Raw genomic sequence first — 115,343 nt, forward strand, 5'->3', positions numbered from 1 at the left:
GTCGACGGCAAGCCGGGCGAGCGCCGCATGCTCAAGCTGGAGCTGAAGGTGCTGGCCGACGTGGGCCTGCTGGGCATGCCGAACGCCGGCAAGTCGACCTTCATCTCGCACGTCTCCAATGCGCGGCCGAAGGTGGCGGACTATCCGTTCACCACGCTGCATCCGAACCTGGGCGTGGTGCGCGTCGACCACGAGCAATCGTTCGTGATCGCCGATATCCCGGGGCTGATCGAGGGCGCCGCCGAGGGCGCGGGCCTGGGCCATCAGTTCCTGCGCCATCTGCAGCGCACCGGGCTGCTGCTGCATATCGTCGATCTGGCGCCGTTCGACGAGGCCGTCGATCCGGTAGCGGAGGCGCGCGCGATCGTCAACGAGCTGAAGAAGTACGACGCCGAGCTGTACGAGAAGCCGCGCTGGCTGGTGCTGAACAAGCTCGACATGGTTCCCGAGGACGAGCGCGAGGCGCGCGTCAAGGACTTCATCAAGCGCTACAAATGGAAGGGGCCGGTGTTCCGCATCTCGGCGCTGACCGGCGAGGGCTGCCGTGAACTGGTCTACGCGATCAAGGACCATCTGGCCGCGCTGAAGGCCGAGGAGGCCGCGGCGCTGGCCGAGCCGGACGTGCGTCTGGACGAGCGGCTGCACAACGTCGACCGCGACGGACAACAAGGCTGATTTCGCGCCGAGTATCCGACCCGAATATCCGCCTCGAACATCGGCCCCGATTCGCCGCGATCTGCCCGAACACCCGCGCCGAATTTCCGCGCCGGTTCATCGCCCGGCACGACCCCACTTCAGGAGACAGAGTTGCCCACCCAATCGGTCATCGCGCAGGCCCGGCGCATCGTCGTCAAGGTCGGATCGAGCCTCGTCACCAACGATGGCAAGGGGCTCGACCACGACGCTATCGCCCGCTGGGCGGCGCAGATCGCCAAGCTGCGCACCGCCGGCAAGGAAGTGGTGCTGGTCAGTTCGGGGGCGATCGCCGAGGGCATGCAGCGGCTGGGGTGGGCGCGCCGCCCGCGCGAAATCCATGAGCTGCAGGCGGCCGCCGCGGTCGGGCAGATGGGGCTCGCCCAGGTCTACGAAAGCCAGTTCGGCCGCTATGGCATCCGTACCGCGCAGGTGCTGCTGACCCATGCCGACCTGGCCGACCGCGAGCGCTATCTGAATGCACGGTCCACGCTGCTGACGCTGCTGGGCCTGGGTGTGGTGCCGATCATCAACGAGAACGACACGGTCGTCACCGACGAAATCAAGTTCGGCGACAACGATACGCTGGGCGCGCTGGTCACGAACCTGATCGAGGGCGACGCGCTGGTGATCCTGACCGACCAGCGCGGCCTCTACACCGCCGATCCGCGCAAGGACCCGGCCGCCGAGTTCGTGCACGAGGCGCTGGCCGGCACGCCGCAGCTCGAGGCGATGGCCGGCGGCGCCGGCACCGCGATCGGCCGCGGCGGCATGCTGACCAAGATCCTGGCCGCCAAGCGCGCGGCCAAGTCGGGCGCCCATACCGTGATCGCCTCCGGCCGCGAGGCCGATGTGCTGGCGCGGCTGGCCGGCGGCGAGTCGATCGGCACGCAGCTGCTCGCACCGACCGGGCGGTTGACCGCACGCAAGCAATGGATGGCCGACCACCTGCAGCTGCGCGGGCGCGTCGTCATCGATGCCGGCGCGGTCGACAAGCTGACCGCGGGCGGCAAGTCGCTGCTGCCGATCGGCGTGGTGGAGGTGCAGGGCGAGTTCGCCCGCGGCGAGGTCATCGCCTGCGTCGATGCGCAGGGCCGCGAGGTGGCACGCGGCCTGACCAACTATTCGAGCGCGGAGGCGCGGCTGATCGCCCGCAAGCCCTCGTCGGAAATCGAATCGGTGCTCGGCCATCTGAACGAGCCCGAGCTGATCCACCGGGACAATCTGGTGCTGGTCTGAGCGGAACGTGAAGCGCCCCCCGGCCTTCTGAGCGGACGGCGAATCGCCGCCCCCGGCCTTTCTGAACGGAGGGCGAATCGCCGCCCTCCGGTCTTCATTCCTGCCGACCGATACGCCTTACTGGTACGCGCCCTGCCGGGCGACGCCGTCGCGGATCGCGCGCACGATGTCCTCGGTCTTGCCGGCCACCGCGCGTCCGTCGCACAGGTATTCCGACGCCAGCGTCGCCGCATAGCTGTTGCGCACGCTGGTGCTCATCGTCCGCCATTGTTCGGCGCCCGCGCTCTGGTTCGGCACCCAGGTCTTGCTGCCCGGCGGCATGGTGGCGAACAGCTTGCGCTGGAACACGTCGCAGCGCACCCCTTCGTAGCTGATGTTGCGCACGCCGGTCGGGCTGGTGATCACCGCGGTGTAGCGCACCGCGCCGTCCTCGCCGATCATGATCGACTTGGCGTCCACGGCGAACGACAGCCGCCCGGTGGTGCTGACGTTGAAGGGCAGCAGATCGGCGTCCGCGGGCGGCGGCGGCAGCTTGGTCGCGGCCTCCTGGAAGCCCTTGGAGGCGAGCCGGTCGAGCAGGAAGACCGGTTCCTCGGCCTCCTCCGCTTCCAGCTGGGCGGCGCGCTTGGGCGTCTCGGTGCTGGTCGAACAGGCGCTCACCAGGGCGAGCGCGAACAGCGTGGCAAGCCCGGCAGCCAGACCCGTGGGGGTTGCGCTGCCGGCGCGGCGTCGGCCGAAGCCGGCGGGTTTATTCATCAGTGCTCCGCGTTTGCGCGCAGACCGGCGGTTCCGGCTGCGTCAGGGTAGGGGACGGCTGGCTGGCGGCCGGCGCATTGCCCGGGCCTTGCCGGCCCGCGCGTTGGCCGCCGGCGCGGCCGGGGTTGCCATGGGTCCCGGCGTGGTGGTTGCCGTAGGGACTGAGCGGCGCCCGCTGGCCGCGATGCAGAAAGCGCGACAGTTCCGTCAGCGCCATCTGGTAGACCTCGCGCTTGAATTCGATCACCGCGTCGAGCGGCACCCAGTACTGGCTCCAGCGCCAGGCATCGAATTCCGGGTGGTCGGTGGCGCGCAGGCAGATATCGCAATCGCGCGCCGCCATGCGCAGCAGGAACCAGATCTGTTTCTGCCCCTTGTAATGCCCGCGAATCTCGCGGCGTATGAACTTGTCCGGCACCTCGTAACGCAGCCAGTCGCGCGTGCGACCGACGATCCTGACGTGCTCGGGCAGCAGTCCGACCTCTTCATGCAGTTCGCGGTACATCGCCTGTTCCGGCGTCTCGCCGTATTTGATGCCGCCTTGGGGAAACTGCCAAGAATGTTCGCCGATTCGCTTGCCCCAGAACACCTCGTTCCGTGCGTTGATGAGGATGATGCCGACGTTCGGGCGAAAGCCTTCACGATCGAGCATGACTGCACCTCGAATCCTTTAGAATTACGTCGATTATAAAGGAAGCGCGGGGTCCGTCCGGGCCGCTCCCGGGTGGTGGTTTTCCCCGACGGAAAGCGCCGTTTCAGGCGCCTTTCGCCGATCCGCAAACCGTGCCACAACCGGGGTCCTCGCCGGCCTTTCCTGACCTGCTTTCTTGACCTGTCTTACCCCTTACGCCTTTTCCCATCGATCCGCGCCGCGCGCGCTGTCCCAACCGAAAGCCACGGATGAAAGCTTCGCAATTCTTCATTTCCACTCTCAAGGAAGCCCCCGCCGACGCGGAGATCGTCTCGCACAAGCTAATGATGCGCGCCGGCATGATCAAGAAGCTGGGTGCCGGCATCTATAGCTATATGCCAACCGGCCTGCGCGTGATCCGCAAGATCGAGCGGATCGTCCGTGAGGAGATGAACCGCGCCGGCGCCGTCGAACTGCTGATGCCGTTCGTGCAGCCGGCCGAGCTGTGGCAGGAGACCGGCCGCTGGGACAAGATGGGTGCGGAGCTGCTGCGCCTGAAGGACCGCCATGAGCGCGACTTCGTGCTGCAGCCGACCTCGGAGGAAGTCGTCACCGATATCGTCCGGACCGAGATCCGCAGCTACAAGCAGCTGCCGCTGAACCTGTACCAGATCCAGACCAAGTTCCGCGACGAGCGCCGGCCGCGCTTCGGCATCATGCGCGGGCGCGAGTTCACGATGAAGGACGCCTATTCCTTCGATCGCGACGAGGAAGGGATGAAGGTCTCGTACCGCCAGATGTACGACGCCTATATCCGCATCTTCCAGCGCTTTGGCCTCGAATTCCGCGCGGTGGCGGCCGACAACGGCGCGATCGGCGGTTCGGGCTCGCACGAGTTCCACGTGATCGCCGACACCGGCGAGGACGCCATCGTCTACTGCCCCGAGTCGGACTACGCGGCCAATATGGAGGCTGCCGAGGCGCTGCCGCTGATCGCCGAACGCGCGCCCGCGCGCGAGGCGCTGACGCGCACGCCCACGCCAGGCAAGGCCAAGTGCGAGGACGTCGCCGAGCTGCTGGGCATTCCGCTCGAGCGCACCGTCAAGTCGATCGTACTGGCGACCGAGGGCGCCGAGGGCGAGCCCGCGCAGATCTGGCTGCTGCTGCTGCGCGGCGACCACGACCTGAACGAGATCAAGGCGTCCAAGGTGCCGGGGCTGGCCGAGTTCCGCTTCGCCACCGAGGCGGAGATCGTCGCCACCTTCGGCACGCCGCCGGGCTATCTGGGCCCGATCGGTGCCAAGGCGCCGATCCGCGTGGTGGCCGACCGCACCGTCGCCAACATGAGCGACTTCGTCTGCGGCGCCAATGAGCGCGACTATCACCTGACCGGCGTCAACTGGGGCCGCGACCTGCCCGAGCCCGTCGTCGCGGACCTGCGCAACGTGGTCGAGGGCGATGCCTCGCCCGACGGCAAGGGTCGGCTGGCGATCTGCCGCGGCATCGAGGTCGGCCACGTGTTCATGCTGGGCACGCGCTATTCGGCGGCGATGAACGCGACCTTCCTCGACGAGAACGGCAAGACCCAGCCGATGCAGATGGGCTGCTACGGCATCGGCGTGACCCGCATCGTCGGCGCGGCAATCGAGCAGAACTACGACGAGCGCGGCATCATCTGGCCCGCCGCGATCGCGCCGTTCGAGGTGGTGGTGTGCCCGGTCGGCTACGACCGCTCGGAAGCGGTCAAGGCCGAGGCCGACCGCATCCATGCCGAGCTGCTGGCGGCCGGCGTCGACGCGATCCTGGACGACCGCGGCGAGCGCCCCGGCGTGATGTTCGCCGACTGGGAGCTGATCGGCGTGCCGCACCGCGTGGTGGTGGGCGACCGTGGCCTGAAGGAAGGCCAGGTCGAGTACCAGGGCCGGCGCGACGCCGAGGCGAGCCGCGTGGCGGTGGCCGACATCGTCGGGCATGTGCGCAAGCTGCTGGCCGACTGAGGCCATGCAACCGCCGCGATGCGCCGCCATCGCGGCGGCGCCGCTTCCCGGCAAGTCTCCGGTCATGCGTCCGGGCGAGTTTGCGGGCAGCGTTCCCGGCAGCGTCCGGGGCAGGTTTGCCGAACCCGCGTCGGGGCTCGCGATGCTGGCGGCGGCGCTGCTGTCCGCGCTGGCGTTGCTGCTGGCTTCGCCGCCGGCGCACGCCGGCGCCCAGCGCGAAGAGCAGCTGGCCGACGCCGTGCGCGGCGCGCTGGCCGCGGCGATCGCGGATGCGCGCCCGTCCCGGCCGGTGTTCGTCTCCGCCGGCGAGCGCGACGCCTATCTGCGCTGGGTGGCCGAGATGTCGCGCCGCCTCGAGCGGCGCATCCCCGAGCCGCTGATCCGCACCGAGCTGGTCGAGACCGTCTACTACGAGGCCAAGCGCGCCGGACTGGAGCCGGCGCTGGTGCTGGGACTCATTCAAGTCGAGAGCAACTTCCGCAAGTACGCGATCAGCACGGCGGGCGCGCGCGGGCTGATGCAGGTGATGCCGTTCTGGGCGCGCACCATCGGCGATGGCGACGCGCGCAAGCTGTTCCATCTGCAGAGCAATCTGCGCTACGGCTGCACCATCCTGCGCCACTACCTGGACCGCGAGTCCGGCGACCTGTTCCTGGCGCTGGGCCGCTACAACGGCAGCCGCGGCCGCGCCGAATACCCGAACGCGGTGCTGGCCGCGTGGAAGCGCTGGCAGGAGGCCGAGGTCGCGGTCACGGTGGCGAGTGCCGCCGAGCCCAATGGCGCGCTGGCTGCCATGAGCGGCCCAGGCCGTGCGGGCGATGCCGCCGCGCGCCTGCTGCCGGCACCGTCCCGACCCCTCGGCGGCCCCGCCGCGTTCCCGCCCACCCGCCTGTCCGATCCGTCATGACCTCCCGCTCGCATCCGGCGGCCGGCAAGACCGGCTACGCCACCTCGTCGCCCGAACTCGAACGCTGGCTGGCCCGGCATATCGCGCAGGGCTTCGGCGCCGATGCGCTGGTGCGGTCGATGTGCCAGTCCGGCTACGATGCGGCCTTCGCGCGGGCCACGGTGCATGCCGCGCTCGCCGGAGGCGGGGCGCGCGGCGCGCGGTCGGGTCCATCCCCGGCGGCAGCCGCATCGTCACTGACATCGCCATCGTCATCGTCGTCGTCGTCATCGCGGTCCGCGAAGGCCAGGGCCCCTGCGGACGTCACGACGCACACCGCGCAGGCCGCCGCCGACGCGACCCCCCGCCATCACCGCTCCCAATGCGCTGCCCGCCGGCGACGGCCGCGACGTGCCGGTGCTGTTCGCGATGGAATCGCCCCGCATCGCGCTGTTCCAGCGGCTGCTGATGCCGGACGAATGCGAGGCGCTGATCGCGCTGTCCCGCGGCCGGCTGGCGCGTTCGCCGGTGGTCAATCCCGATACCGGCGACGAGAACCTGATCGACGCGCGCACCAGCATGGGGGCGATGTTCCAGGTCGGCGAGCATCCGCTGATCGAGACGCTGGAGGCGCGCATCGCCGCGGTCACCGGCGTCCCGGTCGAGCAGGGCGAAGGGCTGCAGATCCTGAACTACAAGCCCGGCGCCGAGTACCAGCCGCACTACGACTTCTTCAATCCGCAGCGCCCCGGCGAGGCGCGCCAGCTGCGCGTCGGCGGGCAGCGCATGGCGACGCTGGTGATCTACCTGAACGACGTTCCCGCCGGTGGGGCGACCGCCTTCCCGAAGCTGGGTTTGCGCGTCAATCCGGTGCAGGGCAATGCGGTGTTCTTCGCCTATCTGGGCGAGGACGGCGCGCTCGACGAGCGCACGCTGCACGCCGGGCTGCCGGTCGAGCAGGGCGAGAAGTGGATCGCCACCAAGTGGCTGCGGGAAGCGCCATATCGGGGAGAAGGCTGAGCCAACGCCGGCCCGGGCCGTCTGGCCCTTGATCGCGATCCGCAGCCCTTAATCCGCGGCCACTAATCCGCAGCCCCCCAATCCGCAGCCCCTAATCCGCAGCCCCTAATCCGCAGCCGCTAATCCGCAGCCGCTATCTGTGCTGGAACCCCAGCAGCACTGTGCCGGTATTTGCCCGGCAATCTGTACCGGTACTGTATAGGGTCACCACGCTAGACTGCCGCTTCCCCTGCATTCCAAGGAGTTGCCATGGCACTGTCGGAACTGGCGGCAGGCTCTGCCGTGTTTGCCGCCTTCGGCGGCTTCGTGCTGGTGTCGTCGATCACCCCGGGACCGAACAACACGATGGTGCTGGCGTCCGGCGTCAATTTCGGTTTCGTCCGCACCATTCCCCATCTGCTGGGCATCAGCAGCGGCTTCGCGCTGATGATCGCGCTGATCGGCCTCGGGCTGGGCTCGCTGTTCACCGCGCTGCCGTGGACCTGGCCGCTGCTGCGCGTGGCGGCCACCGTGTACCTGGTCTACCTGGCGTACAAGCTGGCCACCGCCGGCGGCGTGCAGGACCGCCATGTCGGCAAGCCGATGGGCTTCCTGCAGGCGGCCGCATTCCAGTGGGTCAATCCGAAGGCGTGGGTGATGGCGGTGGGGGCGTGCAGCGCCTATGTGCTGCACCCCAATCTGTGGCTGAACGTGCTGCTGCTGGCCGGCCTGTCGGCGCTCATCAATCTGCCGAGCGTGGCGGTGTGGGCGGTGTTCGGCGCCTCGCTGCGCCGCTGGCTGGCGCGGCCGCGCGTGCTGCGCGTGTTCAACGTGACGATGGCGCTGCTGCTGCTCGGCTCGCTGTGGCCGATCCTGGCGGCCGGACACTGAGGCGCGTCCGGCAGGCTTCGGCTTCGGAGCCGAAGCTGTAGCTGTAGCTGTAGCTGTAGCTGTAGCAGGAGCAGGAGCAGGAGCAGGAGCAGGAGCAGGAGCAGGAGCAGGAGCAGGAGCAGGAGCAGGAGCAGGAGCCGGAGCCGGAGCCGGAGCTGGAGCTGGAGCTGGAGCTGGAGCTGGAGCTGGAGCTGGAGCCGCAGCCGGGCCCAAGGGCGGGCCCGGACCCGAGCCCCAACCGGCCGAGCCGGAGCCGGCTCAGTCCTTCAGCGCCCGGATGGTGCCGAGGTTGCGCCAGTAGCCCTTGGCGTCCATGCCGCAGCCGAACACATAGCGGTCGGGTACCGTGAAGCCGCAGAAATCCGGATGCATCGGCTTGGCCTTGGCCAGCGTCTTCTCGCACAGCACCGCGGCGTAGAACTCGCGCGCGCCCATGTCCATGATGCGCTGGCGGATGGCCGCCATGGTCTCGCCCTCGTCCAGGATGTCGTCGAGCACCAGCACGGTCCGGTCCTTGACCGACTCGCGCGGGGCCACGCGCCACTGCATCTCGCCGCCGACCGTCTTGTTGTTGTAGCGGGACAGGTGGATGTAGTCGAACTCCAGCGGGAATTCGAGCTTGGGCAGCAGCATGCCGGTGAAGACCACGGCGCCGCCCATCACCGACAGCACCAGCGGGAAGCGGTCGCCCATCTTGTCGGTGATCTCGCGCGCCATGCGGTCCAGCGATTGCTGCACGGCCTGGGCGCTGACGATTTCCTCGGAGTTGGCCCACAGTTCGCGGGCCTGTTCGGCAGTCATCATGATGTTCGGTCCTGATCTGGCGGTGTTCTTTGCGGCGGCAGCCGGCCAGGAAGCCAGGGTGCCGCGGTCGGTGGTGCGAATGTTGGTGCGAACGTTGGTCCGATTGTCGGTGCGATCGGAGGTGCGGTCAGTGGTGCGGTCGGTGGTGCGGTCGTGGCGCAGTCCGTGATGCGGCCGGGCTTCGCTCGGCGGCGGATCAGCGATTGAACAGGCCCTTCATGCCGCCCTTCATCCCGCCCATCGAGCGCATCATCTTGGCCATGCCGCCGCCCTTGAGCTTCTTCATCATGCTCTGCATCTGGTCGAACTGGTTCAGCAGCCGGTTGACTTCCTGCACCGGCACGCCGGCGCCCGCGGCGATGCGGCGCTTGCGGCTGGCCTTGATCAGTTCGGGCTTGGCGCGCTCGGCCGGCGTCATGCTGTTGATGATGCCTTCCATGCGGCGCACCTGCTTCTCCGCCTGGTCCATATTGGCGCCCTGGGCCTGCTGGGCGAATTGCGCCGGCAGCTTGTCGACCAGGCTGCCCAGTCCTCCCATCTTCTTCATCTGGCCGATCTGGGCCTTGAAGTCCTCGAGGTCGAAGCCGCCGGTCTTCTTGATCTTCTTGGCCAGCTTCTCGGCCGCTTCCATGTCGACGCCGCGCTGCGCCTCCTCGACCAGCGCGAGGATGTCGCCCATGCCCAGAATGCGCTGGGCCATGCGGTCGGGGTAGAAGGGCTCGAGGCCGTCGAGCTTCTCGCCGACGCCGACGAACTTGATCGGGCGGCCGGTCACGTGCCGCACCGACAGGGCCGCGCCGCCGCGCGCATCGCCGTCCAGCTTGGTCAGCACCACGCCGGTCAGCGGCAGCGTGTCGTTGAAGGCCTTGGCGGTGTTGACCGCGTCCTGGCCGAGCATCGCGTCGACCACGAACAGCGTTTCCGCCGGCTTGAGTGCGGCGTGCAGCGCGGCGATCTCCTGCATCATCGCCTCGTCGATGCCGAGCCGGCCCGCCGTGTCGACGATCAGCACATCGTGATAGTGCTTGCGGGCCCAGTCGACCGCCGCGCGCGCGATGTCGACCGGCTTCTGGTCCGGCTGCGAGGGGAAGAAGTCGGCGCCGACCTGTTCGGACACGGTCTTGAGCTGGGCGATCGCGGCGGGCCGGTAGACGTCGCACGAGACCGTCAGCACTTTCTTCTTCTTGTTTTCCTTGAGCCATTTGCCCAGCTTGCCGACCGTGGTGGTCTTGCCCGCGCCCTGCAGGCCGGCCATCAGGATGATCGCCGGCGGCTGCACCGCCAGGTTCAGCTCGGCGGCCTTGCCGGGCGCGCCGTCGGCCGAGACGGCTTCCTCGCCGCCGATCACCGCGGTCAGCTCGCGCTGCACCACGCCGACCAGGGCCTGGCCCGGCGTGAGGCTGCCGACGACTTCCTCGCCCAGCGCCTTTTCCTTGACGCGGGCGACGAACTCCCGCACCACCGGCAGCGCGACGTCGGCCTCCAGCATGGCCAGGCGAACCTCCCGCAACATCTCGGCGGTATTGGCTTCGGTCAGGCGTGCCTCGCCGCGCATGGTCTTGACGACCCGCGCCAGGCGTTGAGTGAGATTGTCCAGCATGGCAGAAATCCGGAGGTGGGCTTTGTAGGGTTGCGGCGCGCCGCCGCGCTTATCGGCCGGTCATCGATCGGTTGTTGGCCGACCATCGGCCGGCTGTCGACCGACTATCGGCCGACCGGTGACCGACTGGTGACCGGTCATCGGCCGCATCGTCGACCGCGGTCCGGACCGTGGCGTGGCACCGGCGCGGACGATGGCGCCGGGCGTCCATCGCGGCGTCGCCATCCGGCCTTGCCGCCGCGGGTCACTGCCGTCGGTCACCACGGCAGGCGCTAGGGTAAACTGCGCGAATGGCGATTGTACTGTATGCCCTGACGGCACTCCTCTATTGCGCGCTGGCCTATCACGGCTGGGCGACGCGCCACGCCGGGCTGGCCGCCAGCACGGCCGGCGGTCCGGCGGGCGGTCCCGGCATCGGGGGGCCAGCCGGGTTCGATGGTGCTGATGCCGGGTCCCGCGCCGGGCGGCAGTGCGGAGGGGCAGCCCGCCTGGTGGCACGTGCTGATGGTGGCGGTGCTCGCCAGCCACGGCATGCTGCTGCACGAGACCATCTTTCCGGCCGACCGCATGGTATTCGGCTTCGCCTTCGCGCTGTCGGCGATGCTGTGGCTGGGCGTCGGCATCTACTGGATCGAGAGCTTCTTCTTCTCGCTGGCGGGACTGGGGCTGGTCGTGATCCCGGTGGCGATGCTGGCCAGCCTGATGCCGCTCGCCTTCCCCGGCGCGCAGATCCTGGGCTATGCCGCGCGGCCGCTTTTCAAGCTGCATTTCATCATCGCCAACGTCGCCTACGGGCTGTTCACGCTGGCGGCCTTCCATGCCTTCCTGATGCTGCTGGTCGAGCGCCGGCTGCATGGCTTCAACCGCGGCCACGGCGTGCACGTGCCGGGCGGCGCGATGGCCGCCGGCGCGCCGCAGCAGGTCGGCTGGCTCGGCCGCTGGCTCGATCTGCTGCCGCCGCTGCTGACGCTGGAGAAGCTGCTGTTCCGCCTGATCGCGGCCGGCTTCGTGCTGCTGACGCTGACCATCGCGTCCGGGCTGCTGTTTTCCGAGGAGCTGTTCGGCCGGGTCTTCCGCTTCGACCACAAGACCGTGTTCGCGGTGGTCTCGTGGGTGATGTTCGCCGGCATCCTGGCAGGCCGGCGGTTCTACGGCTGGCGCGGCCGCGTGGCGCTGCGCTGGGTCATCGCCTCGTTCTGCATCCTGCTGCTGGCCTATGTCGGCAGCCGCTTCGTGATCGAAGTGATTCTGCATCGCCTCTGAAGCAAGGCATCGTCGATGGCACGTCTGTTCCTGTTGCTGGCGATCCTGCTGGCCATTTTCTGGTGGCTCGGCAGCCGCGTGCGCGCGCGCCGGGCCGAACCCCCGCCGGCCGATGCCGGCGTGCCGCGGCAGGGCGCCGACGGCCGCGCGCAGGAGGCGATGGTGCCGTGCGCCCACTGCGGCGTGCATCTGCCGCGCAGCGAGGCGATCGCCTACCAGGGCCTGCACTACTGCCGTGCTGCGCATCTGCCCGAATCCCAGGACCGTTTTGGCGACAGGGACGGCGATAACGGCGGCAATCGCGGCGGCAATCGCGGCAGCGACGGCGGCGACGACGGAGGCGGTCCCGCATGAAGGCGCCGCTTCCGTCCCGGCTGCGGCTCGACGGCGCGGGCTGGGTCGAGGGCGCGCGCCGGGTGCCGTCGCCCAACTTCGATCCGCGTCCCCCCGGCATGCCGGTCGATCTGCTGGTGGTGCACAACATCAGCCTGCCGCCCGGCGAGTTCGGCAGCGACGATATCGAGGCGCTGTTCCTGAACCGGCTCGACCCGGCTCGCCATCCGTTCTTCGCCACCATCCACGCGGTCCGTGTGTCGGCGCATTTCCTGGTGCGGCGCAGCGGCGAGCTCGTGCAGTTCGTCTCCTGCGAGGACCGCGCCTGGCATGCCGGGCAGTCGGCGTTCTTCGACCGCGAGCGCTGCAATGACTTCTCGATCGGCATCGAGCTCGAAGGCTGCGACACCTTGCCGTTCGAGCCGGCCCAGTACGACACCGCCGCCGCGCTGACCCGGCTGCTGCTGCGCGCCTATCCGATCGCGGCCGTGGCCGGCCACAGCGATATCGCCCCCGGCCGCAAGACCGACCCCGGCCCGTGCTTTGACTGGCCGCGCTTTGCGCAGGCGGCGGGGGCTCGCTCCGGCGATGCTGCCGTACCGCCCCGACGGGGCGGCTTCCCTAGCCGAAAACCCTTGCCGGTGCGGGGCTTTCGGGGGGGATATCGGCGGGACTATCGGAAGCGCGGCGCTCATCGAAAAAATTCTTTCGTCGGTGCGGCAACCGACAAAACGGTCGCAACCCTTGAGCCGCTTGGTCTGGCGGGGAGGTGGGCGGTTCGCGTGGCGCCGGACCGGCCTGCGGCAGCGCTTGTCAAGACTGGTCAACGCGATTCATTTCACTATACTTAGTCCAGCTTTTCGTTATGACCACTACATCTAGTGGTGCTTTCGGGGGAGCCGACCTAGGCGTGCAGCGTTCGCCACGGGCTCGGCAGGTTGCCTTCGCGCCACGCGCGACAAGCGTTTCCAGCCGGCCGGCAGCGCGTACAGCCGCGCGCCACAGGGTCGGCACGTCACAAGAGCCCTCCACGGGAATGCAGCAAGGCAGTAATCCGGCACGGCATCGCCGCGCCCGGGATGTCTCTTTTTGCGCATTTTCCAAGGGCTCTTTGTCGTTGATAACACTGGTCAAAAAAACAGGAGTGCTTCATGCAGACGGCCCAACAAGAATTCGCCGGCAAGGCCGGTTCCGCCGCCGTGGCGCAGCCGAGCCCCGCCGCTGAGAACGCCGCTGGCAACTACCAGGATTACAAGATCATCCGCCGCAACGGCGCGGTGGTCGCTTTCGAGCCGAGCAAGATCTCGGTGGCGATGACCAAGGCCTTCCTCGCCGTCAACGGCGGGCAGGGCGCCGCCTCGGCCCGCGTGCGCGAGCTGGTCGAGCAGCTGACCCAGAACGTGGTGCGCGCGCTGCTGCGCAGCCGTCCGAACGGTGGCACCTTCCACATCGAGGACGTGCAGGACCATGTCGAGCTGGCGCTGATGCGCTCGGGCGAGCATGAGGTCGCGCGCGCCTACGTGCTCTACCGCGAGAAGCGCAACCAGGAGCGCAGCCACGCCAACGCGCAGGCCGTCGCCCGCGTGCAGGGCGGCGTCAGCTTCAACGTGACCGATGGCGGCGTCACCCGACCGCTGGACCTGGTCGCGCTGCACGCGCTGATCGACACCGCCTGCGCCGGTCTGGGCGGTGGCGTCGAGGCCGAGCCGATCCTGAAGGAAACGGTCAAGAACCTGTACGACGGCGTGCCGATGAGCCAGGTCTACGACTCGGCCATCCTCGCCGCCCGCACGCTGATCGAGAAGGACCCGGCCTACAGCCAGGTCACCGCCCGCATCCTGCTGCACACCATCCGCAAGGAAATCCTCGGCGAGGAAGTGACCCAGGCCGAGATGGGCAGCCGCTACGCCGAGTACTTTCCGAAGTTCATCGCCCGCGGCATCGAGGCCGAGCTGCTCGACGAGAAGCTCGCGACCTTCGACCTGGCGCGCCTGGGCGCGGCGCTGGACGCCTCGCGCGACTTCCAGTTCAACTACCTGGGCCTGCAGACGCTGTACGACCGCTACTTCCTGCACATCGACGAGACCCGCATCGAGATGCCGCAGGCGTTCTTCATGCGCGTCGCGATGGGCCTGGCGCTGAACGAGAGCGACCGTGAAGGCCGCGCCATCGAGTTCTACAACCTGCTGTCGTCGTTCGACTTCATGTCGTCGACGCCGACGCTGTTCAACTCGGGCACGCGCCGCTCGCAGCTGTCCTCGTGCTACCTGACCACGATCTCCGACGACCTCGAAGGCATCTACGAGGGCCTGAAGGAGAACGCGCTGCTGTCGAAGTTCGCCGGCGGCCTGGGCAACGACTGGACCAATGTGCGCGCGCTGGGCTCGCACATCAAGGGCACCAACGGCAAGTCGCAGGGCGTGGTGCCGTTCCTGAAGGTGGTCAACGATACCGCCGTGGCGGTCAACCAGGGCGGCAAGCGCAAGGGCGCGGTCTGCGCCTACCTGGAGACCTGGCATCTGGACATCGAGGAATTCCTCGAGCTGCGCAAGAACACCGGCGACGACCGCCGCCGCACGCACGACATGAACACCGCGAACTGGATTCCGGACCTGTTCATGAAGCGCGTGATGGAGAACGGCGAATGGACGCTGTTCTCGCCGTCGACCTGCCCGGACCTGCACGACAAGGTCGGCAAGGAATTCGAGAAGGCCTACCTCGGCTACGAAGAGAAGGTCGCGCGCGGCGAGCTGAAGCTGTTCAAGAAGATCCCGGCGATGCAGCTGTGGCGCAAGATGCTGGGCATGCTGTTCGAGACCGGCCATCCGTGGATCACCTTCAAGGATCCTTGCAACATCCGCAGCCCGCAGCAGCACGTCGGCGTGGTGCACAGCTCGAACCTGTGCACCGAGATCACGCTGAACACCAACGACAGCGAAATCGCGGTCTGCAACCTGGGCTCGGTGAACCTGGTCGCCCACCTGAAGCAGCAGGCCGACGGCAGCCATGTGCTCGACCACGCCAAGCTCGAGAAGACCATCCGCACCGCGATGCGCATGCTCGACAACGTGATCGACATCAACTACTACGCGGTCGACAAGGCGCGCAATTCGAACCTGCGCCACCGTCCGGTCGGCATGGGCATCATGGGCTTCCAGGACTGCCTGCACGTGCTGCGCGTGCCGTACGCCAGCGACGCCGCAGTGCAGTTCGCCGACACCTCGATGGAGGCGGTCTGCTACTACGCCTACCAGGCCTCGACCGAGCTGGCCGAGGAGCGCGGCCGCTACAGCACCTACGAGGGCTCGCTGTGGGATCGCGGCATCCTGCCGCAGGACTCGCTGAAGCTGCTGGCCGAGGAACGCGGCGGCTACCTCGAGGTCGACCAGTCGTCGACGATGGATTGGGACAAGCTGCGCGCCCGCATCAAGCAGCACGGCATGCGCAACTCGAACTGCATCGCGATCGCGCCGACCGCGACGATCTCGAACATCATCGGCGTGTCGGCCTGCATCGAGCCGACCTTCCAGAACCTGTACGTCAAGTCGAACCTGTCGGGCGAGTTCACGGTGGTCAACGACTACCTGGTGCGCGACCTGAAGGCACGCGGCCTGTGGGACGAGGTGATGGTCGCCGACCTGAAGTACTTCGACGGCTCGCTGGCCCGCATCGACCGCATTCCGCAGGACCTGCGCGACCTGTACGCGACCGCGTTCGAGGTCGAACCGACCTGGCTGGTGGAGGCCGCCAGCCGCCGCCAGAAGTGGATCGACCAGGCCCAGTCGCTGAACATCTACATGGCCGGCGCCTCGGGCAAGAAGCTGGACGACACCTACAAGCTGGCGTGGATCCGCGGCCTGAAGACGACCTACTACCTGCGCACCATCGCCGCCACGCACGTCGAGAAGTCGACCGTGTCGCGCGGTTCGCTGAACGCGGTGTCGTCGGGCGCCGCCGCCGGCGGTGCCTCGGCCTCGGCGCTGGACCAGGCTGCCGCCTCGGCGCCGGCGATGCCCGAAGCCGAAGGCGCGGTCTGCACGATGCGCCCGGGCGATCCGGGGTTCGACGAGTGCGAAGCCTGCCAATAACGGTGGAAACGGAAGCCGGCTGACAGCGGGCTTCTAAAAAAGACCCGTAGGTCCCTGATCAGGGCCTGCGGGTTTTTTTGTTTTACGGAGCGACCTCACGAGGAGCATCGCAACCGAATCGGTATTCGACATCCTTGCCGACAAGCCCTATGTCCATGAGACTTTGGAGCCGTCGCGACATGACCTCCCAGTCTGCCTCTTGCGATGCCAGGTCGTATCCGCGCATCCCGCCGAAATGTGGCAGCCGGCACAGGACCGAATACTCTTCGTCCGTCAGCAGATGCGTTCGACCCAGCGCGTATATCTTCACACTGTCGGCATTTCGCTCGAGCGGTACCGCGTCGATCGGTATTCGCCGGAACATCGCCTCGCCCGTGGCTTGATTGAGAACGGGGAAGTCTGCCTTGATTCTCGCGTTGGCATGGCCCGAGCGATAGAACCGCAAGAATCTGTTCAGATTCTCGTCGCTGATCAGAGCGGTCATGAACTGCATGCTGTCGTCCACCAGCGTCTCGAATGACCCGTCTCCCGGTCGAATATCGGTAAAACGGGATACCAAAGCGATCCTGCTGCATGCCCCATGCGATGAAATCGGAGACCGTGGGGTAGACCACGCTGATGGTCAAATGCAGACTGGGCTCGCCGATCGAAATGACGTCATGCCAGGTGCCTTTCGGGATGAACATGATGTCGCCCCGCGAGACGGTCACGGCCGCGCCGGGTTTCAGCTTCTCGGGATCCGAAATTTCGGTGACGCTCGCGTGTTGGTGACCGCTTGGCGATTCAAAGAAGGTCCATTTTTTTCGCCCATCGATCTGTATGACGATGACGTCATGATCGTCATTGTGCCGCCCAAAACCCGATGTCTCGCCGAACGAAACGTAGGCATTCGCGGTCGATCTGGCCCCCCAGGGTGCCTCCCACCTGTTCCGTAAATGTCTCCACTCCCGAGGCGAGCTCATTGACTGCTTCCAATACGGCAGTCACGCCTTCCCGCATCAATCGGTGCAATTCGCTGATCACGAGCTGGTCCGTTCTTCTGCCGAATCGATCCTTGACCGGTCGGAATGCTCTCCTGTTGACAAGATCGTGGTCCCTCTCCGTCGACAAACGCAGCCGATCGTTGGTCAGCCGGTTACAGGACAAGCAGTAGTTGAGGGCGTCCCAGGAGAACAATTCTCGGAGCTCGCGCTCCGAGGCCCGCATGCGCAAGAACGTTCTGCGATGGCAGCTTGCCCTGAAGGTGTCGTCGTGGAGCAGGCGATGAGCCAGATCAGTGTGTTCCACATTCGTCTCCTAGTGCCTGACCTCGACGATGGTCCGGTCCATGCAGCACTGGTCCAGCAGTTCATCGAGCGCCTCGCGATTGGAGGCATCCAGGTTGGCGTCCCATTCATCCAGCAGGATCAGGTTGACGTCATCCAGCTGAAGCAGTTCCGCGATCGAGGCCCTCGTCCGCTCGCCGCTGGACATGGATGAAAGATCCGCTTTCCAGATCAGTTGGTGATGCTGAGTAGGAAGCAGAAAGCTGCGCTCCTTGAAACGGTCTTTCAACGCCAGCAGAACCGTGGACTTGCCGCTGCCGTTGGCGCCCGTAATGGTCAGGCGCCCGTTGTGCGCGGCGCCGATGATGCGGGTTGCCTCCTCGACGCCGGCTACCGGCTGACCGTTGATTCGAACCACGCCGCCGAGATTGAGGGAGGTTTCGCCTTCCGGCCGGATCGACCTTGCGGCATCGAGCAAGACGTGGAGCCGCGAGTGAACCGACGAAAAATCCAGCGCCTTGTAGACAAGGGCACTGAGCGAATTGAGTACCAGAAATACGCGGGTGAGGCTGACAATGATGGCCGCAACGATGCTTGCATCGGCATGCCCCCATTGCGTCACGGACAGGATCAGATAGACGGTCGGCAGTAACGAAGCGGCGGCGAGGACAATATTTCCGAGCTGCCTTGTGGCCTGCAGACGGTCGGCACACCCATAGAATTGCGCAGCCGATTCCCTGCGCTGCTGCTGCCACAGCAGTTCGTTGTGGCGATTGCCCAGCGTCACGTTTTCCCAGGCGCGAGCCAGCACGGATGCGTAGCGGATATAGTTCCCCCTCGTAACGGGCGGATGCACGGGAGACAAGGCCGCGGGTGGCGAGGACAATGGCCGTACACAGCATCAAGCTGACGAGATAGCCGAGCAGCAGCCTTGGGGGCAGCAGCAGCCCGATGACGATCATGCTCAAGACACTGTTGAGCGTGAAGCTGGTCAGATCGTGGATAAAGGTGATGTGATCCCGTAGTACCGGCAACGAATTACTGGCCAATGCGGCACCGATCCGTTCCTTGAGCGTGGTATTCCGAAATACTTCCGTCTTGTCGCGAAGACATTCGACAAAACATTGAACGACAGCCGCATGGGCTTCGTTGATCCACCGCTGCATCACATACAGTGACAGACAGCCCGGCAGATAAGGAATCGTCATGCTGGCGAGATAGAAATAGAGCCATTTTCCGTAATCGCCGCCTGCTTCGAATTGGGTGATAACCGCGGTCAGGAAATAAGTGGAACTGGCAATGATTGCCTGATGCAGGACAATCAGCCCAATTGCAAGCCAGGCACTTCGATGGAGCAGCAGAATGCGCCAAGTGTCACAGTCACAGCTTGCGGGAGTGGTTCGGTTCACGGTTCACCAGCATGGATTCATGATGTCGTCACGCAGCGGGCGGAAGGCGGCCGCGCGGAGGCTCACTGCGCGCACCCTTCGGTCGGCCTCACCTCGTCGAGCACGGATGCCGCATGCAGCAGCAGCTGGGTTGCGCGAGGCCGGAATGCTTGGGGATAGCGGGACAGGGTTCGCTTCGTCGACTGGATCGACTCGCGAAGCTGTTCCAGCATCAGATGGGTTGGCGGATGGACCCGCGGCGCGGAGAGATGTCCCGAGCACTGTTCCCGGAACAGGAGCACTTCCGCCGCAACGACAATGCTGTGGAGCACCTTGTCCAGCGGACGTGGGATGTTCAGGATGGCCGAGGTCGTCCAGGTGCTGGAGTCGAATAGAACGGAGTAGTTGTAGTGCGCGTAACGCAGCTCATCCAGAAACAACGCGTGATGGGTGAGTTCATGGACGAGGATTTCTACTACATCGCTCCGGTGATAATCCGGCCCGGGATTCATCCATATCAATCCGATGGCCTGTGACGTCGAGCCGCCCCTCGCCACCGACGAAGAACAAAGCAGGATGTCCGTGATGATGATGTCGAACAATGCCGCATGTTGTGGGGAATGCTGCGCGAGCTGATTGACAGCCCCGGTGACAAGGCGTCTTTTCCGTTCGTTGTCGGGGTCGTTGGCGCTGCTTATCACGCATGCTTGCGCCTTGTCATCCAGCAGCGAGTCGTTGCTGAACAGCCGCGACAGTCGAGCCTGTGCGTCGGCGTCCATCACGAACGTCGGTTTCAGCTCCACCTCGGAAATCGGCCGCTGTTTGAGGGTGGCCAGGAAGTTCCGATACCGAGCCGCCAAACCGCTGAGCGTAGCGCATTCGCTCGCGCCCTCAGGATGAGTCGTGGCAGTCAATGTCAGGATCGTCTGGATTTGCGCGTCGAAGCTTGTTTGAAAGATCAAGGCGGCCTCCTGCTCAACGAGAGAGTGCCCACCAGGGCGATGGGCACATTCCATGCACTTAGATCTGGTCTTCGTACGCGATCATGTTCAACGGCTGGTTCATATTCCAGGCGCGCCCTTCGATTTGTGCTTCGACTTCGATGGCGGCGAGCTCGACGTCCTGCTCATTGATGAGCGCAGCCGAGGCCTTTACGACTTGATCGAGTTCTGCTTTCGACATGATGGGCTCCAATGGTTGGGGGTTGCCCTCGAGGCGGGCGAATGGAATATGGCAGCGATTTCCTGGGATGAGCGCTAACACTCGCAGGAAAGGAAAAGGAGCGTTCGTTTTTTATACAAGCGCGCCGGAAAACGTCATGACACCCTCAATTCCCATAACTTCAGCCGGATCCGTGAGCCTGCCGGCGGGCTCCAGTGGCGACTGGCTCCGCCGCGTCCGTATGCGGCAGGAGCGCAGAGGCCGAGCCGGGAAAGATGGTGATATCGTCAGCATCCGGCCCGCCCGCCTCACTTGGGCGGAAGGAAGGCGCACCTACTACTGATAGTGTTTGAGGATGGTCCCGGCACGATCAGTAGTATTTCTTTGGCCCCGGCCTTCGACGCGAGTGCTACAATCGCATCCAGATCAACACAGTGATGGAGGGATGGCATATGAAGGCTTATTCGCGCCATCCCAGCCACACACGCAGTCCGGCACCTGGACGTTTATGGGGCACGTACGGCATCCCCGCGCAGCCTGAAGTCGCCCCCGGCCAGTAAGCCGCAAAACCCTTCCGGCGCGACGCCGATCCCGACAATGGAACGCCTGCGCGGGCGTCGTCGGAATTGGCGCACCAACGCTTTCCACGGAGAACAACACCATGCTCAGCTGGGACGACGACGTTCAAGCCAATTCGCAGGCTGCCCCGCAGCCCGCGCCTCAACCCGCCCTGCAACCTGCCGTCGCCGCCACCGCCGACCAGCAGGGCGTGCTGCCGCCCGCTGCGACGCAGCCGGGCGCCGGCATCCTCGGCAACAACCCGAACGCCGCGGCCGCGCAGAGCACGCGCCGCGTCAACGCCGCCGACAAGCGCGTGATCAACGGCGCCACCGACGTCAACCAGCTGGTGCCGTTCAAGTACAAGTGGGCCTGGGAAAAGTACCTGGCCGGCTGCGCCAACCACTGGATGCCGCAGGAAATCAACATGTCGCGCGACATCGCGCTGTGGAAGGACCCGAACGGCCTGACCGAAGACGAGCGCCGCATCATCAAGCGCAACCTGGGCTTCTTCGTCACCGCCGATTCGCTGGCCGCCAACAACATCGTGCTGGGCACCTACCGGCAGATCACCGCGCCCGAGTGCCGCCAGTACCTGCTGCGCCAGGCCTTCGAGGAGGCCATCCACACGCACGCCTACCAGTACATCGTCGAGTCGCTGGGGCTGAACGAGGCCGAGATCTTCAACGCCTATCACGAGGTGCCGTCGATCCGCGACAAGGACGAGTTCCTGATCCCGTTCATCGACACGCTGACCGATCCCTCGTTCAAGACCGGCACGCCGGAGAACGACCAGAAGCTGCTGAAGTCGCTGATCGTGTTCGCCTGCATCATGGAAGGCCTGTTCTTCTATGTCGGCTTCACGCAGATCCTGGCGATGGGCCGGCAGAACAAGATGACCGGCGCGGCCGAGCAGTACCAGTACATCCTGCGCGACGAGTCGCTGCACTGCAATTTCGGCATCGACCTGATCAACCAGATCAAGCTCGAGAACCCGCATCTGTGGACGGCGGAGTTCAAGGAAGAGATCGTCGGTCTGTTCAGGAAGGCGGTCGACCTCGAATACCGCTACGCCGAGGACACCATGCCGCGCGGCGTGCTGGGCCTGAACGCGCCGATGTTCAAGAGCTATCTGCGCTTCATCTGCAACCGCCGCTGCCAGCAGATCGGCCTCGATCCGCTGTTCCCGAACGAGGAAAACCCGTTCCCGTGGATGAGCGAGATGATCGACCTGAAGAAGGAGCGCAACTTCTTCGAGACGCGCGTGATCGAGTACCAGACGGGCGGTGCGCTGTCCTGGGATTGAGATTGCCAGCGTCGCGCCGGGGTGTCGGACGGTAGCGAAATCGGCGGTAAGGAAGGGGACGTTTCGGTCGAAACGTCCCTTTTTTCATCAAAGAGGATGCGGGTACGAGCGGAGCGGGGTGGGAACGCCATGCAGCAAGAGCGGATCGCGGGCAAGGAAGCCGAACTCCGGCGCATGCAGCGTGTGGCGCTGGCATGCGTCGGCGCGGCGGCGGCGGTGTTCGCCACGACGCTGTTCCTGCCCCCGACGTTCTGGATCCGGCTGGTCAGGGCGGGCGCCGAGGCGGCGATGGTCGGCGGTCTGGCGGACTGGTTCGCGGTCGTGGCGCTGTTCCGGCGCCCGCTTGGCCTGCCCATTCCGCATACGGCGATCATCCCGAAGAGCAAGAACCGCATCGCCGACAATCTCGCGGCATTCGTCCGTGACAAGTTCCTGAACCCCGAGGTCGTGACGGACCTGGTCCGGCGCAGCGATCCCGCCCAGTGGCTGGCCGCCTGGTTCAGCCAGCCGGCCAATGCGCGCCGCATCGGCCGGCATGCGGCCAATCTGATGAGCGTGCTGCTCGATCTGGTGGACGACCGGCGCATCCAGGCATTCCTCAACGATGCCGCGCGTACGGTCATCGGCCGCATCGATTTCTCGCAGGCGCTCGGATCCGTGCTGGAGATGCTGACCCGGGGCGGCAGCCATCAGCAGTTGCTCGATGCCGTGCTCAGACACGCAATCGCCCTGCTGAGAAGGCCCGAGACGCAGCAGCTGATCGCCCAGCGCGTGGTGAACTGGCTCAAGAGCGAGCACAAGTGGAAGCAGATCGTGCTGCCGACCGAGTGGCTGGGCGACAAGGCCGCCGAGGCGGCGCGCACCAACGTGATCGACTTTCTCGACGAGGTCGCCCGGATGCCGGCGCACGAGCTGCGGGCGGCCTTCGACAAGGCGCTCGAAGCGCTGATCGCGAGGCTCAAGACCGATGAAGCGTTCCTGCGCAGGGGGGAGGAGTTGAAGGACTTCGTGCTGCGCAATCCCGAGCTTGCCGACTATGCCGCCAGCGTGTGGGCCTCGCTCCGCGAATGGCTGTCCAACGACCTCCAGGCGAGCTCGCCACAGCTGCAGCAACAGGTCGAGCGCGTGGGCCTGTGGTTCGGCCGGAAGCTGTCCGGCGACGAGGAATTGCGCCGCTCCATCAATGACCACGCCGAGTCGTTCGCCGCGACGGCCGCACCGCGGTTCGCCGACTTCCTGACGTCGCATATCAGCGACACGGTGCGCAACTGGGACGCGACGGACATGTCCCGGCAGATCGAACTGAGCATCGGTCCCGACCTGCAGTACATCCGGATCAGCGGCACGGCGGTGGGCTGCTGCATCGGCATCCTGCTCTTCCTGGTATCGCACCTGGGCGAGATCTTCTGAGCGGCTGCCCGGCTTCCGCGGCGCGTTTCCGGGCTTCTTCCCCCGAGGCGCGTTTACCCTGAAGTCCGCGCCGAACTGCAAGGTTTTTTTGCCGGGGCGGTCCCTCGTCGTGAGGCCTGGGTCACCAACCCCGCAAGGAGCGGACCAAAATCGATAGTCTGCTGCCCTAACGGCATGGTCGGACGTCTCCGCCGCGGGAACAATGGCTGCCATTCGAATCGACGCTTTGATCCGACCCATCGATTCAACGCTTCGAGTCGACCCTTCGATTCAACGCTCCAATTCGATCCTTCCAGTCGAACGTCGAATCGAACAATCCACCGAGCAGCCTGATTCCACAGCGGGAGAGCCGACATGACCATTCCCAGTATCCACCGCGGCGTTGCCGTGCCTTCCGCGCCGGAGCAGTCTGGCGCCATCCCCACCGCGTCCACCAGGCCGGTGAATGCCGGTATCGAGCTCGCGGTGCATGACGCCAGCCAGGCCGAGCCACCGGGTCACGATGTCGTGCCCCGGCAGCGCGGCTGGCATGGCTTTCTGGAGCTGGCCCGGCGGCTGGTCGGGCTGGGCGCGAACGACGCCTCCCGCGCCCCGTCGACGACCGCCGCGCAGCGCAGCGCGCTGCTGCGCCGCGTCAGCCTGGACCCGCGCGACGAGGCGCCGCTGACGGCGCTGGCCTTCGATTTCAGCAATGCGGACCTGGCGGGTGCCGATCCACCGGTTGCCGGCGTATCGCATCTGCGTTTCAACGGCGCCAATCTGAAGCAGGCGACGCTGCGCGATATCAGCCTGGCGTGGACCGATTTCAGCGGCGCCGAGCTCGACGGGGCGCGCGTCACGATCGCCGCGGAGACGCTGGCGCGGGTCGCGCGGCCCAGCGTGCTGGCGCTGGCGTTGCAATCGATCGCGACCATCGACCCGCGCCATGCGGGGCTGCGGCGCGCGCTGACGGAGCAGGTGCTGGGCGCCCTGCAGCAGGCGGCGGCACTGGCGCGCAGGGACCGCGCCATGCTGCCCGCCGAGTTGCGCGCGCTGGTCTCGGTGCATCCGCTGTTTGCCGGCATGCCCGGCCGCGAGGCGGTGCTGGAGCGATGCGCACCGGCGGGTGCCGAGCGGCATCCGGCGCGCTGAGTCGCTGAGTCGCTGAGTCGCTGAGTCGCTGAGGCCGTAAGCCGTTGCGTCGCTGAGCCGGGGCCGGCATCGACGCCGGCCCCGTATCCAAAACCGCCGAGGCGGGCGACTACCGCCGCCGAAACCGGCCTCAGCCCTTCCGTTCGCCGCCCAGCGCCTCGGTCAGATCGCCCAGCATGGCCGACAGCTCGCCGGCCATCAGCGCGAAGTCCGCGTCGAAGCGCTCGTCCTCGTCGCTCATGGTGCCGTCGATCTGCTCCTTGACCACATCGAGCGGCGCCACGCGCTTGATCGCCAGCGCGTCGGTCAGTACGAAAGAAACGCGGTCGTTCCAGGTCATCGCCAGGCGCGTGCAGCGCTTGCCGGCGGCGATATGGCGGCGCAGTTCTTCGGCATCGAGCGGATGGCGGACATAGCGGACGGTGGCCTTGCTCTCGGCGCTGGCCTGCAGTTCGATCTCCTGATCGACGGTAAAGCCGGCCGGCGCCGCATCGTCGGCCAGCCAGCTGGTCATGGCCGCCACCGGCGACTGGTTGACCTGCAGCGAGGTCAGCGGCAGCGGGTCCAGCGCCTTGAACAGCAGCGTGCGCACCTCGTCGGCCTTGATCGCCGAGGCCGCGTCGATTGCCAGCCAGCCGCGCTCCGGGTCGATCCAGACGCGGGTATCGCGGCGGATGCTGAAGGCACGCGGCAGCAATTCCTCGGTGATCTGTTCCTTCAGCTCGCGCAGCTGCTTGCGGCCCGGCTTGTAGCCCTGCTGCTCCTCGAGTTCGGCGGCGCGCGCCTTGGTCACCTGATTGACCACGGTGGCCGGCAGCAGCTTCTTCTCGGCGCGCATGGTCAGCAGCATCTGCTTGCCCACGCGGTGCACCAGCGCGCCGTTATCGCGCGGCGAGGCCCATCCCTGGGTCTGCATTTCGAGGCTGGTACCCGGATAGAAGGCGTGCGAGGCGAGGCAGGCCTCGACCTCGTCGGCGTCCTTGTTCCAGGGTGCGGAGAAGCGGTGTAGCTGAAGATTCTTGAACCACATGAGAATTCGGTACCTCGGCCGGTTGGCGAAAGGGACGAATTCTAGCGGCTTGGCGTTGCCGGTGTCGCGGACGTTGGCGTGGCGGAGGAAACAAAGGCGGCAAGGAGGCCGGCAAGGACGGCGGCAAAACGGCTCGGCTTCCCAGCCACGGAATCGACAAGAAAAAGCGCCGCGGCCCCCTGCCAAGGGCCGCGGCGCGAGGTGCTGCAAGGCATCACCCGCGGAGGGCGCGCCTTACAGGTCCAGCTTGGTGATCTTGGTGCCTTCGAGGCTCAGGCCCGCCATCAGGCCCGCATTGGTCAGCGCGAACCCCACCACCGGCTGCTGCACCGTATTGGTATCGAGCGCGCCGTTGGCGCCCACCTTGGCGACCGCCACGGTGGCGTCGACACCCGCGGTCCAGCCCTCGCTCGCCAGGAATTTGTCGAGCGCCTGCTGGTTCATGAACATGAAGATCAGCGCCTTCGATTGCGCGCCGATCTGCCAGCCCAGCGAACCCGAGATGGTGCGGTAATAGCCGCGGGTCGTATTGCCCACGCGCAGCGCGCCATCGCCATATTCGCCGCCGACGAAGAAGCCGGCCGACAGCGTGCGCGGAAACACCAGGATGCCCCGGGCGCGCGAGGCGAGGTCGCGCGAGCCGTTGACCGAGCTGTACAGCCGGTCCAGCGTGTTTTGAACGCCGGAATCGATCTCGCGGCGGCGCGTCGTTTTCTCGGCCGGGGAAGTGGCCGAATCGCGCGTGGTCGTGCACGCGCCCAACAGCAGGCCGCTGCCGGCCACCGCCAAACCGAGACCCGCACTGGCGTTCAGGAATGCCCTACGTTCCATGTTGTTCTCCTTTGTTCCTGTCAAACACTGCGATGCCAACCAGGATGGCGCCACGCCGACGGTCGCTGGATCGTTGGACCGGGCAAATGGCTTCCATCACGCTGCCCTCCGTTTGTGCAATATACAAAGCGAGAAACGCGACCGCTGTAGGACTTCCCGCCCAGCCGGGGTGGTGTCTGTCCTACACGGCACTTTTTGCGGCGCCAATGCAACGCGATGTAACGAGGTGTTGCGATGTCCGACACGGGCGCTACCATGCGGCATGCCTAATGTTCTTGCCCTGATCCCCGCCATCCTGCTGGTCGGCGCGTGCGCCTCGCATGCGCCCGCGGACCAGCAGGCCGCCGCTGCCGCCACCGCCGCCGCCGCCGAGAGCCAGGTCGCCTCCGGGCCGCCGCCCGAGTGGCAGAAGAAGCGGCAGCAATACACAGACTGCGCGCGCGACAAGGCCGAAGCCCGCTCGGCCAAGCCCGGCACGACGCAGGCCGTGGTCAACGATGCGCTGCGCGACTGCCGCGGCGAACTCGATGCCGTGCGCACCTCGTTCCGCGAGTACCTGGATGGCCAGATGGTGTCGGCCCACGGCAAGCGCTCGGCGCGCCAGGCCGCCGACCGGCTGGGCCGCGATACCGAGGACAAGGTGCGCGCCTATCTGCTGCGCCACGTCGAGTACCACCGCGCCGTCGCCGCGCGCCAGTAAGCCGGCGTTCGCACCTGCGCGGCGGCCCGCCGAGGGCCGCCCGCCGACGGGCACCGCCTCGATGGCCGCCCGGCTTTATCTCGTTTCCTCCCGATATTCCCCTCAATGCGGCGCGCCACTGCGCGCCGTTCCTGCGTCCGCCTGCCGGATCGGAATTCCCCTGAGTTGACCCGCGCCATTGGCGCCATGCGCGCTGTCCGGACGCGGATAGCGCTGTGCGTCGAAGCGGTGCAGCAACTCGGCCGCACGCGCGGCGGCGACCGCGTGCGCGGCCAGCTTGATGTGGCCGAAGCCGCGTACCTTGGCGGGCAATTGCGCGATCTCGACGGCGATCGGCAGCCGCGCCTCCGTCAGCGCCGGCAGCAGGGCGCGGATGCGGGCCTCGTAGTCGGCGATGGACTGCCGCTCCAGCCTGCGTTCGGCGGTCCTGCCGAACGGATCGAAGCGCGTGCCGCGCAGCCGCTTGCCCCCTGGCGAGCCATCCCATCAACGGCCATAGCCAGGCGCCAAAGGCGATCTTGCGCGGCGGCTCGCCATGCTTGCCGGGCCGGGACAGCAGCGGCGGCGCCAGATGGAAGCGCAGCCGCAGCGGGCCGTCGAAGCGCTCGCGCAGCGCCTGCCGGAAGGCGGGATCGCTGTGCAGCCGCGCGACCTCGTATTCGTCCTTGTACGCCATCAGGCGCGCGAACTGCTCGGCCACCGCACGGGTCAGCCGGCGCTCGCGTCCGGCCTCGCCAAGGGCGTGCTCCGCGGCCTGCACGGCCTCGACGAGCGCGGTATAGCGCGCCGCGTAGGCGGCGTCCTGGTAGGCGGTCAGCAGCGCCACGCGCTCGGCGATCAGCTGCGGCAGCGGCGTGGCCGAGGTCGCCGCGGGCTCGGGCGCGACCAGGGCCAGGCCGGCGGGTTTGCCATCGCCCGCGCCCAGGCGCGTCAGCGCGAGAGGATCGCCGGCCGCCAGGCGTCCCAGCGCCAGCGCTTCCAGGTTGGCGTCGACCGCGACGCCGTTCAGCTCGATCGCCCGTGTCAGCGCCGCCAGCGAGACCGGCACCAGGCCCTTCTGCCAGGCAAAGCCGAGCACCGCGATGTTGGCCGCCACCGTATCGCCGAGGAAGGCCGTGGCGAGCGCCTGTGCGTCCAGCGTGTCGATGCCGCCCGAACCCGTGGCGTGGCGCAGCTTGGCGAGCAGCGCGTCGGCATGCAGGTCGGCATCCGGATTGCGCTGGAATTCGGCCACCGGCGTCGGATGGGTATTGGCGACGATCTGCGTGCGCCGCGGCGCGACCGTCTGCAGCACGTCGGGCGAGGCGCCCACCGCCAGGTCGCAGGCCAGCACCGCATCGGCCTGCTGCGCGTCGATGCGCGCCTGGTTCAGCCACTGCCGGCTCTGCGCCAGCCGCACGAAGGACAGCACGGCGCCGCCCTTCTGCGCGAAGCCCATGAAGTCGAGCACGCTGGCCACGCGCCGCTCCAGATGCGCGGCCATCGCGATCAGCGCGCCGACCGTCACCACGCCGGTGCCGCCGACGCCGACCACCAGAATGTCGAAGGGCCCGGGGCCGAGCCGGGGCGCCGGCTCGCGCAACGCCGCCGCGCGCTCGCGCAGCGCCGTCGCGCCGCGCTCGTGCCCCACCGGGTGGCGCAGCGTCGCGCCCTCGACGGTGACGAAGCTCGGGCAGAAGCCCTTGATGCACGACTCGTCGTGATTGCAGCCGGCCTGGTCGATCTGGCGCTTGCGACCCAGCGCGGTCTCGACCGGCTGCACCGCCAGGCAGTTGGACTGCACGCTGCAGTCGCCGCAGCCCTCGCATACCGCCTCGTTGATAAAGACCTGCCGCGCCGGCGTCGGCGCACGGCCGCTCTTGCGGCGGCGGCGCAGTTCCGCGGCGCAGGTCTGCTCGTACAGCAGCACGGTCACGCCCGGCACCTCGCGCAGTTCGCGCTGCACCGCATCGAGCGACTCGCGCGGATGGAAGGTGGTGCCCGCCGGAAAGCAGACGCGGCGGCCGCGATGCACGTCGATGCGATCGCTGACCACGGCGACGCGCGCGACCCCTTCGGCGCTGACCTGGCGCGCGATCGCCTCGACGTCGAGCGGGCCGTCGACCGGCTGCCCGCCGGTCATCGCCACCGCGTCGTTGCACAGGATCTTGTAGGTCACGTTGGTGCGCGCGGCCACCGCCTGCCGGATCGCCAGATAACCCGAGTGATAGTAGGTGCCGTCGCCCAGGTTCTGGAACACGTGCGGCGTCGCGGTGAAGCGGCTGTGCGCGACCCAGTCGACCCTTCGCCGCCCATCTGGATCAGCCCCGAGGTCTCGCGGTTCATCCAGCTGGCCATGAAGTGGCAGCCGATGCCGGCCTGCGCGCGCGAGCCTTCCGGTACGCGGGTCGAGGTGTTGTGCGGGCAGCCGGGGCAGAAGTAGGGCTGGCGGCGGATGCCGTCGGCCGCATTGGACAGCAGCGCGTGCTCGCTGAACTGCGGCACCAGTTCGCGCCGGTCCAGGCCGCGGCTCAGGCGGGCGAGCCAGTCGGCCACAGGCTGCATCAGCCGCGATGGCCGCATCTCCTCGCGCTCGGGCAACAGCGGCCGGCCATCGATGTCGAGCTTGCCGGCGATGGCCGGGCGCACGCCGTCGGGCGCGTTATAGAACAGCGCCTGCAGCTGCCGCTCCACCAGCGGGCCCTTTTCCTCGACCACCAGGATTTCTGCCAGGCCGCGCGCGAACGCCCGCAGCCGGGTCGGCTCGACCGGACAGGCGAGCCCGAGCTTGTAGACGCGGATGCCGGCGTCGGCCAGCGCCTGCGTCGAGATGCCCAGGCGCCGGAACACTTCCATCAGATCGTGATGTGCCTTGCCGCAGGTCACGATGCCGGCGCGGGCTTCGTCCGCCTCGACCACCATGCGGTCGATGCTGTTGACGCGGGCGAAGGCGCGCACCGCGTCGAGCTTGGCGCCGAGCCGCTGTTCGATGCGCGGCGACGGCAGGTCGGGCCAGCGGTAGTGCAGGCCGTCGGGCGGCGGCAGATGGCCGGTGGCCCGGTGTATCGCCTCCGCGTCCTGCCAGCAGGCGACGCGCGCATGGACCTGGTCGAGGTCGACCGTCATCGCGCTCTCGACGGTCTCCGACAGCGCGGTGAAGCCGACCCAGTTGCCCGAGTAGCGCGACAGCGCCCAGCCGTAGAGGCCGAACTCCAGGTACTCGGCGACATCGGCGGGGGCCAGCACCGGCATCGACCAGGCCTGCATCGCGAAATCGCTCTGGTGCGACATCGACGACGACACGCAGCCATGGTCGTCGCCGGCCACCACCAGCACGCCGCCGTGCGGCGAGCTGCCATAGGCGTTGCCATGCTTGAGCGCGTCGCCGGCGCGATCGACGCCGGGGCCCTTGCCGTACCAGAGGCTGAAGACGGCGTCGACGGTGCGTTGCGGATCGCCCTCGACCTGCTGGGTGCCGAGCACCGCGGTGGCGGCGAGCTCTTCGTTGATCGCGGGCAGGAAGCGCACGCCCGCGGCATCGAGCAGCGGCGCGGCCTTCCACATCGCCTGGTCGACCATGCCGAGCGGAGAGCCGCGATAGCCGCTGACGAAGCCGGCGGTACCCAGGCCGGCCGCATGGTCGCGCCGCGCCTGTTCGAGCACCAGGCGGACCAGCGCCTGCGTGCCGCTCAGAAAGACCTGGCCCGCGGGCGCGGTCAGGTTGTCCGACAGTCGATAGTCGGTGCGCAGCGTGCGTGTCTCCATCGCGGCCTCCTTCCGGCCTCCTTTCGGCCTGTTGACCAGCCTTCTTTTTGGCCTGCTGGCAGCGTCCTCTTTGGCCTGCGAGCAGCGTCCGGCCAGCGTCCCGGCGGCGCGCTGTCGTTGACGCACGGGCGCTGCGCGGGCGATGCGCGGCCGGTATTCCGGCCGTCTCCAGGCCCATCTCCTGAAGACCATGTTAGGCACGCGATCGGAGAAATGGATTTCTCAATTTTGCCGCCAGGGCCTAGATTGGAGAAAACCCATCTCGATAACGGGCGATATGAAGAACGAAGAGGTTCTGGACGAGTACTCGCGCCGCATCCTCGCCGAGCTGCAGCGCGACGCGCGCCAGTCGCTGCAGCAGCTGGCCGGCGCGGTGGGCCTGTCGGTCACGCCCTGCTGGAAGCGGCTCAAGGCGATGGAGGAGAGCGGGGTCATCCGCAACTACACGGTGTGGGTCGACCGCGAGCGGGTCGGGCTGTCGAACTGCGTGCTGGCCGAGATCAATCTGACCCGCCACAGCGAGACCGTGGTCGACGAATTCGAGGCCGCGGTGCGCCGCTGCCCGGCGATCGTCGAGTGCTATCGCACCACCGGCCAGGCCGACTATCTGCTGAAGGTGCTGACGCCGGATATCCGCGCCTACGACGCCTTCCTGCACGACGTGATATTCCGGCTGCCGGGCGTGACCGGCATCCGTTCCAGCATCGTGCTGTGCGAGGTCAAGAGCGGGGCGCCGCTGCCGATCGGCGCTTGAGTTGGAGCCTGAGTCGGGGCCTGAGTCGGGGCATGAGTCGGGGCATGAGTCGGGGCATGAGTCGGGGCCTGAGTCGGGGCCTGAGTCGCGCGCCTGGGTGGTGCTCCTGAGTGGTGCTCCTGAGTCGCGCGCCGGAGCTGCGCGCATGCCTCGGTGCCTTGGTCGCTCTTCCCGGTCAGCGCCGGCGGTGCTACAGCATCTCCAAGGGATGCGGCCCGCGCGGCGGCGGAAACAGGGCATCGAGCTCGGCCAGCTGCGCGGCGTCGAGCGCGATCGACAGCGCCGCGGCGTTCTCGCGCAGGGCGTCGCGCCGTCCCGTCTTCGGAATCGCGATGACGCCCTCGCGCGCCAGCAGCCAGGCCAGCGCGGCCTGCGCCGGGGCGATGCCATGGCGCGCGGCAAATTTCTTCAGGCCGGCATGGCGCAGCAACCGGGCCTGCTCGATCGGCGAATAGGCCATCACCGGCACGCCGCGCTCGCGCAGCCACGGCAGCAGATCCCATTCGATGCCGCGGCGGCCCAGGTTGTACAGCAGCTGGTTGGCCTGGACCCGGTCCCCGCCCGGCACCTTCCACAGTTCGCGCATATCGTCGAGGTCCAGATTGCTGACGCCGAAGTGGCGGATCTTGCCGGCCTGCTGCAGCGCGAGGAAGGCCTCCATGGTCTCGGCCAGCGGCACGCCGCCGCGCCAATGCAACAGGTACAGGTCGATGCGGTCGGTGCCGAGCCGGCGCAGGCTGCGTTCGCAGGCCGCCACCGCGTCGCGCCGTCCGGCGTTGTGCGGATAGACCTTGGTGACCAGGAACACCTCGTCGCGCCGGCCGGCGATCGCCTCGCCGACCAGTCCTTCCGACAGCCCCTCGCCATACATCTCGGCGGTATCGATCAGCCGCAGGCCGAGGTCCAGGCCGAGCCGCAGCGTGGCGATCTCCTCGGCGCGGCGCGCGGGATCGTCGCCGATATTCCAGGTTCCCATGCCGAGGGCCGGCACGCGTTCACCGCAGGGCAGCAGCACTTCCTTCATGGCGCATCGCTCCTATGTGTTCTGGGATTCGAGGTTCGAGGTTCGGGTTCGGGTTCGGGTTCGGGTTCGGGTTCGGGATTGGGATTGGGATTGGGTTCGGGATTGGGTTCGGGTCCGGGATTGGGGATTGGGTATCGGGGATCTGGAAGCCGATGGCGTGGGCGCATCCGTCGGCGCCGCATCCATCGGCGCTTCATCCGTCCACACTTTATCCCTCGGCGCTTCGTTCGCCGGCGCGGCCATCGATGCCGCTCTGCTGCACCAGCCATTGGCGGAACGCACGCGCCGCCGCCGGCTCGGCGCGCTCGCGCGGCCAGACCGCGTAGTAGCCGCCGCCCAGGGTCGCGCTCGCCTGGGTCGCACGCACCAGCAGGCCGTCGCGCAGGCAGGCATCGATCATATGCCGCCAGCCCAGCACGATGCCGTGGCCCTCGATGGCCAGCTGCAGCAGGATCGGATACTGGTTGGCCACCACGCGGCGGTTCGGGCGTGCATCGGGCAGGCCGTTCTGCGCGAGCCAGGTCTCCCATGACATCCATTGGCGCTGGGCGTCCTCGAGCACCAGCAGCGTCTCGTCGACCAGGTCGGCGGGTTCCAGATGCCGGCCGCGCAGGTAGCCGGGCGCGCAGACCGGGAACACTTCCTCGTCGTACAGGCGCCGCGCCGCGAAGCCCGGCGGCGGACCTTCACGCAGATAGTAGAAGCCGATATCGAACTCGGCGCCGGACATCGAGGCAAGGCTGTCGTTGACGACCAGGCGCAGGTGGAAGTCCGGATGCGCGGCGCGAAAGCGCGCCAGCCGCGGCGTCAGCCACAGCACCGCGACGCCGGAAGAGCAGGCCACCGACAGCTCGGTATGTCCCTTGCGCTTCATCACGTCCTCGGTCGCCTCGGCGCAGCCGACTCAGCAGCCGCTGCACCACCTCGGCATAGCGCTGGCCGCTGACGGTCAGCCGCAGCGCGCGCGGCTCGCGCACGAACAGTTTCTTGCCGAGGAATTGCTCGAGCTGGGCGACCTGCCGGCTGATCGCGCTCTGCGTCAGATGCAGCTCGGCGGCGGCGCGCGTGAAGCTGCCGTGCCGCATCGCCGCCTCGAAGGCGATCAGGCAGGGCAGCGGAGGAAGCGGGGAAATGCGCATGGCGGCGTCCGGTCGGTCAAGCCGCCATGATAGTGGAGCGTTTGAAGTCGCCGCCGAGCAGGGGCGCAGACCGGCTGCGCCCCCTCTCCGGCTGGCGGAAGAAGGGCAGGGAGAGGGCAAGCGCGCTCGCCATGCGATGGGGCGCTACACCATCGCCTCTCCCCGGCCCTCTCCGCCGGCGGGGGAGAGGAAGTACGAAGGGAACGGAAGGGCCGCAGCGTTACTGGGCCGCGCGCGTATGGATCCGCCCGCCCTGCATCACCAATGCCAGGTGCGCGCCCTGGCCCATCAGCAGGCCGATGTCCGCCAGCGGATCGCCGTCGACCACCAGCAGGTCGGCCAGCGCGCCGGCGCGCACCGTGCCGAGCTCGTCCTCGCGCTGCAGCAGCGCGGCGGCGATCGAGGTGGCCGAGCGGATCGCCTCCAGGTTGCCGAGCGCATCGGCGCGGATGCGGAATTCCTCGCTCTGGCACTGGTGCATCTCGCCGAGCAGGTCGGAGCCGAACGCCATCGGCACGCCGGCCTCGGCGTAGATGCGCAGCGAGTCGTGGCCGGCCTGGCGCACGGTCTCGATCTTGGCTACCGACTCGGCCGGCAGGCCCAGCCGCGCGCCGTCGCGCGCCAGCGCCTCGTAGGTGATCACGGTCGGCACCACGAAGGCGCCATGCTCACGCATCGCCTCGGCGGCGGCGCGGTCGACCAGGTTGCCGTGCTCGATCGACCGGACGCCGCAGCGCACCGCGCGGGCAATCGCGCGCGGCGTGTAGGCGTGCGCCGCGACATAGGTCTGCGCGGCCTCGGCCTCCTCGACGATCGCGCGGATCTCGGCCTCGCTGTACTGCGTGTTGGCGATCGGATCGGTCGGCGAGGCGACGCCGCCCGAGGCCATGATCTTGATCTGGGTGGCGCCCTTCTGGATCTCTTCGCGCACCGCGAGCCGCACCGCGTCGACGCCGTCGACCACGCGGGCAATCGCGCCGGCGCGGAACGCGCACGAGCAGGGCTCGAGCGAGTCGCCGCGCGGGCGGAAGTCGCCGTGGCCGCCGGTCTGCGACAGCGCCTTGCCCGACGGAAAGATGCGCGGACCCGGGATCAGGCCGCTGGCCACCGCCTGCGACAGGCCCCAGTCGGCGCCGCCGGCGTCGCGCACGGTGGTGAAGCCGCGCTCGAGCATCGCGCGCATGATCGGCAGCGCGCGGATCGCCACCAGCACGTTGGGCTGGGTCGCGTTCAGGCCGAGGTTGGCCAGCGAGGCCAGCACGTGCACGTGGCAGTCGATCAGCCCCGGCATCACGGTCTTGCCGGCGACGTCGATGCGCTGCAGGTCAGGGGCATCGGGCAGGTCGAGCGGCGTGGCCGATACCGCGGCGATGCGCTCGCCGTCGATCAGTACGTCGTGGCGGCGCAGCAGGCTGCCGTGCGCCGGGTCGAGGACGTTGCCGCCCTGAAGCAGGATTCTGGTCATGAGTCTCAGTGTCGTTGCAGATAGGCCGGCTCGCGGACGAAGCGCGTGCCGACGAAGCTGATCGCGGCGGCGATCATCACGTAGAAGGCGGGCGCCATGGTGCTGCCGGTGCTGGCGATCAGCCAGGTGATGATGAACGAGGCGAAGCCGCCGAAGATCGTCACCGCCAGGTTGTAGGCGACCGACAGGCCGGTCGACAGCACCTTGGCCGGGAACAGTTCGGAGAAGGCCGCCAGGATCGGGCCGGTGTACGCGGCGATCAGCACGCCGAACACCAGCTGGAACACCAGCAGCGACACGAGGCCCGGCACGTGGTTGATATAGAAGAACATCGGATAGGCCAGCAGCAGGATCAGCAGCGCCGAGCCCGACAGCAGCGCGCGCCGGCCGATGCGGTCGGCGAGCCAGCCGACGATGGGCGAGAACACCATGATCGCCAGGCCGCCGACCATGCCCGCGATGAAGCCGGTGGACTGCGGCACTTGGAGCACTTTGACCGAGTAGGTCGGCATATAGAACAGCAGCACGTAGGTGCAGACCGTCCACAGGATCACCATCGAGAAGCTCGCGGTGGTCTCGCGCGGGTAGGTCTGCACGATCTCCTTCAGCGGCGAGTCGGAGCGCTCGGCGTTGTCGCGGAAGGTCGGCGTCTCGTCCAGGTGATGGCGGATGTAGTAGCCGACCGGACCGATCACGATGCCAAGCAGGAAGGGCAGGCGCCAGCCCCAGCTGTTCAGTGCCTCGGGGCTCAGCGCGCTGGTGACGAAGGTACCGACCGCGGCGCCGAGCAGCACCGCGACGCCGATGCTGGCCTGGATCCAGCTCGAATAGAAGGCGCGCTGGCGGACCGGCGCGTACTCGGTCAGGAAGGCGGTGGCGCCGCCCATCTCGCCGCCGGCGGAGAAGCCCCTGCATCAGCCGCGCGACCACGATCAGCAGCGGCGCGAACACGCCGATCTGGTCGTAGGTCGGGGCGATGCCGATGATGGTGGTGCCCAGCGCCATCAGCAGGATGGTCAGCGACAGCGCCTGCTTGCGGCCGACGCGGTCGGCATAGACGCCGAGCACGATGCCGCCGACCGGGCGCATGAAGAAGCCGACGCCGAAGGTGGCGACCGCCAGCAACAGCGACGACAGGTCGTTGCCGGTCGGAAAGAACAGCCGGGCGATGATGACCGCGAAGAAGCTGTAGACCGTGAAGTCGAACCACTCGAGGCCGTTGCCGATCACCGTCGCGACGATGGCGCGGCGGCGTTCCCTGGCATGAGTGGCGGGCAGCGCGTCGGCGTGGGCTACGCTCGCTTGCATGTTGTTCTCCTGTGCATGGTTTCCTCCTCTGAGATGGACAGCGCCCGTCCGCGGCTGGCGCAGCGGGACCGACGGCCGATGTTAGAAGCTGGGCCCGCGCAGGCGGTAACGAAATCTGCGCATGTCCGTATGCCGTCGGCGCATGCGTGCAGGCATGCGCCGGTGTCCGCCATCGTCCGACAGCGAGTCGTCGGCGAGTCGTCGGCGAGCGATGGACAGCGATGGCGTCAGGGGACCATCGACGGCCGTCGAGGATCGTCGATGGCGGGGCGATCTCGCGGTCGATGGCGTGGTCGATGGCGAGGAATCGCGAAGCCGATAGCGGGGCCGATCGCGAGACCGATCGCCCCGTCCATTGCGTGGCCGATCGCCCTCGACGGTCATCATCGAGCGTCGATGGAGCGTCGATCGCGCGTCGACGAGGCATCGATATCGCGTTCGCGAAGGGCAAAGCGTTGCGTCGGCGCATCACTCGATCGACGTGCGCGCACGCTGCGCGACGACGCGCGAGGCGATGTCGATGCGCGATGCGTGCCGCCATGTCGCGACCTCTGTCGTCGCCGTCGATGCGCTCGTCGCTGGGCTCGCCGCGAGGGTGTCGAGCGGTGCCGCGATGCGCTGCGATGACGCCGCGTCGCGCGGTGACGAGCGAGCCCGCAACACGCGCGACCGATCTTCAGTGCATGCCGCAAAGCCTTGTCGCATGCGGCTTTGCGGCGAGCATGCGGGTTCTCCCTCGTGTCTTCGCCGCGGCCTCGCGAGGGCTGGCGATGGGGCGCTGCGAACGTCGTCGCGAGGTCCGCGCGCAGCGGTCGCGCACCGCATCGTCGGCATGTCGATGGGGCCGCGATGCGATCGAAGACGAGGGTCTCGCAGCGTGTCGTCGCGGCATGCGATGCGTGTCTCGACAGCGCGTCGCGCATGTCATCGCATCGATGTGTTCGTCATCGCAATGCGCGCGCATTCGATGGCGTGATTTTTTGGAACTTTTTTCTTAACATCACCGACCAAACGAATTATGATTCGCCTTGACAAGAGTCTCTCTTCATTGCATGAAGCAAGACATCGCGAAGCGAAGAACTCGAACAACAACCGCGGCGCGTTTCGATGCAGTGATGCAGGTAGCCGAGGAGCAACAGAACTTTGACGCAGACCAGACCGGGCTGGCTTCTTACAACGCGTACAGTCTCCTGTGGCCCATTGACGGGATGGGTTCGCTACCTCGAACAACACGGCGTCTGCCTGGCGCGGGCCATGACCGCGAATGCAGGTCTGCCGTCGGAATACTCCTACTTGGAAGCCGCGTGTCGTCGGGCAACGACGCGCGAGCGGATCGAATACTGCAGGACGCGGCGAGCGTTGCGCGCGGGTCATCGCGTTGCACGTCGCCACGGAAGCTTCGCGCTGCGCGAAGCGCCTGCCAAGGAATTCATTAGCGTGCGGCAGCCGTATTGCGGCACGCCGATGAATCGCTCGCTCGACTGGGGTTCGCAAGCATTAACGCCTCGGGTCGGTCGGGTCGCCAATTTTGGACATTCGATATTCACGCTCTAGTGAAGGAGTCATCCATGGCAACGACTGCGAAGAAGAAACCTGCGGCCAAGAAGGCCGCGCCCGCCAAGAAGGCAGCCGCCAAGAAGGCCGCACCGGCCAAGAAGACCGCGGTGAAGAAGGTCGCCGCGAAGAAGGCCGCGCCGGCCAAGAAGGCCGCGGCGAAGAAGGCCCCTGCCAAGAAGGTCGCAACCAAGAAGGTAGCGGCGAAGAAGGCGGCACCGGCCAAGAAGGCTGCAGCGAAGAAGGCCCCCGCCAAGAAGGTCGCGACCAAGAAGGTAGCGGCGAAGAAGGCGGCACCGGCCAAGAAGGCCGCAGCGAAGAAGGCCCCCGCCAAGAAGGCCGCGACCAAGAAGGTAGCGGCGAAGAAGGCGGCACCGGCCAAGAAGGCCGCGGCCAAGAAGACCACCGCGAAGAAGGCGACCGCCAAGAAGGCCGCGCCGGCCAAGAAGGCTGCCGCGAAGAAGGCGCCGGCGAAGAAGGCTGCCGGCAAGAAGGCCGCTGCCCAGCCTGCCTCGGCCCCTGCCTCCTCGCCTGCCTCGGCTCCCCCGCCGGCCGCCAAGACCGCGCTGAGCCCGGCCGCCGCCTGGCCGTTCCCGACCGGCAGCCGTCCGTAAGCGTTGACGCGCGACCTGTGCGCGCTCGATTCCTGCGGGAATCCTCGGGGCACCTTCGCGTGCCCGGATGACCGGATACCCCGTATCCGGTCGGCATGACTGCGGTCCTGCCAACCCGCCGCCGGCGACAGCCGCGGCGGGTTTTTTATTTGGGGCTTGTTCCAACGCACCCCGACGCACCTGACGCATCCAACGCACCCAGCGCACTCAGCGCACCCAGCGCGATATCGGCTCCCGGGGATTGCGCCACCCCCTGAACGCGCAAACAAAAACGCCGCCCCCCGAAGGAGGCGGCGTCGTGATCGACCGCCGCTGAAGCCCGCCTCAGTGCGCGCGGCTCAGTGCACGGCTCCGTGCGCGGCTCAGTGCGCGGCGCTCAGTGCGTGACCCGCGTGACCCCGCCCGAGGACAGCAGCCGCACGCGTTCGCCCGGACGGAAGATCTCGTCGGCGTCCTGTGTGATCGCGCGCATCTCGCCGTTGTCCAGGCGCACTGTGATCTCGAGCCCGCGCCGCTGGTCGACCCGGTTCTCGATCGCGCTGCCCGCCATGCCGCCGAGCACCGCGCCGAGGATGCCGGCCGCCACCGAGCCGCTGCCGCTGCCGATCGAGCTGCCCGCCGCGATGCCGCCGATGGCGCCGCCCGCCAGCGTGCCGACGCCCGATTGCTGACCCTGGATCATCACCTCGCGCACGCTCTCGACCACGCCGTAGCGCAGCGTCTGTTCACCGCTGCGCCTGCCCCGGCGTATAGATGCTGGCGGAGTTCGATTGCGTGGCGCAGCCGGCCACGAGGCTGGCGGCCGCCACGAGCGCGACGCCGCAGGTTCGGATAAGGGTTTGCATGGTGATTCCCCAGCAAGGGTTTACGCGTAACGGTAGCCGAAGGCCGACTCGAACATCTGGCCGATCTGCTCGCGCGAGACCTTGTAGTTCTGCGGCCCCTGGTGCGCGATCTTGATCGCGCCCATCAGACTCGCCAGCCGGCCGGTAGTTTCCCAGTCGAGGCCTTCCTCGATGCCGTATAGCAGGCCGCCGCGGAAGGCGTCGCCGCAGCCGGTCGGATCGACGACCCGTTCGGCCTTTACCGCGGGAATATTGTACTGCCGGCCATCGGCATGAATGGTGGCGCCGCGCTCGCCGTGCGTCACGATGAAGGCACGCACGCGCGCCGCCACCTCGGCGCTGCTCCAGCCGGTGCGCGACAGCAGCACCTGGCCCTCGTAATCGTTGACCGTCACGTAGCTGGCCAGCTCGACGAACTGGCGCAGGTCCTCGCCGTCGAACAGCGGCATCGCCTGGCCGAGGTCGAAGATGAACGGAATGCCGGCCTCGGCGAATTGCCGGGCGTGGTGCAGCATCCCCTCGCGGCTGTCCGGCGCGACGATGCCCAGCCGCGGTGCGCGTTCGCCCTTGAGCGCGTCCTGCACCTGCGACAGCTGCGACTGGCTCATCGCGCCCGGATGGAAGGCGGTGATCTGGTTGTTGTCCAGATCGGTGGTGATCATCGCCTGCGCGGTGAAGGTATCGGGCAGTGTGCGGATGTGCTCGGTGCCGATGCCGAGCGCGCGCAGGTAGTCCAGGTACGGGCCGGCATCCTCGCCGACCGTCGCCATCACCACCGGCTCGCCGCCGAGCAGCTTCAGGCTGTAGGCGATATTGCCCGCGCAGCCGCCGAACTCGCGGCGCATGCCGGGGACCAGGAAGGACACATTGAGCATGTGGATCTGGTCCGGCAGGATGTGTTCGCGGAACCTGCCTTCGAACGTCATGATGGTGTCGTAGGCGACGGAGCCGCAGATCAGGCTGGGCATGGATGCTCCAAGGTGTTTTGGTTCTGGTGGATCGCTGGTGGTAATGCAGTTTTTTCGCCCTCTCCGGCGTGCGGGAGAGGGGGCGGGGGGAGAGGGCAGGGTCGCTATGCCGTTGTGGTTGGGCACCACCCCTCACCCCGACTCTCTGCCCCTGAGGGGGAGAGGGAGAACACAGTCGGGTCGGCAGACGCATCCGCCAACCGCGGCCTGCTTCGATTACTTCAACGCCGCCAGCGCCGCGTCGTAGTCCGGCTCGTTCTTGATTTCCGGCACCAGCTGGCTGTAGGTCACCGTATCGTTCTGGTCCAGCACCACCACCGCGCGGGCCGTCACGCCGGCCAGCGGGCCGCTCTTGATGTCGACGCCGTAGTCGTTCTTGAACTGCGCGCCGCGCATCGTCGACAGCGGCACCACGTTGCTCAGGCCTTCCGCGGTGCAGAAGCGGCCCATCGCGAACGGCAGGTCCGCGGAGATCGTCAGCACCACGGTGTCGGCCAGCGCGCTGGCCTTCTCGTTGAACTTGCGGGCGGAGGCCTGGCACACCGGCGTGTCCAGGCTCGGCACGATATTGAGGACCTTGCGCTTGCCGGCGAAGTCGGCCAGCGTCACGTCCTTCAGGTCCTTGCCGACCAGCGAGAATGCGGGGGGCCTTGTCACCGGGTTGGGGAAATTTGCCGCCGACTTCGATCGGGTTGCCGCCGAGGGTCACAGTGCTCATGGTCGCTCCTGGTTGATGGGGACGCGGCGCGCGCGGCCGGATGCCGCGGCGGCGCATCCCGGGGAATTCGGGGGATGGTTCGGGTGTTCGGCGATGCATCAGCGATGCATTCGGGATGCTCAGGGATAAAACACCGACACGCGGTAGTTGTCCGCTGCCTGCCGAGTCCGGAATCGTACCTGAAGGGGCAGCTCGGCGCCCGCCTGCAGGCCCGCGGCACCATCTGGATCGCGCGCACGGTGGTCCGCCGGCAGGTAGTCGGCCGGCATCAGCACGCGCCGCTGCAGCGGGCGGTCCTGCGCGTCGGTCAGCACCAGCTCGATCGCCGGCAGCGCGACCACCGCGCGGCCCTCGTTGCGCAGCGTCATCGTCAGCAGATAGTCGTCGGTGCCGGCATCGGGCATCTGCAGCTGCGAGCCGTCGATGCGCAGCGCGGACAGCTGCTTCGCCGGCGGCACGCGGCAACCGAGCGGCGCGCAGGCGGCCTCGAGCCACGGCCGCAGCGCGGGCACGCGTCCGGCCAGTTCGGTGCGCCACAGCAGTGCCGCGGCGAGCAGCGCCAGCAGCGCGGCCAGCATCGCGGCGGCCGCGGCCCAGCGCAGGCGACGGCGGCGCGCGGCCGCCCGCCGCGCCGCCAGCGCGGCCTCTTCGGGCGTGCCGGACAGATCGGCGGAGAAGGGAACGGTGTCGGGGGGCGGCGCCGCCTTGCCAGCGTCGCATGGCCAGTTCGCGCGCGATCGCGCTCGGGGCGATCTCGTTGGATTCGGCGGCCCGTGCGCGCAGATAACCGCCGGCGCTCAGGCCGGCTTTGGTGCCGACGTTGGTGCCGACGTTGGTGCGGGCGTTTGCGTCGGCGTTTGCGTTGGTTTGGGCAGTGGTCCGGACGTTGGTGCCGGTGTTGGCGTCGGCGCTGGCGTCGGCATTGGTGCCAACGTCGCTGTCGGCATTGGTGCCCGCATTGGTGTCCGCAGCGCTGCCGGCGTTCGTGCCGGCGTTGGCACCGGAGCGGGTGCCAGGGTCCATGCCGCCATCGCGGCCGGCATGCCGCGGCCCGGCCTCGCGCCGGGCGTCTTCAGGGAGTTCGGAGTGATCGGCGTCAGGGGCGGGTGCCATGCAGACACACCCAGCCTTCGTCGCTGCGCCAGACGCTCAGCGGCAGCCACGGCGCATAGGCGGCGGCGACCTCGTCGGCCTGCCGTTCGAGCACGCCCGACAGCACCAGCCGGCCGCCCGGCCGTACCCGCGCGCTCAGCATCGCGGCCATCAGCTTCAGCGGGTTCGACAGGATATTGGCGACGACCAGGTCGTGGGTCGTGGCGCCGGTGGAGGCAGCCAATGCCGCGGCGTCGTCCGGCAGCGCGAAGGTCGCGCTGACGCGGTTGCGTTCGGCGTTGTAGCGCGAGGCCTCGACCGCGTTCGGATCGATATCGACGCCCAGCGTGTCGCCGGCGCCGAGCTTCTTGGCGACGATGGCCAGGATGCCGGAGCCGCAGCCGTAGTCCAGCACGGTCTCGCCCGGGATCAGGTTCTGCTCGAGCCACTGCATGCACAGCCGCGTGGTCGGATGGCTGCCGGTGCCGAAGGCCAGGCCCGGATCGAGTTCGAGCACGACGGCGTCGGGTTCGGGGGGCATCGTGCCAGGACGGCACCACCCAGATGCGCTCGCCGATGCGGATCGGCTCGAACTGCGACTGCGTCAGCCGCACCCAGTCCTGGTCGTCGACGCTGCGCACTTCGCTGGCCGGCACCGCGCAGCCGAGCGCGTTGGCCGCGGCGGCCAGCACCAGCGCCGGGTCGGTGTCCGCGTCGAACAGCGCGACGAGCCGCGAGTGCTGCCATGCCAGCCGGGTCGGTTCCATGCCCGGCTCGCCGAACAGCGGCTGCTCATCGGGCGTGTCGGCGTCGGCGTCCTCGACCGAGACCGACAGCGCTCCCAGCTCGAACAGCGCGTCGGACCAGGCCTCGGCCTGATCCTGGGCAATCTCGATTACACATTCCTGAAATGCCACGCGCTTTCCCCATGCTGGCCGCCTCCCGTGGTCGGCGGGGCGGCCGTCAAACTGCCTGCTGCAGCCAGCCCCGGCCGGGACTGGCTGGGGCCGGCTCAGACCTTCTCGCCCTTGGCCACGCTCTTCTGGGCCAGGCGGTGCTCCAGATAGTGGATGCTGGTGCCGCCTTCGACGAAGTTGGCGTCGAGCATCAGCTCGCGGTGCAGCGGCACATTGGTCAGGATGCCGTCGACCACCATCTCCGACAGCGCGATCCGCATGCGGGCGATGGCCTGCTCGCGGGTGGCGCCGTAGGTGATCAGCTTGCCAATCATCGAATCGTAGTGCGGCGGCACGAAATAACCATCATACGCGTGCGAATCGACCCGCACGCCGGGGCCGCCCGGCGCGTGCCAGGCGGTGATGCGGCCCGGCGACGGCGTGAACTTGAACGGATCTTCGGCGTTCACGCGGCATTCGATCGCGTGGCCGCGGAACTGCACGTCCTTCTGGCGATAGCGCAGCTTCTCGCCGAAGGCGATGCGGATCTGCTCCTGCACGATGTCGATGCCGGTGATCATCTCGGTCACCGGATGCTCGACCTGCACGCGCGTGTTCATCTCGATGAAGTAGAACTCGTTGTTCTCGTACAGGAACTCGAACGTGCCGGCGCCGCGATAGCCGATCTTCTTGCAGGCCTCGGCGCAGCGGTCGCCGATCCGCTCGATCAGGCGGCGCGGAATGTGCGGTGCCGGCGCTTCCTCGATGACCTTCTGGTGACGGCGCTGCATCGAGCAGTCGCGCTCGCCCAGCCAGATCGCCTGGCGATGCTGGTCGGCCAGCACCTGGATCTCGATATGCCGGGGGTTCTCCAGGAATTTCTCCATGTAGACCTCCGGATTGCCGAACGCGCGGCCTGCCTCCTCGCGCGTCATGTTGACGGCGTTCAGCAGCGCGGCCTCGGTGTGCACCACGCGCATGCCGCGCCCGCCACCGCCGCCGGCCGCCTTGATGATGACCGGATAGCCGACCCGGCGCGCGGTGGCCAGGATCTCCTTCGGATCCTCGGGCAGCGCACCCTCGGAGCCCGGCACGCAAGGCACGCCGGACTTGATCATGGCCTGCTTGGCCGACACCTTGTCGCCCATCAGCCGGATGCACTCCGGGGTCGGGCCGATGAAGACGAAGCCGGACTTTTCCACGCGCTCGGCGAAGTCGGCGTTCTCCGACAGGAAGCCGTAGCCCGGGTGGATCGCCTGTGCGTCGGTGACCTCGGCCGCCGAGATGATGGCGGGCATGTTGAGGTAGGACTGGGGGGGAGGGCGCTGGGCCGATGCAGACCGCTTCGTCGGCCAGCTTGACGTACTTGGCCTCCTTGTCGGCTTCGGAATAGACCACCACGGTCTTGATGCCGAGCTCGCGGCAGGCGCGCTGGATGCGAAGGGCGATTTCGCCGCGGTTCGCGATCAGTATTTTTTCGAACATAGTCTCTCTCTGCGCAGCAGAAGGGCGGTCACAGAAGGGCGGTAACGCCGGGGGGCGGGCAACGAACGCCGCGTTGCGACCGGCGGCCGGCACCGCACGCCGCCACGCGAAACGCCCGCATGGTGCGGGCGTGGGGCGCGGCGTGCCGTCCTCGGAATCAGCCGATGACGAACAGCGGCTGGCCGTATTCGACCGCCTGGCCGTTCTCGACCAGGATTTCCTTGATCACGCCGGCCTTGTCGGACTCGATCTCGTTGAGCAGCTTCATCGCCTCGATGATGCAGACGGTCTGGCCTTCCTTGACCGTGTCGCCGACGTTGACGAAGGGTGCCGCACCGGGCGACGGCGCGCGATAGAAGGTGCCGACCATCGGCGAGGTCACGACGTGGCCCGCGGGCAGCTGGGGCGCGGCCGGTTCGGCGGGGATCGCGGCGGGGGGCGGCGGCCGGAGCCGGCGCGGCGGCGATCGCCGGGGCGGCCTGCATCGGCATCGCCTGGGCGACCACCTGGGGCGGCGCCTTGACGATGCGCACCTTGCCTTCGCCCTCGGTGACCTCCAGCTCGGAGATGCCGGATTCGGCCACCAGGTCGATCAGCGTCTTCAGCTTGCGCAGGTCCATCTTCTATCCTCCTGAATCGGGTTGTCCGGCACCGCCCGCGATGGCGGCGGCCCGGAGAAAATCGTTGCGGCCGGCAATCGCGCCGCCGCGCCGGGCACGCGAGGTAGCCGGCGAGGGCGCGCACACCGGCGCGCGCCATGGGTACTGTGTCTGTTTCTATTCGACGCGGGGCTCAGGCCCCGGGTGGCGCCTGTTCCTGCCCGAGGGCGTAGTCCAGCGCCAGCAGGTAGCCCTGCCAACCGAGCCCGCAGATCACGCCGACCGCCAGATCGGAAAAATAGGACCGGTGGCGGAAGCTCTCGCGGCGATGCACGTTCGACAGATGGACTTCGACGAACGGTATCGACACGCCCGCCAGCGCGTCGCGCAACGCCACGCTGGTGTGCGTATAGGCGGCGGGATTGATGATGATGAAATCCACACCCTGCTCGCGCGCGGCGTGGATGCGGTCGATCAACGCACCTTCGTGGTTGGACTGGAACGTCGCCAGTCCGATGCCCGCTGCGGCCGCACGCTGCCCCAGAGCGGCATCGATGTCGGCCAGCGTGGTCGTGCCATACGTCTGCGGCTCCCGCGTGCCCAGCAAATTCAGGTTCGGTCCATGGAGGACCAGCACCTGACGGTAGCGGGCGGCGCTAGGGCTTGGACGGATATCGGTCACGGCAGCTCGACCAGTTCTACGAAATTGCGCGGAGATTACCGTAGCTTAGAGGGATTTGTCTAGCACACGGTACAAGGCGGATCCGCGAATTCCGCCTGCGAGGGGCACGATGCATCGCATTTGGTGGCGTTGGCCTCGCCATTGCACCGTGCTCAGACCATTTCGCCGCAATTGCGCCCGGGTTCGCCGCAGAAGGCGGCAAAACCTCGCTGGCAGCACCCCGGGACGAGCCGAGCCGTCATCCCTTGGGCAGCACGGCGCGCAATTCGTCGGGCATCACGCGCCCCATCTTGCGCATCCGCACAACCCCGTCCGGGTCGATGACCACCGTGTAGGGCAGCCCGCCCGCTGCATTGCCGAAGCTGCGCGTCAGTTCCGTGCCGGCGAAACCGGCCACCGCCAATGGGTAGGCGACCGGCACCTTCTGGACGAACTCCCGGATGTTGCTGGCTGAATCGATGCCGATGCCGACAAATTCGACGCCCCGCGACTGGTATTCCTTGTGCAGGGCGGTCAGGTCGGGCATCTCCTCGACGCAGGGCCCGCACCAGGGCGCCCAGAAGTTGATGACGACCGTCTTGCCGCGCAACGCCGCCATCCGGATCGGCTTGCCCTCCGCATCCGGCAGCTCGGTGCGGTACAGCGCTTCGACGGCCTGGTCGCTGGCCGGCTGCGGCGAGAAGACGCGGTGGCCGACCACCGCGCCGGCGATCGCGGCGGCGACGGCGATGGCCACCCAGAACAGCAGGCGGCCGCGGCGGACCGGCTGGGGCGCGTAAGGCGTGGCGGAGGACGTGGACGGATCGGCTTTCATGGTGGCCTCTAGCAAGAAGACGCAGAGATGGCGCCAGATCGGCGCCCGTTCTATTTATATGGAGTCGCCGTCGGCGGCCGGATTGCCGGCCGCGGCCTCGTCTTCGGCGATCAGCGCGCGCAGCGCGCCCTCGTCGATCCGCAGCGGCCGCCCGCCGGGCTCGCCGCGTGCGCCGCGTTCGTCGTTGGCGTCATACAGCGCGATATGGATGCCGACCGGGGCGCCCAGTTCGGCGCGCACCTCGCCGGCCAGCAACCGCGCCTCGCGCTGCGCCGGCCACTGGCCGCGCCACAGGAAGCTCAGCGTCTCGACCTCGCCGCGGTTGGCGAAGTGGCGCGTTTCGCTGGTCTCGAAGTCGACGCCGGCGTTCAGCAGATGCAGCGCGACATCTTTCGGGCTGTCGCAGAAGCACTGCAGATGGATGTCGGAATGCTCGGTCGCGGTGCCGTTGAGCACCGCGCCGGCCAGATAGGGGGCGGAAGCCGGCCAGATCCTGCATCGCCAGCAGGGCCACGCGGCGCAGCAACGCCAGGATGCGCGGCTGGCTGTCGGCATGGAACAGCGCCTGATAGGCGCGGACCTCGTCCTCGACCATCTCGTTGTCGGGCAGCCAGTCGCCGGCGACGCGCACATCGCCGAGCAGCTGGCGGGCGGCCTTGCGCTTGGCGGTGGCGTAGTCGGCGCCATCCTCGGCGATCATCCGGGCGGCGGCTTGGGCGATCTCGTTGCGCAGGCGCGCCGGATCGATGGGGGTACGTCGTGACATCCCACGATGATACCCGCTGCCGCCGAGGCCCGGCTCGCACGGTACAATGCGGCACTGCGGCACGGTGCGGTCGCGCCGATGCCCGCGTCCCGCGCATCGCCGGCGACGATTCCCGCGTGCCATCGATGCCCGCCCGATGCCTGGCCAATGCCTACCTCGGGCCGGCATCGGCCTTCGCCGCGGCTCGCGCCATCAACCCTCGCTTTCCATCCGGCTGTTCTCCGATCCCCATGCATATTCATATCCTCGGTATCTGCGGCACCTTCATGGGCGGCCTCGCCGTGCTGGCCAAGCAGGCCGGCCATCGCGTCACCGGTTGCGACGCCAATGTCTATCCGCCGATGAGCACGCAGCTCGAGGCCCAGGGGATCGAGCTGATCGAGGGCTTCGATCCCGCGCAGCTGTCGCTGGAACCGGACCTGTTCGTGATCGGCAACGTGGTCTCGCGCGGCAATCCGCTGATGGAAGCCATCCTGGACCGCAACCTGCCCTATGTGTCCGGCCCGCAATGGCTGGGCGAACATGTGCTGCGCGGCAAGTGGGTGCTGGCGGTGGCCGGCACGCACGGCAAGACCACCACTACGTCGATGCTCGCCTGGATCCTGCAGGACGCCGGCTACGAGCCGGGCTTCCTGGTCGGCGGGGTGCCGCAGAACTTCGGCGTGTCGGCGCGGGTCACGCCGTCGGACTTCTTCGTGATCGAGGCCGACGAGTACGACACCGCCTTCTTCGACAAGCGCAGCAAGTTCGTCCACTACCGGCCGCGCACCGCGATCCTGAACAATCTGGAGTTCGATCACGCCGACATCTTCCCGGATCTCGCCGCGATCGAGACGCAGTTCCATCATCTGGTGCGCACCGTGCCGCGCCAGGGCCGGCTGCTGGTCAACGGGATCGAGGAGAGCCTGGCGCGCGTGCTCGAGCGCGGCTGCTGGAGCGAGGTCGAGCAGTTCGGCACCGGCGACTGGCGCGCCAGCGATGCGGCGCAGGCCGCCGCGGCCAGCCCCGAGCTGGACGCCTTCGATGTCTGGCACGGCGAGACCGTGGTCGGCCGCGTGCAATGGACGCTGCAGGGCGTGCACAACCGCATGAACGCGCTGGCCGCGATCGCCGCCGCCCGCCATGTCGGCGTGCCGCCCGCCCAGGCCATCGATTCGCTGGGCCGCTTCGCCAACGTCAAGCGCCGCATGGAAGTGCGCGGCGTGGCCGGCGGCGTCACCGTCTACGACGACTTCGCCCACCATCCGACCGCGATCCAGACCACGCTGGACGGCCTGCGCCGGCGCGTCGGCGCGGCGCGCATCCTGGCGGTGCTGGAGCCGCGCTCCAATACGATGAAGCTCGGCGTGATGAAGGCGCAGCTGCCGGCCAGCCTCGAACTGGCCGATCTGGTGTTCGGCTATGGCGCTCCCAGCGGCAAGGACGCGCTGGGCTGGGACCTGACCGAGGCGCTGGCGCCGCTGGGCGAGCGCGCCGGCGCCTTCGACAATCTGGACGCGCTGGTCGCCGCGGTACGCGCCGCGGCGCGGCCGGGCGACCATGTGCTGGTGATGAGCAACGGTGGCTTCGGCGGCGTCCATCAGAAGCTGCTGGACGCGCTGGCGGCGCCCGCCAAGGGCTGAACGGAGCGGCGCCGATGCTGTTGTATCTGCACGGATTCCGTTCGTCGCCGCGCTCGTTCAAGGCGCAACTGGTGCAGCAGCGCCTGCGCGAGCGCGGGCTAGGCCGCTACTACGCCTGCCCGATGCTGGACGTGTCGCCGGCGCGCGCGATCGAACAGGCCGAGGCCGCGATCGCCGCGGCGCGCCTGTCGGCCCCGGGTGATCGGCCCCTGGCCATCGTCGGCTCCTCGCTAGGCGGCTACTACGCGCGCTGGCTGGGCGAGCGGCACGGCTGCCCGACGGTGCTGCTCAACCCGGCCGTGCATCCGTGGACCGATCTCGAGCGCCATCTCGGCGAGCAGCCGCTGTGGCATGGCGGCGGTTCGGTCAAGGTCGAACGCCGTCATCTGCAGGAACTGCTGGATCTGCGCGTCGACACGCTGCGCCACCCGGAGCGCTTCTATCTGTTGGCCGCGACCGGCGACGAGGTGCTGGATTACCGCGAGATGGTGGCGTCCTGCCCGGGCGCGCGCATCCGCGTGATCGAGGGCAGCGACCACGGCATCAGCGAGTTCGCCGACTATGTCGACGAGGTGCTGGACTTCTGCGGCTACGGCAACGCCGAGAACGCCAAGAACGCCAAGAACGCCGGGGAAACCCGCGAGACCGGGGAAGCCGGGACATCCGGCGAGGAGACGGACAACAAGGACGGTGGCAATGCCTGACGCCTGCGCGGCGCGCGTGCGCCGCTGTGCCTGGAGCGGGCATCTGCCGTTCGACGCGGCAATGGGCGCCAACCTGCGGCGCTGGATCACCGGCGAAGGCTCGCTGACCGCGCGGCTGATCACCGCCTCGTCGCGCTTTCGCGTCAGCAAGCTGTCGCAACGGATGGAGCGCCCGCTGGCCGACGAGTGGCACACGCTCGGGCTGGGCGCGCCGCTGCCCGTGATCGCGCGCGACGTGCTGCTGGTCTGCGACAACACCCCGGCCGTGTTCGGCCACACCATCGTCCATCCGCGCCATGCGCGCCGCGACTGGCCATTCCTCGGCGGACTCGGGGACCGGCCGCTGGGCGGCGCGCTGTTCGTCGATCCGCGCGTGCGCCGCGACCCGTTCGAATTCGCCCGCCTGCTGCCGCATCATCCGCTGGCGCAGCGGCTGCGCCGCGCGCTGCCCGCGTTCGGCGAAGAACTGGCGGCGATCATGCTGCCGGCGCGGCGTTCGGTGTTCCGGGCGCGGCGCCGGCGTGATGCTGGTGACCGAGGTGTTCCTGCCCGACCTCGCCACGCGTCCGGCGCCGCGCACCGCGACCGGCATGCCGGTACCGATGCGTCCGCCGCGATAGGGGAGAGCGACCCGACAGACGCGATGGATGCGATGGACGCGATGTATGCGTCGGAGGTGATGGACGCGACCGATGCGACCGATGCAATCGATGCCGACGGCGCCGCGGCCGACGACGCGCGGACCCGCCCCAACCCCAACAAAGAAACGATAACGACAGCCAACCCCACTACCACGAGAACTCAACGATGAAACTTCAGGGACGGATTGCCATCGTCACCGGCGCCGCCGCCGGTATCGGCTTTGCGACCGCGCGGCGCTTCGCCGCCGAGGGGGGCCATCGTGATCCTGTGCGACGTCAACGCCGAGCGCGTCCAGCAGGCCGCCTCGCAACTGGCCGCCGGCGGCGCCACCGTACGCGCGCACCGGGTCGACGTCACACAGCGCGAGCAGGTCGACGCGATGGTCGCGGCGACGCTGACCGAGTACGGCCAGATCGACATCCTGGTCAACAACGCCGGCATTACCAAGGACGCGCGCCTGATCAAGATGACCGAGGCCCAGTTCGACGCGGTGATCGACGTCAACCTGAAGGGCGTGTTCCATTGCGCGCAGGCCGTCGCCGGTCCGATGATCGAGCGCGGCCGCGGCGTGATCCTGAACGCCTCCAGCGTGGTCGGCCTGTACGGCAATTTCGGCCAGACCAACTACGCGGCGAGCAAGTTCGGCGTGGTCGGCTTCACCAAGACCTGGGCGCGCGAGCTCGGGCCCAAGGGCGTGCGCGTCAACGCGGTGTGCCCGGGCTTCGTCGCCACCGAGATCCTGCAGACGGTGCCCGACAAGGTGCTCGACGGCATGAAGCAGGCCTGCTGGCTGGGCCGGCTGGCCGAGCCGGAGGAAATTGCCAGCATCTACGCCTTCCTGGCCAGCGACGACGCCAGCTATATCAACGGCACCGCGATCGAGGCCAGCGGCGGCATGTCGATCTGAGGGCGCGCTTCCGGACACACTTCCGGACGCGCTTCCGCACGCGCCTCCGGACGCGTTTCCGGTCGCCCGTCCGGACGGCTCCCGGGCAGGGTTTCCGGGCGCGTTCGCGGGCACGTTTCCCGGCACGCCGCCGCGCCGCGCCGCGCACCGGCCGCCGCCGGACACGTTTTATTGCGTGGCCCGGCAGACGGCCGCGCCAGCCCGGTACGGTATCATTGACGACCGGCCGCGGCGCCCATGCGCGCGGCCCATGACCCCCGCCCGGCCCGTGCCGGGCGGTGACGCTTATCCATTTCCGAGGCGGGCGGCGCGCCTCGCCGACGCCCGGTTTCCGGCATATCTGAAAGACCCGATCCCATGCAGTTGTTGTTCGAGGAAGGCGGCGAGATCCGCGCCGGTACCGTGCTGAACCAGCAAGGCGAGGCCTATCAGGTCGAATTGCCCGCGGGCAAGCGCACCAAGGTCAAGTCGCGCGACGTGCTGCTGCAGTTCGCGCAGCCGAGCGCGGGCGAACTGCTGTCGCAGACCGCGGCGCTGACCGGCGAGATCGATCTCGATTTCCTGTGGGAATGCGCTCCCGAACAGGAGTTCGGCTTCACCGAGCTGGCCGCCGAGTACTACGGCGCAGCCGCCAGCCCCGCGCAACAGGCGGCGCTGGCGATGGCGCTGCACGGCAATCCGGTCTATTTCCGCCGCAAGGGCCGCGGCCGCTACCAGCGCGCGCCCGAGGATCAGCTGAAGGCGGCGCTGGCCGGGCTCGAGCGCAAGCGCCAGCAGGCGCTGGTGCAGGCCGAATACGAACAGCAGCTGAAGGCCGGCGTGCTGCCCGAGGCGTTCCGCGGCAAGGTGCTGACGCTGCTGTTCAAGCCGGACAAGAACAGCCTCGAATACAAGGCGCTCGATGCCGCCTGCACGGCGCTGGGCAAGTCGCCGATGCGGCTGATGATCGAGGTCGGTGGCGTGCCGAACGCGCGCGCGCTGCACGAGGCTCGTTTCCTGTCGGAATGCTTCCCCAAGGGCACCGGCTTCCCGGAGATCACGGTGCCGGAGCCGGGCGGCGACCTGCCGCTCGCGCCGGTCGAGGCGTTCTCGATCGACGACGTCACCACCACCGAGATCGACGACGCGCTGTCGGTGATGCCGCTGGACGAGGGGCGCCTGCGCATTGGCATCCATATCGCGGCCCCGGGCCTGGGCATCCGCCGTGGCGATCCGCTCGACGCGATCGCGCGGCAGCGGCTGTCGACGGTCTATTTCCCCGGCGACAAGATCACGATGCTGCCGGACGCGGTGGTCGAGCGCTACACGCTGCAGGAGGGCCGGCAGTGCCCGGCGTTGTCGCTGTACGTGGTCTACGATCCGGCCGCGCAGCAGATCCTCGCCAGCGAGACGCGCGCCGAGATGGTCAGCATTGCGGCCAATCTGCGCCACAACCTGCTCGACGAGGTGGTGACCGAGGCCGCGCTGACCGAAGGCAGCGGCGACTATCCGTTCCGCGAGGCGCTGACCGCGCTGTGGGGCTTCGCCAATTTCCTGTACGACGAGCGCCAGCGCGCGCGCATCGCCAGCGGCCTGCGGCCCGAGTCGCACAGCCGCGCCGACTACAGCTTCTATCTGGACGAGCAGCCCGACGGCAGCCAGCGCGTGCGCATCGAGCAGCGCAAGCGCGGATCGCCGCTGGACAAGATCGTCGCCGAGCTGATGATCCTGGCCAACAGCACCTGGGGCAAGCTGCTCGCCGACCACGGCGTGCCGGGCATCTACCGCACGCAGAAGGCCTGGGGCATGCATCGGACCCGCATGCAGACCTATCCGGCTCCGCACGAGGGGCTGGGCGTCGCGCAGTATGCGTGGAGCACCTCGCCGCTGCGCCGCTATGTCGATCTGGTCAACCAGTGGCAGATCATCGCGGCCGCGCAGCACGGCGTCACCGCCAAGCTGGTGGCGCCGTTCAAGCCCAAGGACGCCGACCTGCTGGCCGCGGTGGCGGACTTCGAGGGCACCTATGCCGCCTATGCCGAGCACCAGTCGACCATGGAGCGTTACTGGTGCCTGCGCTGGCTCGCGCAGGAGAACCGCGAACGCATGATGGCGACCGTGCTGAAGGACGGCGCGGTGCGCTTTGCCGAGATCCCGCTGGTCACGCGTGTGCCCGAACTCGCGCAGGCCGCGCGCGGCACGCAGGTGCTGCTCGAAATCGCCGGCACCGACGAGCTGACGCTGGAAGTCAGCTGCCGGGTGCTGGAGGTGTTTGCCGGCGAGGGTGAGCTGCCGGCCGAAGAACTCGAAGGGGACGAGGAGTCGGCCGAGGTCTCCGCCGAAGCCGCCGCCGAGGTCGCGGCCGAGCAGGCCGCGGAAGACGCTGCCGAGCAGGGCGCCGAGACGGTGCCGGAGACGTTGGACGGTACCGGTACCGAAGCGCAGGCCGAAGCCATCCGCGGCGAAAGGGCCAACGACAGCGCCAACGCCAACGACAGCGCCGGCGACGGCGCAGATGGTCGTGAAGGCGCTGCCAGGACCGCCGGCAACGGCGGCCCCGCTGCCTCCTGATCCAGGCCGGCCGTGAACCTCGCCCGCGCTTCCCGCCAGTGGTGGCAAGGCAGCAGCACGATGGCCAAGGCCATCGCGATCTCGCTGGCCGTGCATGCGCTGCTGCTGGCGGTGCGCTTCGGCGCGCCGGAGGCGTTCGACATCAAGCGCAGCGATACCGCGCTCGACGTGGTGCTGGTCAATGCGAAGTCGGGCCAGCAGCCGCTCAAGCCCGCCGCGCTGGCCCAGGCCGATCTCGATGGCGGCGGCGACCATGAACAGCAGCGCGCCAGCACCCCCTGCCGGCGCAGCCCATCCCGCGCGAGGGCGACCTGGTGCGCCAGGTGCAGCGCCGCGTCGATCTGCTCGAGGAGCGCCAGCAGCGCCTGATGACGCAGCTGCGCGAGAGCGCGCCGCCGGTCCACAGCCAGCCGCTGCGCCCGGGCGAACGCCGTCTCGATACCCCGGCGCGCGGCCAGGACGAGCACGATTCGCTCGACGAGATGGCGCGGCTGGAGGCCGAGATCGCCCGCAATCTGGAGCACTACGCGCGCCGGCCCAAGCGCCACCAGATCACCGCCACCAGTGCGCAGCAGGTCGTCTACGCCCGCTACTACGACCGCCTGCGCAAGACGATCGAGGCGCGCGGCACCGCCGACTTCCCGCGCCGCGCGGGCCAGCCCCTGTACGGCGAGTTGATCGTCGCGATCAACGTCGACCGGCATGGCCGGCTCGGCTACGAGCGTGGCGGCTATCGCGTCGACGGCGTCGAGCTGGTCAAGAGCTCGGGCAACGCGGCGCTGGACCGCCAGGCCATCGCGATCGTGCGCGCCGCGGCGCCGTTCGGCGAGTTTTCGCCGGAAATGCGGGCCCGCTACGATATTCTCGAAGTGATTTCGACGTTCAAGTTCTCGCGCAGCGGGCTGGAAACCCGGCTGCAATCCCGGCTGCCCTCCCAATAAATGCCCAACGCTACCGACATGCCCAACCCTGACCTCGCCGTGGACCGCTATGCCGTGGTCGGCAACCCGATCGCGCACAGCCGCTCGCCGCAGATCCATGCCGCCTTCGCGCGCCAGACCGCGCAGGCGCTCAGCTACGAGCGGCTGCTGGCGCCGCTGGACGGGTTTGCCGACACCGTGCGCCGGTTCTTCGCCGAGGGCGGCCAGGGCCTGAACGTGACGACGCCGTTCAAGGTGCAGGCCTTCGAGCTGGCCGACCGGCTGACGCCCGGCGCCGAGGCCGCCGGCGCGGTCAACACGCTGTGGATGGAGGACGGCCTGCTGCACGGGGACAACACCGACGGCGTCGGCCTGGTGCGCGATATCGTCGATCGTCTCGGCGTCGAGCTCGAAGGACGCCGCATCCTACTGCTGGGCGCCGGCGGCGCCGCGATGGGCGCGATGCTGCCGCTGATCGATTGCCGGCCCGACCGCATCGTGGTGGCCAACCGCACCGCCGACCGCGCCAGCGAGATGCTGGAGAACTTCGCCGAGGCTGCGGGCGAGGCGGGCGTCGAGTTGTGGGGCGGCGGCTTCGAGGCGCTAGCCGGGCTGTCCGAGGAGGACGGCTGCGAGGTGGTGATCAACGCGACCGCCGGCAGCCTGCAGGGCGAGGTGCCGCCGGTGCCCGAGGCGCTGCTCGGCGAGGGCGTGCTGGCCTACGACATGATGTACGGCGCCGAGCCGACCGTGTTCCTGCAGTACGCGGCGGCGCAGGGCGCGCGTACCGCCGATGGGCTGGGCATGCTGGTCGAGCAGGCGGCGCAGGCCTTCTATCTCTGGCGCGGCGTGCATCCCGATACCGCGCCGGTGCTCGAGGAACTGCGGGCCGCGCTGCGTGCCGAAGCGGGGGGCGAAGCGGCTGCCGAACCGGGCGCCAAAGCGGCGGCCGAACCCCAGGCCAAACCGCAGGGCAAACCGCGGGCCGGACGCTGACCTCGGGCGCATCCCGTTCTTCCGCTACGCCGATCGACCGACGCGAGTTCCGCCTTGGCCCAACGTAAACGCGCCGTCCGTTCCCGTGCCGCCGCCGCGTCCGCGCGCGCCGGCACTTCCGCGCCGCTGCGCTGGCTCGCATGGCTGCTGGGCAGCGTGCTGGCCGGCGTGGTCGCGATGCAGGTCTATTTCTTCCTGCAGATCGCGGCGTGGCAGGTGGTCGATCCCGGTCCGACCTCGTTCATGCGCGCCGAGCGCTGGCGCCTGTGCGGCTGGAATGTCTGGAGCTGCGGCATCGAACGGCAGTGGGTGCCGTATGGCGAGATCTCGCGCAATCTGAAGCGGGCCGTGATCGCCAGCGAGGACGCCGACTTCGTCAATCATCCGGGCTACGACTTCGACGCGATGCTGGAAGCCTGGGAGCGCAACAAGAAGCGCGGCCATATCGTGCGCGGCGGGTCCACCATCACGCAGCAACTGGCCAAGAACCTGTTCCTGTCGCCGGAGCAGCATTACCTGCGCAAGGGCCAGGAACTCTTGATCACCTGGATGCTGGAGTTCTGGCTCGACAAGCAGCGCATCTACGAGATCTACCTGAACTCGGTCGAGTGGGGCGAGGGCGTGTTCGGCGCCGAGGCCGCCGCGCGGCACTACTTCAAGACCAGCGCCGGCCGCCTCAGCGTGGGCCAGGCGGCGCGGCTGGCGGCGGCGCTGCCCGCGCCCAAATGCTTCGACAAGAAGCAGTACTGCGCGCATGTGCGCGTCAACTTCCGCGCCAAGGCCGGCATCATCGCGCGAAGGATGGGCTCGGCCACGCTGCCGGACTGAGGCCGTACGGCGGCGGGCCGCCCGTCGGGCCGCCCGGTCCTGGCGGCGCCGGGCCTTGCCGCTTCAGCTGAGCCAGCCCTTGCGGCGGAAATAGATCAGCGGAATCGCCGCCGACACCGCCATCAGCGCGATCGCCCACGGATAGCCGGCGGCCCAGTCGAGCTCGGGCATCACCTTGAAGTTCATGCCGTAGACGCTGGCGATCAGGGTCGGCGGCATCAGCGCCACCGACACCACCGAGAACAGCTTGATGATCTTGTTCTGGTTGATGTTGATGAAACCGACCGTGGCGTCCATCAGGAAGTTGATCTTGTCGAACAGGAACGCGGTGTGGTTCTCGATCGAATCGATATCGCGCAGGATCTGGCGCGCCTCGTCCTGTTGCTCGGCGGACAGCAGCTGGCTGCGCATCAGGAAGGACAGCGCCCGCCGGGTGTCCATCACGTTGCGGCGGATGCGGCCGTTGCGGTCTTCCTCGCGCGCGATGGTCTCGAGCACATCGGCCGCGGCGGCGTCGGTCACGTTCTCGGCCAGCACGCGCTTGCTGGCGTCCTCCAGCCGCTCGTAGATCTCCTCGATCGAGTCGGCCGAGTATTCGGCGTCGGTCGCGTACAGATCCATCAGCACGTCCTTGGCGTTGCGCACCGAGCCCGGGCGCATGCGCGCGCGCAGCCGCACCAGCCGGAACACCGGCAGGTCCTCGTCGTGGATGGAGAACAGCACGTCGCGCGTCAGCACGAAGGCCACGCGCACGTTGCGCGAAACCTCGTCCTCGTCGAGCAGGAAGTCGGTGCGAATATGGATGTTTTCATCCTCGCCCTCGAAATAACGCGCCGAGGCTTCGAGGTCGCCGAGGTCCTCGAGCTCGGGCAGGGCCACGCCGTAGGCTTCCTTGATCCAGTCCAGTTCCTCGTCGTCGGGGCTGACGACATCGATCCAGATGGGCTTGTGCTGCAGCAACTCGTTGCGGTCGTCGACCTGCTCCTGGGCGAGCCGGCCTTTCTGCAGGACGAACAGATTGATCATCCCCGGTATTCCTTATGCCGTGCGATGAAGAAAAGCGGCAGGCAGGCTTGCGGCACGGCCGGGCCGCGCCCTTCGCGACGGCGAATGGCGGGCTCGAAGGCAAGCGTGATCGCGCTGCGCGGGCGGGCCGTGCAAGGCGATGGCGTTTGCCGTTGATGGCTGGCAAGCCGGGTGAGGGAAGTCCGCAACAACGCGGCGGGCCGTTGCATCGATGGCCGCCGGTGGCAGTACGGAAAAAACACTCGCCCGCAGTGTGCTGCGGGCGGGTTCGGCGAGCGTCCGACCAGGATGGTCCGGACGGGTTCGTCGTTACGCAGCCCGCAGTGACATGGCATTCGTAGAGGTCGCGGCTTTGCCGCGGCAACTCGAACACCCGATGCTACTGCCCACGTAATTTCTCCGGGATTATGGATGGGCGCGAGTGTAGCCCAACGCGACCGCGTTTGTTAAGTGAAATCTGGATGAAGCGTCACCGCAGCCGGGGTGCGCGGGTCGGCCCGGCTGCAGCTCGGCTGGGGCCCGGCTCCGGCTCGGCGGTGCCCTACGCGCGACGGCGCAGCCGCGGCATCAGCAGCGGTACCAGCAGCACCGAGGCCAGCGCGGCAAACATCAGCACGATCGCGGCGTAGTCCTGCCAGTGGGGCTGCTCGCCCAGCATCCACATGCCGGAGAAGACCCCGACCACCGGGATGAACATGATCGACAGGCTCGATACCACCGGCGGCAGCGAACGGGCCAGCGCGAACCAGACCAGATGGCAGAAGGCGAACACGACCACCGCGTTGTACAGGATCGCCGCCCATTCGATCGCGTTGGGCATGCGCCAGCCGTCCTCGAACAGCAGCGTGCCGGCCAGCAGGAAGGGCAGCGCGACCGCCAGCATCCAGAAGGTCAGCGTCCCAAGCGGGATATCGACGGGGGTGCGCTTCATCAGCTGGGTGCCGTAGCCCCAGCCGGCCGCGGCGGCCAGCATCATGACTGTGCCGGTCGGGCTGCCGGTCAGCGCGCCGAACTCGCTCGACATCAGCAGCAGCGTGCCGGCCAGCGCGCAGCCGATGCCGACCCAGGCCCAGGCCGAGATGCGCTCGCGGAACAGCAGCAGACCCCAGACCACGGCCCAGATCGGCATCGTGTAGCCGAGGATCGCGGCGCGGCCCGAGGACAGCATCTTGACCGCGCCGATCGCCAGCAGGTGCCAGATCACCATATTGGGCAGCGCCAGCTTGAACACCGTGCCCCAGGTCTCGCGCGGCAGCGTCAGCGGGATGCCCTTGGCGCGCAGCGCCAGCCCCAGCGCGATCAGGCCGCCGGCCATGCACAGCAGGCGAAAGCCCAGCGGCGGGAAATGGGCCACGCCGATCTTCATCACGGGCCAGTTGACGCCCCAGGCGAGCGTCAGCGCGACGAGCAGGGCAAGGTTGCGGCGATCGAGAGTCATGGAGGGGGAGGCGGTTACCGGTCCGTTACCGCTCTTTCTATTGGTTTCGTCTGTCGGAAAAGCGCAAGGAAGATAGCATGCAACGGGTAAAATTGCCGGCAACGACCCGACCGTCGCCGGCCGCCGCGATTCTTCTCCGTGCCGACAGACGATAGCCAACGGTCCGCCGCGGCCCATCCCGGGCCCGGATGCCACGCATTCGAGCGATCCATGACCCGTCCTTCCGTTCCTCCCGTCCCGTTCACCGAGCAGTTGACCCAGGCCTGGCGGCGCAACGATTCGCTGCTGTGCGTCGGGCTCGATCCGGATCCGGGCAAGCTGCCGCTGTCGCTGACCGGCGCCGGCGGCGCGATCTTCTCGTTCTGCCGCGAGATCGTCGACGCCACCGCCGACCTGGTCTGCGCCTTCAAGCCGCAGATCGCCTACTTCGCCTCGCAGCGCGCCGAGGACCAGCTCGAGCAGCTGATCCACTATATCCACGACGCGCATCCCGGCATCCCGGTGATTCTCGACGCCAAGCGCGGCGACATCGGCTCGACCGCGCAGCACTACGCGATCGAGGCCTTCGACCGCTATCAGGCCGACGCGGTCACGGTCAGCCCCTATATGGGATTCGATTCGGTCGAGCCGTATCTCGCCTATCCGGAGCGCGGCGTCATCGTGCTGTGCCGGACCTCGAATCCGGGCGGCTCCGATGTGCAGTTCCTGCAGGTCGAGGGCAAGCCGATCTATCAGCTGGTGGCCGAGCAGGCCGCGGCGCGCTGGAACACCACCGGGCAGATGGGGCTGGTGGTCGGCGCGACCTTCCCGAACGAGATCGCCAAGGTGCGCGAGCTGGTCGGCGACATGCCGCTGCTGATTCCGGGCATCGGTGCCCAGGGCGGCGATATCGAGGCCACGGTCAAGGCGGGCCGCAGCGCCGAGGGTACCGGCATGATGATCAATTCGTCGCGGGCGATCCTGTACGCCAGCCGCGAGAAGGACTTCGCCGCGGCGGCGCGCCGCGCCGCGCTGCAGACGCGCGACACGATCAACCGCTTCCGCGAGGGCTGAACGGCGGGGCCGCTGCGCCTGGGTACTTGGGTACTGAGGTGCTCGGGTGCTCGGGTGTTCGGCGAACGGGCGAACGGGCGAACGGGCGAACGGGCGAACCGCGGCCCCGGCCCTCAGGCCTCGTTGCGTACCAGGTCGAGCAGGCCGCGCATCGCATGCTCGGCGGCCTGGCGGCGGATCTGCTGGCGGTCGCCCTTGAAGCGCTGGGTTTCGACCCGGGTCACGATGCGGTTGCTCCAGCCGAAGCAGACCATGCCGACCGGCTTCTCCGGCGTGCCGCCGGTCGGGCCCGCGACGCCGGTGATCGACAGCGCCACCTGGGCACGGCTGTTGAGCAGCGCCCCCTCGGCCATCGCGTGCGCGACTTCCTCGCTGACCGCGCCGAAATCGCGGATCAGCTTGGCCGGAACGCCGAGCATGGTGCTCTTGGCTTCATTCGAGTAGGTGACGAAGCCCCGTTCGAACCAGCCGGACGAACCCGCGACGTCGGTGATGGCGGCCGCCACCAGGCCGCCGGTACAGGACTCGGCGGTGGCCACCATCAGCGATTTTTCCTTGAGGGCGATGCCGGCCTGGACGGCAAGCTGGTCGAGCAAGCGGCTGATGGACATGATGACGGCTCTCGTGCTGGCGGTGAATCGGTACGGTTCGGATGCGGCGGTGTGAATGCGCTCAGAACGAGCGCCACAGCGCGAACACCAGCAGCGTGTAGAACGCCGCGACCAGATCGTCGAACATCACGCCGAAGCCGCCGCGCAGGCCCGGGCCCTTGAGCGTGCGGTCGTAATAGGCGATCGGCGCGGGTTTGGCCATGTCGAACAGCCGGAACCACAGGAAGGCGGCGAACTGGCCCCAGAAGCCGGTCGGCATCACGAAGGCCAGCACCAGCCAGAACGCCACGATCTCGTCCCACACCATGCTGCCGTGATCGTGCACGCCCATCGCGCGCGCGGTCCGTGCGCAGGCCCACAGGCCCAGCAGGAAGCCGCCGCCGATGATCCACAGCCAGGCGGACGGTTGCACCCACAGCGAGATCACGACGAAGGACAGCCAGCCGTACAGCGTGCCGACCGTGCCGGGCATCACCGGCGACAGGCCGGAACCGAAGCCCAGCGCGATGAAATGCGCGGGGTGGGACAGCATGAAGCGCGCCGTCGGGCGCAGGATCTTGGCGGTCTGACCGGCCTCCAGCGTCATCGCGGGATCCGTAGACGCCGAACCGGGAGGATAGGCGGACATCAAGGTATTTGGCTCGTTTGTTATCGCGGTCGGAGGCGGAACTCGCCGGCGCGGAAGGCGGCCGGCGGCGCGGCGCTCCGCCGCATGGCGGCATCATGACATGCCGCCGTCCGGCTGTCAGGGGTTGGCGAAATGATCGAAGCTCCGGGCCTGGAAGGAGACGGGCTCGCCATCGGCATCGACCAGGCGCAGCCCCGGCTCGGCGGTGATCGTGCCGACCCGGGTCAGCGGCAGCGCCAGCCGCTCGGCCAGCGCGTCCAGCGCTTCGCGCGTCCCGACCGGCGCGGTGAAGCACAGTTCGTAGTCGTCGCCGCCGGCCAGCACGCATTCGAGCTGGCAGTCGCGCGGCTGGCTCGATAAGACCTCCGAGCGCGGCAGCGCATCGACGTCGAGCAGCGCGCCGACCTGCGATCGCTCCAGGATATGGCCCAGATCGCCGACCAGCCCGTCCGAGATATCGAGCGCGGCATGGGCCAGCCCGCGCAGCGCCATGCCAAGCGCCACGCGCGGGGTCGGCGTGTCCATGCGCGGACGCACCAGCGTGAAGTCGGGCTCGGGCAGCAGCCATTCGCCGCGGCAATCGCCCAGCGCCAGGCGCGCATCGCCCAGCGTGCCGGAGATCCAGAGATCGTCGCCGGGGCGGGCGGCGTCGCGGCGCAGCGCGCTGCCGCGCGGCACGTCGCCGAACACCGTCAGCGACAGCGTCAGCGGGCCGCGCGTGGTGTCGCCGCCGACCAGCTCGCAGCCATGCGCGTCGGCCAGTTCCAGCATGCCGGCGGCCAGTTCGGCCAGCCAGGCGGGATCGGCCTCGGGCAGCGCCAGCGCCAGCGTGAAGGCGCGCGGTTCGGCGCCCATCGCCGCCAGATCGGACAGATTGACGGCCAGCGCCTTGTGGCCCAGCGCGCGCGGCGGCACGTCGGGGAAGAAGTGCCGGCCGCTGACCAGCATGTCGGTGCTGACCGCCAGCAGATGGCCCGGACGCGGGTCCAGCAACGCGCAGTCGTCGCCGACGCCGAGCACGGCCTTGCGGGCCGGACGGGTGAAATAGCGGCGGATCAGTTCGAACTCGGAAAGCGGCGCGGAAGGATCGGCGGAGGGATCGGCCGAAGGGTTCGCCAAAGGATCGGCGAAAGCGGGCGCAGCTGGGGCGGGGTCGGTCGAAGGCATGCTGGAGTCGGCTCGGAAACCCGCCCGGCGGGGCGCGGCAGGAAGGCGGGAGAGTCCTGGGAGTCTGGTGACGGCGCCGCCGGACCGAACCTCGGACGGCATGCGCGGCTGGTCAGTGCCGCCCGCATCCGGCATATTGTACCGAAACGCAAAGGTGCCTCTCGCAAAACGCTTATTGTGAAATAAAATTTCACAATATAAAATGCGGGGCTCGATCAGGAGACAGCGGGCAGGTGGAGCCGGCCCGCAAGGGTGTGTTCCCACCGTTTTCCGCTTCGTCAAACACGGCTCCACAGACCGGAAGATGCGCCGATGACCAGTCCTTCGCAGCCCGCTTCGCAGCCGAATTCGCAGGCACTCTCGCAAGACGAACTGAAACAGCAGCAGCGCGAGGCGCTGCGCAAAGCCGCCCTCGAGTATCACGAGTTTCCGACCCCGGGCAAGATTTCGGTCACGCCGACCAAGCCGCTGTCGAACCAGCGCGACCTGGCGCTGGCCTACTCCCCCGGGCGTGGCGGCCGCTTGCGAGGAGATCGTCGCCGATCCGGCCAATTCCTTCCGCTATACCGCGCGCGGCAATCTGGTCGGCGTGGTCACCAACGGCACCGCGGTGCTCGGCCTGGGCGACATCGGCCCGGCGGCATCGAAGCCGGTGATGGAAGGCAAGGCGGGCCTGTTCAAGAAATTCGCCGGCATCGACGTGTTCGATATCGAGATCGACGAGAAGGACCCGGAGAAGCTGGTCGACATCATCGCCTCGCTGGAGCCGACCTTCGGCGGTATCAACCTCGAGGACATCAAGGCGCCGGAATGCTTCTACGTCGAGCGCAAGCTGCGCGAGCGGATGAAGATTCCCGTCTTCCACGACGACCAGCACGGCACCGCGATCGTGGTCGGCGCGGCGGTCATCAACGGGCTGCGCGTGGTCGGCAAGGACATCAAGGACGTCAAGCTGGTGGCCTCCGGCGCGGGCGCCGCGGCGCTGGCGTGCCTGGATCTGCTGGTCGATCTCGGCCTGCCGCTGTCGAACATCTGGGTCACGGACCTGGCCGGCGTGGTCTACGAGGGCCGGACCGAGCTGATGGATCCGGAAAAGGCGCGCTTCTCGCAGAAGACCGACAAGCGCAAGCTGGCCGAGGTCATCGACGGCGCGGACATCTTCCTGGGCCTGTCGGCCGCCGGCGTGCTCAAGCAGGACATGGTGCAGCGCATGGCCGACCGTCCGCTGGTGCTGGCGCTGGCCAACCCGAATCCGGAAATCATGCCGGAGCAGGTCAAGGAAGTGCGGCCCGACGCGGTGATCGCCACCGGCCGCACCGACTATCCGAACCAGGTCAACAACGTGCTGTGCTTCCCGTTCATCTTCCGCGGGGCGCTTGACGTGGGTGCGACCACCATTACCAAGCAGATGGAAATCGCCGCCGCGCACGCCGTGGCGGAACTGGCGCGGCAGGAGCAGAGCGATATCGTGGCCACCGCCTACGGTATCCAGGACCTGTCGTTCGGCCCCGAATACCTGATTCCGAAGCCCTTCGATCCGCGCCTGATCGTCAAGGTCGCGCCCGCCGTGGCGCAGGCCGCGATGGACTCCGGCGTGGCGACCCGCCCGATCGAGGACATGGAGGCGTACAAGCTGCAACTGCAGCAGTTCGTCTACCACTCGGGAACGCTGATGAAGCCGATCTACGCCGCCGCCCGCAAGGTGGCGATGGAGAAGAAGCGCATCGTGTTCGCCGAGGGCGAGGAAGAGCGCGTGCTGCGCGCGGTGCAGGTGATCGTCGACGAGAAGCTGGCCAACCCGATCCTGATCGGCCGCCCGGCCGTGCTGACGCACCGCATCGAACGCTTCGGCCTGCGCCTGCGCATGGGCGTCGACTTCACCGTCGTCAACCCGGAGCACGACGACCGCTTCCGCGACTACTCCGACACCTACTACCGGATGATGGCGCGCCAGGGCGTGACGCCGCAGTACGCCAAGCTCGAAATGCGCCGCCGCACCACGCTGATCGGCGCGATGCTGGTGCACAAGGGCGAGGCCGACGGCATGATCTGCGGCACGGTCAGCAATACCGCCGCGCATCTGCGCTACATCGACCAGGTGCTGGGCGGCACCAACGAGGTCTATGCGGCGATGAACGGCCTGGTGCTGCCGGGCCGCCAGATCTTCCTGGTGGACACCCACGTCAACGTCGATCCGAGCGCCCCGCAACTGGCCGAGATCACCATCATGGCCGCCGAGGAGCTCAAGCGCTTCGGCATCGAGCCCAAGATCGCGCTGCTGTCGCATTCCAATTTCGGCTCGTCCGAGGCGCCGTCGGCGCAGAAGATGCGGGAGACGCTGGCCATCCTGCGCGAGCGCGCGCCGGAGCTGGAGGTCGACGGCGAGATGCACGGCGACTGCGCGCTGGACCAGAAGCTGCGCGACCAGCTGGTGCCGGACGGCACGCTGAAGGGCGAAGCCAACCTGCTGGTGTGCCCGAACATCGACGCGGCCAATATCGCCTACAACCTGCTGAAGACGGCCGCCGGCAACAACGTTGCGATCGGCCCGATCCTGCTGGGCGTCAACGCGCCGGTGCACATCCTGACGCCGTCGGCGACCGTCCGCCGCATCGTCAATATGACGTCGCTGGTGGTGGTCGACGCGGCGGCGAAGCGATAAGAACTTGCCAGTCGAGTGCTGAAGCCGGGGCATGCCCCGGCTTTTTTACCGCCCTCGAAACGCGGTTAGTGTGCGCATACATTCCATTAACGCCTTGAAACAATTCAGGTTTTCGGCGTCACCCGGGCGCGGGGATTGATTATTTAACAGCTTGCGCGTAACCTAGCGCCTTCGATGCAGGCGATCCGTCGACCGCGCTTGGCGTTGGATCGCTGCGCCACCAGACCAGACAACGTGGGTTCCCCGACTTCTTTGCCGCAACGCGCCTCGCGCTCCGACAAGATCCTGCAACGGGTCCAGCCTTCGCTCCAACGGGTTGCGCGCACAGCACTGCATACCCTCGCGGCGATGGCCATGGCGGCCACGCTGGCGCAGCCGGCTCAGGCGAAGCAGTCCTCGCAGGTGCTGTCGGATACGCTGGGAACCATTGCAGTGCAGCAACTGCCCAACGAGGCACAGCAGACGCTGCAGCGCATCGAGGCCGGGGGGCCGTATCCCTACGCAAAGGATGGCGCGCGGTTCGGCAACTATGAACGGATCCTGCCTCGGCGGCCGCGCGGCTATTACCGTGAATACACGGTTGCCCGTCCGGGCAGCCGGAATCGGGGTGCGAAGCGAATCGTCTGTGGCGGCGAACAACGGTCCGCCAACGACTGCTATTACACGGAAGACCACTACAACAGCTTCAAACGGATAATCAGATGATGACTGACATTTTCGGACTGGGCGACGCCCTTGCCGCCCGCGAAGAGCGCGGCGCCGGAGATGGCTGGCAGCGGGCTCAACAACATGCCCAGAACCTTTATGACAGTGTGCTGATGATGCCCCGCTACGAGGTCGCGCACAATAAACTGCCGCCGGCGTCGCCGCAGGACGGCAACGCCGAAGTGGCCTGCGGCAGGGAGGCCGCGTTGAACCTGTTCAAGACCGTGCGACCCAATATCGTTCAGTCGATCCGCGCCTTCCGCGTGCCCGAGCTGGCACAGGCTGCCGCCGACCTCGGCCAGCATTTCCTCTACGCCAATTGCGCCCATTGCACGACCAAGGGCGAGGTGCTGGAAACCATCGCCACCGCGTTCCTCTTTCCGAAGCACTTCGGCAAGAACTTCGATGCGCTGGCCGATTGCCTGACGGACATGATCCACAAGGCCGGCGTGCAACCCGGCTTCGTCATCGTGCTCGAAGGCCTGCCGTGCGCGCAGAAGTTCGACAAGGAAGCACGCGAGACGCTGCTCGACGTGTTCCGCGACGCCGCCGAATTCTGGGCCGAGCGCCGCGTGCAATTCCGCGTGTTCTACTCGTTCGCCTGAGCGCGTCGAGCTGGCGCGTTCGCCGGATTTCCCGCACGGCGCCGCGCACGAATCCCGGATAGAAAAAGAATAGGCCCGCCAAATGGCGGGCCTTTTTGCGTGGAGAGCGGCGCGCAGGCCGTCCCCATACGGGGCTGGAACGATCAGGCCGCCGGCGGCACCTGGCCCTGCGGCGTCAACTGGTCGATCAGTTCCGGCAGGCCGGCGCTGAGCTGCGCGGCGACGTCGTCGCGCGACATGCCGGTGCTCGACGACAGCGTGTCCAGCGCGCCCGTGCCCTGCAGCGCCTCGGCCAGCGAGGACGGCGACACCGGCTGATTCGGACCGGTGCCGATCCACGAGGACACCTGCTCGCCCAGTCCCGCCTGCGCCAGGATCTGCTGCAGCGCGCCGATGCCCCCGGCCGCGGCGCCGATCGACTGTGCCTCGCCGGCCGCGCCGCCCTGGCCGCCGAGCAGGCCGCCCAGCAGCGAACCGAGATCGAGTCCGCCACCGCCGCCGGCCAGTCCGCCGAGGACGCCGCCCAGTCCGCCCGCCATGCCGGCCGGGTCTTGCGTCGCATCGGCGCCACCCTGGCGGCCGCGCATGGCCAGCATCGCCAGCAGGCCGAGCGCCAGCATCATCTTCGGATTCATGCCGGGTTGGCCGGATTCGCCGGCCTGTGCCGGATTGGTTTGGCCGAGCACGCCGCCAAGCACACTATCGAGCAGTCCCATCTTCAGCTCCTTGTTGTTGATTCATTTATCGGACCGGCCGGTGCCATGCTGCGCGGACCGGCTCGGCTCGATAGCGGTCGACGGCGCGGTGCCGTCAGAATCCGCCCAGCAGCGCGTTCAGCGCGGCCAGGCAGGCCAGACCGGCGGTCTCGGTGCGCAGGATGCGCGGTCCGAGCGACACCGCCGTGAAACCTTGCGCCAGCGCGGCGCGTTCTTCCTCGGGCGACAGCCCGCCTTCGGGGCCGATCAGCAGCGTGACGCCGCTGGCGATCCAGTCGTCACGGTGCGCCTGCGCCAGCGCCACCAGCGTCGATTCGGCGCGCGGCGACACCAGCAGCCGCTGTCCGGCATCGGCCGGGATCGCCGCCAGCCACGCCTCCAAGTTAGCCACCGGCGACACCGCCGGCAAGCGATTGCGCCCGCATTGTTCGCAGGCCGCCGTGACCAGCGCCTGCCAGTGCGCGTGGCGCTTCTGCGCACGGTCGCCACTGAGTCTCACTACGGCGCGCGCGGTCTGCAGCGGCTGGATCGCCCCGACGCCAAGCTCCACGGCCTTCTCGATCAGCCAGTCCATCTTGTCGCCGCCGGCAATGCCCTGGGCGAGTGTCACGCGGAACGGCAGTTCGCATTCGGCCGTGTCGCGCGCGCCGATCTGCGCGGTCGCGCTGCGCTTGCCGATTTCGATCAGCGTCGCGGCATGGCTGCCGCCGCGTCCGTCGAACAGCGTGATGGGCTCGCCGGGATGCAGGCGCAGCACCTGGACATGGCGCACCACCGCCTCGGGCAGCGGCAGCAGGGTATCGGGGGGCGAGCGGTTGATCGACGTAGAAGCGAGGTGGCATCGAATCCAGGGGAAATCGGTCAGGCGGGGCGGGTCCGCAGGATGGGCGCGACAACCGCCATGGGCAACATGGGCAACATGGGCAACAGGGTCGATATGGGCAACCGGGCCGACATGGATCCCATCGCGGCATCGGGCCCCGGCATCCGGGCGGGTCAGGCTGTCAGTCGCTCAGGCAGCCTCAGAACCGGTGGCCGCGGCGACGGCCTGGTCCAGCGGCCGCGCGAAGCCCCAGCGGTAGCCGTCGAGGTCCTCGACCATGCAATAGCGGTCGCCCCAGAACTGGTCGCCGGGCGCCATCAGGCTGACCGCACCGGCCGCCACCGCGCGCGCATGCATCGTGTCGACGTCGTCGCAGTAAAGGTAGAAGGTCTGTGGGCATTCGAAGCCGGTCGAGCGCGGCGTGCGCGCGGTGCTGCCCCATGCGCCCTCGGGGGGCGAACATCACGACCAGCTCGCCGTGATAGTGCATCTCGGCATGGGTGGGCACGCCGTTCTCGTCGACCACATTGCCAGGCACGAAGCCGAAGGCGCGGCTGTAGAAGTCGAGCGCGCGGCGTGCATCGCTGACGGTCAGGTAGGGAATCAGCCAGGGCGTGTTGGCAGGTTTGGTCATGATGGTGTCCTCCCGGATTCCGTACGGCAGGGGCGCCGGGGTGGGCGCGCCTGCACGCAGGCTCCACGGTGGCAGGCATCGCGCGCGAAGCGAACGCCGGACGAGCGCTGCGCCTGGCTTGCCGCAAGTCCCCCCGGTGGAGCGGTCAGCCGAGCATATCATGCCGATGTGGCGCCGCCGTCGAACAGCGGCTGCAGGTGGCGCGGCAGCGCGAACAGCGCCGCATGCAGGCCGGCGTGATAGCAGCGCAGCGCGCCGTCGAGCTGCCAGTCGGCGAGCCGCGCGGCCAGCATGGCCGGATCGGCGGCGCGCACGTCCAGCGTGTCGCTGGCGACCGCGATCGCCCACAGCGCCCCATAGACCGGAATCGCCACCGTCATCGGCTGCACCACGCGGAAATGGTCGCGCAGCCGCCGCCACAGCAGCCGCGCCGTGTCCGGGCGATGGAAGGGCGGGCCCAGATGCAGCGACATCGCGCCGCCCGGCGCCAGGCAGTCGTGCGCGGCCTGCAGGCCGCGCGCGCCGAACAGCGCGGCCGCCGGACCGTCATCGTCGGCCTCGGTCAGATCGAACACCAGCAGGTCGAAGCGGCGGCCGGCATCGCGCAGCGCCTCCATCACGGCCAGGCCATCGCCGATTTCCAGCGTCACGCGCGGGTCGCCGAAGGCGCCGTGGTGGATACCCGGCAGCCAGCGCCGCGCCAGCCGCACCACCTCGGCATCGAGCTCGGCGACCACGACCTCGCGCATGCCCGGCAGCCGCAGCAGTTCGCGCGCCGAGCCGCCGTCGCCGCCGCCGATCACCAGCGCGCTGGCGGCATTGCCGTGGGCCACGGCCATCGGGTGGATCATCACCTCATGCTGGATGAACGCGTCGGCTTCCGCGCTCATGATGCGGCCATCGAGCCGGAAGACGCGGCCGAACAGCGGATGCTCGCCGATCTCGACGTGCTGGTGGGGCGAGTGCACCGAGGCCCGTAGGGTGATATCGCCCAGTGTGGAGCCGACGCCGCTCGTCAGCGCTTCGCGCCATTCGTGAGCCGCCTCCGAAGGCGCCGCGGGGGTCGCCGCCGTACCGGAAACGTCGCCTCCTTCTGGTAAAATCGCGCTTTTCCCGCCGCCAATTTCCCGCCGCATGTCTCACCTCGCACACCCAGCCACCAGCCCCTATGCCAGCCAGCCCGCGTCGCTGATGGCCAATGCGATCCGCGTCCTGGCGATGGACGCCGTCCAGCAGGCCAATTCGGGCCATCCGGGCATGCCGATGGGCATGGCCGATATCGCCGTCGCGTTGTGGAGCCGTCATCTGAAGCATAACCCGGTCAATCCGAAGTGGGCCGACCGCGACCGCTTCGTGCTGTCCAACGGCCATGGCTCGATGCTGCTGTACGCGCTGCTGCATCTGACCGGCTACGAGCTGCCGATCGAGGAACTGAAGAACTTCCGCCAGCTGCACAGCAAGACCGCGGGGCATCCGGAATACGGCATCACGCCGGGCGTCGAGACCACCACCGGCCCGCTGGGCCAGGGCATCACCAACGCGGTCGGCATGGCGCTGGCCGAGCGGCTGCTGGGCGAGGAATTCAACCGTCCCGGCTTCGACATCGTCAACCACTACACCTATGTCTTCCTCGGCGACGGTTGCCTGATGGAAGGCATCAGCCACGAGGCCTGCTCGCTGGCCGGCACGCTGCAGCTGAACAAGCTGATCGCGCTGTGGGACGACAACGGCATCTCGATCGACGGCGACGTCGAGCACTGGTTCTCCGACGACACCCCGAAGCGCTTCGAGGCCTACGGCTGGAACGTGATCCGCGCGGTCGACGGCCATGATGTCAACGCGATCGACGCCGCCATCGCGCAGGCCAAGGCGAGCGACAAGCCGACGCTGATCTGCTGCCGCACTGTGATCGGCAAGGGCTCGCCGAACAAGCAGGGCGGCCACGACGTGCACGGCGCCCCGCTGGGCGGCGCCGAGATCCTGGCGACGCGCGAGGCGCTGGGCTGGAGCCACGCCCCGTTCGAGCTGCCGGAAGAGGTCTACACGGCGTGGGACGCCAAGGCCAACGGCGCGGCGCTGGAGAAGGCCTGGGCCGCACTGTTCGAGGGCTATTCGGAGCGTTATCCGTACGAAGCCGGCGAGTTCGAGCGCCGCATGCGCGGCGAGCTGCCCGGCGCGTTCGACGCCGCGGTGGAAGCCTACCTGGCCAAGTGCGAGGAAAAGGCCGAGACCATCGCCACCCGCAAGGCCAGCCAGAACGCGATCGAGGCGCTGGCGCCGGTGCTGCCCGAACTGCTCGGCGGCTCGGCCGACCTGACCGGCTCGAACCTGACCAACTGGTCGGGCAGCAAGGCGGTGCGCGTCGATGCCTGGGGCAACCACATCAACTATGGTGTGCGTGAGTTCGGCATGAGCGCGATCATGAACGGCATCACGCTGCATGGCGGCTACATTCCCTACGGCGGCACCTTCCTGACCTTCTCGGACTACAGCCGCAATGCGCTGCGCATGGCGGCGCTGATGAAGATCCGCACGCTGTTCGTGTTCACCCACGATTCGATCGGCCTGGGCGAGGACGGTCCGACGCACCAGTCCATCGAGCACGTGGCCAGCCTGCGCCTGATCCCGAACATGGATGTCTGGCGCACCGCCGACACCACCGAGACCGCGGTGGCCTGGGCCGAGGCGATCCGCCGCGAGAACGGCCCGAGCTGCCTGATCTTCAGCCGCCAGAACCTGCCGTTCCAGAAGCGCGACGACGCCACTCGCGCCAATATCGCCCGCGGCGGCTATGTGCTGCGCGACAACGTCGACCCGCGCACCGGCCTGCCGCATGCGGTGATCGTCGCCACCGGCTCCGAAGTGGGCCTGGCGGTCGGCGCGGCCGAGCAGCTGGCCGCGGAAGGCATCCGCGTGCGCGTCGTGTCTGTGCCCTCGACGACTGTGTTCGACAAGCAGGATGCGGCATACAAGTCGGCAGTCCTGCCGGCGGGCGTGCCCCGCGTGGCGGTCGAGGCCGGCGTCACCGACTTCTGGTGGAAGTACCAGGTGCAGGCGGTGGTGGGCATCGACACCTTCGGCGAATCCGCGCCGGCTGGCGTATTGTTCAAGCACTTCGGTTTCACCGTCGAGAACGTGGCGAACACCGTCAAGAGCGTGATCTGACTTCGAGGGACGTGCGGGCGCGGCGGCGCTGCCGTCGCCGGCCCGGGCGCCCGCAGCTTTTTCTACTTCCCGTTCAGGAGACGTACCATGACTATCAAGGTTGCCATCAACGGCTATGGCCGTATCGGCCGCAACGTGCTGCGCGCCCACTACGAAGGCGGCAAGAAGCATGACATCGAGATCGTCGCGATCAACGACCTCGGCGATGCCAAGACCAACGCCCACCTGACGCAGTACGACACCGCCCACGGCAAGTTCCCGGGCACCGTGTCGGTCGAGGGCGACTACATGGTGGTCAATGGCGACAAGATCCGCGTGCTGGCCAACCGCAACCCGGCCGAGCTGCCGTGGGGCGAGCTGGGCGTCGACGTGGTGATGGAGTGCACCGGCTTCTTCACCTCGAAGGAAAAGGCCTCGGCCCACCTGGCCGGCGGCGCCAAGAAGGTCATCATCTCGGCGCCGGGCGGCAAGGATGTCGACGCGACCATCGTCTACGGCGTCAACCACAACGTGCTGAAGGCTTCGGACACCGTGATCTCGAACGCCTCGTGCACCACCAACTGCCTGGCCCCGCTGGTCAAGCCGCTGCACGAGAAGCTGGGCGTGGTGACCGGCCTGATGACCACGGTGCACGCCTACACCAACGACCAGGTGCTGACCGACGTCTACCACGAGGACCTGCGCCGCGCCCGTTCGGCGACCCAGTCGATGATCCCGACCAAGACCGGCGCCGCCGCCGCGGTTGGCCTGGTGATGCCGGAACTGAACGGCAAGCTGGACGGCTTCGCGATCCGAGTGCCGACCATCAACGTGTCGCTGGTCGACCTGTCGTTCGTCGCCGCGCGCGAAACCACCGTCGATGAAGTCAACGCGATCCTGAAGGCCGCCTCGGAAGGCGAGCTGAAGGGCATCCTCGACTACAACACCGCACCGCTGGTGTCGGTCGACTTCAACCACAACCCGGCTTCGTCGACCTTCGACGCGACGCTGACCAAGGTGTCCGGCAACCTGGTCAAGGTGTCGAGCTGGTACGACAACGAGTGGGGCTTCTCCAACCGGATGCTCGATACCACCGTGGCACTGATGAACGCCAAGTAATCGGCTCGCAGTGGATGGCCGATGTCGCCGCCCTGGCGGCGACTCGAAAGCGGCGCCCATGTGGCGCCGTTTTTTATGGTCGGTGTGCGCCAGCGCACGCTCGGACTGTAAAATATGGTAAATCCGACACACGGACCCTTCCACGGAGGGGTTCCCGGGCGAGTAAAAATGGCGTTTTCGCTTCCCCCGAAGTGGCGATTTGATCTTACACTAGCCTTAGTGTCCTCGCGTGCGCTCGCCTGGCCACGCGTATCAAACCTTGAACTGGGCGTGATCATGGTGAACGTTGACACCAAGCTGCTCGTGATCTTCACCGAGTTGCTCAGCAAGCGGAACGCGACCTATGTCGCGGAGAAGATGCATATGACGGCGCCGGCGGTGTCCCACTCGCTGGGCCGCCTGCGCGAGATCTTCGACGACCCGCTGTTCATCCGCGTCCCGCATGGCCTGACGCCGACGCCCCGTGCGCTCGAACTCGGTCCGAAGATTCGCGAGATGCTCGACCTGTGGTCCTCGATCAACGAGGGCGACGTCGACAATTTCGATCCGGCGGTCGCGTCCGGCACGCTGCATATCGGCTTCGCCGCCGAACTCGGCGATACGGTATTCAACCGCTTCGTGCTGCGCCTGGCGCAGCTGGCGCCCGAACTGCATATCCGGCTGGTCGAATCCCACTCGTGGGAGGCGGACGTGGCCTCGATGCGCGCCAACGAGCTGGACCTCGCGTTCTGCGCGCTGCCGACCGGCCACCCCGAGATCGTCGAGGAGACGGTCGCCTCGCTGAACCTGTGGGTCTGCGCGCGCAAGGGTCATCCGCTGCTGCAGACGGCCTGCACGCTCGACCACTATCTCGAATGCGGCCATATCTTCATGGCGTCCGCGGGCGGCACCGGGCGGCCGGCGCCTTCGCTGATTCCGCTGGACTATGCGCTGCAGCAGCGCGGCCTGAAGCGCAACGCGGCGCTGACCGTCCATTCGTGGCGGGCCCAGGCCGAACTGGCCGCGCAGACCGACATGATCTTCACCGTCAACGCGCTGACCAAGGACGTCGCCTGCGAAAGCTACGGCCTGAACGCGTTCCCGCTGCCGGCCGAGATCCAGACCACGCTGGGCCTGAACATGTTCTGGCACCGCAGCCGCAACACCCATCCGATGCTGGTATGGGCGCGCGGGCTGTTCCGCCAGGTCGTGGCCGAGTTCGTCGGCGTGCCGGCGCCCGGGCTGCCGCAGCGCATGGCGGAAATCGAGCGCGAGCAGGCCTAGGCCGCGGGGCGTCGCTGCACATCGCTGCACAATAAAAAAACCGGCGCCTGGCGCCGGTTTTTCCTGCTGCGGCGTGCCTTGTCGCACGCGGTCTTCGTATCAGCGCTTGGGCCGATGCGGGCAAGCGGTCTTGGTGCAATTGCCATACAGCGACAGCGCATGCTCCTGCAGCGCGAAGCCGCGCTCGCGCGCGATGCTTTGCTGGCGATGTTCGATTTCGGCGTCGAAGAACTCCTCGACGCGTCCGCAATCGAGGCAGACCAGGTGATCGTGGTGCTTGCCTTCGTTGAGCTCGAAGATCGCCTTGCCCGATTCGAAGTTGTTGCGCGACAGCAGGCCGGCTTGTTCGAACTGGGTCAGCACCCGATACACGGTGGCCAGGCCGATATCCATATGCTCGTTGAGCAGGATGCGATAGACGTCTTCCGCGCTCAGATGGCGCTGCTCGCTGGTCTGGAAGATTTCGAGGATCTTCAGCCGCGGCACGGTTGCCTTGAGGCCGATATTTTTGAGTTCCGCCGGACTCGGCATGGGCGTGACTCCCTAGAGTACAATGTCTGGATTGTTGAATCATAAGGGTTTTGCCGGCAAAAGTCGCCCGGCGTCGCCGGTGCCGGCAATGCGCTGAGCCCTTCACGCGGCGGCAAGCGCGTGTCCGCGCGGACAGGTCGTGCGGCATGTCGCGAGGGCACGTTCACCAAGCCCACCGACCGGCACTTTCCCTTCCTTCGGTAGCGAGAACTGCGAGTTACATGGATTCCATTCGAACATCCGCCCTGCGCCCGGCGCTGCTGACCCCGCTTCTGGCAGCCATCACGCTGGCCTCCGCCGCCTGCTCGACCTACGACAGCACTTCCCGCAAGATCGCCAGCGCGATCACGCCGTACCGCATCAATATCGTCCAGGGCAACTTCGTGTCGCGCGAAGCCGCCGCACAATTGCGCGAAGGCATGACGCGCGACCAGGTGCAGTTCCTGCTCGGCACGCCGCTGCTGACGGACGTGTTCCACGCCAATCGCTGGGACTATGTGTTCTCGTTCAAGCGCGGCAACACCCAGGTGGTGCAGCAGCGCCGCTTCACGGTGTTCTTCGACAATGATCGCCTGGTGCGCTTCAGCGGCGACGAATTGCCGTCGGAATACGAGCTGATCGCCGAAATCGACGGCATGAAGCGCACGCCGGAAGGCAGCAAGGGCGCCAAGTCGGCCCCGCAGCAGGCCGCCGCGCCCGCCGAGCCGCAGGCCCAGCCGCCGCAGGCGCCGGCCGATGCCGCGCGGCCGCAGGCCGAAGCCCAGCCGTCCGCCTCGGCGCCCGAGGCCAGCGCAGCGCCCGCCGGTGCGGCGCCGTCGCAGCCGGCGGCCGAGCCCGCCAGCGAGCGCGCCGCCGGCGCCAGCCCCGCCGACACCGTCAAGTAAATCGCAGGGCGCGGCCAGCGGGCCCGCCCATGCCGTTGCGCCGGCGCCATCGCGCGGCGGGGACCGTCAAGCCACGCTACGCTTCGCGTGGCCGTCCCACGCACCGCCCGGCGTCGTGCCTGTCTTCCTGTCCTGACTTCACTGTTATTCGCCTGATTTCTTTCCGGGGAACCGACTCGCCATGAAACTCGCTATCGCCGGCGCCTCCGGCCGCATGGGCCGCATGTTGATCGAATATGTGCTGAACGCGGAGGGCGTGACGCTGGCCGGCGCGCTGGACGTGCCCGGCGCAGCGGCGCTGGGGCAGGACGCGGCCCTGTTCCTCGGGCGCGAAACCGGTGTCAAGATCACTTCGGACATCGAGGCCGCGCTGTCCGGCGCCGATTGCCTGATCGACTTCACCCGACCCGAAGGCACGCTGGCCCACCTGCAGGTGGCGCGCCCGCTCGGCGTCAAGATGGTGATCGGCACCACCGGCTTCGACGACGCCGGCAAGGCCGCGCTGGCCGAGGCCGCGCAGTCGATCGGCGTGGTCTTCGCCGCCAATATGAGCGTCGGCGTCAACGCGACCTTCAAGCTGCTGGAGGTAGCGGCGAAGATGCTGTCCTCCGGCTACGACATCGAAATCATCGAGGCGCACCATCGCCACAAGGTGGACGCGCCCTCGGGCACCGCGCTGAAGATGGGCGAGATCATCGCCGAGGCGCTCGGCCGCGACCTGAAGACCTGCGGCGTGTTCGCCCGCGAGGGCCATACCGGCCCGCGTGATCCGAATTCGATTGGCTTTGCCACGGTGCGCGGCGGCGATATCGTCGGCGACCACACCGTGCTGTTCGCCGGCATCGGCGAGCGCATCGAGATCACGCACAAGTCCTCGAGCCGGCAGTCGTATGCCGATGGCGCGGTGCGCGCCGCCCGCTTCCTGGCAGACAAGCCGAACGGGTTGTTCGACATGCAGGACGTGCTGGGCCTGAAGTAAGCCTCGCTAGTCAGCCTCGCTGTTCCGCCGCGCCTGTCGTCCCCCGCGCAAGCGGGGACCCGGGTTGGTCTCCCCCGCGGGACGGCAAACGTCGCTGGGCCCCCTGCGCGAGGGCGACGAAGGGCGCCGTTTCCGCAGGCCACCGCCGGTTATAATCGGCTTTTCCCGCACGCCGCCAACGGCTGGCGTGCCCCCAACCGCTGCCAGATTCCACATCGCTGGTGCGCCGTGCGCGCGCCGCTGTCCCAACCATGCAAGACAAATACCTCCCCCGCCGAAGTCGAAGAATCCGCCCGCCAGCACTGGCAAGCCATCGACGCCTATCGCGTCGACGAGCACGCGGTGGGCCCCGACGGCAAGGAGAAGCCCAAGTTCTACGCCTGCTCGATGCTGCCGTATCCGTCGGGCAAGCTCCATATGGGGCACGTGCGCAACTACACCATCAACGACGTGATGGCGCGCTACCTGCGCATGAACGGGCATAACGTGCTGATGCCGATGGGCTGGGACGCCTTCGGCATGCCGGCGGAGAACGCCGCGATCAACAACCGCGTGGCGCCGGCCGCCTGGACCTACGACAACATCGCTTACATGAAGAAGCAGATGGCGTCGATGGGCCTGGCGATCGACTGGTCGCGCGAGGTGGCCACCTGCGATCCGAACTACTACCGCTGGAACCAGTGGCTGTTCCTGAAGATGCTGGAAAAGGGCATCGCCTATCGCAAGACCGGCACCGTCAACTGGGACCCGGTCGACCAGACTGTGCTGGCCAACGAGCAGGTGATCGACGGCCGCGGCTGGCGCTCCGGCGCGGTGGTCGAGAAGCGCGAGATCCCGATGTACTACCTCGGCATCACGCAGTACGCCGAGGAACTGCTGGGCGAGCTGGAGGGCCTGGGCTGGCCCGAGCGCGTCAAGGTGATGCAGCAGAACTGGATCGGCAAGAGCGAGGGCGTGCGCTTCGCCTTCCCGCACGCGATCGTCGGCGACGATGGCGAGCTGATCGGTGGCGGCAAGCTGTACGTGTTCACCACGCGCGCCGACACCATCATGGGCGTGACCTTCTGCGCGGTCGCGGCCGAGCACCCGCTGGCCACGCACGCCGCCTCGACCAATCCCGAGCTGGCCGCCTTCATCGACGAGTGCAAGCGCGGTTCGGTGATGGAAGCCGACATGGCGACCATGGAAAAGAAGGGCATGCCGACCGGCCTGAAGGTCGTGCACCCGCTGACCGGCGAGCCGGTCGACGTCTGGGTCGGCAACTATGTACTGATGACCTACGGCGACGGCGCCGTGATGGGCGTGCCGGCGCACGACGAGCGCGACTTCGCCTTCGCGCGCAAGTACGGCCTGCCGATCAAGCAGGTCATCGACGTCAAGGGCCAGCCGTTCTCGACCGAGGCCTGGCAGGAGTGGTACGCCGACAAGGAGCACGGCCGCTGCATCCATAGCGGCCACTACGACGGCCTGCACCACCGCGCCGCGGTGGACGCGATCGCGGCCGACCTGGCCGCCAAGGGCCTGGGCGAAAAGAAGGTGACCTGGCGCCTGCGCGACTGGGGCATTTCGCGCCAGCGCTACTGGGGCACGCCGATCCCGCTGATCCATTGCGACAGCTGCGGCGTGGTGCCGGTGCCCGAGAAGGACCTGCCGGTGGTGCTGCCCGAGGACCTGGTGCCGGACGGCAGCGGCAACCCGCTGGCCAAGGACCCGCGCTTCCTGGAGTGCACCTGCCCGTCCTGCGGCAAGCCGGCCCGGCGCGAGACCGACACGATGGATACGTTCATCGACTCGTGCTGGTACTACATGCGCTATACCTGCCCGGACGCGACCACCATGGTCGATGCGCGCAACGATTACTGGATGCCGATGGACCAGTACATCGGCGGCATCGAACACGCGATCCTGCACCTGCTGTACGCGCGCTTCTGGACCAAGGTGATGCGCGATCTGGGCCTGGTCAAGTTCGGCGAGCCGTTCACCAACCTGCTGACGCAGGGCATGGTGCTGAACGAAACGTACTATCGCGAGGACGCGAACGGCAAGAAGCACTGGTTCAATCCGGCCGACGTCGACGTCAGGACCGACGAGCGCGGCCGCCCGGTCGGCGCCACGCTGAAGGCCGACGGCCAGCCGGTCGAGATCGGCGGCGTCGAGAAGATGTCGAAGTCCAAGAACAACGGCATCGATCCGCAGGCACTGATCGACCAGTACGGCGCCGATACCGCGCGCCTGTTCACGATGTTCGCCGCGCCGCCCGAGCAGCAGCTCGAGTGGAGCAGCTCCGGCGTCGAGGGCGCCTCGCGCTTCCTGCGCCGGGTCTGGGCCTATGGGCAGGCGAATGCCGAGGCGATCCGGGCCGCGGGCGCCGGTGGCGAGGCGGCCGATGCCGACCGCGCGCTGCGCCGCGACGTGCATGGCGTGCTGCGCCAGGCCAATTACGACTACCAGCGCATCCAGTACAACACCGTGGTGTCCGCCGCGATGAAGATGCTCAACGCGCTGGAAGACGCCAAGTCGGCGTCGCCGGCCGCGCGCCGCGAGGGCTTCGGCATCCTGCTGCGCGTGCTGTACCCGGTGGTGCCGCACATCACCCACGTGCTGTGGCAGGAGCTGGGCTACGCCGCCGCGCATGGCGATCTGCTCGATGCGCCGTGGCCGCAGGTCGACGAGGCGGCGCTGGTGCAGAGCGAGATCGAGCTGGTGCTGCAGGTCAACGGCAAGGTGCGCGGCAGCCTGACGGTGCCGGCCGATGCCGACCGCGCCGCGATCGAAGCGATGGCCGCCGCCAGCGAGACCGTCGCCAAGTTCGCCGCCGGTGCCGCGCCGAAGAAGATCGTGGTGGTGCCCGGCCGCCTGGTCAATGTGGTGATCTGAGGCGGGCCGCCCCTGCAAAGGCATCCCGCCGCCGCGCCATCGTCCCAATCAAAGGAATCGCGCCATGACTAGACCGAACCCGAATCGTCGCGCCGTGCTGGCCGCGCTGCTGGCCGCCGGTGCGCTGGCCGGCTGCGGCTTCCATCTGCGCGGCAGCTCGGACTTCGCCTTCAAGCGGCTGTATGTCGGCATCCCGAAGAACTCGCTGATGGGCGCCGAACTGACGCGCGCCATCCAGGGCGGCTCCGACACCATCGTCGTCACCGATCCGAAGCAGGCCGACGCGCTGCTCGACGTGCTCGAGGACAGCCGCACCCGGACCGTGCTGTCGATCACGACCGCGGGCGTCGTCCGTGAATACCGGCTGACGCAGCGCTTTACCTTCCGGCTGCGCGATGCCGCCGGCCGCGAGATGATCGCGCCGTCGCAGATGGTGCTGTTCCGCGACCTGACCTACAACGAGGCGAACGCGCTGGCCAAGGGCTACGAGGAAGAGCAGCTGTACCGCGACATGCAGCGCGACATCGTGCAGCAGCTGATGCGCCGGCTCGCCGCCGCCAAGCCCGCCTGAGGCCGCGCACGCAGCGCGCACAGGCATAGGCCAGACAGGCGAATACCACCACCGGATGCAGCTCAAGCTCGACGCTCTCGACGGTCACCTGCGCCAGGCCCAGGCGCGCGGGTTGGCGCCGCTGTACGTGGTGCACGGCGACGAGCATCTGCTGGTGCTCGAAGCGGTCGATCGCCTGCGCCAGGCCGCGCGCGCGGCCGGCTACAGCGAGCGCGACGTGCTGGTGTCCGAGCGCGGCTTCCAGTGGAGCCAGCTGCTCGAGGCCCAGCAGTCGATGTCGCTGTTCGGCGACCGCAAGATCGTCGAGCTGCGGATTCCGTCCGGCAAGCCCGGCAAGGAGGGCGGCGAGGTGCTGCGCGCGGTCGCGGCCCAGCTATCCGCTTCGCCGGTCGCCACCGATCTGGTGATGCTGATCACGCTGCCGCGGCTGGACTTCGCCGCGTCCAAGTCCGCCTGGTTCCAGGCCCTCGAAGGCGCCGGCGTCTCGATCAAGGTCGACAGCGTCGATCGCAACCGGCTGCCGGCCTGGGTCGGCGAACGGCTGGCGATGCAGAACCAGCGCGTGGAACCGGGCGAACCGGGCCGCCGCGCGCTGCAGTTCATCGCCGACAAGGTCGAGGGCAATCTGCTGGCCGCGCATCAGGAAATCCAGAAGCTCGGCCTGCTGTATCCGGCCGGCGTGCTGACCTTCGATCAGGTCCACGACGCGGTGCTCAATGTCGCCCGCTACGACGTGTTCAAGCTGTCCGAGGCGATGCTCGGCGGGGACGTGCCGCGGCTGGTGCGGATGCTCGAAGGACTGCGCGGCGAGGGCGAGGCCACGGTGCTGGTGCTGTGGGCGCTGACCGAGGAAATTCGCGTATTATCCAAGGTCCGGCAGGGGCTGGCCGGCGGCAAGCCGATGGGCGTGCTGACCCGCGAGCTGCGCATCTGGGGACCGCGCGAGAAGCTGGTGCCGCAGGCCGCGCAGCGGCTGTCCACCGAGCGGCTCGAGGCCGCGCTGGCGATGGCCGCGAAGCTGGACCGGCAGACCAAGGGCTTGCGCGTCGACGGCATGCCGGCCGAACCATGGGACGGCCTGCTGCAGCTGGCGCTGACGATCGCGCGCTGATGGCTTCGGGCCGATGGTTTGGCGCTGTCGATGTTTCGCTGACCATCTTGCACTCACCATTGCGCTGAAGAACGGCACGCCGATCCGCCCCAACGCTGCGGCCGAACGCCGCCGGAACCCGCGACGTCGCGCCGCCCGCAGCGCGCTCGCCAAATACAAGATTGCCAGGCCGCACCGACCGGCCCCCGATATGAACCAGCTCGACCTCTACCAGTACATGGACCGCGTCGGCCGCCAGGCCCGCGCCGCGTCGCGCGCGATGGCGCGCGCTTCCACCGCCGACAAGAACCGCGCGCTGCTGACCATCGCCGCCGCGATCCGCCGCGACGCCGAGCAGCTGAAGGCCGTCAATGCGCGCGATGTCGAGCGCGCCCGCGCCAATGGCCAGGACGCCGCCTTCGTCGACCGCCTGACGCTGTCGGACAAGGCCATCGCCACCATGGCCGCCGGACTGGAACAGATCGCCGCGCTGCCGGACCCGATCGGCGAGATCGGCAACATGAAATACCGGCCGACCGGCATCCAGGTCGGCCAGATGCGCGTGCCGCTCGGCGTGATCGGCATCATCTACGAGTCGCGTCCCAATGTGACCATCGACGCCGCGGCGCTGTGCCTGAAGTCGGGCAACGCCACCATCCTGCGCGGCGGCTCGGAAGCGATCGAATCGAATACCGCGCTGGCGAAGCTGGTCGCCGAGGGCCTGGCCGAGGCCGGCCTGCCGGCCGAGGCGGTGCAGGTCATCGAGACCACCGACCGCGCTGCGGTCGGCCGCCTGATCACGATGACCGAGTATGTCGACGTGATCGTGCCGCGCGGCGGCAAGAGCCTGATCGCCCGGCTGATGGAAGAGGCGCGCGTGCCGATGATCAAGCATCTGGACGGCATCTGCCACGTCTATGTCGACGGCGACGCCGACATAGACAAGGCCGTGCGCATCTGCGACAACGCCAAGACGCAGCGCTACGCGCCGTGCAATACGATGGAAACGCTGCTGGTCGCCGAGTCGATCGCCGCGCGCGTGCTGCCGCCGCTGTGCACGATCTACCAGCAGAAGGGCGTCGAGCTGCGGGTTTGCCCGGCCACGCGCGCCACGCTGGAAACCGCGGGCATCGAAGGCCTGGTCGATGCGACCGAGGAAGACTGGCGTCTCGAATACCTGGCGCCGGTGCTGGCGATCCGCACCGTGTCCGGCCTCGACGAGGCGATCGCCCATATCAACACCTACGGCTCGGCCCACACCGATTCGATCGTCACCGAGAACTATTCGGCCGGCATGCGGTTCCTGCGCGAGGTCGATTCGGCGAGCGTGATGATCAACGCGTCGACCCGTTTTGCGGACGGCTTCGAATACGGCCTCGGCGCGGAGATCGGCATCTCGAACGACAAGCTGCACGCACGCGGCCCGGTCGGCCTCGAAGGGCTGACCTCGCTGAAGTACGTGGTGTTCGGCCACGGCGAGATTCGCACGTAAATCACCGCGTCATACGGATCGCCGATGCTCTGGGTCAAATCGCTGCATATCGTCTTCGTGGTCTCCTGGTTCGCGGGCTTGTTCTACCTGCCGCGCATCTTCGTCAATCTGGCGATGGAGACCGATCCCACCGCGGTGGCGCGGCTGCTGGCGATGGCACGCAAGCTGCTGCGCTTCATGACGATGCTGGCGATCCCCGCGTTGGCGTTCGGGCTGTGGCTCTATCTGGGCTATGGCATCGGGCGCGGGCCGGGACAGGGCTGGATGCATGCCAAGCTGGCGCTGGTGCTGGTGCTGCTGGGCTATCACCATGGCTGCGCGGTACTGCTGCGCAAGTTCGAGGCCGGACGCAATACGCGCTCGCATCGCTTCTACCGCTGGTTCAACGAACTGCCGGTGCTGGTGCTGCTGGCGATCGTGGTGCTGGTGGTGGTCAAGCCGTTCTGACGCCTCCATGTGAGGCGGCATGGCCGAACCCCTCGGCATTGCCTGCATCGGCCGCAACGCCCCTGAATTCCCCCGCCTGACCCTACCCCGAGGAACCGATGAGCAAGCAGATCGACTACTACTTCTCGCCGCAGTCGCCGTACGTCTACCTCGGCCATGCGCGCTTTACCGAGATCGCGGCCCGCCACGGCGCCCAGGTCAATCTGAAGCCCTGCGATCTGGGCAAGGTGTTCGCGACCTCGGGCGGCCTGCCGCTGGCCCAGCGGCCGCCGCAGCGCCAGGGCCTACCGGCTGGTCGAACTGGCGCGCTGGCGCGATTATCTCGGCGTGCCGCTCAATCTGGAGCCCAGGTATTTTCCGGTCTCCGGCGATGCCGCCAGCCGGCTGATCATCGCGGCGCGGCTGGCCCATGGCACGGCGCGCGCGATGGCGCTGCTCGGTGCGATCGGCCAGGCCCTGTGGGCGGACGAGCGTAATATCGCCGATGCCGCCACGCTGGCCGAGCTGGCCGACCGCCTGGACTTCGACGGCGCGGCGCTGCTGAAGGCCAGCGAAGGGCAGGGCGTGCAGGAGGAATATGCGCGCCATACCCAGGACGCGATCTCGGCCGGCGTGTTCGGCGCGCCCTGGTATGTCTACAACGGCCAGCCGTACTGGGGCCAGGACCGACTCGACTTTCTCGATCGCGCGCTGGCGGCCGCCTGAGCGCGGTCCTGCCGGCCCGGGCCGGCACCGGCGCTCGCAGTCCGCCACGGCGGACATTTTTGTTTGAAGCGGCGGCGCCGCCGTTTCGCCTGCTGTTTGTTTGACCCGTTCGCCACCCTTTGCGACCATTCGCGACCCGATCGCGACCGATCGCGCCCCTTATTTGCCGGACCGCTGTGATGACCCAAGCCTTCTTCGCCCCCTGCCCGCGCGGCCTCGAGAGCGCGCTCGCCGACGAGCTGCGCGAGATCGCCGTGCGGCCCGATGTGGATGCGCTCGCACCGTTCGACGTCCATCGCGAGGTGCCCGGCGGCGTCAGCTTCTCCGGCGACATGGCGGCCGCCTATGCGGTCAATCTGCATTCGCGCATCGCCAGCCGCGTGCTGCTGCGGGTCGCCGCCCGCGGCTACCGCCACGAGGACGATATCTACGAGCTGGCGCGCACGCAGCGCTGGGACCAGTGGTTCGGCCCCGACGAGACCATCAAGATCGAGCTGACCGCGCACCGCTCGCCGTTGCGCAGCCTGAACTTCACCGCGCTGCGGGTCAAGGACGGCGTCTGCGACGCGATGCGCGAGCGCCTGGGCGCGCGCCCCAGCGTCGATACCGCCAGCCCCGACGTACGGATCTACGCGCATCTGACCGAGCACGACTGCACGCTGTACCTGGACACCACCGGCGAGCCGCTGTTCAAGCGCGGCTGGCGCATGGAAAAGGGCGAGGCGCCGCTGAAGGAGAACCTGGCCGCCGGCATCCTGCGGCTGGCCGGCTGGACGCCGGGCAAGACCGCGCGGCCCTTCTACGACCCGATGTGCGGCAGCGGCACGTTCCTGGTCGAGGCCGCGCAGGTCGCGCTCGGGCTGGCCCCGGGCGCGCAGCGCAGCTTCGCCTTCGAATGGCTCAAGGGCATCAACCTGAAGCCCTGGAAGGCGCTCAAGAGCGAGGCCCAGGCCGCGAGCAAGCGCGCCGCGGCGGCCGCGTCGGTGGACCTCGCGATTGCCGGCAGCGATATCTCGACCGACATGCTGGCGATGGCCAGCGCCAACTGGCAGCGTGCGGGCCTGCCGGGCGAGCTGCGCGCCAAGCAGGTCGATGCGCGCCACGTGCAACCGCCGTTCGCGGAACCGGGCCTGCTGCTGCTGAACCCGCCCTATGGCGAGCGGATCGCGGTGCGCGGCCAGCGCCGGCCGGCGTTCGACGAGGCGCCGGTGGACAGCGCCGAGGAGGCCGCCGCCAACCAGTTCGCCAGCGCGTTCGCGACCACGCTGAAGCAGCATTTCTCGGGCTGGGAGGCGTGGATCTTCACCGGCGACCTGTCGCTGCCGCGCCGCCTGCGGCTGAAGGAATCGCGGCGCGTGCCGCTCTACAACGGCAACATCGAATGCCGGCTGTTCCGCTTCGAGATGGTCAAGGGCGGGAATCGGGCGCAGTCGGAAGGCACGCAGCCGTAACGGCACCGCGAACGGTGTTCTCCCTCTCCCCCGCTGGGGACAGCGGGCCAACCGGACTTCAACGCCCCGTCAGACTGCCCTCATTGCGCTCGAATTCCGCCAGGAAGGTCCGGAAGCTGACCACCGGTTCGTCGAGCAGGTGGCGCGGCAGGTCGAACAGCGCGTACAGGAACTCCTCGCGGCCCTCGACGCGCTCGGCCGGCAGGCAGTACTGCTCCCAGTCGACGCAGGCCGGCGTGTACATGCCGTTGCCGGGCCAGAAGAACGGCACGATGCGGCCCTCGCGCAGGCCTTCGGTCAGCGCCGCCGGCGCGTCGTAGGCCTCGGCCGACTCGACCTGGCTGGCGAGGCTGGTGCGCGTCTCGATCACCATCAGCGTGGCCTGCCCCTGCGCGGTCAGCAGCAGGATGCCGGCCGGATTCGGATACAGGTAGTACTCGACGAAGCCGTAGCGCGCCGCCAGCTGGCGCACGCGCTCGGCCATCGCGGCATCGGACAGGAACGAGAACGAATGCCGCGTCAGCGCGTCGCGCAGCGTGTGCGACAGCGTGGTGAAGTACTGCTGCTGCAGCGCGTCGATCTCCTGGTCCAGCCGCTCGACCATATTGCTGTCGTGCTTCTTGACGTAGCGGTCGATCAGGCCGTGGTTGAAGCCCTGCACCGCGACGCCTTCGTCGGCGGTGCCGGTCAGCAGGATGGTCTTGCACGGAAGGTCCTGCAGCGCGCGGCAGAACTCGAGCCCGTCCATCTGCGGCATCGAATAGTCGACCACGATCACGCCCGGCTGCACGAAGCGGTGGATGTCGTGAATCTGCCGGTGGATGCGGTCGATATCGAGCTGCACCGTGCGGCGCTCGGTCAGGAAGGTCAGATCGTCGTGCGTGACGCGCACCGGCAGGAAGCCGGTGAAGCGCGTGGTGTAGGCTTCGCGGATCCACTGCAGCGCCTCGCGCGGGTCGGTGAAGGTGACCACCGGGCGGGTCCGGTCCATCTGGAAGACCAGGCTGTCCATGAAGGAACGGCTGTCGTCGACCAGCACGGTCAGGATCGGATGTTGGAAGACCGGCAGATGCCTGTCCTGCGGATTGAATGTCATGTCGCGTGCGACCCCGGGAGGCGAGAAGCGGGTCCGGCTGCAGCAGGGAACGCGGGGCCGGCGCCAGGGCCGTGATGGCCGGCGCATGCCGGCCCCAGCGGCCGAGGGCCAGTATAGCGCGCCGGAGCGGGGGCGCAACCGACCCCGGAGGGGGGCCGGCGCGAGGCGATTTCCGGGCCGAACTCCCCCGGTCAGGCGACCGCCTTGACCATGTCCTCGACTACCTTCTTGGCGTCGCCGAACACCATCATCGTCTTGTCCATGTAGAACAGCTCGTTGTCCAGCCCGGCATAGCCGGCTGCCATCGAACGCTTGTTGACGATGATGGTCTTGGCCTTGTAGGCCTCGAGGATCGGCATGCCGGCGATCGGCGAGTTCGGGTCGGTCTTGGCCGCCGGGTTGACCACGTCGTTGGCGCCGAGCACCAGCACCACGTCGGCCTGGCCGAACTCGCTGTTGATGTCCTCCATCTCGAAGACCTGGTCGTACGGCACTTCGGCCTCGGCCAGCAGCACGTTCATGTGGCCCGGCATGCGGCCCGCCACCGGGTGGATCGCGTACTTCACCGTGACGCCCTTCTCGGACAGCATCTCGGTCAGCTCCTTGAGCGCATGCTGGGCGCGCGCCACCGCCAGGCCGTAGCCGGGCACGATGATCACGGTCTCGGCATTGCCCATCAGGAAGGCCGCGTCGTCCGGCGAGCCCGACTTGACGTTGCGCTGCGCCTGCGAGCCCGCCGCGGCCGCGCTGCTCGCCTCGCCGCCGAAGCCACCCAGGATCACGTTGAAGAACGAGCGGTTCATCGCCCGGCACATGATGTACGACAGGATCGCACCGGAGGAGCCCACCAGCGAGCCGGCGATGATCAGCATCGGATTGTTCAGCGAAAAGCCGATGCCCGCCGCCGCCCAGCCCGAGTACGAGTTCAGCATCGACACCACCACCGGCATGTCGGCGCCGCCGATCGGGATGATGATCAGCACGCCGAGCACGAAGGCGATCGCCAGCATCACCAGGAAGGGCAGCCACTGCTGCGTCATGAAGAAGGCGATGCCGAAGCCGACCATCGCGACCGCCAGCGCCAGGTTCAGCCAGTGCTGGCCCGAGAACACCACCGGCGCGCCCTGGAACAGCCGGAACTTGTAGCGCCCGGCCAGCTTGCCGAAGGCGATCACCGAGCCCGAGAACGTGATCGCGCCGACGAAGCAGCCGATGAACAGCTCGATGCGGTTGCCCAGCGGGATCTCGTGCGAGCCGGCCGCCGTGATGCCGAAGGCCGCCGGTTCGGCTACCGCCGCGATGGCGATGAAGACCGCCGCCAGGCCGATCAGCGAGTGCATCGCCGCGACCAGTTCCGGCATCTTGGTCATCTCGACCTTCTTCGCGACGTAGGCGCCGATGCCGCCGCCGACGACCAGTCCGGCGAGGATCAGGCCGAGGCCGGTGCCGATCGACGACTGGCCGATGCCGGCGGCCAGGAACTCGTTCTTCAGCTTGACGATCAGCGCGACGGTGGTCAGCGCGGCGATCGCCATGCCGATCATGCCGAAGGCATTGCCGCGGCGCGCGGTGGCCGGATGCGAGAGCCCCTTCAAGGCCTGGATGAAGCAGACCGAGGCCACCAGGTAGAGCAGCGTGACGACGTTCATGCTCATTGCGCGCCCTCCTTGCCGGCGGCCTGCGCGGCCTTCTTCGGCTCTTTCTTCTTGAACATCTCCAGCATGCGCTGGGTCACCAGGAAGCCGCCGAACACGTTGACCGCGGCCAGGGCCACGGCGAGCGTGCCCATCGCGCGGCCGACGCCGCCCTCGGTCAGGCCGGCGGCCAGCATCGCGCCGACGATGATGATCGCCGAGATCGCGTTGGTGACCGCCATCAGCGGGGTATGCAGCGCCGGCGTGACCGTCCAGACCACGTGGTAGCCCACGTAGATCGCCAGCACGAAGATGATCAGGTTGATCACCGTGTGGTTCACCATCTCCATCGACTTCTCCTCCCGTTGCTTGAATTCGGTTGTTCGCTCTTCCCCGCACAGTTTCCCGCGCGGTTTCCCGCGTAGTTGCGCGCTACGGCCAGTTACGGCGCGTTAAGGCGCGGCCGGTGTCGCCATTGGCTCGCCGGCCAGCGCCGGTGTTGGTCCCCGTGTCGGCGACGACGGCGCCACGAACACGCGCTGCCAGTCGCGCCGCATGCTGACCACGGTCCAGCGATGCGCGGCGGCCGCCTTCAGCGATGCGCCGTCCGGCTCGGTGTAGGCCGACTCGCGCTGCGCGTCGTCATGGTCGATCAGCAGCTGGAACGACGGCCCGCGCCGTCCCTGGCTGTAGGCCAGCATCGCGATATCGCCGGCGCCGCCGACATTGCCGGCGGCGAACACCGGACGCTTGCCGATCTGCAGCGCGATATTGGCGGGCTTGTTCTCTTTGTCGTTGAAGCTGTCGACGCGCGGCTCGCGCCAGACGGCGTTGCCCTGCGCGGTCTCGCGAAAGCGCAGCGCCAGCCGGGAGCCGATCACCTGCTGGGGCGCGATGCCGTAGTAGTCGGCGGCGAAGGCGCGCATGAAGTCGGCGGTGGAACCCGCGCACAGCCAGGTCTGGTAGCCCTGCGCGCGCAGCAAGCCGAGCAATTCCAGCATCGGCTGGTAGATACCGTCGCGCAGCGGCGCGCGGCTGCGGGGATGGCGGGCGACGGCGAGAAAGCGCCGCGCCTCGTCCTGGAACGATTCGAGCGCGGTGTTGCCGTACACCGCGTGCAGCAGCTGCAGCGCCGCGGTGTCGCCGCGCTGCAGATAGCCGCGCGGATCGGCGAGGAATTCGCGGTAGGGGCTTTGCGCGCCGAGCGCGGGATCGGCCTCGGTGCGCGCTCGCGCCAGATGCGCGACGAACAGCAGCTCGGCGCGCGGGTCCTCGCGCCACAGCGTGCCGTCGTTGTCGAAGATGGCGATGCGGTCGGCCGGGGCGACGAAGTCGGGGCCGCCCACGGTGGTGGTGTCGCGCACGAAGCGCAGGATCGCCTGCTTGGCGGCCCCGTCGCGCCAGGAGGGGAGTGGGTCCGCCGCGACCGAAGCGGGCGGGGCACCGTCGCCAGGCGATGGCGATGCCGGGGCCGAATCGGGCGCCGTAACGGATGTCGAAACGGGCGCCGAAACCGGTGCCGAAACCGGTGCCGTAACCGGTATCGATACGCCCGCGCAGGCCGCACAGCCCGCCGCCACGACAACGATGAGCCAGCGGCGCCATGCGCCAGGGCCACCGTTGGCATGCCGGGACTGCGGGCGAGACTGCCTGCGCGCGGCGATCATCGGATCACACCTTCTTGATTTCCTTGATGCGGTTGTTGTCGTCGACCAGCACGATCTTCGGCTTGTAGTCGGCCAGTTCCGCATCGCTCATCGGCGCGTAGGTGCAGATGATCAGGTGGTCGCCCAGATGGGCGCGGCGCGCGGCGGCGCCGTTCAGCGAGATCTCGCCGGTGCCGCGCTTGCCCTTGATGATGTAGGTCGAGAAACGCTCGCCGTTGTTGACGTTGTAGAGCTCGATCTTCTCGTACTCCTTCATGTCCGCCGCGTCGAGCAGATCCTCGTCGATGCCGCATGACCCCTCGTAGTGCAGGTCGGCCTGCGTCACGGTGACGCGATGCAGCTTGGCGCGCAGAATGATGCGTTGCATGGTGTTGCTTTCCTTCGTTGATGCTGGCGCCGCGACGGCTCGAACGTGTGGCCGCGGCACCAGGAAAACGCGCCCGGGATGGGCGCGGGTTGAATCGATTTGGAGGGTTGGCGCTGCCCGCGCCGAACGCACGGGCAGCGCCGGGCCGGCAGCCGCTCAGGCAGCCTGGCGGGCCAGCGCGCCGTCCTTGCTGATCAGGCAGGCCGCGACGATATCGTCTTCCGGATTGATTGTCAGCTTGCCGTCCTTGTCGACGATCAGCTTGAGGAAGTCGAGCACGTTGCGCGCGTACAGCGCGGAGGCATCGGCCGCGACCATGCTGGCCAGATTGGTGTAGCCGACCAGCGTCACGCCATGGCGCTCGACCACCTCGTCCGCCACGGTCAGCGGGCAGTTGCCGCCTTGCGCGGCGGCGAGGTCGACCACCACCGAGCCGGGCTTCATCGCCTGCACGGTCTCTTCCTTCAGCAGCACCGGCGCGCGGCGTCCGGGGGATCAGCGCGGTGGTGATGACGATATCGGCCTGCTTCGCGCGCTCGTGCACCAGCGCGGCCTGGCGCTGCATCCAGCTTGCCGGCATCGGCCGCGCATAGCCGCCGACGCCCTGCGCGATCTCGCGCTCCTCGTCGGTTTCGAACGGCACGTCGAGAAACTTCGCGCCCAGCGATTCGATCTGTTCCTTGACCGCGGGCCGCACGTCGGAGGCCTCGATCACCGCGCCTAGCCGCTTGGCGGTGGCGATTGCCTGCAGGCCGGCCACGCCGGCGCCGAGGATCAGCACGCGCGCGGCCTTGACCGTACCGGCGGCGGTCATCAGCATCGGCATGAAGCGTTGATAGTGGTTGGCGGCGACCAGCACGGCCTTGTAGCCGGCGATGTTTGCCTGCGAGGACAGCACGTCCATGCTTTGCGCGCGGGTCGTGCGCGGCGCTGCCTCGAGCGCGAAGGCGACGATGCCGGCGGCGGCCATGCGGGCGTTGTTGTCGGCGTCGAACGGATCGAGCATGCCGACCAGCGTGGCGCCGGGGCGAATCTGCGCGAGTTCCTGCGGATCGGGGGGAGCGGACCTTCAACACGAGCTCGGCACCGAACGCGCGGGCCGCATCGACGATGCTGGCGCCGGCCGCCTCGTAGGCCGCGTCCGGACAGCTGGCACGTACACCGGCACCGCTCTGCACGAGCACCTGATGGCCCTGGGCGACGTACTTCTTGACGGTCTCGGGGGTGGCGGCGACACGCGCTTCGCCGGCCCGTGTCTCCAGCGGGATACCGATCTGCATCGTCAGCTTCTCCTGTTGCGGTGCCGCTCCGGGCTACGGCCGGGCAGGCATCCGGGCTCGTTTGTGGGCGCCGCCGTCCAGCGCAGCGCACAATTTTTTCGCAGCTTACAGGAATCTGACGGCAATGGGTGCGATCGGGGTGCGTTCCGCCCGAGGCCCTGGAGCGGTCCGTCTCGCTGCAGCGCCGCGCGCCAGCCGGTAGAATGCCGGATTGCCTAAAACTTGTGCATCATGTCCCAAGACTGGAAAACCAGCGTCACCGTGGCGGCCGTGATCGAGCGCGGCGGCCGCTTCCTGCTGGTCGAAGAAGAAACCCGCGACGGCCTGAAGCTGAATCAGCCGGCCGGCCATCTGGACCCGGGCGAGAGCCTGGTGCGCGCCGTGATCCGCGAAACGCTGGAAGAAACCGCGCACAGCTTCGAGCCGCGCGCGCTGCTCGGCTGCTATCTGGCCGGTTCGGTGACCTCGCCGACCGGCCAGCATCCCGACGGCAACATCACCTATGTGCGGTTCGCCTTCACCGGCGACCTGGGTCCGCTCGACAGCGGCCGCCCCCTCGATACCGGCATCGTGCGCACGGTCTGGCTCAGTGCCGACGAGATCCGCGCCTGCCCGGAGCGCCATCGCTCGCCGCTGGTGCTGGCCTGCGTCGAGGACTATCTGGCCGGCAAGCGCTTCGCGCTCGACGCGCTGTACACGCATCCGTCGGCGCTGATGCCGGGAGCGCTGCCATGAGCGTCGTCACGAGCGCCCTCACGAGCGCCGCCACTTCGGGCCGCCCCGAACTGAATCCCGGCATCGGCCGCGGCGAGCGCGTCGTGGTCGGCATGTCGGGCGGGGTGGACTCGTCGGTCACCGCCTGGCTGCTCAAGCAGCAGGGCTACGAGGTGGTCGGCCTGTTCATGAAGAACTGGGAGGACGACGACGACAGCGAGTACTGCTCGACGCGCCAGGACTGGCTCGACGTGGTGTCGGTGGCCGACCTGATCGGCGTCGACGTCGAGGCGGTCAACTTCGCCGCCGAGTACAAGGACCGCGTGTTCGCCGATTTCCTGCGCGAGTATTCGGCCGGGCGCACGCCCAATCCCGACGTGCTGTGCAACGCCGAGATCAAGTTCAAGGCCTTCCTCGACCATGCGATGTCGCTCGGCGCCGAGCGCATCGCCACCGGTCACTATGCGCGCGTGCGGCAGGGCGGGCACGGCCGCTTCGAACTGCTCAAGGCGCTGGACCATACCAAGGACCAGAGCTACTTCCTGCACCGCTTGAACCAGGCGCAGCTGTCGCGCACGCTGTTTCCGCTGGGCGAGCTGCCGAAGACGCAGGTGCGCGAAATCGCCGCGGAAATCGGCCTGCCGAACGCGAAGAAGAAGGATTCCACCGGAATCTGCTTTATTGGCGAGCGCCCATTCCGGGATTTTCTGAATCGCTATCTGCCGACCAAACCGGGGCCGATGAAGACGGCCGACGGCAAGGTCGTGGGCGAGCATATCGGGCTGGCGTTCTACACGCTGGGCCAGCGCAAGGGCATCGGCCTGGGCGGCAGCCGCGACGGCAGCGGCGATGCCTGGTACGTCGCGCGCAAGGACATGGCGTCGAACACGCTGTACGTGGTGCAGGGCCACGACCATCCGTGGCTGCTGTCGCCGACGCTGCGTGCCGCCGACCTGTCGTGGGTCGCCGGCGAAGCGCCGCGCGCGGGCAGCGCGCTCAGCGCCAAGACGCGCTATCGGCAGAGCGACGCGACCTGCGTGGTCGACGCGGTCGATGCCGACAACCTGCAGCTGCGCTTCGGCGAAGCGCAATGGGCCGTCACGCCCGGGCAATCCGCGGTGCTGTACGACGGCGAGGTCTGCCTCGGCGGCGGCATCATCCAGTAGTGCCGCCGAGGCCGTCCCCGGGCGACGCCGCGTCGGTGGCCTCGGTGGCGGCGAAGGCCAGCGTGACCTCGGTGGCCCCGCTGGCCCCGGTCACCCTCAGCCCCGCGGCGGCTCCGTATCGATGAACGACTGGCGCTTGCTGACCTTGTCGTGGAAGGCGACCAGGTTGGGATGGCGCTCGCGCCAGGCGATGTCCGGGAAGCGGAAGTCCAGATAGGACAGCGCGCAGCCGACGGCGACGTCGGCCAGCGAATAATGGTTGCCGGCGCACCAGGTGCGGTCGGCCAGGCCGTTGGCCATCGCCACCAGCGCGCCGTCGATCTTGCCGAGCTGGCGGCGCACCCAGCGCTCGCTGCGCTCGGCCGGCTCGCGCTGCGTATGTTCCAGACGCGCCAGCAGCGCGGCGTCGAGCAGGCCGTCGGCCAGCGCCTCCCAGCAGCGCACCTCGAGCCGCTCGCGGCTGCCCTGCGGGATCATGCGGCTGACCGGCGTCAGCGTGTCGACGTATTCGACGATCACGCGCGAATCGAACACCGCGCCGCCGTCCTCCATCACCAGGCAGGGCACCTTGCCGAGGGGATTGAATTGACCGATCACCGTGTCCGGCGACCACACGTCGACTTCCACCAGCTGATAGTCGATCTTCTTCTCGGCCATCACCACGCGCACCTTGCGCGCGTAAGGGCTGGTCTGCGATGCGTACAGCTTCATGTTCTCCCCTTGAGCTCGTTATGGAGTGCATCGGGCGCTTCGCGATGGAGCGGCTGGCCTCGTGCGCCGGCGGTGGCGCGCGGGTCCGGTCTGCCTTGATGCACTTCGTAACAGGCTACTGGCTCGGCGTGGCGAGTATAACCGCCCGGGCGGCCGTTCCGGCACGGCGCGGCCGTCGAACGGCGGCCCGGCGGGACTGCCCGCAACACTGGCGACGATGGCGCGGCGCGGCGGGAAGGGCGGTGGTAAAATCGCGGCTTTCCAGCGCCGGCTGCCAGGCCGGTGCGCCGGATCGCCCCGGATCGCGTCGGATCGCGCAGGATCGAAATTCCCGGCTTTGCATGTGTCTGAGTCCATGGGATGTGCCAGCGCAGCTCGCCGCTACCGCGTGCGCCAATCGCGCCTGCCGACACCGTTCCAGGTTTTCCCCTTCATTCCCTCCCGCCGTCTGCCAGCATGTCCGCTACCGCCTCCCCCGCCGCGCTCTCGCCGCTCACCGCCCTGTCCCCGATCGATGGCCGCTATGCCGCCAAGGCCGACCCGCTGCGCGAATGGCTGTCCGAGGCCGCCTTCATGCGCCACCGCGTCAAGGTCGAAGTCCATTGGCTGATCGCGCTGGCCCGCACCGGCCTGCCCGACATGCCGAAGTTCTCGGCGCAGTCCGAAGCCGCGCTGCTGGCGCTGGTCGACAACTTCACGGAAGCCGATGCGGCCCGGATCAAGGAGATCGAGGCGGTCACCAATCACGACGTCAAGGCGGTCGAGTACTGGATGAAGGAGCGCGTGCAGGACAACGCCGAACTGGTGGCCGCCAGCGAGTTCATCCACTTCGCCTGCACCTCCGAGGACATCAACAATACCTCGCACGGCATGATGCTCAAGGGCGCGCGCGACAGCGTGCTGGTGCCCACGCTGCGCCGCGTGCATGCGCGCCTGGTGGAACTGGCGCACGCCAACGCCCGCGAGCCGATGCTGTCGCGCACGCACGGCCAGCCGGCCAGCCCGACCACGCTGGGCAAGGAAATGGCGAACGTCGCCGCCCGCCTGGCGCGCGCGATCGAACGGATCGAGCGGGTCGAACTGCTCGGCAAGATGAACGGCGCCGTGGGTAACTACAACGCACATCTGTCGGCCTATCCCGAGTTCGACTGGGAAGCCTTCTCGCGCGACGTCATCGAGAACCGTCTGGGCCTGGCCTTCAACCCGTACACGATCCAGATCGAGCCGCACGACTACATGGCCGAGCTGTTCGACGCCGTGGCCCGCGCCAACACCATCCTGCTGGACCTGGACCGCGACGTCTGGGGCTATATCTCGCTGGGCTACTTCAAGCAGAAGACCAAGGCCGGCGAAATCGGCTCCTCGACGATGCCGCACAAGGTCAATCCGATCGACTTCGAGAATTCCGAGGGCAATCTGGGCCTGGCCAACGCGCTGCTGCGCCACCTGTCGGAGAAGCTGCCCGTCTCGCGCTGGCAGCGCGACCTGACCGACTCGACGGTGCTGCGCAATATCGGCGTCGCCTTCGGCTACAGCCTGCTGGCCTACGAGGCCTGCCTGCGCGGCCTGGGCAAGCTGGAAACCAACCCGGAGCGGCTGGCCGAGGACCTGGACAACTGCTGGGAAGTGCTGGCCGAGCCGGTGCAGACAGTGATGCGCCGCCACGGCATCGCCAATCCCTATGAGCAACTGAAGGAACTGACCCGCGGCAAGGGCATCTCCCGCGAGGCGCTGCGCACCTTCATCGAAGGCCTGGCGATCCCCGACGAGGCCAAGGCCCGCCTGCTGGCGATGACGCCGGGCAGCTATATCGGCCGGGCTGTGGAACTGGCCGAGCGCTTGAAGTAATGGAGTCGAGCGCGATACCGGATCGCGCCTCCCGTCGCTGTTCCGCAGAAGCCGCCCATGGGGCGGCTTTCTTGCTTCTGGCGATCGGTTCGGGCGGTTCAGTGGGATGAGCAGGCGCGTGAGTTGGTGCCACGATGCGCGCGCGTCCTATTTCATCACGGAGCCGCATCGATACCATTTCACCCATGATCGGAACACTGGCGCGCCCGCTCCAATTGGCATATGCCTTGACATATGCCAAGGAGTGCAGCATGACTACGACAACGGAAGGCAGGCATGTGCGGCTCTTCCGCAATGGCCGCAATCAGGCGGTCCGGATACCGCGGGAGTTCGAATTACCTGGAGAGGAGGCGATCATGCGTAGAGAAGGCGACAAGCTGATCATCGAACCGATTCCGCCGGCCTCGTTTCGCGCGCTTCTCGCGCAATGGGAGCCGCTGGACGAGACGTGGCCGGACATCGATGACCGGCCTCCCGAGCCGGTGGACTTTTGATGGCGTTGTATCTGCTCGACACAAACATCGTGTCGGACGCCCTCCGCAATACCCGTGGCGTGTGTGCCGCCCGGATCGGGATGACCGACGCCGAAGCGCTGTGCACGTCAATCGTCGTTGCCGCCGAACTGCGCTTCGGCGTTGCGAAGAAGGGCTCCGCCGAGCTGGCACGCCGGGTGGAACATGCCTTGAGCACGCTTCGCGTGCTGCCGCTCGATGGCGATGCCGATCGGCACTATGGCCGCTTGCGCACCGATGTGGAGCGTCAGGGGCGACCGATCCGCGCCAACGACATGCTGATTGCCGCGCATGCGCTCGCGCTCGACGCGGTGCTCGTGACCGACAACGTATCCGAGTTTTCCCGCGTGCCGGGTTTGCGCTACGAAAACTGGCTGATTTGAGGGCGTCCGGTTTCCCGACGTATCGCATGCAAGTTCCCGCGTGGGGCACGCCCTTCAAACGCTTTGAACGACTCAATGAAGTTCCGCCTTCCCGACGTCACTTTGCGGACGCAATAATGCGAGAATTAACAGCGTCTGCCGAAAGAATAAAGACTAAAGCCGGATTTCATCGATGCGTTCCAATACCCCCGCGCGCTATGGCGCGACCGCGATCGGCCTGCACTGGATCGTCGCGCTGCTGATCTTCGCGGCCTTCGGGCTCGGTCTTTACATGACCGACATCCCGGGCTTCACGCCGACCAAGCTCAAGCTGTACTCGTGGCACAAGTGGCTGGGCGTGACGGTGTTCGCGTTGGCGGTGCTGCGCGTGCTCTGGCGCCTGACCCATGCCGCGCCGGCGCCGGTGGCCGGCATGCCGGCCTGGCAGGCCGGCGCGGCCAAGGTCGCCCACGGGCTGCTCTACCTGCTGATCCTGGTGGTGCCGGTGACCGGCTATCTGTACAGCCTGGCCGCCGGCGTGCCGGTCGTCTATCTGGGCGTGTGGCCGCTGCCGACGCTGATCGAGCCGAACGACGCGCTGAAGGAAACGCTGAAGTCCGCCCATATCTGGCTGAACTATCTAATGGCCGCGCTGGTCGTGCTCCATGCCGCCGCGGCGCTCAAGCACCAATGGCTGGACCGCGACGGCACGCTCGGCCGAATGCTGCCATTCCTGCGCTGAGTCCCGCGCGATCGTTTCCGTCGTTCCGCTGTTCCCGCTGTTCCGCCGTTCGCTGTTCCGCATTGACCGCATGAAACCGAGGAGTCCTCGATGAAACGTATTCCCCGTCCCGGTGCCTTGCTGCTGGCCGCGTCGCTGGCCTGCGCCGGATTTGCCGCCAATCTCTCCGCCGCGCAGGTCGATGCCGGCAAGAGTTCGGTGACCGCCGTGGCGCGCCAGATCGGCGTGCCGATGGAAGGCAAGTTCAAGCGCTTTGCCGCCGCGGTCGACTTCGATCCGGCCAGGCTGGCCAGCTCCAGCGCCAAGGTCGAGATCGACGTGGCCAGCTTCGAGATCGGCGACGCTACCACCACCAAGGAGGTCAAGGGCAAGGACTGGTTCGATGCCGGGCGCTTCCCCAAGGCGGTGTTCGAATCGACCGGCATCAAGCCGGCCGCCGCCGGCAAGTTCGATGTCGCGGGCAAGCTGACCATCAAGGGCAAGACCGTGGACGTGGTGGTGCCCGCGACCTATCGCCAGGAAGGCGCCAACCAGGTCTTCGAGGGCGTACTGCCGATCAGGCGCAGCGTCTTCAATATCGGCGAGGGCGAGTGGAAGGACACCTCGGTGGTTGCCGACGAGGTCCAGATCAAGTTCCGCCTCGTCACGGCCGCCAGGTCCTGAACCCAACGCGCCAAACCTGATTCGCCCAACCTGACTCGTTGAACCCACCGTTTTACCGGAGAACCCATGAAACTGCGTACCGCCGCCGCCATCCTCGCCGCCGCTTCCGCCACCGCCTTCGCCGGCCTCGCCTCGGCCGCCGCCGTGACCTACAACCTCGATCCGACCCATACGTATCCGAGCTTCGAGGCCGACCACCTGGGCGGGCTGTCGAAGTGGCGCGGCAAGTTCGAGAAGTCCAGCGGCGTCGTCACGCTGGACCGCGCCGCCAAGACCGGCACGCTGGACATCAAGATCGATACCGCGTCGATCGACTTCGGCCTCGGCAAGATGAACGAGCACGCCAGGAGCCCCGACATGTTCGACGTGCAGGCCTATCCCGAGGCCACCTACAAGGGCAAGTTCTCGAAGTTCGCCGGCGACGTGCCGACCGAGGTCGATGGCGTGCTGACGCTGCGCGGCGTGTCCAAGCCGGTCAAGCTGGAGATCCGCGAGTTCAAGTGCATCCAGCATCCGATGCTCAAGCGCGAGGCCTGCGGTGCCGACGCCTACGCCACCTTCAACCGGACAGACTTCGGCATCGACTACGGTGTCAAGATGGGCTTCAAGCCCGAGGTCAAGCTGGCGATCCAGGTCGAGGGCGTGCGCGCCGACTGATGCCGCGGCGCCCTGTTGCGGGGGCGCATCCGCATTGCCGTTCGAGGGCCGGTTCATCCGGCCCTTTTTCATTGGCGGCAACCCTCCCGCGGTGGGGGGCCATGTGGGGGTGGCTCCCCTCGTTGGGATGAGGGCCGTTGTCCACTGCAGCGGCGCCACAGTACAATCGGTCGCTGATTCGCACCTGGCGGCCCGGGGGCGAGGCCGGGGCAGGCATTGCCGGCCCGCGTTCCAGGCCGTTGCCGGCCGGCTTCCGGTCAGGCTGCTGGCCCGCATCGGCCTGTCGTTGGCCCGGCGGCAGTTCCGCAGCTTGCCCTTCGCCGCTCACTTCCCGATCAGGATCGCAAGCGTATGCCCAACCCCTAGTTTCCGTGCATCGCCTTCGCCGAGCCGTTCGCGAGTTCCTTCGCCCATGTCGCGCCGGACCGTTCCGACCCTCGTGTCGGCATGAGCCAGCCGCATCCTTCGGATTTTCCCTGGCGCAAAACCGTGTACTCCCAAACGCAAATTGATCCGGTGGTCAGCTTCCGCAACTCGCAGGGCGAGCAGGTGCGGGGCACGATCATTAATCTCCAGAGAAAATCTCTGGTGATGGAAGTCTATAACCCGTACTCGATTGTCCAGGTCAGCGAGGTATTGAGCGACCTGAGCGTGAGGATCGGGGCCAAGAACGCCTATCTTGGCAAAGCGGTGGTGATGAGCCTGGTCAATACCGGTCTCACGGCGGTGGTCTCGCTGACGCTGATCGACGAATGGCGCGAGCTCAGCGATCTGCCCAACGAGCCGCGCTCGGTGGGGCGCGAGGCCGAGCTGTTCGTCAGCGACTGGGACACGCGCTTCAACATCCGCCGCGATTACCAGATCGCCGTCAACGAGATGCGCGCCTTCCTGTCCGAGGTATCGCGCTGGGTCGAGCAGGTCGACCTGACCGAGAGCCTGCCCAAGGTCGACGGCCGCCTGCGCGCAGACGTGTTCCAGGAGCTGGCCACGCCGCTGATGGTGAAGGTCAAGTCGTACCTGGACCGGCTCGAAGGGGAGGCCGAGCGCGTCGACGTCGAGCTGGCGCCGGTGCATCGCACCTACGCGCAATCGGCGCTGCATCCGCTGCTGCTGCGTGCGCCGTTCGTCTATCGGACCTTCACCAAGCCGCTCGGCTACGCCGGCGACTACGAGATGGTGAACCAGATCCTGAGCGATCCGCAGCAGGGACCGACCACCTACTTCCAGATCGTCAACACCGCCTTCCTGAAGGCGGCGGTCGCCACCGCGCACCGCAACCGCATCGATCTGCTGGTCGACTTCCTCAGCCGGCAGGCGGAGAAAGCCCGCGCGGCGGGGCGCCCGTTCCGCGTGCTCAACGTCGGCTGCGGCCCGGCCTTCGAAATCCAGCGCTTCGCGCGCGAATACGGCGAGCCGGACCGGCTGTCGTTCCAGCTGGTCGACTTCAGCGAAGAGACGCTCGAATTCACCCGCGGCTCCATCCAGCGGGCGGCCAGGGAGGCGGGGCGCAGCGTGCAGGTCGAGATGGTGCACGAGTCGGTGCACGAGCTGCTCAAGCGGCGTATCGCGGTCGAGGATCCCTCGGTGCGCGAATTCGATGCGGTCTATTGCGCCGGCCTGTTCGACTATCTGTCCGACAAGGTCTGCGCCCGTCTGCTGAGCCATTTCGCCGCGCGCACGCGCCCGGGCGGGCGGGTGCTGGTCACCAACGTCCATTCGAACAATCCCGAGCGATACGGGATGGAGCATCTGCTCGAGTGGTACCTGATCTATCGCGACGAACCGAAGATGCTGAGCCTGCTGCCCGAGCAATCGACCGACCACGAGGTCTATGTCGATGCCACCGGCGTCAACGTGTTTGCTGAAGCCACCATCTCCTGAGGCGGCGCCGCCGATCTGCCATGACTGTCAACCGACTCTACGCCGGATACCAGGCCGAACTGGCCGACTTTCGCCTGGCGTTCAGCCGCGGCGGGGCTTACACCGCCATCGTGCTGGTGCTGCTCGGCATGGGTCTCGATTACGGCCAGTACCCGGAGTGGCAGTTGCCATTCGCGGTCGCGCGCGTCGTCGTCTCGATGCTGATCGCCGGCATCGTCGTGGTGCTGTACAGCCAGCACGGACGCAGGCTGGCGCCATGGCTGACGCTGTCCTGGCTGTTGCTGCCGCAGCTGATGATCGCGTGGATGATCTGGGAGACCGACGGCGTTGCCTCGCCGTACTACGTCGGCCTGAACCTGGCGATCTTCGCCTCCGGCATCGCGCTGCCGTTCGGCCTGTGGCAGAACGTGGTGTTCGGCGGCCTGTCGTACCTTTGCTATCTGGTGGCCTGCCTGCTGCATCCGGACGGCCTGCATCCGGTCGGCACCTTCCTCGTCAACTCGCTGTTCGTGCTGTTTGCCGGCGCGGCCAGCGCGGTCTACACCTACTTCAACGAGAAGGGCCGCTTCCAGCTGTTCCGGCTCAAGGAAGAGCTGGCCAACAAGAACGAAGAACTCGCGCGCATCAACGAAAACCTGGCGCAGATCAAGGGCCAGCTGCTGCAGCAGGAGAAGATGGCCGCGGTCGGTACGCTGGCCGCGGGGCTGCTGCACGAGGTCAACAACCCGGTCAACTTCTGCCTGATGGCGATCGAGATCGCGCTGGAGGAACCGCAGGCCAAGGAGAGCGCCTCGCTGCAGGAGTGCCTGATCGACGCCCGTCAGGGGATGCAGCGGATCCAGCATATCGTCTCGGACCTGAAGATCTTTGCCTATCGGCAGCCCGGCGCGGAGGTCGAGGGCCGGCCCTTCCTGTTCGAGAAGGCGCTCGACTCGGCCAGCCGGCTGACCGCGCACGAATTGCGCGGCGTGCGGATGACGCGCGAGCTGCCGCCCGACACGCTGGTGTTCGGCGACGAGGCCGCCATCATCGGCGTGCTGATCAACCTGTTCTCGAACGCGGCGCTGGCGATGCGCAAGGCCGGCACGCCCGCACCGGCGATCCATACCACCGTGGTGTGGAAGGACGGCCGGCTGCACGTCAACGTACGCGACAACGGCCCGGGCATCCCCAGCGAGAACCTGGCGCGCGTATTCGAGCCCTTCTTCACCACGCGCGAGGTCGGCCAGGGCCTGGGCCTGGGGCTGTCGATCAGCTATGCGGTGATCGAGCGGCATGGCGGCGTGCTGTTCGCCGAAAGCGAGCTGGGCCAGTGGGCCGCGTTCAGCTTCGATCTGCCGCGGGCGGAATGAGCGCGCCATGACGGAACAGCGGACAGACATGCGGACAGAGCCGCGGACCGAGCTGCGGACCGATTTGCGCCAGCCGCGGCTGACCGTGCTCTACGTCGACGACGAGGAGATGGCCTGCAAGTATTTCGCCCGCGCGGCCGGCGCGGGAGTACGAAGTGCTGCTCGCCCAGGGCGCGGACCAGGCCATCGAGATGCTGCGCAACGACAGCGGCCGCACCGCGGTGCTGGTCACCGACTTCCGCATGCCGGGGCGCAACGGTGCCGATCTGCTGCGGCAGGTCGCCGCCGAGTATCCGCAGATCGTGCGGATCCTGGTGACCGCGTACGCCGACAAGGACATGCTGCTGCAGACCGTCAACAGCGGCGAGGTGTTTCGCATCCTCGAGAAGCCGCTCGGCCTGCAGGCGGTGCGCGACGTGCTGGCGCTGGCGCGCGAGCGCCATCGCGAACGGCAGTCGCGGCACCAGCGGCTGACCGCGATCGACGAGACGCTGGCCTTCCTGGCGCACGAACTTAACACCCCGCTGGCGGCTATCGCGAATTTCGCCCGCGGTGTTGAAAGCCGCAGCAGCGCCGAATACGATCCGCAGCGCCAGGCCGAGATCGGGCAGGCGGCCGCGGTGATGCACAGCAATGCGCAGTACTGCCTGGCGGTGATCTCGTCGTTCCTGCAGTCGGTGCGCGGCAATGGCGAACGGCCGCTGACCAGCGAGAACGATCGCGACATCACCGCCGGCAGCCTGATCATGGCGCTGCTCGACAGCTATCCGTTCACGGGTCCGCAGCGCAACTGGATCGAGGTCGAACTGCACGGCGACTTCATCGTCCATACGCTGCCGAACTGCGTGTCGCTGGTGCTGTCGTCGCTGCTGAACAATGGCTTGCGGGCGCTGACCGATGTCCCCCCAGCCTTCGCTGCGCTTCCGTGTCGTGGCGCAGCCCGACCCCGTGATCTGCATCAGCGACAACGGCCCAGGCATTCCGCCGGACGTGATGGAACGCCTGCTGGTCGATCCGGTCACCACGCATGCCGCCGCCGGTGGAAATGGCCTCGGCATGATTTTCTGCAACCGCGTCATGCAGTCGTTCGGCGGCGGCATCCGGATCGAGTCGATCCCGGGCGCCGGCACCACCGTGACGCTGGAATTCCCTCAGACGAAGAATCGAATGCACAGCAATAGGAGCGGTCAATGAACGAACCGAACGACAACCAGGCATCGCCTCCCGCGATTCTGTTCGTCGACGACGAGGCCACCGCGGTCAAGTATTTCCAGAGGGCGATCGGCGGGCTGGCGCCCGTGGTCACCGGCGGTTCGGTGGAGGAGGGCAAGGCGCTGCTCGAAGCCCATGGCGACACGCTGGCCGTGCTGGTTTCCGACCAGCGCATGCCGGGCGAATACGGCAACGAGCTGCTGCGCCACGCGCGCGAGCACTATCCGCATATCGTTCGCATCCTGACGACCGCGTATTCGGAGCTCGAGTCGACCGTGCAGGCGGTCAACGAAGGGCAGATCCACCGCTATATCAAGAAGCCGTGGGACATCACCGCGCTGCGCATGGAGCTCAAGCAGGCGCTGGAGATCGCCGGCCTGCGCCGCGAGCGCGACCAGCTGGTGCGCGAGAAGCTGAGCGTGATCCAGCGCCAGACGCTGGCGGCGCGCATCGGCATGGTGCGCGCGCTGTGCGCCAGCCTGATCGGCCCGGAGCGCTTCCAGCCGGTCGAGACCTATCTGGCGGCGGCCGCGCTGGCCGGCGCCAAGGGTCCCGAGCCCGATTGGGCCCGGATGGACTACGCCGACCTGGTCGGTGCCGAAAGCCAGCGCAGCGGCGCCTTCGGCCATGCGGTGGCGAGCCGCCTGGCGCAGCTGCGCGCCACGCATGACGCGGCCGCGGGCGCCGACGCGCTGGCGGTGATCGCGCAGGAGCTGGGCGAGGCGGTGCGCCGCGATGGCGACGCGCTGGTGTGGCTGTCGTTGCCGGTGCTGTCCGAATTCCTCGGCGCGCCGGTCGGCACGGAAGTGTCGGAGCACCACGCGGCGTGGTTTGCCGCGCTGCTGTGGCTTGACCGCAGCGGCAATGCGCTGCAGATGCTGCGCGACGGCAATACCATCGTCTCGCGCCTGGCGCCGGCGTCGACGCAGTTCGGCGCCGACCGGCTGGCGATCTGGATCGAGCAGTTCTGACGGAACCTGAAGCAAGCCGATTCGCCCCCTCCCGTGTGCGGGAGAGGGGCAATAAAAAAACGGGGCCTGAACCCCGTTTTTTTACGCCTGCCTTCTGGCTAGCGGCGCGTCATGCCTGCGCGCCGTAGTTCGGATCGTCGCGGTCGGCCCCGCCGGCCTTCTTTTCGCCCTTGATCAGGTCCTCGCGCTTGACGCCCAGCCACATGGCCAGCGCCGCGGCGACGAACACCGACGAATAGATGCCGAACAGGATGCCCACCGTCAGCGCCAGCGCGAAGTAGTGCAGCGTCGGGCCGCCGAAGAAGAACATCGACAGCACCATCATCTCGGTCGAGCCGTGCGTGATGATGGTTCGCGAGATCGTGCTGGTGATCGCGTTGTCGATGACCTCGTGGGTGTTCATCTTGCGGAACTTGCGAAAGTTCTCGCGGATCCGGTCGAAGATCACCACCGACTCGTTGACCGAGTAGCCGAGCACGGCCAGCACCGCCGCCAGCACCGACAGCGAGAACTCCCACTGGAAGAAGGCGAAGAAGCCCAGGATGATCACGATGTCGTGCAGGTTGGCGATGATGCCCGCCACCGCGAACTTCCATTCGAAGCGGATCGACAGGTAGATCACGATGCCGGCGATCACGCACAGCAGCGCCAGCAGGCCGTCAGTGGCCAGCTCCTTGCCGACCTGCGGGCCGACGAATTCGACGCGCTGCAGGTTGGCGTCCGGCGAGACCGCCTTGAGCGCGCCCATCACCTGCTCGCTCTGCTGCGCCGAGCTGACCGGCTTGCCGTCGGCGCCCTTCTGCAGCGGCAGGCGGATCATCACGTCGCGCGAGGTGCCGAAGTTCTGCACCTGCACGTCGGTGTAGCCGAGCTTGCCGACCTGGCCGCGGATACGTTCCAGATCGGCGGGTTGCTGGTAGCTGACCTCCATCACCGTGCCGCCGGTGAATTCGATCGACAGGTGCAGGCCCTTCTGCCAGAGGAAAAAGACGGCGGCGAAGAACGTCACGAAGGAGATCACGTTGAAGATCAACGCGTGCTTCATGAACGGAATGTCGCGCCGGATGCGGAAGAATTCCATGGTGAATCCTGTATCTGCTGCAGCGTGCTGCGTTCGGGTGTTTCGTTCGAGAGTGTCGTTCGACGGTGTCGTGCGGGTCGGGCCTTCAGGCCGGAGCCGCGGGGCACGGCCCCGCCGCGCTCCCGCTCATGGCCCTCACTTGTTGGCCACGGTGCCCTTGTTGTCGGGGCCGGGCTTCCAGATCTGGCCGATCGACACGCTCTGCAGCTTCTTCTTGCGGCCGTACCAGAGGTTGACCAGGCCGCGGTTGAAGAACACCGCCGAGAACACCGACGTCAGGATGCCCAGGCAGTGCACCACCGCGAAGCCGCGCACCGGGCCCGAACCGAAGGCCAGCAGCGCCAGGCCGGCGATCAGCGTGGTCACGTTCGAGTCCAGGATGGTGGCCCAGGCGCGGTCGAAGCCGACCGCGATCGCCATCTGCGGCGACGCCCCGGCGCGCAGCTCCTCGCGGATGCGCTCGTTGATCAGCACGTTGGCGTCGATCGCCATGCCGAGCACCAGCGCGATGGCCGCGATGCCGGGCAGCGTCAGCGTGGCCTGCAGCATCGACAGCACCGCGATCAGCAGCAGCAGGTTGACGCCCAGCGCGATCACCGAGAACACGCCGAACAGCAGGTAGTACAGCACCATGAAGACGGCGATCGCGGCAAAGCCGTAGGCCACCGAGTCGAAGCCCTTCTCGATGTTGTCGGCGCCCAGCGACGGGCCGATCGTGCGTTCCTCGATGATGTCCATCGGCGCGGCCAGCGAGCCGGCGCGCAGCAGCAGCGCCAGGTCGTTGGCGGCCTCGGTCGAGTACGAGCCGGTGATCTGGAAGCTCGAGCCCAGTTCGGACTGGATGGTCGCCACCGTCAGCACTTCGCCCTTGCCCTTCTCGAACAGCACGATGCCCATCGGCTTGCCGATGTTCTCGCGCGAGACGTCGCGCAGCACGCGGCCGCCCTGGGCGTCGAGCTTGATGTTGACCGAGGGGCGCTGGTTCTGGTCGAAGCCGGCCGACGCGCTTTCGATGCGGTCGCCGGTGAAGATCACCTGCTTCTTCAGCACCACCGGGGCGCCGTTGCCGTGCAGGAACAGCTCGCTGCCGAACGGGATCGGATCGCCCTGGCGCGGGGCGCGCGGCGCGTCCGGATCGACCAGGCGGGCCTCCAGCGTGGCGGTACGGCCGATGATGTCCTTGGCCTTGGCGGTGTCCTGCACGCCCGGCAGCTGCACCACGATGCGCTCGGCGCCTTGCTGCTGGATCACCGGCTCGGCTACGCCCAGTTCGTTGACGCGGTTGTGCAGCGTGGTGATGTTCTGCTTCACGGCGGCGTCCTGCACCGCGCGGCGCGCCACCTCGGTGAAGGTGCCGACCACGTTATTGCCGTCCATCGCGAAGGTCAGGTCCGGCAGGCTGTCGGCCAGCACGCCGCGGGCGCGCGTGCCGTCCTCGGGATTGTTGAAGCGCACCGTCACGCGGTCGCCGTTGCGGTCCACGCCGCCGTGGCGGATGCCCTTGTCGCGCAGCACGGTCCGCGCGTCGCCGGCCAGGCTGTCGAGCTTCTTGTCGACCGCGCCCTTCATGTCGACCTGCAGCAGGAAGTGCACGCCGCCGCGCAGGTCCAGGCCCAGGTACATCGGCAGCGCATGCAGCGAGGTCAGCCACTTCGGCGAGCCGGACAGCAGGTTCAGCGCGACCACATAGGTCGGGTCGTTGGGATCGGGATTGAGCGCGCGCGACAGCACGTCCTTGGCGCGCAGCTGCTCGTCGGTGGTGCGGAAGCGCGCCTTGACCGAGCCGGACTGCCCCGACACGTCATAGAACACGCCGTCGGGCTGCAAGCCGTTCTGCGCCAGCACCTGCTCGATCTGCTTCTGCATCGCCAGATCGACCTTGACGGTGGCCTTGCCCGACGAGACCTGCACCGCAGGCGCCTCGCCGAAGAAGTTGGGCAGCGTATAGATGATGCCGATGGCAAGCGCCACCAGGATCACGAGGTATTTCCAAAGCGGATAGCGATTCATCTTCGGCCAGTCTTTCTACGGTCTTTCTACGGCCGGCGCAGCGCGCGGACGGGAATCCGCGGGCGTATCGCGCAGGCAACCGGTTGGCAAACAGCCGCCTGGCCCGACCGGAGACTTCCCGGGGCGGGGCCAGGCGGCTGTGCGGGCACGCTATTGGCGGCGTGCCGGAACCTTGCGGTGGACCCGCAAGGCCTGAGAGAGCGAGGGGCTCAGAGCGCCTTCAGCGAACCCTTCGGCAGCACCGCGGTGACGGCGTTCTTCTGCACCGTGATCTCGGTGCCTTCGGCGATTTCCAGCGTCACGTACTGCTCGTTGACCTTGGTGACCCGGCCCAGGATGCCGCCGGCGGTGACGACTTCGTCGTTCTTGGCCAGCGCTTCCAGCATCGCCTTGGCTTCCTTCTGCCGCTTCATCTGCGGGCGGATCATGATGAACCACAGCACCGCGAACATCAGGATGATCGGCAGGAAACTCATCAGGCCACCCGCCGCGCCGCCGGCCCCGCCGGCGGTCTGGGCAAATGCGTTCGAAATCAGCACGTTGCTTCTCCGTCACAAAATTGATTCAAGGAATCGGGCATTCTATCACCCGGTTCGGCCCGTTCAGCGGCTTGCGTCGCCTTGCCGGGCCCGCCCGTCGCGGGCCGCCGGCGGCAGGGCGGCAGGGGCCGTCTTACTGCGTGCCGCGCGCCCGGTCGGCGGCGAACTGGCGGCGGAAGGCGTCGAAGCGGTGCTGCTCGATCGCCTCGCGAATTTCGCGCATCAGCTGCAGGTAGTAATACAGATTGTGGATCGTATTGAGCCGCGCGCCCAGAATTTCTCCGACCCGGTGCAGATGGTGCAGATAGGCCCGCGAGAAATTGCGGCAGGTGTAGCAGGCGCAGCTTTCGTCCAGCGGGCGCGGGTCGTTGCGGTGCGCCGCGTTCTTGATCTTGACGTCGCCGAAGCGGGTAAAACAGCCAGCCGTTGCGGGCATTGCGGGTCGGCATCACGCAGTCGAACATGTCGACCCCGGAAGCCACGCCCGCCACCAGGTCCTCCGGCGTGCCGACGCCCATCAGATAGTGCGGCTTGTCCGCCGGCAGCCGCGGGCCGACGTGCTCGAGCACCCGCATCATGTCTTCCTTGGGCTCGCCGACCGACAGCCCGCCGATCGCCAGGCCATGGAAGCCCAGCTCCGACAGCCCGGCCAGCGACTCGTCGCGCAGGTCCTCGAACATGCCGCCCTGGACGATGCCGAACAGCGCGTTCGGGTTGGCCAGCCGCTCGAACTCGTCGCGCGAACGTTTTGCCCAGCGCAGGCTCATGCGCATCGAGCGCGCGGCCTCCTCGTGCGTGGCCGGCCGGCCCTCGATCTCGTACGGCGTGCATTCGTCGAACTGCATCACGATGTCCGAGTTCAGCGTGCGCTGGATCTGCATCGAGATCTCGGGCGACAGGAACAGCTTGTCGCCGTTGACCGGCGAGGCGAAGGTCACGCCTTCCTCGGTGATCTTGCGCAGCTCGCCCAGCGAGAACACCTGGAAGCCGCCCGAGTCGGTCAGGATCGGCTTGTCCCAGCCGATGAAGCGGTGCAGGCCCTGGTGGGTGTCGATGACCTCCAGCCCCGGCCGCAGCCACAGATGGAAGGTATTGCCCAGGATGATCTGCGCGCCGATCTCGTTGAGTTCCAGCGGCGACATCGCCTTGACCGAGCCATAGGTGCCGACCGGCATGAAGATCGGCGTCTCGACCACGCCGTGGTTCAGGGTGACGCGGCCGCGGCGGGCGTTGCCGTCGGTGGTGAGCAGTTCGAATTCGAGCATGGCGTAGGGGGTGGCGGAGATTCGGTGAGTCGGGCGTGCCGGGGCAGGGCGCGGGCGGCGGTTCAGGGCTGGCGCTGCAGCAGCATGGCGTCGCCGTAGCTGAAGAAGCGATAGCGTTGCTCCACCGCATGGCGATAGGCGATGCGGATCGGCTCGATGCCGGCCAGCGCCGACACCAGCATCAGCAGCGTCGACTTGGGCAGATGGAAGTTGGTGATCAGGGAGTCGACCAGCCGGAAGCGATAGCCCGGCGTGATGAAGATGTCGGTGTCGCCGCTGCCGGCCCGCAGCTCCCCCTCGGGCGTTGCCGCCGATTCCAGCGCGCGCAGCGAGGTGGTACCGACCGCGATCACGCGGCCGCCGGCGGCGCGGGTGTCGCGCACCGCCTGCGCCAGCTCCTCGGAGATCGCGTACCACTCCGAATGCATCTTGTGCTCGGCCAGGTTCTCGGTGCGCACCGGCTGGAAGGTGCCGGCGCCGACGTGCAGCGTCAGGAAGGCGCGCCGCACGCCGTGGGCGTCGAGCCGGGCGAACAGCGCGTCGTCGAAATGCAGCCCGGCCGTCGGCGCCGCCACCGCGCCCGGATGGCGCGCATAGACGGTCTGGTAGCGGCTCTCGTCGTAGGCGTCCGGATCGTGCGTGATATAGGGCGGCAGCGGCAGGCGGCCGAAGCGCTCGATCAGGTCCAGCGCCGGCTCGGGAAAGCGCAGCGTGAAGAACTGGTCCACGCGCGGACCGACCGTGACATCGAAGGCATCGGCCAGTCGCAGCGTGCTGCCCTCGGCCGGCGTCTTCGAGGCGCGCACCTGGGCCAGCACCGTGTCGGCGTCGAGCACGCGCTCGACCAGCACCTCGACCTTGCCGCCGCTGGCCTTCTGGCCGAAGAAGCGGGCCTTGATCACGCGGGTGTCGTTGAACACCAGCAGGTCGTTCGGGCGCAGATAGTCGGTCAGGTCGGCGAAGGCGCGATCGTCCAGCTTGGTGGCGCCGTCCGCGCCGGTCCGCACGACCAGCAGCCGGCTCGCGCTGCGGTCGGGCAGCGCGGTCTGGGCGATCAGTTCGGGGGGCAGCGGAAAGTCGAAATCGGACAGCGTCAGCATAAAGGGACAGGGGCCGGCGCCTCGCAACGAGGCCGGCTGCATGGGCAAATGGGGCAGCGGGTCGGGAAACCGCCGGTGGCGCCTGGAGCGCGCGGCGCAGGCATGGGTACAATCGGCGGACCCGCTATTGTAAGGCTTCGGCCGCCAGGCTTGCCGCCTTGGCCCTGATAGCGGGTATTCCGCCGGGGCGACCCGCGGAGCGCCGACGGCCCCGCCGTTTCCCACGATCCAATCCGACACGCCCGCGGCGCCGCCGCGCCCTGCCGACCACGCCTCGATGCCCGTCACCGCCAGCGAACGCACGCCCGAGCCAGACGCCCAGCCGCCATCGGCCAAGCCGGCCGCCAAGGCCGCGAAGTCGGCCAAGTCCGGCGCGCCCGCCAAGGCCGACGCGCCCGCCAAATCCGGCAAGGCCGCCGCACCGTCGTCGGCCATGGCCAAGCTCGCCAAGCTGGGCCTGAAGCGCGACGTCGACCTGGTGCTGCATCTGCCGATGCGCTACGAGGACGAGACCACGCTGCTGCCGATCAGGGAGGCCGTGCATCGCGCGGGCCTGGGCTTCGCCGTGCAGGTCGAGGGCGAGGTGGTGTCCAGCGAGGTCACGCTGCGGCCGCGCCGGCAGCTGGTGGTGCGCATCGCCGACGACAGCGGCGAGCTGACGCTGCGCTTTCTCAATTTCTACGGCAGCCACGCCAGGCAGATGGCCGAGGGCGTGCGGCTGCGCGTGCGCGGCGAGGTCCGCGGCGGCTTCTTCGGCGCCGAGATGATCCACCCAGTGGTGCGCCCGGTGGGCCCCGACGAGCCGCTGCCGGACCGCTTGACGCCCGTTTATCCCGCCACCGCCGGCATCTCGCAGGGCTATCTGCGCAAGGCCATCGGCGGGGCGCTGCAGCGCACGCCGCTGCCGGAGACGCTGCCGCGGCCGCTGCTCGACGGCCCGCTGGCGCCGTTGAAGCTGCAGCCGCTGGCCGAATCGCTGCGGCTGCTGCACGCGCCGCCGCCGCAGGTCGACGAGGCCGCGCTGATCGATCGCTCGCACCCGGCGTGGGTGCGCATCAAGTTCGACGAGCTGCTGGCCCAGCAGCTGTCGCTCAAGCGCGCGCAGGCGGCCCGCCGCGCCCGCAACGCGCCGCCGATGCCGCGCCGCGCCGGCGGCCTGCTGGACCACTTCCTCGCCGCGCTGCCGTTCGCGCTGACCGGCGCGCAGCAGCGCGTGGTCAAGGAGATCGCCGCCGACATGGGCGCGCCGCACCCGATGCACCGGCTGCTGCAGGGCGACGTCGGCAGCGGCAAGACCATCGTCGCCGCGCTGGCCGCCTGCCAGGCGATCGACGCCGGCTACCAGGCCGCGCTGATGGCGCCGACCGAGATCCTGGCCGAGCAGCATTACCGCAAGCTGTCGGGCTGGCTCGCGCCGCTGGGCGTCGAGGTGGTATGGCTGGCCGGGAGCCTGAAGCGCACCGAAAAGCGCGACGCCGTGGCACGGGTCGAATCCGGCCAGGCGCAGCTGGCGATCGGCACCCACGCGCTGATCCAGGACACGGTGCGGTTCGCCAGGCTGGGCCTGTCGGTCGTCGACGAGCAGCACCGCTTCGGCGTGGCCCAGCGGCTGGCGCTGCGCGGCAAGGCCGACGGGGCGGAGCAGGAGGGTGCGGGGTCCGCGCAACAAGCCGACGAGCTCGCCACCGTGCCGCACCAGCTGATGATGTCGGCCACGCCGATCCCGCGCACGCTGGCGATGACCTATTACGCCGACCTCGACGTGTCGGTGATCGACGAACTGCCGCCCGGCCGCAGCCCGGTGGTCACGCGGTTGGTCAACGACGCGCGCCGCGACGAGGTGATCGAGCGCGTGCACCACGCCGCCGCGCAGGGCCGGCAGGTCTACTGGGTCTGTCCGCTGATCGAGGAGAGCGAGGCGCTGCAGCTGCAGACCGCGCAGGAAACCTACGAGACCTTGGCCGCCGCCTTGCCGGACCTGAAGGTCGGGCTGGTCCATGGGCGCCTGCCGCCCGCCGAGAAGGCCGCGGTGATGGACGCGTTTTCGGCCAACCGGCTGCAGGTGCTGGTGGCCACCACGGTGATCGAGGTGGGCGTGGACGTGCCCAACGCCTCGCTGATGGTGATCGAGCATGCCGAGCGCTTCGGCCTCGCGCAGCTGCATCAGTTGCGCGGCCGCGTCGGCCGGGGGAGCGCCGAGTCGGTCTGCGTGCTGATGTACCAGGCGCCGCTGTCGCCGACCGCCAAGCAGCGGCTGGCGACGATGCGCGAGACCACCGACGGCTTCGAGATCGCCCGGCGCGACCTGCAGATCCGCGGGCCGGGCGAGTTCCTGGGGGGCGCGCCAGTCGGGCGAGGCGATGCTGCGCTTTGCCGATCTCGAGACCGACGCCTGGCTGGTCGAGCCGGCGCAGCAGGCGGCGGAACTGCTGCTGGGCCGTTACCCTGAAGCGGCGCAGGCGCATCTGTCGCGCTGGCTGGGCGGGCGGGAGCATTACTTGAAGGCGTGAAGGCGTGAAGGCGTGAAGGCGTGAAGGCGTGAAGGCGTGAAGGCGTGAAGGCGTGAAGGCGTGAAGGCGTGAAGGCGTGAAGGCGTGAAGGCGTGAAGGCGTGAAGGCGTGAAGGCGTGAAGGCACGAGGGCGTGAGGGCGTGAGGGCGTGAGGGCGTGAGGGCGTGGGAGCCGAGAATCCCGGGCCGCAAGCTCCGAAGTCCGCCTTCGCCGCGCCGGTGGCCCAAGAGCAGTGCACGCCGCTTTGTCGCGCGGCTCTGACAGAACCTCGATTCGAAGGTAAAATCTATCGCTTCCGAAAAGGCGATAATTTGCGAGGCACTTCTGTTACGTGCTTTGCGGCGATTCGACCGGCGATCCGACCGTCCCGCCGGGGCACGTCTTCCGGACCATCCCGACATCGCCCGCTCCACCGCAACCGTCCCAAGCCGATACGACATGACGCTGACCGAACTGAAGTACATCGTTGCCGTCGCGCGAGAGCGCCATTTCGGCCGTGCCGCCGAGGCCTGCTTCGTGTCGCAGCCGACGCTGTCGGTGGCGATCAAGAAGCTGGAAGACGAGCTGAACGTGCAGATCTTCGAGCGCGGCACCTCCGAGGTCTCGGTGACCGCGGTCGGCGAGCAGATCGTCGCGCAGGCGCAGCGGGTGCTGGAGCAGACCATGGCGATCCGCGAGATCGCCAAGCAGGGCAAGGACCCGCTGGCCGGGCCGCTGCGCGTGGGCGTGATCTACACGATCGGGCCGTACCTGCTGCCGGCGCTGGTCAAGCAGATGATCCACACCGTGCCGCAGATGCCGCTGATGCTGCAGGAGAACTACACGGTCAAGCTGATCGAGCTGCTCAAGCAGGGCGAGATCGACTGCGCGATCATGGCCGAGCCGTTCCCGGACTCCGGGCTGACGGTGCGGCCGCTGTACGACGAGCCCTTCGTCGTCGCGGTGCCGCGCGGCCATCAGCTGGAAAAGGCGGAAAATGTCGCGCCGGACGAGTTGAAGCAGCAGACCATGCTGCTGCTGGGCAGCGGCCACTGCTTCCGCGACCACGTGCTGGGCGTTTGCCCGGAACTGTCGCGCTTCTCGCAGGCGGCCGACGGCATCCAGAAGACCTTCGAGGGCTCGTCGCTCGAGACCATCCGCCATATGGTGGCCAGCGGTGTCGGCATTACCGTGCTGCCGCGTACCTCGGTGCCCGACATGCATGCGGGCAACGATCTGCTGTCCTACGTGCCGTTCGCCGAGCCGGTGCCCGACCGCCGCGTCGTGCTGGCCTGGCGCAAGAGCTTCACCCGGCTGCCCGCGATGGAAGCGCTGTGCGCCGCGGTGGCGGCCTGCGAACTGCCGGGCGTGCGGAAGCTGACGCCGGACGCGCTGGCCAAGGCGGCCTGACGGCTTCCCGGACCCTCTCCAGACTGTATCTCCGAGCGCGGCCGGCGCCGCGCTGCGCCTTGGACCCGCCGGATGCAGCCGCCTCTTTCGCTCCTTTCGGCTCGCTTCCCCCCGCCGCCTTTTCCTCGCCGTCTGCCGCCTCGTTCCGCCTTCTTCCACCGCTTCCCCCCGCCTGTTAGCTTTACGCTATATCATAGTTTTAAATAATTAAATTCTCATACCAATAGGTGATTGTTAAACTCCTTCCATCGACGCACGATACCGCTCGCAGAAGGAGTCAGCATGAACCGCAACCGTCCCTTGCCGTTGCCCGCCCCGGGCGCCGTCTGGCGCGACCTGCGCCATCAACTGACCGACTGCCTGGCCTGTTTCGCCACCGTCTATTGATGGGCGACAGCCCGCGGCGGCGTCACGGCGGCATCGCAAACGGCGCGTAGTCTCGCGGTCGTTCATGCAGCCGTTTCGCGCATCCCGGTATTTCCGTATTTCCGGTATTCCCCCGGTTTCTCCGTACCACCCTATCCCCACCAGCAGAGGTCACGATGAGCAAGGACAAGGACACCCTCACCACCGCCGCCGGCGCGCCGGTCGCCGACAACCAGAATTCGCTGACCGCCGGCGTGCGCGGTCCGATGCTGCTGCAGGACGTCTGGTTCCTGGAGAAGCTCGCACACTTCGACCGCGAGGTCATTCCCGAACGGCGCGTGCATGCCAAGGGCTCGGGTGCCCACGGCACCTTCACCGTGACGCACGACATCACGCAGTACACCAAGGCCTCGATCTTCGCCGAGGTCGGCAAGCAGACCCCGCTGTTCCTGCGCTTCTCGACGGTGGCCGGCGAGCGCGGCGCCGCCGACGCCGAGCGCGACGTGCGCGGCTTCTCGGTCAAGTTCTATACCGACGAGGGCAACTGGGACGTGGTGGGCAACAACACGCCGGTGTTCTTCGTCCGCGACCCGCTCAAGTTCCCCGACTTCATCCACACGCAGAAGCGCAATCCGCGCACCAACCTGCGCGATCCGATCGCGGTCTGGGACTTCTGGTCGCGCCATCCGGAATCGCTGCACCAGGTCACGATCCTGATGAGCGACCGCGGCCTGCCGCAGAACTACCGGCAGATGCACGGCTTCGGCTCGCACACGTACTCGTTCATCAATGCCGCGGGCGAGCGCTTCTGGGTCAAGTTCCACTTCAAGTCGCAGCAGGGCATCGCCAACTGGACCAACGAGGAAGCGGCGAAGGTCGTTGCCGGCGACCGCGAGAGCGCGCAGCGCGACCTGTACGAGAACATCGAGCAGGGCAATTTCCCGCGCTGGAAGCTGCAGGTGCAGATCATGCCGGAGGCCGACGCGGCGACGTATCGGATCAATCCGTTCGATCTGACCAAGGTCTGGCCG

The 115,343-nt window shown here is 67.9% G+C and carries 80 protein-coding genes and 26 pseudogenes (2 of these 106 cut by a window edge); 57 read left to right on the forward strand and 49 right to left on the reverse strand.

What is annotated here, in order from left to right:
• Together obgE and proB are read left to right on the forward strand one after the other, a co-directional pair.
• Positions 1-675, forward strand: partial view of a GTPase ObgE gene (obgE, locus tag OJJOAM_RS11615; protein WP_150082120.1) — the 3' portion only. 423 nt of this gene lie to the left of the window's left edge; only the last 675 of its 1,098 coding nucleotides appear in the window; the start codon falls outside the window, past its left edge; its stop codon occupies positions 673-675.
• A gap of 132 nt (positions 676-807) precedes the next feature.
• The gene (gene proB, locus OJJOAM_RS11620; protein ID WP_422648038.1) at positions 808-1,932 is read left to right on the forward strand and encodes a glutamate 5-kinase; all 1,125 of its coding nucleotides are present in this window, start codon (positions 808-810) and stop codon (positions 1,930-1,932) included.
• Positions 1,933-2,049: 117 nt separating this feature from the next.
• Here proB and OJJOAM_RS11625 read toward each other — a convergent pair whose 3' ends face one another.
• Together OJJOAM_RS11625 and OJJOAM_RS11630 are read right to left on the reverse strand one after the other, a co-directional pair.
• Complete coding sequence (locus OJJOAM_RS11625; RefSeq protein ID WP_422648039.1) at positions 2,050-2,688, reverse strand: CNP1-like family protein; 639 nt, start codon at positions 2,686-2,688, stop codon at positions 2,050-2,052.
• Positions 2,681-3,340, reverse strand: coding sequence for an RNA pyrophosphohydrolase (locus OJJOAM_RS11630; RefSeq protein ID WP_422648040.1), 660 nt, complete (start codon positions 3,338-3,340; stop codon positions 2,681-2,683). Before OJJOAM_RS11630 ends, OJJOAM_RS11625 begins: the two co-directional genes overlap by 8 nt.
• Positions 3,341-3,588: 248 nt before the next feature.
• On the opposite strand from OJJOAM_RS11630, the gene OJJOAM_RS11635 reads away from it, so the two are divergent.
• From OJJOAM_RS11635 to OJJOAM_RS11650, 4 genes and pseudogenes are all read left to right on the forward strand, one after another.
• On the forward strand, positions 3,589-5,316 hold the full coding sequence (locus OJJOAM_RS11635) for a proline--tRNA ligase (RefSeq protein WP_422648041.1): 1,728 nt from the start codon (positions 3,589-3,591) through the stop codon (positions 5,314-5,316).
• Between the two features lie 142 nt (positions 5,317-5,458).
• Complete coding sequence (locus tag OJJOAM_RS11640) at positions 5,459-6,223, forward strand: lytic transglycosylase domain-containing protein (protein ID WP_422649577.1); 765 nt, start codon at positions 5,459-5,461, stop codon at positions 6,221-6,223.
• Positions 6,220-7,222, forward strand: a pseudogene (locus OJJOAM_RS11645) (2OG-Fe(II) oxygenase). The gene OJJOAM_RS11640 and the pseudogene OJJOAM_RS11645 overlap by 4 nt, the downstream one beginning before the upstream one ends.
• A 249-nt stretch (positions 7,223-7,471) precedes the next feature.
• Positions 7,472-8,092: a LysE family translocator gene (locus tag OJJOAM_RS11650; protein WP_422648042.1), complete on the forward strand. Its 621-nt coding sequence runs from the start codon at positions 7,472-7,474 to the stop codon at positions 8,090-8,092.
• A 258-nt stretch (positions 8,093-8,350) separates the two neighbouring features.
• On the opposite strand, the gene OJJOAM_RS11655 is transcribed toward OJJOAM_RS11650, so the two are convergent.
• A complete protein-coding gene (locus OJJOAM_RS11655) occupies positions 8,351-8,896 on the reverse strand; it encodes a hypoxanthine-guanine phosphoribosyltransferase (protein ID WP_422648043.1) in 546 nt (181 codons plus the stop codon).
• 196 nt (positions 8,897-9,092) lie between these two features.
• A complete protein-coding gene (gene ffh, locus OJJOAM_RS11660) occupies positions 9,093-10,496 on the reverse strand; it encodes a signal recognition particle protein (protein ID WP_422648044.1) in 1,404 nt (467 codons plus the stop codon).
• A 290-nt stretch (positions 10,497-10,786) separates the two neighbouring features.
• On the opposite strand from ffh, the pseudogene OJJOAM_RS11665 reads away from it, so the two are divergent.
• The 4 genes and pseudogenes from OJJOAM_RS11665 (at position 10,787) to OJJOAM_RS11680 (ending at position 16,180) form a co-directional block, all read left to right on the forward strand.
• A pseudogene (locus tag OJJOAM_RS11665) lies at positions 10,787-11,759 on the forward strand (cytochrome C assembly family protein).
• A 15-nt stretch (positions 11,760-11,774) separates the two neighbouring features.
• Positions 11,775-12,113 carry a PP0621 family protein gene (locus OJJOAM_RS11670; protein ID WP_422648045.1) on the forward strand — a complete coding sequence of 113 codons (339 nt, stop codon included), beginning with the start codon at positions 11,775-11,777 and terminating at the stop codon, positions 12,111-12,113.
• Positions 12,110-12,701, forward strand: a pseudogene (gene ampD / locus OJJOAM_RS11675) (1,6-anhydro-N-acetylmuramyl-L-alanine amidase AmpD); the annotation flags it as partial. The gene OJJOAM_RS11670 and the pseudogene ampD, both read left to right, overlap by 4 nt.
• Positions 12,702-13,243: 542 nt before the next feature.
• The gene (locus OJJOAM_RS11680) at positions 13,244-16,180 is read left to right on the forward strand and encodes a ribonucleoside-diphosphate reductase subunit alpha (protein WP_422648046.1); all 2,937 of its coding nucleotides are present in this window, start codon (positions 13,244-13,246) and stop codon (positions 16,178-16,180) included.
• A gap of 82 nt (positions 16,181-16,262) precedes the next feature.
• Here OJJOAM_RS11680 and OJJOAM_RS11685 read toward each other — a convergent pair whose 3' ends face one another.
• The 5 genes and pseudogenes from OJJOAM_RS11685 to OJJOAM_RS11705 all read right to left on the reverse strand — a co-directional run bounded on the left by OJJOAM_RS11685 (position 16,263) and on the right by OJJOAM_RS11705 (position 20,015).
• Positions 16,263-16,673 carry a hypothetical protein gene (locus tag OJJOAM_RS11685; protein ID WP_422649640.1) on the reverse strand — a complete coding sequence of 137 codons (411 nt, stop codon included), beginning with the start codon at positions 16,671-16,673 and terminating at the stop codon, positions 16,263-16,265.
• A gap of 157 nt (positions 16,674-16,830) precedes the next feature.
• A pseudogene (locus tag OJJOAM_RS11690) lies at positions 16,831-17,142 on the reverse strand (JmjC domain-containing protein); the annotation flags it as partial.
• Between the two features lie 334 nt (positions 17,143-17,476).
• Positions 17,477-18,256, reverse strand: coding sequence for an ABC transporter ATP-binding protein (locus OJJOAM_RS11695; RefSeq protein WP_422648047.1), 780 nt, complete (start codon positions 18,254-18,256; stop codon positions 17,477-17,479).
• A 660-nt stretch (positions 18,257-18,916) separates the two neighbouring features.
• Complete coding sequence (locus OJJOAM_RS11700; protein ID WP_422648048.1) at positions 18,917-19,795, reverse strand: aKG-HExxH-type peptide beta-hydroxylase; 879 nt, start codon at positions 19,793-19,795, stop codon at positions 18,917-18,919.
• Positions 19,796-19,853: 58 nt separating this feature from the next.
• Positions 19,854-20,015: a hypothetical protein gene (locus tag OJJOAM_RS11705; RefSeq protein WP_422648049.1), complete on the reverse strand. Its 162-nt coding sequence runs from the start codon at positions 20,013-20,015 to the stop codon at positions 19,854-19,856.
• Between the two features lie 640 nt (positions 20,016-20,655).
• Between OJJOAM_RS11705 and OJJOAM_RS11710 the strand changes: the two genes are divergently transcribed.
• The 3 genes from OJJOAM_RS11710 (at position 20,656) to OJJOAM_RS11720 (ending at position 24,399) form a co-directional block, all read left to right on the forward strand.
• Positions 20,656-21,858, forward strand: a complete 1,203-nt coding sequence (locus tag OJJOAM_RS11710; protein WP_422648050.1) for a ribonucleotide-diphosphate reductase subunit beta — start codon at positions 20,656-20,658, stop codon at positions 21,856-21,858.
• A gap of 21 nt (positions 21,859-21,879) precedes the next feature.
• The gene (locus tag OJJOAM_RS11715) at positions 21,880-23,268 is read left to right on the forward strand and encodes a DUF445 domain-containing protein (protein ID WP_422648051.1); all 1,389 of its coding nucleotides are present in this window, start codon (positions 21,880-21,882) and stop codon (positions 23,266-23,268) included.
• A 354-nt stretch (positions 23,269-23,622) separates the two neighbouring features.
• The gene (locus tag OJJOAM_RS11720) at positions 23,623-24,399 is read left to right on the forward strand and encodes a pentapeptide repeat-containing protein (RefSeq protein ID WP_422648052.1); all 777 of its coding nucleotides are present in this window, start codon (positions 23,623-23,625) and stop codon (positions 24,397-24,399) included.
• Positions 24,400-24,529: 130 nt separating this feature from the next.
• Here OJJOAM_RS11720 and OJJOAM_RS11725 read toward each other — a convergent pair whose 3' ends face one another.
• Both OJJOAM_RS11725 and OJJOAM_RS11730 read right to left on the reverse strand, forming a co-directional pair.
• Positions 24,530-25,429, reverse strand: a complete 900-nt coding sequence (locus OJJOAM_RS11725) for a recombination-associated protein RdgC (protein WP_422648053.1) — start codon at positions 25,427-25,429, stop codon at positions 24,530-24,532.
• A 234-nt stretch (positions 25,430-25,663) separates the two neighbouring features.
• On the reverse strand, positions 25,664-26,260 hold the full coding sequence (locus OJJOAM_RS11730) for a BPSL1445 family SYLF domain-containing lipoprotein (RefSeq protein ID WP_422648054.1): 597 nt from the start codon (positions 26,258-26,260) through the stop codon (positions 25,664-25,666).
• 262 nt (positions 26,261-26,522) lie between these two features.
• Here OJJOAM_RS11730 and OJJOAM_RS11735 point away from each other — a divergent pair, with 262 nt between their 5' ends.
• A complete protein-coding gene (locus tag OJJOAM_RS11735) occupies positions 26,523-26,960 on the forward strand; it encodes a hypothetical protein (protein WP_422648055.1) in 438 nt (145 codons plus the stop codon).
• 102 nt (positions 26,961-27,062) lie between these two features.
• Here OJJOAM_RS11735 and OJJOAM_RS11740 read toward each other — a convergent pair.
• A pseudogene (locus OJJOAM_RS11740) lies at positions 27,063-30,704 on the reverse strand (indolepyruvate ferredoxin oxidoreductase family protein).
• A 277-nt stretch (positions 30,705-30,981) separates the two neighbouring features.
• Between OJJOAM_RS11740 and OJJOAM_RS11745 the strand changes: the two are divergent.
• Positions 30,982-31,458 carry an Lrp/AsnC family transcriptional regulator gene (locus tag OJJOAM_RS11745; RefSeq protein WP_006578359.1) on the forward strand — a complete coding sequence of 159 codons (477 nt, stop codon included), beginning with the start codon at positions 30,982-30,984 and terminating at the stop codon, positions 31,456-31,458.
• A gap of 190 nt (positions 31,459-31,648) precedes the next feature.
• On the opposite strand, the gene OJJOAM_RS11750 is transcribed toward OJJOAM_RS11745, so the two are convergent.
• The 5 genes and pseudogenes from OJJOAM_RS11750 to OJJOAM_RS11770 form a co-directional block, all read right to left on the reverse strand.
• On the reverse strand, positions 31,649-32,482 hold the full coding sequence (locus OJJOAM_RS11750; RefSeq protein WP_422648056.1) for an aldo/keto reductase: 834 nt from the start codon (positions 32,480-32,482) through the stop codon (positions 31,649-31,651).
• A gap of 208 nt (positions 32,483-32,690) precedes the next feature.
• Positions 32,691-33,621, reverse strand: a pseudogene (locus OJJOAM_RS11755) (LysR substrate-binding domain-containing protein).
• A gap of 220 nt (positions 33,622-33,841) precedes the next feature.
• The gene (locus tag OJJOAM_RS11760) at positions 33,842-35,086 is read right to left on the reverse strand and encodes an amidohydrolase family protein (protein WP_422648057.1); all 1,245 of its coding nucleotides are present in this window, start codon (positions 35,084-35,086) and stop codon (positions 33,842-33,844) included.
• Between the two features lie 5 nt (positions 35,087-35,091).
• Positions 35,092-36,394: pseudogene (locus OJJOAM_RS11765) on the reverse strand (MFS transporter).
• A 468-nt stretch (positions 36,395-36,862) separates the two neighbouring features.
• The gene (locus OJJOAM_RS11770) at positions 36,863-37,099 is read right to left on the reverse strand and encodes a hypothetical protein (RefSeq protein ID WP_422648058.1); all 237 of its coding nucleotides are present in this window, start codon (positions 37,097-37,099) and stop codon (positions 36,863-36,865) included.
• A 746-nt stretch (positions 37,100-37,845) separates the two neighbouring features.
• On the opposite strand from OJJOAM_RS11770, the gene OJJOAM_RS11775 reads away from it, so the two are divergent.
• Positions 37,846-38,562, forward strand: coding sequence for a histone H1-like DNA-binding protein (locus tag OJJOAM_RS11775; RefSeq protein WP_422648059.1), 717 nt, complete (start codon positions 37,846-37,848; stop codon positions 38,560-38,562).
• A 376-nt stretch (positions 38,563-38,938) separates the two neighbouring features.
• On the opposite strand, the pseudogene OJJOAM_RS11780 reads toward OJJOAM_RS11775, so the two are convergent.
• The 10 genes and pseudogenes from OJJOAM_RS11780 to OJJOAM_RS11825 form a co-directional block, all read right to left on the reverse strand.
• Positions 38,939-39,407 (reverse strand): annotated as a pseudogene (locus OJJOAM_RS11780) (hypothetical protein).
• 20 nt (positions 39,408-39,427) lie between these two features.
• The gene (locus OJJOAM_RS11785) at positions 39,428-40,375 is read right to left on the reverse strand and encodes a carbohydrate kinase family protein (RefSeq protein ID WP_422648060.1); all 948 of its coding nucleotides are present in this window, start codon (positions 40,373-40,375) and stop codon (positions 39,428-39,430) included.
• A 216-nt stretch (positions 40,376-40,591) separates the two neighbouring features.
• A pseudogene (gene tpx, locus OJJOAM_RS11790) lies at positions 40,592-41,093 on the reverse strand (thiol peroxidase).
• A gap of 119 nt (positions 41,094-41,212) precedes the next feature.
• Positions 41,213-41,671, reverse strand: a complete 459-nt coding sequence (locus tag OJJOAM_RS11795; protein ID WP_422648061.1) for a DUF3426 domain-containing protein — start codon at positions 41,669-41,671, stop codon at positions 41,213-41,215.
• Positions 41,672-42,189: 518 nt separating this feature from the next.
• Positions 42,190-43,102: pseudogene (gene prmA, locus OJJOAM_RS11800) on the reverse strand (50S ribosomal protein L11 methyltransferase).
• Positions 43,103-43,197: 95 nt separating this feature from the next.
• A pseudogene (gene accC, locus OJJOAM_RS11805) lies at positions 43,198-44,566 on the reverse strand (acetyl-CoA carboxylase biotin carboxylase subunit).
• Positions 44,567-44,723: 157 nt separating this feature from the next.
• Positions 44,724-45,186: pseudogene (gene accB, locus OJJOAM_RS11810) on the reverse strand (acetyl-CoA carboxylase biotin carboxyl carrier protein).
• Positions 45,187-45,358: 172 nt separating this feature from the next.
• The gene (gene aroQ, locus OJJOAM_RS11815; protein ID WP_043442635.1) at positions 45,359-45,838 is read right to left on the reverse strand and encodes a type II 3-dehydroquinate dehydratase; all 480 of its coding nucleotides are present in this window, start codon (positions 45,836-45,838) and stop codon (positions 45,359-45,361) included.
• A gap of 247 nt (positions 45,839-46,085) precedes the next feature.
• Positions 46,086-46,661 carry a TlpA family protein disulfide reductase gene (locus OJJOAM_RS11820; protein WP_422648062.1) on the reverse strand — a complete coding sequence of 192 codons (576 nt, stop codon included), beginning with the start codon at positions 46,659-46,661 and terminating at the stop codon, positions 46,086-46,088.
• A 54-nt stretch (positions 46,662-46,715) separates the two neighbouring features.
• Positions 46,716-47,304, reverse strand: a pseudogene (locus OJJOAM_RS11825) (UDP-N-acetylmuramate--alanine ligase).
• On the opposite strand from OJJOAM_RS11825, the gene OJJOAM_RS11830 reads away from it, so the two are divergent.
• The 10 genes and pseudogenes from OJJOAM_RS11830 (at position 47,215) to mtgA (ending at position 56,596) form a co-directional block, all read left to right on the forward strand.
• Positions 47,215-47,424 (forward strand): hypothetical protein, encoded by a 210-nt coding sequence (locus OJJOAM_RS11830; protein WP_422649641.1) that lies wholly within the window; start codon positions 47,215-47,217, stop codon positions 47,422-47,424. The pseudogene OJJOAM_RS11825 and the gene OJJOAM_RS11830 sit on opposite strands and share 90 nt — an antisense overlap.
• A gap of 233 nt (positions 47,425-47,657) precedes the next feature.
• Positions 47,658-49,049 carry a UDP-N-acetylmuramate:L-alanyl-gamma-D-glutamyl-meso-diaminopimelate ligase gene (gene mpl / locus OJJOAM_RS11835; RefSeq protein ID WP_422648063.1) on the forward strand — a complete coding sequence of 464 codons (1,392 nt, stop codon included), beginning with the start codon at positions 47,658-47,660 and terminating at the stop codon, positions 49,047-49,049.
• A 14-nt stretch (positions 49,050-49,063) separates the two neighbouring features.
• Positions 49,064-49,753, forward strand: coding sequence for a YqiA/YcfP family alpha/beta fold hydrolase (locus OJJOAM_RS11840; protein ID WP_422648064.1), 690 nt, complete (start codon positions 49,064-49,066; stop codon positions 49,751-49,753).
• Positions 49,746-50,373: pseudogene (locus tag OJJOAM_RS11845) on the forward strand (chorismate--pyruvate lyase family protein). The gene OJJOAM_RS11840 and the pseudogene OJJOAM_RS11845 overlap by 8 nt, the downstream one beginning before the upstream one ends.
• Before the next feature lie 23 nt (positions 50,374-50,396).
• Positions 50,397-50,564: a hypothetical protein gene (locus OJJOAM_RS11850; protein WP_422648065.1), complete on the forward strand. Its 168-nt coding sequence runs from the start codon at positions 50,397-50,399 to the stop codon at positions 50,562-50,564.
• Positions 50,561-51,302: pseudogene (gene fabG, locus OJJOAM_RS11855) on the forward strand (3-oxoacyl-ACP reductase FabG). The gene OJJOAM_RS11850 and the pseudogene fabG overlap by 4 nt, the downstream one beginning before the upstream one ends.
• A gap of 357 nt (positions 51,303-51,659) precedes the next feature.
• Complete coding sequence (locus tag OJJOAM_RS11860) at positions 51,660-53,852, forward strand: ribonuclease catalytic domain-containing protein (RefSeq protein WP_422648066.1); 2,193 nt, start codon at positions 51,660-51,662, stop codon at positions 53,850-53,852.
• Between the two features lie 60 nt (positions 53,853-53,912).
• Positions 53,913-54,793, forward strand: a pseudogene (locus tag OJJOAM_RS11865) (energy transducer TonB).
• An 18-nt stretch (positions 54,794-54,811) separates the two neighbouring features.
• A pseudogene (gene aroE, locus OJJOAM_RS11870) lies at positions 54,812-55,687 on the forward strand (shikimate dehydrogenase); the annotation flags it as partial.
• 207 nt (positions 55,688-55,894) lie between these two features.
• The gene (gene mtgA, locus OJJOAM_RS11875) at positions 55,895-56,596 is read left to right on the forward strand and encodes a monofunctional biosynthetic peptidoglycan transglycosylase (RefSeq protein WP_150082155.1); all 702 of its coding nucleotides are present in this window, start codon (positions 55,895-55,897) and stop codon (positions 56,594-56,596) included.
• A 63-nt stretch (positions 56,597-56,659) separates the two neighbouring features.
• On the opposite strand, the gene corA is transcribed toward mtgA, so the two are convergent.
• A complete protein-coding gene (corA, locus tag OJJOAM_RS11880) occupies positions 56,660-57,622 on the reverse strand; it encodes a magnesium/cobalt transporter CorA (protein ID WP_006577335.1) in 963 nt (320 codons plus the stop codon).
• Between the two features lie 541 nt (positions 57,623-58,163).
• Positions 58,164-59,060 (reverse strand): DMT family transporter, encoded by an 897-nt coding sequence (locus tag OJJOAM_RS11885; RefSeq protein WP_174104587.1) that lies wholly within the window; start codon positions 59,058-59,060, stop codon positions 58,164-58,166.
• Between the two features lie 210 nt (positions 59,061-59,270).
• Here OJJOAM_RS11885 and pyrF point away from each other — a divergent pair, with 210 nt between their 5' ends.
• Positions 59,271-60,113, forward strand: a complete 843-nt coding sequence (gene pyrF, locus OJJOAM_RS11890; protein WP_422648067.1) for an orotidine-5'-phosphate decarboxylase — start codon at positions 59,271-59,273, stop codon at positions 60,111-60,113.
• A gap of 113 nt (positions 60,114-60,226) precedes the next feature.
• On the opposite strand, the gene OJJOAM_RS11895 is transcribed toward pyrF, so the two are convergent.
• The 3 genes from OJJOAM_RS11895 to thiL form a co-directional block, all read right to left on the reverse strand.
• Positions 60,227-60,724, reverse strand: a complete 498-nt coding sequence (locus tag OJJOAM_RS11895; protein ID WP_149316625.1) for a CinA family protein — start codon at positions 60,722-60,724, stop codon at positions 60,227-60,229.
• A 61-nt stretch (positions 60,725-60,785) separates the two neighbouring features.
• On the reverse strand, positions 60,786-61,352 hold the full coding sequence (locus tag OJJOAM_RS11900; protein WP_006577339.1) for a phosphatidylglycerophosphatase A family protein: 567 nt from the start codon (positions 61,350-61,352) through the stop codon (positions 60,786-60,788).
• 117 nt (positions 61,353-61,469) lie between these two features.
• A complete protein-coding gene (thiL, locus tag OJJOAM_RS11905) occupies positions 61,470-62,519 on the reverse strand; it encodes a thiamine-phosphate kinase (RefSeq protein WP_422648068.1) in 1,050 nt (349 codons plus the stop codon).
• Positions 62,520-62,831: 312 nt separating this feature from the next.
• On the opposite strand from thiL, the pseudogene OJJOAM_RS11910 reads away from it, so the two are divergent.
• The 3 genes and pseudogenes from OJJOAM_RS11910 (at position 62,832) to OJJOAM_RS11920 (ending at position 66,491) form a co-directional block, all read left to right on the forward strand.
• Positions 62,832-65,181 (forward strand): annotated as a pseudogene (locus tag OJJOAM_RS11910) (NADP-dependent malic enzyme).
• 348 nt (positions 65,182-65,529) lie between these two features.
• Complete coding sequence (locus OJJOAM_RS11915; protein ID WP_422649578.1) at positions 65,530-65,886, forward strand: ribonuclease domain-containing protein; 357 nt, start codon at positions 65,530-65,532, stop codon at positions 65,884-65,886.
• On the forward strand, positions 65,883-66,491 hold the full coding sequence (locus tag OJJOAM_RS11920) for a barstar family protein (RefSeq protein WP_006579293.1): 609 nt from the start codon (positions 65,883-65,885) through the stop codon (positions 66,489-66,491). Before OJJOAM_RS11915 ends, OJJOAM_RS11920 begins: the two co-directional genes overlap by 4 nt.
• Before the next feature lie 143 nt (positions 66,492-66,634).
• On the opposite strand, the gene OJJOAM_RS11925 is transcribed toward OJJOAM_RS11920, so the two are convergent.
• From OJJOAM_RS11925 to OJJOAM_RS11940, 4 genes and pseudogenes are all read right to left on the reverse strand, one after another.
• Complete coding sequence (locus OJJOAM_RS11925; protein WP_422648069.1) at positions 66,635-67,207, reverse strand: YidB family protein; 573 nt, start codon at positions 67,205-67,207, stop codon at positions 66,635-66,637.
• A 94-nt stretch (positions 67,208-67,301) separates the two neighbouring features.
• Positions 67,302-68,049, reverse strand: a pseudogene (locus OJJOAM_RS11930) (16S rRNA (uracil(1498)-N(3))-methyltransferase).
• A 170-nt stretch (positions 68,050-68,219) separates the two neighbouring features.
• Positions 68,220-68,664 (reverse strand): annotated as a pseudogene (locus OJJOAM_RS11935) (VOC family protein).
• Between the two features lie 158 nt (positions 68,665-68,822).
• Positions 68,823-69,632, reverse strand: coding sequence for a spermidine synthase (locus tag OJJOAM_RS11940; protein WP_422648070.1), 810 nt, complete (start codon positions 69,630-69,632; stop codon positions 68,823-68,825).
• Between the two features lie 166 nt (positions 69,633-69,798).
• Here OJJOAM_RS11940 and tkt point away from each other — a divergent pair, with 166 nt between their 5' ends.
• The 3 genes from tkt to OJJOAM_RS11955 all read left to right on the forward strand — a co-directional run bounded on the left by tkt (position 69,799) and on the right by OJJOAM_RS11955 (position 74,190).
• Positions 69,799-71,829, forward strand: coding sequence for a transketolase (tkt, locus tag OJJOAM_RS11945; RefSeq protein ID WP_422648071.1), 2,031 nt, complete (start codon positions 69,799-69,801; stop codon positions 71,827-71,829).
• Positions 71,830-71,916: 87 nt separating this feature from the next.
• Complete coding sequence (gap, locus tag OJJOAM_RS11950; RefSeq protein WP_006579985.1) at positions 71,917-72,927, forward strand: type I glyceraldehyde-3-phosphate dehydrogenase; 1,011 nt, start codon at positions 71,917-71,919, stop codon at positions 72,925-72,927.
• Positions 72,928-73,203: 276 nt separating this feature from the next.
• The gene (locus tag OJJOAM_RS11955) at positions 73,204-74,190 is read left to right on the forward strand and encodes a LysR family transcriptional regulator (RefSeq protein WP_422648072.1); all 987 of its coding nucleotides are present in this window, start codon (positions 73,204-73,206) and stop codon (positions 74,188-74,190) included.
• A 99-nt stretch (positions 74,191-74,289) separates the two neighbouring features.
• On the opposite strand, the gene fur is transcribed toward OJJOAM_RS11955, so the two are convergent.
• A complete protein-coding gene (gene fur / locus OJJOAM_RS11960; protein ID WP_149316635.1) occupies positions 74,290-74,721 on the reverse strand; it encodes a ferric iron uptake transcriptional regulator in 432 nt (143 codons plus the stop codon).
• 221 nt (positions 74,722-74,942) lie between these two features.
• On the opposite strand from fur, the gene OJJOAM_RS11965 reads away from it, so the two are divergent.
• The 9 genes and pseudogenes from OJJOAM_RS11965 to OJJOAM_RS12005 all read left to right on the forward strand — a co-directional run bounded on the left by OJJOAM_RS11965 (position 74,943) and on the right by OJJOAM_RS12005 (position 85,217).
• Positions 74,943-75,605, forward strand: a complete 663-nt coding sequence (locus tag OJJOAM_RS11965; RefSeq protein ID WP_422648073.1) for an outer membrane protein assembly factor BamE — start codon at positions 74,943-74,945, stop codon at positions 75,603-75,605.
• Positions 75,606-75,786: 181 nt separating this feature from the next.
• A complete protein-coding gene (gene dapB / locus OJJOAM_RS11970; protein ID WP_422648074.1) occupies positions 75,787-76,584 on the forward strand; it encodes a 4-hydroxy-tetrahydrodipicolinate reductase in 798 nt (265 codons plus the stop codon).
• Between the two features lie 251 nt (positions 76,585-76,835).
• Positions 76,836-79,461, forward strand: a pseudogene (gene leuS / locus OJJOAM_RS11975) (leucine--tRNA ligase).
• Between the two features lie 64 nt (positions 79,462-79,525).
• Positions 79,526-80,032 (forward strand): LPS assembly lipoprotein LptE, encoded by a 507-nt coding sequence (lptE, locus tag OJJOAM_RS11980; protein WP_174104571.1) that lies wholly within the window; start codon positions 79,526-79,528, stop codon positions 80,030-80,032.
• A gap of 55 nt (positions 80,033-80,087) precedes the next feature.
• Entirely contained in the window at positions 80,088-81,143 is a 1,056-nt protein-coding gene (holA, locus tag OJJOAM_RS11985; protein ID WP_422648075.1) for a DNA polymerase III subunit delta, read from the forward strand.
• A gap of 190 nt (positions 81,144-81,333) precedes the next feature.
• Positions 81,334-82,614: a glutamate-5-semialdehyde dehydrogenase gene (locus OJJOAM_RS11990; RefSeq protein ID WP_422648076.1), complete on the forward strand. Its 1,281-nt coding sequence runs from the start codon at positions 81,334-81,336 to the stop codon at positions 82,612-82,614.
• Positions 82,615-82,638: 24 nt separating this feature from the next.
• Entirely contained in the window at positions 82,639-83,061 is a 423-nt protein-coding gene (locus OJJOAM_RS11995) for a CopD family protein (protein WP_422648077.1), read from the forward strand.
• Positions 83,062-83,159: 98 nt separating this feature from the next.
• Positions 83,160-83,766, forward strand: a pseudogene (locus OJJOAM_RS12000) (2-hydroxychromene-2-carboxylate isomerase).
• 179 nt (positions 83,767-83,945) lie between these two features.
• Positions 83,946-85,217 carry a THUMP domain-containing class I SAM-dependent RNA methyltransferase gene (locus OJJOAM_RS12005; protein WP_422648078.1) on the forward strand — a complete coding sequence of 424 codons (1,272 nt, stop codon included), beginning with the start codon at positions 83,946-83,948 and terminating at the stop codon, positions 85,215-85,217.
• Positions 85,218-85,275: 58 nt separating this feature from the next.
• Here the strand turns inward: OJJOAM_RS12005 and OJJOAM_RS12010 are convergent, their stop codons facing one another.
• The 6 genes and pseudogenes from OJJOAM_RS12010 to OJJOAM_RS12035 form a co-directional block, all read right to left on the reverse strand.
• Positions 85,276-86,313 carry a response regulator gene (locus tag OJJOAM_RS12010; RefSeq protein ID WP_422648079.1) on the reverse strand — a complete coding sequence of 346 codons (1,038 nt, stop codon included), beginning with the start codon at positions 86,311-86,313 and terminating at the stop codon, positions 85,276-85,278.
• Between the two features lie 191 nt (positions 86,314-86,504).
• On the reverse strand, positions 86,505-87,968 hold the full coding sequence (locus OJJOAM_RS12015) for an NAD(P)(+) transhydrogenase (Re/Si-specific) subunit beta (RefSeq protein WP_149316645.1): 1,464 nt from the start codon (positions 87,966-87,968) through the stop codon (positions 86,505-86,507).
• Positions 87,965-88,297 (reverse strand): NAD(P) transhydrogenase subunit alpha, encoded by a 333-nt coding sequence (locus tag OJJOAM_RS12020; RefSeq protein ID WP_149316646.1) that lies wholly within the window; start codon positions 88,295-88,297, stop codon positions 87,965-87,967. Before OJJOAM_RS12020 ends, OJJOAM_RS12015 begins: the two co-directional genes overlap by 4 nt.
• Before the next feature lie 102 nt (positions 88,298-88,399).
• Complete coding sequence (locus OJJOAM_RS12025; RefSeq protein ID WP_422648080.1) at positions 88,400-89,311, reverse strand: HAD family hydrolase; 912 nt, start codon at positions 89,309-89,311, stop codon at positions 88,400-88,402.
• A 307-nt stretch (positions 89,312-89,618) separates the two neighbouring features.
• A complete protein-coding gene (gene panD, locus OJJOAM_RS12030) occupies positions 89,619-89,981 on the reverse strand; it encodes an aspartate 1-decarboxylase (RefSeq protein ID WP_006577190.1) in 363 nt (120 codons plus the stop codon).
• Between the two features lie 156 nt (positions 89,982-90,137).
• Positions 90,138-91,261, reverse strand: a pseudogene (locus OJJOAM_RS12035) (Re/Si-specific NAD(P)(+) transhydrogenase subunit alpha).
• A gap of 231 nt (positions 91,262-91,492) precedes the next feature.
• On the opposite strand from OJJOAM_RS12035, the gene OJJOAM_RS12040 reads away from it, so the two are divergent.
• Together OJJOAM_RS12040 and mnmA are read left to right on the forward strand one after the other, a co-directional pair.
• A complete protein-coding gene (locus tag OJJOAM_RS12040; RefSeq protein WP_187829092.1) occupies positions 91,493-91,996 on the forward strand; it encodes an NUDIX hydrolase in 504 nt (167 codons plus the stop codon).
• Positions 91,997-92,088: 92 nt separating this feature from the next.
• On the forward strand, positions 92,089-93,141 hold the full coding sequence (mnmA, locus tag OJJOAM_RS12045; protein WP_422649579.1) for a tRNA 2-thiouridine(34) synthase MnmA: 1,053 nt from the start codon (positions 92,089-92,091) through the stop codon (positions 93,139-93,141).
• A gap of 96 nt (positions 93,142-93,237) precedes the next feature.
• Here the strand turns inward: mnmA and OJJOAM_RS12050 are convergent, their stop codons facing one another.
• On the reverse strand, positions 93,238-93,852 hold the full coding sequence (locus tag OJJOAM_RS12050; RefSeq protein WP_226107154.1) for a glutathione S-transferase family protein: 615 nt from the start codon (positions 93,850-93,852) through the stop codon (positions 93,238-93,240).
• A 456-nt stretch (positions 93,853-94,308) separates the two neighbouring features.
• Between OJJOAM_RS12050 and purB the strand changes: the two genes are divergently transcribed.
• The 10 genes and pseudogenes from purB (at position 94,309) to OJJOAM_RS12100 (ending at position 104,052) form a co-directional block, all read left to right on the forward strand.
• A complete protein-coding gene (purB, locus tag OJJOAM_RS12055) occupies positions 94,309-95,700 on the forward strand; it encodes an adenylosuccinate lyase (protein WP_422648081.1) in 1,392 nt (463 codons plus the stop codon).
• A 251-nt stretch (positions 95,701-95,951) separates the two neighbouring features.
• Positions 95,952-96,194: an antitoxin gene (locus OJJOAM_RS12060; protein ID WP_422648082.1), complete on the forward strand. Its 243-nt coding sequence runs from the start codon at positions 95,952-95,954 to the stop codon at positions 96,192-96,194.
• Positions 96,194-96,595, forward strand: a complete 402-nt coding sequence (locus tag OJJOAM_RS12065) for a type II toxin-antitoxin system VapC family toxin (protein ID WP_422648083.1) — start codon at positions 96,194-96,196, stop codon at positions 96,593-96,595. The genes OJJOAM_RS12060 and OJJOAM_RS12065 overlap by 1 nt, the downstream gene beginning before the upstream one ends.
• Before the next feature lie 172 nt (positions 96,596-96,767).
• Positions 96,768-97,316, forward strand: coding sequence for a cytochrome b (locus OJJOAM_RS12070; RefSeq protein ID WP_422648084.1), 549 nt, complete (start codon positions 96,768-96,770; stop codon positions 97,314-97,316).
• Positions 97,317-97,406: 90 nt separating this feature from the next.
• The gene (locus OJJOAM_RS12075) at positions 97,407-97,979 is read left to right on the forward strand and encodes a YceI family protein (RefSeq protein WP_422648085.1); all 573 of its coding nucleotides are present in this window, start codon (positions 97,407-97,409) and stop codon (positions 97,977-97,979) included.
• 66 nt (positions 97,980-98,045) lie between these two features.
• Positions 98,046-98,636 (forward strand): YceI family protein, encoded by a 591-nt coding sequence (locus tag OJJOAM_RS12080; RefSeq protein WP_422648086.1) that lies wholly within the window; start codon positions 98,046-98,048, stop codon positions 98,634-98,636.
• Positions 98,637-99,125: 489 nt separating this feature from the next.
• Positions 99,126-100,517 carry an SAM-dependent methyltransferase gene (locus tag OJJOAM_RS12085; protein WP_422649580.1) on the forward strand — a complete coding sequence of 464 codons (1,392 nt, stop codon included), beginning with the start codon at positions 99,126-99,128 and terminating at the stop codon, positions 100,515-100,517.
• A 20-nt stretch (positions 100,518-100,537) separates the two neighbouring features.
• Entirely contained in the window at positions 100,538-101,869 is a 1,332-nt protein-coding gene (locus OJJOAM_RS12090; RefSeq protein WP_422648087.1) for a sensor histidine kinase, read from the forward strand.
• 28 nt (positions 101,870-101,897) lie between these two features.
• A pseudogene (locus tag OJJOAM_RS12095) lies at positions 101,898-103,063 on the forward strand (ATP-binding protein).
• The gene (locus tag OJJOAM_RS12100; RefSeq protein ID WP_422648088.1) at positions 103,060-104,052 is read left to right on the forward strand and encodes a response regulator; all 993 of its coding nucleotides are present in this window, start codon (positions 103,060-103,062) and stop codon (positions 104,050-104,052) included. Before OJJOAM_RS12095 ends, OJJOAM_RS12100 begins: the two are co-directional and overlap by 4 nt.
• 109 nt (positions 104,053-104,161) lie before the next feature.
• On the opposite strand, the gene secF is transcribed toward OJJOAM_RS12100, so the two are convergent.
• The 5 genes and pseudogenes from secF to queA all read right to left on the reverse strand — a co-directional run bounded on the left by secF (position 104,162) and on the right by queA (position 110,047).
• Positions 104,162-105,133, reverse strand: coding sequence for a protein translocase subunit SecF (gene secF, locus OJJOAM_RS12105; RefSeq protein WP_149316658.1), 972 nt, complete (start codon positions 105,131-105,133; stop codon positions 104,162-104,164).
• A gap of 135 nt (positions 105,134-105,268) precedes the next feature.
• A complete protein-coding gene (gene secD, locus OJJOAM_RS12110) occupies positions 105,269-107,143 on the reverse strand; it encodes a protein translocase subunit SecD (RefSeq protein ID WP_422648089.1) in 1,875 nt (624 codons plus the stop codon).
• 209 nt (positions 107,144-107,352) lie between these two features.
• Positions 107,353-107,682, reverse strand: a complete 330-nt coding sequence (gene yajC / locus OJJOAM_RS12115) for a preprotein translocase subunit YajC (protein ID WP_149316660.1) — start codon at positions 107,680-107,682, stop codon at positions 107,353-107,355.
• Between the two features lie 133 nt (positions 107,683-107,815).
• Positions 107,816-108,947 (reverse strand): annotated as a pseudogene (gene tgt, locus OJJOAM_RS12120) (tRNA guanosine(34) transglycosylase Tgt).
• A gap of 62 nt (positions 108,948-109,009) precedes the next feature.
• Positions 109,010-110,047 (reverse strand): tRNA preQ1(34) S-adenosylmethionine ribosyltransferase-isomerase QueA, encoded by a 1,038-nt coding sequence (gene queA / locus OJJOAM_RS12125; protein WP_422648090.1) that lies wholly within the window; start codon positions 110,045-110,047, stop codon positions 109,010-109,012.
• Positions 110,048-110,324: 277 nt separating this feature from the next.
• On the opposite strand from queA, the pseudogene recG reads away from it, so the two are divergent.
• From recG to OJJOAM_RS12140, 3 genes and pseudogenes are all read left to right on the forward strand, one after another.
• Positions 110,325-112,557: pseudogene (gene recG, locus OJJOAM_RS12130) on the forward strand (ATP-dependent DNA helicase RecG).
• A 438-nt stretch (positions 112,558-112,995) separates the two neighbouring features.
• The gene (locus OJJOAM_RS12135; RefSeq protein WP_149316664.1) at positions 112,996-113,946 is read left to right on the forward strand and encodes a LysR substrate-binding domain-containing protein; all 951 of its coding nucleotides are present in this window, start codon (positions 112,996-112,998) and stop codon (positions 113,944-113,946) included.
• Between the two features lie 542 nt (positions 113,947-114,488).
• A protein-coding gene (locus OJJOAM_RS12140) for a catalase (protein WP_422648091.1) crosses the window boundary here: on the forward strand, positions 114,489-115,343 show its 5' portion. The gene runs 594 nt beyond the window's last position; 855 of the gene's 1,449 nt are visible here — the first part of the coding sequence; its start codon is at positions 114,489-114,491; its stop codon lies beyond the right edge, outside the window.

It is taken from the genome of Cupriavidus sp. H18C1 (assembly GCF_049311595.1).
Classification (GTDB): domain Bacteria; phylum Pseudomonadota; class Gammaproteobacteria; order Burkholderiales; family Burkholderiaceae; genus Cupriavidus; species Cupriavidus cauae.

Coding starts and splice junctions, on each gene's coding strand:
- OJJOAM_RS11625 (WP_422648039.1), bottom strand. CDS start 2,688: ATGAATAAACCCGCCGGCTTCGGCCGACGCCGCGCCGGCAGCGCAACC.
- OJJOAM_RS11630 (WP_422648040.1), bottom strand. CDS start 3,340: ATGCTCGATCGTGAAGGCTTTCGCCCGAACGTCGGCATCATCCTCATC.
- OJJOAM_RS11635 (WP_422648041.1), top strand. CDS start 3,589: ATGAAAGCTTCGCAATTCTTCATTTCCACTCTCAAGGAAGCCCCCGCC.
- OJJOAM_RS11640 (WP_422649577.1), top strand. CDS start 5,459: ATGCTGGCGGCGGCGCTGCTGTCCGCGCTGGCGTTGCTGCTGGCTTCG.
- OJJOAM_RS11650 (WP_422648042.1), top strand. CDS start 7,472: ATGGCACTGTCGGAACTGGCGGCAGGCTCTGCCGTGTTTGCCGCCTTC.
- OJJOAM_RS11655 (WP_422648043.1), bottom strand. CDS start 8,896: ATGATGACTGCCGAACAGGCCCGCGAACTGTGGGCCAACTCCGAGGAA.
- ffh (WP_422648044.1), bottom strand. CDS start 10,496: ATGCTGGACAATCTCACTCAACGCCTGGCGCGGGTCGTCAAGACCATG.
- OJJOAM_RS11670 (WP_422648045.1), top strand. CDS start 11,775: ATGGCACGTCTGTTCCTGTTGCTGGCGATCCTGCTGGCCATTTTCTGG.
- OJJOAM_RS11680 (WP_422648046.1), top strand. CDS start 13,244: ATGCAGACGGCCCAACAAGAATTCGCCGGCAAGGCCGGTTCCGCCGCC.
- OJJOAM_RS11685 (WP_422649640.1), bottom strand. CDS start 16,673: ATGCAGTTCATGACCGCTCTGATCAGCGACGAGAATCTGAACAGATTC.
- OJJOAM_RS11705 (WP_422648049.1), bottom strand. CDS start 20,015: ATGTCGAAAGCAGAACTCGATCAAGTCGTAAAGGCCTCGGCTGCGCTC.
- OJJOAM_RS11710 (WP_422648050.1), top strand. CDS start 20,656: ATGCTCAGCTGGGACGACGACGTTCAAGCCAATTCGCAGGCTGCCCCG.
- OJJOAM_RS11720 (WP_422648052.1), top strand. CDS start 23,623: ATGACCATTCCCAGTATCCACCGCGGCGTTGCCGTGCCTTCCGCGCCG.
- OJJOAM_RS11725 (WP_422648053.1), bottom strand. CDS start 25,429: ATGTGGTTCAAGAATCTTCAGCTACACCGCTTCTCCGCACCCTGGAAC.
- OJJOAM_RS11730 (WP_422648054.1), bottom strand. CDS start 26,260: ATGGAACGTAGGGCATTCCTGAACGCCAGTGCGGGTCTCGGTTTGGCG.
- OJJOAM_RS11735 (WP_422648055.1), top strand. CDS start 26,523: ATGCCTAATGTTCTTGCCCTGATCCCCGCCATCCTGCTGGTCGGCGCG.
- OJJOAM_RS11745 (WP_006578359.1), top strand. CDS start 30,982: ATGAAGAACGAAGAGGTTCTGGACGAGTACTCGCGCCGCATCCTCGCC.
- OJJOAM_RS11750 (WP_422648056.1), bottom strand. CDS start 32,482: ATGAAGGAAGTGCTGCTGCCCTGCGGTGAACGCGTGCCGGCCCTCGGC.
- OJJOAM_RS11760 (WP_422648057.1), bottom strand. CDS start 35,086: ATGACCAGAATCCTGCTTCAGGGCGGCAACGTCCTCGACCCGGCGCAC.
- OJJOAM_RS11770 (WP_422648058.1), bottom strand. CDS start 37,099: ATGCGACAAGGCTTTGCGGCATGCACTGAAGATCGGTCGCGCGTGTTG.
- OJJOAM_RS11785 (WP_422648060.1), bottom strand. CDS start 40,375: ATGCCCAGCCTGATCTGCGGCTCCGTCGCCTACGACACCATCATGACG.
- OJJOAM_RS11795 (WP_422648061.1), bottom strand. CDS start 41,671: ATGCTGGCCGCGCTGCTGGCGCTGCTCGCCGCGGCACTGCTGTGGCGC.
- OJJOAM_RS11820 (WP_422648062.1), bottom strand. CDS start 46,661: ATGAAAGCCGATCCGTCCACGTCCTCCGCCACGCCTTACGCGCCCCAG.
- OJJOAM_RS11830 (WP_422649641.1), top strand. CDS start 47,215: ATGGAACAGCGCCTGATAGGCGCGGACCTCGTCCTCGACCATCTCGTT.
- mpl (WP_422648063.1), top strand. CDS start 47,658: ATGCATATTCATATCCTCGGTATCTGCGGCACCTTCATGGGCGGCCTC.
- OJJOAM_RS11840 (WP_422648064.1), top strand. CDS start 49,064: ATGCTGTTGTATCTGCACGGATTCCGTTCGTCGCCGCGCTCGTTCAAG.
- OJJOAM_RS11850 (WP_422648065.1), top strand. CDS start 50,397: ATGGATGCGATGGACGCGATGTATGCGTCGGAGGTGATGGACGCGACC.
- OJJOAM_RS11860 (WP_422648066.1), top strand. CDS start 51,660: ATGCAGTTGTTGTTCGAGGAAGGCGGCGAGATCCGCGCCGGTACCGTG.
- corA (WP_006577335.1), bottom strand. CDS start 57,622: ATGATCAATCTGTTCGTCCTGCAGAAAGGCCGGCTCGCCCAGGAGCAG.
- OJJOAM_RS11885 (WP_174104587.1), bottom strand. CDS start 59,060: ATGACTCTCGATCGCCGCAACCTTGCCCTGCTCGTCGCGCTGACGCTC.
- pyrF (WP_422648067.1), top strand. CDS start 59,271: ATGACCCGTCCTTCCGTTCCTCCCGTCCCGTTCACCGAGCAGTTGACC.
- OJJOAM_RS11895 (WP_149316625.1), bottom strand. CDS start 60,724: ATGTCCATCAGCCGCTTGCTCGACCAGCTTGCCGTCCAGGCCGGCATC.
- OJJOAM_RS11900 (WP_006577339.1), bottom strand. CDS start 61,352: ATGTCCGCCTATCCTCCCGGTTCGGCGTCTACGGATCCCGCGATGACG.
- thiL (WP_422648068.1), bottom strand. CDS start 62,519: ATGCCTTCGACCGACCCCGCCCCAGCTGCGCCCGCTTTCGCCGATCCT.
- OJJOAM_RS11915 (WP_422649578.1), top strand. CDS start 65,530: ATGGCCATGGCGGCCACGCTGGCGCAGCCGGCTCAGGCGAAGCAGTCC.
- OJJOAM_RS11920 (WP_006579293.1), top strand. CDS start 65,883: ATGATGACTGACATTTTCGGACTGGGCGACGCCCTTGCCGCCCGCGAA.
- OJJOAM_RS11925 (WP_422648069.1), bottom strand. CDS start 67,207: ATGGGACTGCTCGATAGTGTGCTTGGCGGCGTGCTCGGCCAAACCAAT.
- tkt (WP_422648071.1), top strand. CDS start 69,799: ATGTCTCACCTCGCACACCCAGCCACCAGCCCCTATGCCAGCCAGCCC.
- gap (WP_006579985.1), top strand. CDS start 71,917: ATGACTATCAAGGTTGCCATCAACGGCTATGGCCGTATCGGCCGCAAC.
- OJJOAM_RS11955 (WP_422648072.1), top strand. CDS start 73,204: ATGGTGAACGTTGACACCAAGCTGCTCGTGATCTTCACCGAGTTGCTC.
- fur (WP_149316635.1), bottom strand. CDS start 74,721: ATGCCGAGTCCGGCGGAACTCAAAAATATCGGCCTCAAGGCAACCGTG.
- OJJOAM_RS11965 (WP_422648073.1), top strand. CDS start 74,943: ATGGATTCCATTCGAACATCCGCCCTGCGCCCGGCGCTGCTGACCCCG.
- dapB (WP_422648074.1), top strand. CDS start 75,787: ATGAAACTCGCTATCGCCGGCGCCTCCGGCCGCATGGGCCGCATGTTG.
- lptE (WP_174104571.1), top strand. CDS start 79,526: ATGACTAGACCGAACCCGAATCGTCGCGCCGTGCTGGCCGCGCTGCTG.
- holA (WP_422648075.1), top strand. CDS start 80,088: ATGCAGCTCAAGCTCGACGCTCTCGACGGTCACCTGCGCCAGGCCCAG.
- OJJOAM_RS11990 (WP_422648076.1), top strand. CDS start 81,334: ATGAACCAGCTCGACCTCTACCAGTACATGGACCGCGTCGGCCGCCAG.
- OJJOAM_RS11995 (WP_422648077.1), top strand. CDS start 82,639: ATGCTCTGGGTCAAATCGCTGCATATCGTCTTCGTGGTCTCCTGGTTC.
- OJJOAM_RS12005 (WP_422648078.1), top strand. CDS start 83,946: ATGACCCAAGCCTTCTTCGCCCCCTGCCCGCGCGGCCTCGAGAGCGCG.
- OJJOAM_RS12010 (WP_422648079.1), bottom strand. CDS start 86,313: ATGACATTCAATCCGCAGGACAGGCATCTGCCGGTCTTCCAACATCCG.
- OJJOAM_RS12015 (WP_149316645.1), bottom strand. CDS start 87,968: ATGAGCATGAACGTCGTCACGCTGCTCTACCTGGTGGCCTCGGTCTGC.
- OJJOAM_RS12020 (WP_149316646.1), bottom strand. CDS start 88,297: ATGGAGATGGTGAACCACACGGTGATCAACCTGATCATCTTCGTGCTG.
- panD (WP_006577190.1), bottom strand. CDS start 89,981: ATGCAACGCATCATTCTGCGCGCCAAGCTGCATCGCGTCACCGTGACG.
- OJJOAM_RS12040 (WP_187829092.1), top strand. CDS start 91,493: ATGTCCCAAGACTGGAAAACCAGCGTCACCGTGGCGGCCGTGATCGAG.
- mnmA (WP_422649579.1), top strand. CDS start 92,089: ATGTCGGGCGGGGTGGACTCGTCGGTCACCGCCTGGCTGCTCAAGCAG.
- OJJOAM_RS12050 (WP_226107154.1), bottom strand. CDS start 93,852: ATGAAGCTGTACGCATCGCAGACCAGCCCTTACGCGCGCAAGGTGCGC.
- purB (WP_422648081.1), top strand. CDS start 94,309: ATGTCCGCTACCGCCTCCCCCGCCGCGCTCTCGCCGCTCACCGCCCTG.
- OJJOAM_RS12060 (WP_422648082.1), top strand. CDS start 95,952: ATGACTACGACAACGGAAGGCAGGCATGTGCGGCTCTTCCGCAATGGC.
- OJJOAM_RS12065 (WP_422648083.1), top strand. CDS start 96,194: ATGGCGTTGTATCTGCTCGACACAAACATCGTGTCGGACGCCCTCCGC.
- OJJOAM_RS12070 (WP_422648084.1), top strand. CDS start 96,768: ATGCGTTCCAATACCCCCGCGCGCTATGGCGCGACCGCGATCGGCCTG.
- OJJOAM_RS12075 (WP_422648085.1), top strand. CDS start 97,407: ATGAAACGTATTCCCCGTCCCGGTGCCTTGCTGCTGGCCGCGTCGCTG.
- OJJOAM_RS12080 (WP_422648086.1), top strand. CDS start 98,046: ATGAAACTGCGTACCGCCGCCGCCATCCTCGCCGCCGCTTCCGCCACC.
- OJJOAM_RS12090 (WP_422648087.1), top strand. CDS start 100,538: ATGACTGTCAACCGACTCTACGCCGGATACCAGGCCGAACTGGCCGAC.
- OJJOAM_RS12100 (WP_422648088.1), top strand. CDS start 103,060: ATGAACGAACCGAACGACAACCAGGCATCGCCTCCCGCGATTCTGTTC.
- secF (WP_149316658.1), bottom strand. CDS start 105,133: ATGGAATTCTTCCGCATCCGGCGCGACATTCCGTTCATGAAGCACGCG.
- secD (WP_422648089.1), bottom strand. CDS start 107,143: ATGAATCGCTATCCGCTTTGGAAATACCTCGTGATCCTGGTGGCGCTT.
- queA (WP_422648090.1), bottom strand. CDS start 110,047: ATGCTGACGCTGTCCGATTTCGACTTTCCGCTGCCCCCCGAACTGATC.
- OJJOAM_RS12135 (WP_149316664.1), top strand. CDS start 112,996: ATGACGCTGACCGAACTGAAGTACATCGTTGCCGTCGCGCGAGAGCGC.